This is a genomic window from Cryobacterium sp. TMB1-7 (assembly GCF_004402435.1).
In the GTDB taxonomy this organism is placed as follows: domain Bacteria; phylum Actinomycetota; class Actinomycetes; order Actinomycetales; family Microbacteriaceae; genus Cryobacterium; species Cryobacterium zongtaii.
The window spans coordinates 1-101,729 of the sequence record NZ_SOFZ01000019.1; the positions used below are offsets into that span (position 1 = coordinate 1).

Annotated in this window: 95 protein-coding genes, 4 tRNA genes and 1 pseudogene; 37 read left to right on the top strand and 63 right to left on the bottom strand. The window is 67.8% G+C overall.

The features are described 5' to 3' along the window. Positions 1 to 297 (top strand): annotated as a pseudogene (locus E3O60_RS06520) (L-arabinose isomerase); the annotation flags it as partial. A 32-nt stretch (positions 298 to 329) separates the two neighbouring features. Here the strand turns inward: E3O60_RS06520 and E3O60_RS06525 are convergent. Continuing rightward, on the bottom strand, positions 330 to 1,880 hold the full coding sequence (locus tag E3O60_RS06525; protein ID WP_134497550.1) for a diguanylate cyclase: 1,551 nt from the start codon (positions 1,878 to 1,880) through the stop codon (positions 330 to 332). 260 nt (positions 1,881 to 2,140) lie between these two features. On the opposite strand from E3O60_RS06525, the gene E3O60_RS06530 reads away from it, so the two are divergent. Further along, entirely contained in the window at positions 2,141 to 2,554 is a 414-nt protein-coding gene (locus E3O60_RS06530) for a PLDc N-terminal domain-containing protein (protein WP_088458119.1), read from the top strand. A gap of 79 nt (positions 2,555 to 2,633) precedes the next feature. On the opposite strand, the gene E3O60_RS06535 is transcribed toward E3O60_RS06530, so the two are convergent. The 8 genes from E3O60_RS06535 to E3O60_RS06570 form a co-directional block, all read right to left on the bottom strand. Then, complete coding sequence (locus tag E3O60_RS06535) at positions 2,634 to 3,512, bottom strand: SDR family oxidoreductase (RefSeq protein WP_088457270.1); 879 nt, start codon at positions 3,510 to 3,512, stop codon at positions 2,634 to 2,636. 100 nt (positions 3,513 to 3,612) lie between these two features. Continuing rightward, positions 3,613 to 5,877 carry a bifunctional diguanylate cyclase/phosphodiesterase gene (locus E3O60_RS06540; protein ID WP_134497552.1) on the bottom strand — a complete coding sequence of 755 codons (2,265 nt, stop codon included), beginning with the start codon at positions 5,875 to 5,877 and terminating at the stop codon, positions 3,613 to 3,615. 123 nt (positions 5,878 to 6,000) lie between these two features. Then, complete coding sequence (locus tag E3O60_RS06545; RefSeq protein ID WP_134480926.1) at positions 6,001 to 6,648, bottom strand: bifunctional 4-hydroxy-2-oxoglutarate aldolase/2-dehydro-3-deoxy-phosphogluconate aldolase; 648 nt, start codon at positions 6,646 to 6,648, stop codon at positions 6,001 to 6,003. Beyond that, positions 6,645 to 7,640, bottom strand: a complete 996-nt coding sequence (locus tag E3O60_RS06550; protein ID WP_088457273.1) for a sugar kinase — start codon at positions 7,638 to 7,640, stop codon at positions 6,645 to 6,647. Before E3O60_RS06550 ends, E3O60_RS06545 begins: the two co-directional genes overlap by 4 nt. Beyond that, complete coding sequence (locus E3O60_RS06555) at positions 7,640 to 9,184, bottom strand: UxaA family hydrolase (protein WP_134497554.1); 1,545 nt, start codon at positions 9,182 to 9,184, stop codon at positions 7,640 to 7,642. The genes E3O60_RS06550 and E3O60_RS06555 overlap by 1 nt, the downstream gene beginning before the upstream one ends. Before the next feature lie 34 nt (positions 9,185 to 9,218). Continuing rightward, entirely contained in the window at positions 9,219 to 10,658 is a 1,440-nt protein-coding gene (locus tag E3O60_RS06560) for a glycoside-pentoside-hexuronide (GPH):cation symporter (protein ID WP_088457275.1), read from the bottom strand. Between the two features lie 49 nt (positions 10,659 to 10,707). After that, complete coding sequence (uxaC, locus tag E3O60_RS06565) at positions 10,708 to 12,093, bottom strand: glucuronate isomerase (protein ID WP_134497556.1); 1,386 nt, start codon at positions 12,091 to 12,093, stop codon at positions 10,708 to 10,710. Between the two features lie 34 nt (positions 12,094 to 12,127). Then, on the bottom strand, positions 12,128 to 14,434 hold the full coding sequence (locus tag E3O60_RS06570; RefSeq protein WP_166788962.1) for a tagaturonate reductase: 2,307 nt from the start codon (positions 14,432 to 14,434) through the stop codon (positions 12,128 to 12,130). Positions 14,435 to 14,793: 359 nt separating this feature from the next. Here E3O60_RS06570 and E3O60_RS06575 point away from each other — a divergent pair, with 359 nt between their 5' ends. Beyond that, a complete protein-coding gene (locus E3O60_RS06575) occupies positions 14,794 to 15,600 on the top strand; it encodes an IclR family transcriptional regulator (RefSeq protein WP_088457278.1) in 807 nt (268 codons plus the stop codon). Between the two features lie 147 nt (positions 15,601 to 15,747). Here the strand turns inward: E3O60_RS06575 and E3O60_RS06580 are convergent, their stop codons facing one another. Then, positions 15,748 to 15,870, bottom strand: coding sequence for a ribosomal protein bL36 (locus tag E3O60_RS06580; protein ID WP_088457279.1), 123 nt, complete (start codon positions 15,868 to 15,870; stop codon positions 15,748 to 15,750). A 48-nt stretch (positions 15,871 to 15,918) separates the two neighbouring features. Continuing rightward, positions 15,919 to 16,383 (bottom strand): redox-sensitive transcriptional activator SoxR, encoded by a 465-nt coding sequence (gene soxR, locus E3O60_RS06585; protein ID WP_134407846.1) that lies wholly within the window; start codon positions 16,381 to 16,383, stop codon positions 15,919 to 15,921. A gap of 61 nt (positions 16,384 to 16,444) precedes the next feature. Between soxR and E3O60_RS06590 the strand changes: the two genes are divergently transcribed. Beyond that, positions 16,445 to 17,068, top strand: coding sequence for a superoxide dismutase (locus E3O60_RS06590; RefSeq protein ID WP_088457281.1), 624 nt, complete (start codon positions 16,445 to 16,447; stop codon positions 17,066 to 17,068). A gap of 90 nt (positions 17,069 to 17,158) precedes the next feature. Here the strand turns inward: E3O60_RS06590 and E3O60_RS06595 are convergent, their stop codons facing one another. From E3O60_RS06595 to E3O60_RS06620, 6 genes are all read right to left on the bottom strand, one after another. Then, positions 17,159 to 19,726 (bottom strand): ABC transporter permease, encoded by a 2,568-nt coding sequence (locus tag E3O60_RS06595; protein WP_134480928.1) that lies wholly within the window; start codon positions 19,724 to 19,726, stop codon positions 17,159 to 17,161. Beyond that, positions 19,723 to 20,544: an ABC transporter ATP-binding protein gene (locus tag E3O60_RS06600; protein WP_134497560.1), complete on the bottom strand. Its 822-nt coding sequence runs from the start codon at positions 20,542 to 20,544 to the stop codon at positions 19,723 to 19,725. The genes E3O60_RS06595 and E3O60_RS06600 overlap by 4 nt, the downstream gene beginning before the upstream one ends. A 128-nt stretch (positions 20,545 to 20,672) precedes the next feature. Then, positions 20,673 to 21,212, bottom strand: coding sequence for a pyridoxamine 5'-phosphate oxidase family protein (locus E3O60_RS06605; RefSeq protein ID WP_134480929.1), 540 nt, complete (start codon positions 21,210 to 21,212; stop codon positions 20,673 to 20,675). 96 nt (positions 21,213 to 21,308) lie between these two features. Next, positions 21,309 to 22,508: an N-acetylglucosamine-6-phosphate deacetylase gene (gene nagA / locus E3O60_RS06610; RefSeq protein ID WP_134497562.1), complete on the bottom strand. Its 1,200-nt coding sequence runs from the start codon at positions 22,506 to 22,508 to the stop codon at positions 21,309 to 21,311. Positions 22,509 to 22,545: 37 nt separating this feature from the next. Continuing rightward, complete coding sequence (locus E3O60_RS06615) at positions 22,546 to 23,019, bottom strand: PTS glucose transporter subunit IIA (protein WP_088457285.1); 474 nt, start codon at positions 23,017 to 23,019, stop codon at positions 22,546 to 22,548. Beyond that, positions 23,016 to 23,249, bottom strand: coding sequence for a glucose PTS transporter subunit EIIB (locus tag E3O60_RS06620; protein WP_088457286.1), 234 nt, complete (start codon positions 23,247 to 23,249; stop codon positions 23,016 to 23,018). The genes E3O60_RS06615 and E3O60_RS06620 overlap by 4 nt, the downstream gene beginning before the upstream one ends. Before the next feature lie 238 nt (positions 23,250 to 23,487). Here E3O60_RS06620 and E3O60_RS06625 point away from each other — a divergent pair, with 238 nt between their 5' ends. The 3 genes from E3O60_RS06625 to E3O60_RS06635 all read left to right on the top strand — a co-directional run bounded on the left by E3O60_RS06625 (position 23,488) and on the right by E3O60_RS06635 (position 26,490). Continuing rightward, a complete protein-coding gene (locus E3O60_RS06625) occupies positions 23,488 to 24,231 on the top strand; it encodes a GntR family transcriptional regulator (RefSeq protein WP_088457287.1) in 744 nt (247 codons plus the stop codon). A gap of 134 nt (positions 24,232 to 24,365) precedes the next feature. After that, positions 24,366 to 25,607, top strand: coding sequence for a PTS transporter subunit EIIC (locus tag E3O60_RS06630; protein WP_088457288.1), 1,242 nt, complete (start codon positions 24,366 to 24,368; stop codon positions 25,605 to 25,607). A 97-nt stretch (positions 25,608 to 25,704) separates the two neighbouring features. Further along, positions 25,705 to 26,490, top strand: a complete 786-nt coding sequence (locus E3O60_RS06635; protein WP_088457289.1) for a glucosamine-6-phosphate deaminase — start codon at positions 25,705 to 25,707, stop codon at positions 26,488 to 26,490. Here E3O60_RS06635 and E3O60_RS06640 read toward each other — a convergent pair. Next, positions 26,487 to 27,131, bottom strand: coding sequence for a hypothetical protein (locus E3O60_RS06640; protein WP_134480933.1), 645 nt, complete (start codon positions 27,129 to 27,131; stop codon positions 26,487 to 26,489). The genes E3O60_RS06635 and E3O60_RS06640 overlap by 4 nt on opposite strands. Positions 27,132 to 27,199: 68 nt before the next feature. On the opposite strand from E3O60_RS06640, the gene E3O60_RS06645 reads away from it, so the two are divergent. The 5 genes from E3O60_RS06645 to E3O60_RS06665 all read left to right on the top strand — a co-directional run bounded on the left by E3O60_RS06645 (position 27,200) and on the right by E3O60_RS06665 (position 29,489). After that, positions 27,200 to 27,640, top strand: coding sequence for an Lrp/AsnC family transcriptional regulator (locus tag E3O60_RS06645; protein WP_134497564.1), 441 nt, complete (start codon positions 27,200 to 27,202; stop codon positions 27,638 to 27,640). Between the two features lie 35 nt (positions 27,641 to 27,675). Further along, a complete protein-coding gene (locus E3O60_RS06650; RefSeq protein WP_134497565.1) occupies positions 27,676 to 28,425 on the top strand; it encodes an AzlC family ABC transporter permease in 750 nt (249 codons plus the stop codon). Next, on the top strand, positions 28,422 to 28,733 hold the full coding sequence (locus tag E3O60_RS06655) for an AzlD domain-containing protein (protein ID WP_088457293.1): 312 nt from the start codon (positions 28,422 to 28,424) through the stop codon (positions 28,731 to 28,733). Before E3O60_RS06650 ends, E3O60_RS06655 begins: the two co-directional genes overlap by 4 nt. Before the next feature lie 237 nt (positions 28,734 to 28,970). After that, positions 28,971 to 29,180 (top strand): RNA polymerase sigma factor, encoded by a 210-nt coding sequence (locus E3O60_RS06660; protein ID WP_088457294.1) that lies wholly within the window; start codon positions 28,971 to 28,973, stop codon positions 29,178 to 29,180. Between the two features lie 54 nt (positions 29,181 to 29,234). After that, complete coding sequence (locus tag E3O60_RS06665; protein WP_134497567.1) at positions 29,235 to 29,489, top strand: zinc-ribbon domain-containing protein; 255 nt, start codon at positions 29,235 to 29,237, stop codon at positions 29,487 to 29,489. A gap of 110 nt (positions 29,490 to 29,599) precedes the next feature. On the opposite strand, the gene E3O60_RS06670 is transcribed toward E3O60_RS06665, so the two are convergent. After that, entirely contained in the window at positions 29,600 to 30,448 is an 849-nt protein-coding gene (locus E3O60_RS06670) for a methyltransferase domain-containing protein (RefSeq protein ID WP_166788756.1), read from the bottom strand. Between the two features lie 175 nt (positions 30,449 to 30,623). Here E3O60_RS06670 and E3O60_RS06675 point away from each other — a divergent pair, with 175 nt between their 5' ends. Together E3O60_RS06675 and E3O60_RS06680 are read left to right on the top strand one after the other, a co-directional pair. Continuing rightward, positions 30,624 to 31,154 carry a TetR/AcrR family transcriptional regulator gene (locus tag E3O60_RS06675; RefSeq protein ID WP_134407839.1) on the top strand — a complete coding sequence of 177 codons (531 nt, stop codon included), beginning with the start codon at positions 30,624 to 30,626 and terminating at the stop codon, positions 31,152 to 31,154. Beyond that, on the top strand, positions 31,151 to 31,819 hold the full coding sequence (locus tag E3O60_RS06680; protein ID WP_166788755.1) for a GAP family protein: 669 nt from the start codon (positions 31,151 to 31,153) through the stop codon (positions 31,817 to 31,819). Before E3O60_RS06675 ends, E3O60_RS06680 begins: the two co-directional genes overlap by 4 nt. Positions 31,820 to 31,950: 131 nt before the next feature. Here E3O60_RS06680 and E3O60_RS06685 read toward each other — a convergent pair whose 3' ends face one another. Together E3O60_RS06685 and E3O60_RS06690 are read right to left on the bottom strand one after the other, a co-directional pair. Next, a complete protein-coding gene (locus tag E3O60_RS06685; protein WP_166788754.1) occupies positions 31,951 to 32,412 on the bottom strand; it encodes an SRPBCC domain-containing protein in 462 nt (153 codons plus the stop codon). Positions 32,413 to 32,634: 222 nt separating this feature from the next. Further along, positions 32,635 to 32,724, bottom strand: a tRNA-Ser gene (locus E3O60_RS06690). Positions 32,725 to 32,800: 76 nt separating this feature from the next. Between E3O60_RS06690 and E3O60_RS06695 the strand changes: the two genes are divergently transcribed. Beyond that, entirely contained in the window at positions 32,801 to 33,583 is a 783-nt protein-coding gene (locus tag E3O60_RS06695; RefSeq protein ID WP_088457298.1) for an SGNH/GDSL hydrolase family protein, read from the top strand. Positions 33,584 to 33,615: 32 nt separating this feature from the next. Then, entirely contained in the window at positions 33,616 to 34,980 is a 1,365-nt protein-coding gene (gene radA, locus E3O60_RS06700) for a DNA repair protein RadA (RefSeq protein ID WP_134407817.1), read from the top strand. Between the two features lie 9 nt (positions 34,981 to 34,989). Here radA and E3O60_RS06705 read toward each other — a convergent pair whose 3' ends face one another. From E3O60_RS06705 to E3O60_RS06730, 6 genes are all read right to left on the bottom strand, one after another. After that, positions 34,990 to 35,391, bottom strand: a complete 402-nt coding sequence (locus tag E3O60_RS06705) for a dehydrogenase (RefSeq protein WP_370291565.1) — start codon at positions 35,389 to 35,391, stop codon at positions 34,990 to 34,992. Between the two features lie 77 nt (positions 35,392 to 35,468). Continuing rightward, on the bottom strand, positions 35,469 to 36,101 hold the full coding sequence (locus E3O60_RS06710; protein WP_134497569.1) for a DUF4232 domain-containing protein: 633 nt from the start codon (positions 36,099 to 36,101) through the stop codon (positions 35,469 to 35,471). Positions 36,102 to 36,154: 53 nt separating this feature from the next. Continuing rightward, complete coding sequence (locus E3O60_RS06715) at positions 36,155 to 38,824, bottom strand: bifunctional UDP-sugar hydrolase/5'-nucleotidase (protein WP_134497571.1); 2,670 nt, start codon at positions 38,822 to 38,824, stop codon at positions 36,155 to 36,157. Between the two features lie 245 nt (positions 38,825 to 39,069). Beyond that, complete coding sequence (locus E3O60_RS06720) at positions 39,070 to 42,171, bottom strand: ExeM/NucH family extracellular endonuclease (RefSeq protein WP_134407815.1); 3,102 nt, start codon at positions 42,169 to 42,171, stop codon at positions 39,070 to 39,072. A 287-nt stretch (positions 42,172 to 42,458) separates the two neighbouring features. Beyond that, positions 42,459 to 42,971 carry an amino-acid N-acetyltransferase gene (locus tag E3O60_RS06725; RefSeq protein ID WP_088457303.1) on the bottom strand — a complete coding sequence of 171 codons (513 nt, stop codon included), beginning with the start codon at positions 42,969 to 42,971 and terminating at the stop codon, positions 42,459 to 42,461. A gap of 123 nt (positions 42,972 to 43,094) precedes the next feature. Then, the gene (locus E3O60_RS06730; RefSeq protein WP_088457304.1) at positions 43,095 to 45,620 is read right to left on the bottom strand and encodes an ATP-dependent Clp protease ATP-binding subunit; all 2,526 of its coding nucleotides are present in this window, start codon (positions 45,618 to 45,620) and stop codon (positions 43,095 to 43,097) included. Between the two features lie 307 nt (positions 45,621 to 45,927). Here E3O60_RS06730 and E3O60_RS06735 point away from each other — a divergent pair, with 307 nt between their 5' ends. The 4 genes from E3O60_RS06735 to E3O60_RS06750 all read left to right on the top strand — a co-directional run bounded on the left by E3O60_RS06735 (position 45,928) and on the right by E3O60_RS06750 (position 49,427). Beyond that, on the top strand, positions 45,928 to 46,575 hold the full coding sequence (locus E3O60_RS06735; protein WP_133159766.1) for a hypothetical protein: 648 nt from the start codon (positions 45,928 to 45,930) through the stop codon (positions 46,573 to 46,575). After that, the gene (locus tag E3O60_RS06740) at positions 46,575 to 46,805 is read left to right on the top strand and encodes a helix-turn-helix transcriptional regulator (protein ID WP_088457306.1); all 231 of its coding nucleotides are present in this window, start codon (positions 46,575 to 46,577) and stop codon (positions 46,803 to 46,805) included. The genes E3O60_RS06735 and E3O60_RS06740 overlap by 1 nt, the downstream gene beginning before the upstream one ends. A gap of 111 nt (positions 46,806 to 46,916) precedes the next feature. Then, complete coding sequence (locus tag E3O60_RS06745) at positions 46,917 to 48,440, top strand: hypothetical protein (protein ID WP_103479280.1); 1,524 nt, start codon at positions 46,917 to 46,919, stop codon at positions 48,438 to 48,440. Between the two features lie 9 nt (positions 48,441 to 48,449). After that, positions 48,450 to 49,427: a pirin family protein gene (locus E3O60_RS06750; RefSeq protein ID WP_103479281.1), complete on the top strand. Its 978-nt coding sequence runs from the start codon at positions 48,450 to 48,452 to the stop codon at positions 49,425 to 49,427. Positions 49,428 to 49,448: 21 nt separating this feature from the next. Here the strand turns inward: E3O60_RS06750 and cls are convergent, their stop codons facing one another. From cls to tilS, 16 genes are all read right to left on the bottom strand, one after another. Beyond that, positions 49,449 to 50,903 carry a cardiolipin synthase gene (cls, locus tag E3O60_RS06755; RefSeq protein WP_088458123.1) on the bottom strand — a complete coding sequence of 485 codons (1,455 nt, stop codon included), beginning with the start codon at positions 50,901 to 50,903 and terminating at the stop codon, positions 49,449 to 49,451. 11 nt (positions 50,904 to 50,914) lie between these two features. Continuing rightward, positions 50,915 to 51,091, bottom strand: coding sequence for a hypothetical protein (locus tag E3O60_RS18465; RefSeq protein ID WP_165787932.1), 177 nt, complete (start codon positions 51,089 to 51,091; stop codon positions 50,915 to 50,917). A 42-nt stretch (positions 51,092 to 51,133) separates the two neighbouring features. Beyond that, a complete protein-coding gene (locus E3O60_RS18470) occupies positions 51,134 to 51,286 on the bottom strand; it encodes a hypothetical protein (protein ID WP_165787931.1) in 153 nt (50 codons plus the stop codon). A 5-nt stretch (positions 51,287 to 51,291) separates the two neighbouring features. Beyond that, the gene (lysS, locus tag E3O60_RS06760; protein WP_134497573.1) at positions 51,292 to 52,833 is read right to left on the bottom strand and encodes a lysine--tRNA ligase; all 1,542 of its coding nucleotides are present in this window, start codon (positions 52,831 to 52,833) and stop codon (positions 51,292 to 51,294) included. Between the two features lie 56 nt (positions 52,834 to 52,889). Continuing rightward, the gene (panC, locus tag E3O60_RS06765) at positions 52,890 to 53,765 is read right to left on the bottom strand and encodes a pantoate--beta-alanine ligase (protein ID WP_370448635.1); all 876 of its coding nucleotides are present in this window, start codon (positions 53,763 to 53,765) and stop codon (positions 52,890 to 52,892) included. Between the two features lie 2 nt (positions 53,766 to 53,767). Next, the gene (locus E3O60_RS06770) at positions 53,768 to 54,556 is read right to left on the bottom strand and encodes a Rossmann-like and DUF2520 domain-containing protein (RefSeq protein WP_088457311.1); all 789 of its coding nucleotides are present in this window, start codon (positions 54,554 to 54,556) and stop codon (positions 53,768 to 53,770) included. After that, positions 54,553 to 56,199, bottom strand: a complete 1,647-nt coding sequence (locus tag E3O60_RS06775) for a PH domain-containing protein (RefSeq protein WP_088457312.1) — start codon at positions 56,197 to 56,199, stop codon at positions 54,553 to 54,555. Before E3O60_RS06775 ends, E3O60_RS06770 begins: the two co-directional genes overlap by 4 nt. Next, positions 56,196 to 56,621: a PH domain-containing protein gene (locus E3O60_RS06780; protein WP_370028287.1), complete on the bottom strand. Its 426-nt coding sequence runs from the start codon at positions 56,619 to 56,621 to the stop codon at positions 56,196 to 56,198. Before E3O60_RS06780 ends, E3O60_RS06775 begins: the two co-directional genes overlap by 4 nt. A gap of 100 nt (positions 56,622 to 56,721) precedes the next feature. Next, positions 56,722 to 57,210, bottom strand: a complete 489-nt coding sequence (locus E3O60_RS06785; protein ID WP_088457314.1) for a DUF3180 domain-containing protein — start codon at positions 57,208 to 57,210, stop codon at positions 56,722 to 56,724. Then, on the bottom strand, positions 57,207 to 57,857 hold the full coding sequence (gene folK / locus E3O60_RS06790; protein WP_134480941.1) for a 2-amino-4-hydroxy-6-hydroxymethyldihydropteridine diphosphokinase: 651 nt from the start codon (positions 57,855 to 57,857) through the stop codon (positions 57,207 to 57,209). Before folK ends, E3O60_RS06785 begins: the two co-directional genes overlap by 4 nt. Beyond that, complete coding sequence (gene folB, locus E3O60_RS06795) at positions 57,854 to 58,249, bottom strand: dihydroneopterin aldolase (protein ID WP_088457316.1); 396 nt, start codon at positions 58,247 to 58,249, stop codon at positions 57,854 to 57,856. The genes folK and folB overlap by 4 nt, the downstream gene beginning before the upstream one ends. After that, positions 58,246 to 59,052, bottom strand: coding sequence for a dihydropteroate synthase (folP, locus tag E3O60_RS06800; protein WP_134497577.1), 807 nt, complete (start codon positions 59,050 to 59,052; stop codon positions 58,246 to 58,248). The genes folB and folP overlap by 4 nt, the downstream gene beginning before the upstream one ends. Then, positions 59,049 to 59,627, bottom strand: coding sequence for a GTP cyclohydrolase I (folE, locus tag E3O60_RS06805; protein ID WP_174845052.1), 579 nt, complete (start codon positions 59,625 to 59,627; stop codon positions 59,049 to 59,051). The genes folP and folE overlap by 4 nt, the downstream gene beginning before the upstream one ends. A 10-nt stretch (positions 59,628 to 59,637) precedes the next feature. Next, on the bottom strand, positions 59,638 to 61,650 hold the full coding sequence (gene ftsH, locus E3O60_RS06810; protein ID WP_088458124.1) for an ATP-dependent zinc metalloprotease FtsH: 2,013 nt from the start codon (positions 61,648 to 61,650) through the stop codon (positions 59,638 to 59,640). An 84-nt stretch (positions 61,651 to 61,734) separates the two neighbouring features. Then, the gene (gene hpt / locus E3O60_RS06815) at positions 61,735 to 62,295 is read right to left on the bottom strand and encodes a hypoxanthine phosphoribosyltransferase (protein ID WP_088457319.1); all 561 of its coding nucleotides are present in this window, start codon (positions 62,293 to 62,295) and stop codon (positions 61,735 to 61,737) included. 21 nt (positions 62,296 to 62,316) lie between these two features. Continuing rightward, on the bottom strand, positions 62,317 to 63,312 hold the full coding sequence (gene tilS, locus E3O60_RS06820) for a tRNA lysidine(34) synthetase TilS (RefSeq protein ID WP_134480942.1): 996 nt from the start codon (positions 63,310 to 63,312) through the stop codon (positions 62,317 to 62,319). Between the two features lie 45 nt (positions 63,313 to 63,357). Here tilS and E3O60_RS06825 point away from each other — a divergent pair, with 45 nt between their 5' ends. Continuing rightward, entirely contained in the window at positions 63,358 to 63,849 is a 492-nt protein-coding gene (locus E3O60_RS06825; RefSeq protein ID WP_088457321.1) for an inorganic diphosphatase, read from the top strand. Between the two features lie 78 nt (positions 63,850 to 63,927). Here E3O60_RS06825 and E3O60_RS06830 read toward each other — a convergent pair whose 3' ends face one another. Then, positions 63,928 to 65,310, bottom strand: a complete 1,383-nt coding sequence (locus E3O60_RS06830) for an NlpC/P60 family protein (RefSeq protein WP_241979894.1) — start codon at positions 65,308 to 65,310, stop codon at positions 63,928 to 63,930. Then, positions 65,303 to 66,748: a peptidoglycan DD-metalloendopeptidase family protein gene (locus tag E3O60_RS06835; RefSeq protein ID WP_134407811.1), complete on the bottom strand. Its 1,446-nt coding sequence runs from the start codon at positions 66,746 to 66,748 to the stop codon at positions 65,303 to 65,305. Before E3O60_RS06835 ends, E3O60_RS06830 begins: the two co-directional genes overlap by 8 nt. A gap of 287 nt (positions 66,749 to 67,035) precedes the next feature. Between E3O60_RS06835 and E3O60_RS06840 the strand changes: the two genes are divergently transcribed. The 3 genes from E3O60_RS06840 (at position 67,036) to E3O60_RS06850 (ending at position 67,416) form a co-directional block, all read left to right on the top strand. Beyond that, a tRNA-Glu gene (locus E3O60_RS06840) sits at positions 67,036 to 67,108 on the top strand. A gap of 90 nt (positions 67,109 to 67,198) precedes the next feature. Then, positions 67,199 to 67,275, top strand: a tRNA-Asp gene (locus E3O60_RS06845). 68 nt (positions 67,276 to 67,343) lie between these two features. Next, positions 67,344 to 67,416 (top strand) — tRNA-Phe (locus E3O60_RS06850). 268 nt (positions 67,417 to 67,684) lie between these two features. Here the strand turns inward: E3O60_RS06850 and E3O60_RS06855 are convergent. From E3O60_RS06855 to E3O60_RS06890, 8 genes are all read right to left on the bottom strand, one after another. Next, positions 67,685 to 68,191, bottom strand: coding sequence for a hypothetical protein (locus E3O60_RS06855; protein ID WP_134480943.1), 507 nt, complete (start codon positions 68,189 to 68,191; stop codon positions 67,685 to 67,687). A 19-nt stretch (positions 68,192 to 68,210) separates the two neighbouring features. Then, positions 68,211 to 68,984, bottom strand: a complete 774-nt coding sequence (locus tag E3O60_RS06860) for a hypothetical protein (RefSeq protein ID WP_241983688.1) — start codon at positions 68,982 to 68,984, stop codon at positions 68,211 to 68,213. Positions 68,985 to 69,008: 24 nt separating this feature from the next. Next, positions 69,009 to 69,428 carry a hypothetical protein gene (locus E3O60_RS06865; protein ID WP_134497581.1) on the bottom strand — a complete coding sequence of 140 codons (420 nt, stop codon included), beginning with the start codon at positions 69,426 to 69,428 and terminating at the stop codon, positions 69,009 to 69,011. Positions 69,429 to 69,459: 31 nt separating this feature from the next. Next, entirely contained in the window at positions 69,460 to 69,894 is a 435-nt protein-coding gene (locus E3O60_RS06870; RefSeq protein ID WP_134497583.1) for a hypothetical protein, read from the bottom strand. 147 nt (positions 69,895 to 70,041) lie between these two features. Next, positions 70,042 to 70,374 carry a hypothetical protein gene (locus E3O60_RS06875; RefSeq protein WP_088457323.1) on the bottom strand — a complete coding sequence of 111 codons (333 nt, stop codon included), beginning with the start codon at positions 70,372 to 70,374 and terminating at the stop codon, positions 70,042 to 70,044. 154 nt (positions 70,375 to 70,528) lie between these two features. After that, positions 70,529 to 71,068: a hypothetical protein gene (locus E3O60_RS06880; RefSeq protein ID WP_240632273.1), complete on the bottom strand. Its 540-nt coding sequence runs from the start codon at positions 71,066 to 71,068 to the stop codon at positions 70,529 to 70,531. 247 nt (positions 71,069 to 71,315) lie between these two features. Beyond that, positions 71,316 to 72,086: a hypothetical protein gene (locus E3O60_RS06885; RefSeq protein WP_134407806.1), complete on the bottom strand. Its 771-nt coding sequence runs from the start codon at positions 72,084 to 72,086 to the stop codon at positions 71,316 to 71,318. A 13-nt stretch (positions 72,087 to 72,099) separates the two neighbouring features. Further along, positions 72,100 to 76,185 carry an RHS repeat-associated core domain-containing protein gene (locus E3O60_RS06890; RefSeq protein ID WP_206750851.1) on the bottom strand — a complete coding sequence of 1,362 codons (4,086 nt, stop codon included), beginning with the start codon at positions 76,183 to 76,185 and terminating at the stop codon, positions 72,100 to 72,102. Positions 76,186 to 76,282: 97 nt separating this feature from the next. Here E3O60_RS06890 and E3O60_RS06895 point away from each other — a divergent pair, with 97 nt between their 5' ends. From E3O60_RS06895 to E3O60_RS06955, 13 genes are all read left to right on the top strand, one after another. Then, a complete protein-coding gene (locus E3O60_RS06895; RefSeq protein WP_134497587.1) occupies positions 76,283 to 77,074 on the top strand; it encodes a transglutaminase family protein in 792 nt (263 codons plus the stop codon). 163 nt (positions 77,075 to 77,237) lie between these two features. Continuing rightward, on the top strand, positions 77,238 to 77,867 hold the full coding sequence (locus tag E3O60_RS06900; RefSeq protein ID WP_241993219.1) for an acyltransferase: 630 nt from the start codon (positions 77,238 to 77,240) through the stop codon (positions 77,865 to 77,867). A 241-nt stretch (positions 77,868 to 78,108) separates the two neighbouring features. Then, positions 78,109 to 78,732 carry an acyltransferase gene (locus E3O60_RS06905; RefSeq protein ID WP_241993222.1) on the top strand — a complete coding sequence of 208 codons (624 nt, stop codon included), beginning with the start codon at positions 78,109 to 78,111 and terminating at the stop codon, positions 78,730 to 78,732. After that, positions 78,729 to 79,427, top strand: a complete 699-nt coding sequence (locus tag E3O60_RS06910) for a hypothetical protein (RefSeq protein WP_134480950.1) — start codon at positions 78,729 to 78,731, stop codon at positions 79,425 to 79,427. Before E3O60_RS06905 ends, E3O60_RS06910 begins: the two co-directional genes overlap by 4 nt. 13 nt (positions 79,428 to 79,440) lie before the next feature. Continuing rightward, a complete protein-coding gene (locus tag E3O60_RS06915; RefSeq protein ID WP_134497591.1) occupies positions 79,441 to 80,703 on the top strand; it encodes an MFS transporter in 1,263 nt (420 codons plus the stop codon). After that, on the top strand, positions 80,700 to 81,716 hold the full coding sequence (locus E3O60_RS06920; RefSeq protein WP_134497593.1) for a hypothetical protein: 1,017 nt from the start codon (positions 80,700 to 80,702) through the stop codon (positions 81,714 to 81,716). The genes E3O60_RS06915 and E3O60_RS06920 overlap by 4 nt, the downstream gene beginning before the upstream one ends. Further along, a complete protein-coding gene (locus tag E3O60_RS06925) occupies positions 81,713 to 82,627 on the top strand; it encodes a glycosyltransferase (RefSeq protein ID WP_134497595.1) in 915 nt (304 codons plus the stop codon). Before E3O60_RS06920 ends, E3O60_RS06925 begins: the two co-directional genes overlap by 4 nt. A 277-nt stretch (positions 82,628 to 82,904) precedes the next feature. Continuing rightward, on the top strand, positions 82,905 to 83,603 hold the full coding sequence (locus E3O60_RS06930; RefSeq protein WP_134497597.1) for a hypothetical protein: 699 nt from the start codon (positions 82,905 to 82,907) through the stop codon (positions 83,601 to 83,603). An 88-nt stretch (positions 83,604 to 83,691) separates the two neighbouring features. Then, positions 83,692 to 86,367: a WecB/TagA/CpsF family glycosyltransferase gene (locus E3O60_RS06935; RefSeq protein WP_088457333.1), complete on the top strand. Its 2,676-nt coding sequence runs from the start codon at positions 83,692 to 83,694 to the stop codon at positions 86,365 to 86,367. A gap of 193 nt (positions 86,368 to 86,560) precedes the next feature. Beyond that, positions 86,561 to 87,559: a glycosyltransferase family 2 protein gene (locus tag E3O60_RS06940; RefSeq protein WP_088457334.1), complete on the top strand. Its 999-nt coding sequence runs from the start codon at positions 86,561 to 86,563 to the stop codon at positions 87,557 to 87,559. After that, positions 87,556 to 88,281 (top strand): hypothetical protein, encoded by a 726-nt coding sequence (locus E3O60_RS06945; RefSeq protein WP_134407793.1) that lies wholly within the window; start codon positions 87,556 to 87,558, stop codon positions 88,279 to 88,281. Before E3O60_RS06940 ends, E3O60_RS06945 begins: the two co-directional genes overlap by 4 nt. Further along, positions 88,278 to 89,120 carry a hypothetical protein gene (locus E3O60_RS06950; protein WP_088457336.1) on the top strand — a complete coding sequence of 281 codons (843 nt, stop codon included), beginning with the start codon at positions 88,278 to 88,280 and terminating at the stop codon, positions 89,118 to 89,120. The genes E3O60_RS06945 and E3O60_RS06950 overlap by 4 nt, the downstream gene beginning before the upstream one ends. Then, positions 89,117 to 90,463, top strand: a complete 1,347-nt coding sequence (locus tag E3O60_RS06955; RefSeq protein WP_088457337.1) for an O-antigen ligase — start codon at positions 89,117 to 89,119, stop codon at positions 90,461 to 90,463. The genes E3O60_RS06950 and E3O60_RS06955 overlap by 4 nt, the downstream gene beginning before the upstream one ends. Positions 90,464 to 90,512: 49 nt before the next feature. Here the strand turns inward: E3O60_RS06955 and E3O60_RS06960 are convergent, their stop codons facing one another. The 10 genes from E3O60_RS06960 to E3O60_RS07005 all read right to left on the bottom strand — a co-directional run. Then, the gene (locus E3O60_RS06960; RefSeq protein ID WP_134497599.1) at positions 90,513 to 92,426 is read right to left on the bottom strand and encodes a DUF4082 domain-containing protein; all 1,914 of its coding nucleotides are present in this window, start codon (positions 92,424 to 92,426) and stop codon (positions 90,513 to 90,515) included. A 36-nt stretch (positions 92,427 to 92,462) separates the two neighbouring features. Then, positions 92,463 to 93,662: a glycosyltransferase gene (locus tag E3O60_RS06965; protein ID WP_088457339.1), complete on the bottom strand. Its 1,200-nt coding sequence runs from the start codon at positions 93,660 to 93,662 to the stop codon at positions 92,463 to 92,465. Further along, positions 93,659 to 94,924 (bottom strand): glycosyltransferase, encoded by a 1,266-nt coding sequence (locus tag E3O60_RS06970; RefSeq protein ID WP_134497601.1) that lies wholly within the window; start codon positions 94,922 to 94,924, stop codon positions 93,659 to 93,661. Before E3O60_RS06970 ends, E3O60_RS06965 begins: the two co-directional genes overlap by 4 nt. Beyond that, complete coding sequence (locus E3O60_RS06975) at positions 94,921 to 96,450, bottom strand: lipopolysaccharide biosynthesis protein (RefSeq protein ID WP_088457341.1); 1,530 nt, start codon at positions 96,448 to 96,450, stop codon at positions 94,921 to 94,923. Before E3O60_RS06975 ends, E3O60_RS06970 begins: the two co-directional genes overlap by 4 nt. Further along, positions 96,441 to 97,523 carry a DegT/DnrJ/EryC1/StrS aminotransferase family protein gene (locus E3O60_RS06980; protein ID WP_134497607.1) on the bottom strand — a complete coding sequence of 361 codons (1,083 nt, stop codon included), beginning with the start codon at positions 97,521 to 97,523 and terminating at the stop codon, positions 96,441 to 96,443. Before E3O60_RS06980 ends, E3O60_RS06975 begins: the two co-directional genes overlap by 10 nt. 20 nt (positions 97,524 to 97,543) lie before the next feature. Further along, positions 97,544 to 98,179 carry an acetyltransferase gene (locus tag E3O60_RS06985; protein ID WP_088457342.1) on the bottom strand — a complete coding sequence of 212 codons (636 nt, stop codon included), beginning with the start codon at positions 98,177 to 98,179 and terminating at the stop codon, positions 97,544 to 97,546. Next, a complete protein-coding gene (locus E3O60_RS06990; RefSeq protein ID WP_088457343.1) occupies positions 98,176 to 99,333 on the bottom strand; it encodes a DegT/DnrJ/EryC1/StrS aminotransferase family protein in 1,158 nt (385 codons plus the stop codon). The genes E3O60_RS06985 and E3O60_RS06990 overlap by 4 nt, the downstream gene beginning before the upstream one ends. Further along, positions 99,330 to 100,325 carry an NAD-dependent epimerase/dehydratase family protein gene (locus E3O60_RS06995; RefSeq protein ID WP_134497603.1) on the bottom strand — a complete coding sequence of 332 codons (996 nt, stop codon included), beginning with the start codon at positions 100,323 to 100,325 and terminating at the stop codon, positions 99,330 to 99,332. The genes E3O60_RS06990 and E3O60_RS06995 overlap by 4 nt, the downstream gene beginning before the upstream one ends. Beyond that, positions 100,322 to 101,401 (bottom strand): Gfo/Idh/MocA family protein, encoded by a 1,080-nt coding sequence (locus E3O60_RS07000; protein WP_088457345.1) that lies wholly within the window; start codon positions 101,399 to 101,401, stop codon positions 100,322 to 100,324. The genes E3O60_RS06995 and E3O60_RS07000 overlap by 4 nt, the downstream gene beginning before the upstream one ends. A 93-nt stretch (positions 101,402 to 101,494) precedes the next feature. Continuing rightward, positions 101,495 to 101,729, bottom strand: a 235-nt coding sequence (locus E3O60_RS07005; protein ID WP_134407788.1) for a DUF4082 domain-containing protein, incomplete at its 5' end; no start/stop codon positions are given.

Here is a 101,729-nt window from a genome sequence, read left to right on the forward strand (position 1 = left end):
CTCACCGCGAACGTCGTCGAGGTCGTCGAACCCACCCAAGCGCTACCCAAACTCCCCGTCGGCCGCGCCGTCTGGAAGCCCGCACCCGACTTCGCCACCGCCGCCGCCGCCTGGCTCACCGCCGGCGCCGCCCACCACACCGTCATGTCGACAGCCGTCGGCATCGAGGTGTTCCAAGACTTCGCCGAGATCGCTCAAACCGAGCTCCTCGTGATCGATGAAACCACCACCCTGCGGGACTTCTCCCGCGAGGTCCGATGGAACCAGGCGTACTACCGCCTGGCGCAAGGCCTGTAACGCTCGGCCGCCGACCACTTGGGCGAAATGGGTCAGGCGCCGGCGTGCACCACGCGGTTGCGGCCGTCCCGCTTGGCCACGTACATGCGCACATCGGCGGCCCGCAACAGCGACGAGCTCGTGGCCGCATCGTCCGGGGCGAGCGCGACGCCCAGACTCACGGTGACCCGCAAGCCGGCGTCGATGGGCGACCAATCGTGACCGGCCACATCCAGCCGCACCTTTTCACACAGTGCGCCCGCGGCGGCCGCGTCGTGGGCGGGCAGAATGAGAAGGAATTCTTCCCCGCCCAGACGCGCCGCGATCGCCCCGGGAACCGACGCGACAGCCTGCGCCAGAATGCGGCCGAGCGTCCGCAGCACGTCGTCACCGACCTCGTGCGAAAGCGTGTCATTGATGCGCTTGAAATGGTCGACGTCGATCATCGCGATGGCGATGGGTGCGCCACCCTCGCGGAGGAGGGACAACAGGTTGCTGAGGTGCTCGTCGACGAACCGACGATTGCGTAGCTCTGTCAAAGGGTCGCGTTCGGCCATCTCGCGGTAGCGCTCGCTTTCCCGGCGGGACTCAGCGGTCTGGAACATCGCCTCGAGGATGCGTCCGCGCGCCTCGTTCTCGCTGGCGCCGAGAGCGATGGACTGTTCGTGGTAACTGCGGTAGGCCTCGAACGCCGCCCGAAAATCCTCTCGTTCGGCGTAGATCTCCGCCTGCTCGCGCATGAGCTCGGTGGCCCAGCGCACGAGCCCGTTCTCCCGGGTGAGCTCCCGACACTGGTCGACGACGGCCTGGGCCTCATCCAGATGCCCCCGCCTGCGACAGGTCTCGGCCAGGGTGACCTGGGCGGCGGCGATGCTGTCGGGGTGGAAGTCGACCGGCCTGGCCTCGATGGCCGCCACCAGGGTCGCTTCGGCTTCCTCCAGTCGTCCGGCAGAGAGGTAAACCCTGGCGATAGTGTCGCGGGCGTACATGCCGATCGGGCGGTTGTTGAGTTCGGACAGCGCGAGCAGGCTCTCGACCGCGACGAGTGCGTCGTCCTGATTGCCGGCCAGGTACTCCGTGAAGGCGAGGTTGTTCAAGATCATGTAGCGGATGCTGGTTTCAGGGTCGTCGATGACCAGACGAAGTGCCTCGTTGTAGCGGCGGCGTGCCTCGTCGAACGATCCAGTGGAGCCGAGGGCGTCGGCCAGGGTCAGGCGGGCGGCAGCCCGCATCAGGGGGCTCTCGGACTCGCTCAGAAGGTCGTTCGTGGCGACGGCGTGTTCCAGGGCCAGGGCCCGGTCGCCCACCATCTCGAATACCGATCCGAGAACGTCGTGGCAGCGGGACTGCAGGGTGAGCTCGCCGTGCCGCTCCGCCCAACGCAGAATGCGCTGCACATCGGTGGCTCCCTGGCTCGGATCTCCCCTGCGGGTCATGATCGAGGCGATCTGCACCTCGAGGCGCCGGCTCAGCGCACCGTGCTCGCCTGCTCCCAACTCCGCCAGCCAGTCTTCGGCTGCAGCGAGCGCGACATCCTTGTCGATCCAGTACTGGCGCTCGACCCACGCCAGCCGGTCATCGACCGTCAGTTCGATTGCCGTCACTGTGTCCCCCTCCCCAACAGTCGGTTCCGATGTGTCAAAACCCGCCCGAGGTCTTCTCGAGGGAGAGGACGCACTGTTGTCGCTCAGCCTAGCCGTCCACGGCCTCCCCCAACTCAGGTTCGCGCGGTGCCGTTCTCACCCATTCCGGGTGATCCAGAACCGCCCTGCGTGATTAACGTGATCACCAGCCAAGGACTGTGACACGCTGCCCCATGCGGCGGCAGGGCCTCGGCCAGACGTTACAGGGAAAGGTGCCGACCATGAGTTTCTGGTCTAATTTTTGGGATTTCATCGGATTCTTCTTTTGGACATTCGTGTTCGTGTCCTACCTATTCGCACTCTTCGCCGTGATCATCGACGTGTTCCGGGATCGAACCCTGAACGGATGGGCGAAGGCGGCGTGGCTGCTGTTCATGGTCTTCGTGCCCATCCTGACCGTGCTCGTGTACGTCATCGCACGCGGCCGCGGTATGGCGGAGCGCCAGGTCAGCGCCGGGATGCAGGAGAGGGCGAGTACCGACGAGTACATCAGAAGTGTCGCCGGCAGCAATCCCGCGCAAGACATCGCCCAGGCCAAGCAGCTCCTCGACTCCGGAGCGATCAGCCAGGGTGAGTACGCGGTCTTGAAGGACCGGGCGCTGGGTAACACCCAGGCCCGATCCGACGTCGTCTGATCCGGTCGCCCGACGAGCACAGACAGCGGGCGGCGCATCCGAGATGCCGCCGCCCGCTGTCGCTGTGTTCGCGCTCGGGTTAGAACGCGCGTCCGCCGGTGACCGGCAGCACGGCACCCGACGTGTACGACGAGTCCGTCGACGCCAGGTAGACGTACGCCGACGCCAGCTCGGCGGGCTGCCCGGCCCGACCCAGCGGTGTGTCCTGACCGAAAGTCGGCAGTTTCTCCGGCCACGAGGTCGCGGGGATCAGCGGGGTCCAGATCGGCCCGGGTGCAACGGCGTTGACCCGCACCCCGGTGGATCCCAGCTGCTGGGCGAGGGCCTGGGTGAACGCGACCAGCGCCGCCTTGGTCATCGCGTAGTCGATCAGTTCCGGTGACGGGCTGGACGCCTGGATCGACGTGGTCGTGATGATCGACGACCCCGCATTGAGGTGCGGGATCGCGGCACGGGCGATCCACAGCGTTGCGTAGAGGTTGGTCTTGAAGACCCTGTCGAACTCCTTGGTCGAGAGCGTCTCCAGACCGTTGCGGTTCTCCTGGTATGCGGCGTTCAGCACGAGAATGTCGAGACCGCCGAGCTGAGCCGTGGTGTGCTCCACAATGTCGATGCAGTGCTGTTCGTTGCGGATGTCGCCGGCCAGCAGCACCGCGGTGCGGCCGGCAGCCCGCACGAGCGAGGCGGTGTCTTCGGCGTCTTCCTGCTCTTCGGGCAGGTAGGAGATGGCCACGTCGGCACCCTCCCTGGCGAAGGCGATTGCGACGGCACGGCCGATCCCCGAGTCACCGCCGGTGATCAACGCCCGCTTGCCCACGAGCTTCCCGGTGCCGACATAGGTGTCTTCGCCGTGGTCGGGGCGCGGCACGGTCGCCGTGGTGAGGCCGGGCTGGTCCTGCTGCTGCAGCGGGAAGCCGCCGGTGTGATAACTGGTGACGGGGTTCTGGACGTCGGTCATGAAAGCTCCTTGCTGGCGAAGGGTCGAAGCCGGTACACGGCTTGCCAGGTTCATGACTGAGACGCGTCCAGCCCGCCGATCGTCACGGCAGGAGCCGGATTCAGTTCACGGCGCCCGGTTCCAGATCGTGGCGGGTAGCTAACCACTCGTCCAGTTCCAGGGCCGGAATCGGCCGCGACATGAAGAAGCCTTGCGCATGATCGCAGCCGTATCGGGCCAGCTCGTCGTACGCCACACTGCTCTCGACACCCTCTGCAACCATTCGCAGGCCCAGGCTGTGCGCCAGCTCGATGGTGGACGCCACCAGCGAGGCCGCGCGGGCGTCATGGGTCATCGGCAACACGAATGACCTGTCCAACTTGAGCTCGTCGATGGGCAGGTCGCGCAGGTAGGAGAGCGAGCTGTAGCCGGTGCCGAAGTCGTCGACCGCGATCTGGATTCCGGCTTCCCGCAGCCGGGTGAGCACGTCCCTAGCCCGGTCCCTGTCGCTCATCAAGAAGTCTTCGGTGACCTCCAGCATCAACGCCGACGCCGGCAGCCGTCGTGCGTTGACCATGCGCACGACCTCCTCCGGGAACTCGACGTTGACGAGGGAGCTGGCCGAGATGTTGACCGCGATGGTCAGGGCGTGGCCACCAGCGTGCCAAAGCACGGCTTGATCGAGAGCCTTGGTCAGCACGATCCGGGTGAGTGCGTGCATCAGCCCCGATTCCTCGACGAGGTCGAGGAAGTCCTCGGGCAGCAGCAGCCCGCGGGTCGGATGCTGCCAGCGCACGAGTGCTTCGACACCGGTGACCTCACCGTTTTGCAGACCGATCTTGGGTTGGTAGTACACCACGAGTTGGTCGTCGGTAAGGCCCAGGCGCAGGTCTTGCAGGGTGCGCAGCCTGGTGTCGCCGTGACTGTCATCTTCGGACTGGTACACGTGGTGGCCGTGCCGCCCGGACTTGGCCTTGTACATCGCCATGTCGGCACGGCGCAGCAGATCGCTGAGGTCGCGGCCCTGCTCGGGGAACAACGCGACGCCGATGCTGACACTGGTCTGCACGGCCAGCCCCTCGAGGGCGAAGGTTTGGGCGAGCGCGTCCCGCAGGCCCAACGCCACGACGGTGGCCTCGGCCTCGCCGGCATCAGCGAGCAGGATGGCGAATTCGTCGCCGCCGAGCCGGGCCAGCCTGGCTCCCGGCGGCAGCGCTGCCGCCAGGCGGCCGCTCACCAGCACCAGCAGCCTGTCGCCGACGTCGTGTCCGAGGCTGTCGTTGACTTCCTTGAACCTGTCGAGGTCGAGTAGCAGGAGCGCACTGTGCCGTTGCCGGGAGGGCGTGCGACTGAGGGTGAGCAGCGCGGGCGCATCCGTGTACAGCGCCCGCCGGTTGGGCAGCCCGGTCAGGTCGTCGGTCCGGGCCTGCCGGCGCAGCAGCCGCTGCCGGAATACCAGCGGGATCGCGGCCAGGGACACGGTGAGGCTGGCCAGGATGACCGCGGCAACCGGCTGGACGACCTGCGTGCCGAGGATGAGTACGCCCAGTCCGGCGGCGACGGCCACCGCGGGAACGAACAGGGCCGGGGTCTTTCGGGCGCCCACGACGATGCCGCGTTGGGGGCGGTCGGTCGCGTCGACCCACACCGCCATCAGGGCGAGACCGAGCGCCCACGCGGCATCGAGCGGAACGCCGACGATGTAGGTGCCACTCACCTCCAGCAGCGCATAGACCACGTCGGCGCCGGCGAAGACGACAAGGCCGCCGACCAGAAACGCCCAGCGCGAGCCGATGTGCAAGCCCGGGGCGGCGGCGATGCCGGCGATCGCGGCGACGAGGAGCAGGTCGAAGACCGGGTAAGCAACCGCGACGGCTGTGGCCAGGATCGCGGACTCATCGGCCGCCTCGGTGAGCACCGGGCCGAGGACGGCAGCGAGGACCGCGGCAGCGCCGAGGGCCCCGACCGCGCTATCCAGCAGGACGGACCAGGCCAGGCCGCGCATCTGTCTGCGGACAAGAGCCACGAGGGCGAGAAGCATCAGCGGGTAAAACAGCAGATATCCGAAATCGGCCGGGGACGGGAACGGCAGTTCGCCGCCCGCATCCATAGCGAGCACGTAGTAAGTGTCGGCGGCGGCATTGAACGTCACCGCGAGCGTGGCGAAGAGAACGTCGCCACGGGCGAAGCCCGTGCGCACAACGGCCACCCAGAAGACCGCGACGGGCACCCATTGGGTGAGCTCGCCCAACCAGATGTCAACGAGGGGGCTGGGGCCCGCACCGTTCAGAAGCAGTCCGAGCGTGTACGCCGCCACAAGCACAAAAACGGCCCAGATCAGCCATCGGTCCCCATCGCCGCGCTGCGTTCTGTCACGCCAGTTCACCCACACGTGACTCTCCCTCAGATCTCCGCTCAGCCTACCGCCCGGCCGGCCGTGACTTTGGTCCCTGGCGACCGGAACGGGCCCCGCGACCGTGCGGTCGCGGGGCCCGGGTGATGCGAATTGTTACTTGCGGGTGCCGGCGATCAGGGCGCGCACAAGGTCGAGCTGGGCGTCGTCGGCGAAAGCGCCGGAGAGGCCGACCACGCTGGTGCCCGCGGCCAGGAATTCCGGCGCGTTCAGGGCGGTCACGCCGCCGGTGGCGATGAAGTTGGTGTCCGGGTACGGACCCTTCTGGGCCTTGACCCAGGCCGCTCCGAGCAGGGACGCGGGGAACGCCTTCACCCAGGTGAGACCCAGGGCGCGGGCCTGCAGGATTTCGGTGGCCGTGGCGATGCCCGGCAGGTGCGGGATGCCGCGGCGCACGCTTTCGGCCACGATGGCCGGGTCGAGGCCGGGCGAGACCGTGAACGCGACGCCCACGTTCGTCGCAGCGTCGAGCTGGTCGATCGTGGTCACGGTGCCGGCGCCGATCACGAGGCCTCGTTCGGCAGCAGCGTCGGCGACGGCCTGCAGCACGGGGACGGCGTCGAGGGTCTGGATCGGGATTTCGACGTGTTCAACCCCGGCGTCCCAGGCGCGCACCGACAGGCGTACGGCTTCGGCGGCCGACAGCCCGCGGAAGACCGCGATGACGGGGACCCGGAAGAAGTCGCCGGGGAACCACTGGGTGGCGCTGAGAGGCTGGGTGGTGGTGCTGGTGGACGAGGTCATGCGGGTTCTCTCCTGAGGTCGAACGTACGGTCGTGGGTGGCTGGCGCGGACGGTTCGTCGGCCGACATCCGCTGGCCGAGTCCCGGGCGGAAGTCCTGGCGGCTGCCCAGCGCCCAGGCGGCGCGGGAGTGACCGCGCTCGAGGCGCTCCGCGGAGGGTTCCGCAGAGAGCAGGCTGGACAGGTAGCCGGCGGCGAAGGCGTCGCCCGCGCCGACGGGTTCGACGACGTCGACCTTGCGGGCCGGCACCACCGTGACGGTGTCGGTGCCGTCCGCGGCGAGGGCGAATTCGGTGGCATCGATCGAGGAATCCTTCACCACCAGATACGGCAGCCGGGGCAGCAGGGCCCGCACGTCGGCCGCGGTGGCACAGCCCCACAGCACGGCGGCTTCATCGAGTCCGACGAGCACGACGGTTGCCTTCTCGGCCAGGGCGAGCAGCCGCGGCGCGGCATCCAGAACCGACCAGATACCGGGGCGGAAGTTGATGTCGAACGAGACCGACGCCCCCCAGTCCGCGGCGTGGTCGAGCACGTGTTCCACAAGAGCGGAGCAGCTGTCCGACAACGCGGGGGTGATCCCGGTGGTGTGGATCCACCGGGCGCCGGCCAGGGGCCAGCCGTCGGCATCCGCGATCTTCAGCGTGGATGCCGCCGAGCCTTGGCGGTAGTAGAACACGTGTGCTCCGCTACCGGTGTCGGGCTCCTTGAGGTAGAGCCCGGTTGGTGCGTCGGCGGTGCGGCCGACCCACCGGGTGTCGACGCCGGCGGCGCCGAGGGCGTCGATGATCTTGGTGCCGACCGGGTCGGTGCCCACGGCGCTGGCCCACGCCACGGCGTGGCCGAGTTCGGCCAGGTGCATGGCGACGTTCGATTCGGCACCGCCGGTGCCCAGGGTGAAACCGGTCGCGGTGTTCAACGGCACCGAGCTGGTGGGCGTGAACATGCCCATCGTCTCGCCGAAGCAGACCACGGTTGGCTGCGAGGCACCCATTAGGTCACGGCCCCGATGTGCCACGGCACAAACTCTTCCTGGCCCACATCGAATTCTTCGCTGACGGTCTGGGTGCCGCTGGCGACGGCGATGATCATCTCGAGGATCTCGGCGCCGACCTCGTCTACGGTGGCGTTGCCGTCGGCGATCCGGCCGGCGTCGATGTCGATGTCGTCGCCCTGGCGCAGGAACAGTTCCGTATTGGTGCCCACCTTGATGCTCGGGGTGGGCTTGCAGCCGAAGACCGAGCCGCGGCCGGTGGTGAAGACCACGACGGTGGCCCCGCCGGCGACCAGGCCGGTGACCGAGACCGGGTCGTACCCGGGGGTGTCCATGAAGCCCAGGCCGCGGGTGTCGATCGGTTCCGCGTACTCGTACACGGCGGCGAGATCGGCGTGGCCGGCCTTGGCAACGGCGCCCAGCGACTTCTCCAGAATGGTGCTGATACCGCCGGCCTTGTTGCCCGGGGAGGGGTTGTTGTCCATGGTGCCGCCGTTGGCGTGGATGTAGGTTTCCCACCAATCGATCCGGTCGATCAGCTTGTGACCGACCGCGGGGGTGGTGGCGCGGGCGGTGAGCAGGTGCTCGGCGCCGTAGATCTCCGGGGTCTCGGCGAGAACGGATGTTCCGCCGTGCGCCACGAGAACATCCGACGCCCAGCCCAGGGCCGGGTTGGCCGTGATGCCGGAGTAACCGTCGGAGCCGCCGCAGTTCAGGCCCAGCACCAGCTCGGAGATGTCGATGGGTTCGCGGTGGCGGTTATTGATCTGTTCGGCCAGGGTGAGGATCTTCTCGACGCCGGCGGCGACGGTGTTGCGCATGCCGCCGGTCTCCTGGATCGACAGGGACTCCACCACGGTGTCGCTGGGCAGGGCGCCCTCGGCGAGGACCAGGCTGGTCGGGGTCATCTCGCAGCCGAGGCTGAGCATCAGGACGCCCGCGATGTTGGGATGGCTGGCATAGCCGTTGAGCGTGCGGAGCAGCACCTGGGCGCCTTCGCTTTCCAGCACGAGGCCGCAGCCGCTCTGGTGGGTGAGGGCGATGACGCCGTCGACGTTCTCGAACCCGTCCAACGCGCCACCGCGGAATCTGTCGGCGATGAGCTCGGCAGTGGTTCCGGAGCAGTTGACCGTGGTGAGGATCGCGATGTAGTTACGCGTACCGGCCCGGCCGTCGGCGCGGCGGTAACCGTCGAAGGTTCGGCGGGCCGTCGGGGCCGGCAGCTCGGTGTGCACGGTGCCGAATTCGTGGGTGCGGGCAGCGAGGTCCATGCCGATGTTGTGGCTGTGCACCTGCTCGCCCCGGCTGATCGGCGCCGTGGCAACCCCGATCGACTGGCCGTACTTGTGCACGGTGGCGCCGACGTCGAGGTCGGTGAGGGCGACCTTGTGGCCGCTCGGGATGAGCGTGGTGACGGTGAGGAGACCGTCGCCGACGGGGAGGGTCTCCCCCGGCTGGAGGTCTCGGAGGGCGACCGCGACGTCGTCGCCCTCGGCCATGACCAGCACGGAAGTGCCGGTGGTGATGCTGTCGATGTGTGACATGAAATGAGTCCTTAGATAAGCGAGACGGTCGGGCTTACGCCTGGCCGATGATTCCCTTTTCCCAGCGGCCTGCTTCGAGGTCGTGGGCGATGGCGGTGTACTTGTCGTCGGACAGGTTGTAGAGGAAGTAGACGATCACGGCGGCCAGGGCGAGGGCGACGGCCGGGTAGAGGGTCATCACGGCCTTGATACCGAAGAGGGTTTCCTCCGACTGGCTGGCGCCCTGGGCGATGTAGCCGGTGACGGCGAGCATCCCGGCGCCCACGAGGGCGGCAATGGACTGGGCGATCTTGCGGGAGAAGTTGAAGGCCGCGTAGGTCATGGTCTCCTTGCGCACTCCGGTGTGCCATTCGCCGTAGTCGATGGTGTCGGAGACGAAAGCCCAGGTGACGGCGTTCGGGATGGCCAGGGCCATGTAGCCGATGGTCACCAGCAGCATGAAGGTCCACAGGTTGGTGGGGATCATGAAGTTCAGGCCGTTGGCGATCACACCGATGATGAATCCGCCCATGGCGGTGCGCTTCTTGCCGAATCGGCCGACCAGGCGGGGCACGAACATGATGCCCACGATGGAGGCGCCGATCATGACCAGGTTCAGCACCGGTTGCAGGGCGATGTTGCCGAGGTTGTATTCGGCGAAGAAGATCATCATCATGTTGTTCACGTTCATGGCGGAGATCGTGAACAGGGTCATCAGCACCAGGCCGAGCAGCGGCCGGTTGGTGAAGATCGCCTTGGCGTAGTCCTTCATGCCGTTCTGCTCGAAGCCCACGGCGCGGTTGACGTAGACGCGTTCCTTGGTGCCGCGGTAGCAGATGTAGAAGGAGATGATGCCGATGAGGGCGAACACCGCGGAGGCCCACATGTAGTTGGCGCCGGTCATTCCGCCGAACACCATCATGATCGGGATGAACGCGAAGCCGCAGATCCACTGAGCACCGAGCGAACCGGCCTGGCGGGTGGTGGCCAGCTGGGCGCGGTCCTTGATGTTGCGGGTCATCACCGAGGCCAGCGACCCGTACGGGTCGTTGGTGAAGGAGTAGATGAGGCCCCAGATGGCGTAGGTGCCGGCCGCGTAGGCGATCTTCCAGCCCATGCTGACGTCGGGCATCGTGAAGGTGACCACGGTCATCACGCCGAGGAGGATCGAGGAGACCATCATCACCGGGCGGAACTTGCCGCGCTTGCCGAACTTGCGGCTGTCGATGTAGGCCGCCGCGATCGGGTCCATGAACGCGTCGAAGATCTTGGCGAGCGAGAAGATGAGGGCCACGACGCCCGCGGCAATGCCGGCGGTGTCGATCCAGAACTTGGTCAGGTACGACTGACCCAGGTCGAACATGAAGCCGTTGCCGAAGTCGCCGAACCCATAAGAGACCTTCTCCTTGGTGGAGATGCGCTCGATGGTGGCGGTCCCGGGCTGAGGAGCAGCTGGGGCTGATTCCCCAGCTTCAATACCAGTTTGAATTGCCATGACTCACATACACACTTTCGATTTGAACGGATATCGGGCAGTGGCCTGGTTACAGACCGAAGTAGTTGTTCGCGTTGTTGAAGCAGATGTCTTCGACCATCCGGCCGAGGATGGCCTCGTCGTCGGGGACCTCGCCGATTTCGACCCATTCGCCAATCAGCTCGCAGAGGATGCGGCGGAAGTACTCGTGCCGCGGGTAGGACAGAAAGCTGCGGGAGTCGGTGAGCATGCCGACGAAGTTGGAGAGCAGGCTCTCGTCGGCGAAGGTGGACAGCTGCAGCCGCATGCCGTTGCGGGTGTCGTTGTGCCACCAGGCGCTGCCCAGCTGCATCTTCTGAACGGTGTCCTTCTGGTAGGCGCCCATCAGGGTGACGAGCGGCATGTAGTCGTTGGGGTTCAGGGAGTAGAGCATCGTGCGCGGGATGGCGTCTTCGAGTTCCATCGAGTCGAACAACGCGGCGAGCGGCTCGGCGACGCTTCGGTCGTTGAGGCCGTCGTAGCCGGTGTCCGGGCCGAGCTTGCCCAGCATCACGGTGTTGGTGTTGCGCAGGGCGTGCAGGTGCAGCTGCATGGTCCAGTTCTTGCGGTGGTACATGCGCATCAGCGCCTTGAGCACCGCGGTGCGGTACTGGGCGATGCCGAGGTCGGTGAGCGTGCCGCCGGTCATGGCCGTCGTGACGATGACGTCGAGCTCGGCTTCGGTCGACTCCGCATATACGACGGTGTCCAGGGCGTGGTCGGAGAGCCGGGCGCCCATGGAGTGGAAGAAGTCGACCCGGGCCGACAGGGCGTCGACGATGTCGGCGAAGGAGCCGATCTTGACCCCGGCGGCCGTGCCGAGGGTGACCAGGTAGTCCACGTAACCGGCGGCGTGGATGTTCATGGCCTTGTCCGGGCGGAACGCGGGGACAACGGTGAAGGCCGTCTCGCTCTGGAGCAGTTCGTGGAAGTGCAGGTCGTCTGCGGGGTCATCCGTGGTGCAGATGGTCGTGACGTTGCTGGACCGGATCAGGCTGCGGCGGGAGAACCCGGCCGTGGCCAGCAGGGCGTTGGCGCGGTCGTAGACCTCGCGGGCGGTTTCGCGGCTGAGGACCAGGTCGATGTTGAAAAAGCGCTTGAGTTCGAGGTGGGTCCACACGTAGAGCGGGTTGCCGAGAGCCTTTTCGACGGTACCGGCCCACGCGTAGAACTTGTCGAAGTCGTCGCCGTCGCCGGTGATGAGGTTCTCCGGCACGCCGTTGGCACGCATCAGGCGCCATTTGTAATGGTCGCCTTTCAACCACACCTCGGTGATGCTGGCGAAGTTCTGGTCTTCGTAGATCTCCTGGGGGTTCAGATGGCAGTGGAAATCGATGATCGGCATGTGCTTGGCGTGATTGTGAAACAGCTTCTTCGCCATGTCGGTGCCGAGCAGGAAGTCGTCGTTGAGGAGCATGATCTGCGGTCCTTTGTCTGGGGTCGGTCGGGGGTTAGGCGCGGACGGCGAGGTCGGCGATGGTGGCGCGCACGCCGCGGTCGCGCAGGGCGTCGAGGCCGGCAGCGACCTGGTCGACGAGGCCGTCGAGCTCGGTGAGGTCGGTGCCCCACAGGGTGGTGTCGGCCAGGATCGTGGCGACGTAAGCATCCGTGGCGTAGGCGGCGTGGAAGGCCGCGATGGTCTCAGCGCTGTCGACCGGGGTGATCGTGACGGCTGGGTCGCCGCTGTAGGCGAGCAGGATTGCGGAAAGCGCGAGGGTGACTCGGGGCGGGAAGGTGCCGTTCTTGGTGTGGAAGCCGGTGAGGACCGGCAGCAGGCGGCTCTTGAACTTGGAGGCGCTGTTCAGGGCGATTGCGGAGAGCTCGTGGTGCATGAACGGGTTCTCGAAGCGCTCCTTCACCGACTCGGCGTATGCCGCGAGTTCGTCGTGCGGTAGGTCGAGCACGGGCATGATCTCCTCGTACATCACCGCTTCGACGAGCGGGCCGAAGTCGGCATCGAGCATCACGTCGCGCACGGTCTCAACGCCGGCGAGGCGGGCGAGGGAGGCCATCGTGGTGTGCGGGGCGTTGAGCAGGAACACCTTGCGTTCGCGGTACGGGGTCATGTCGTCGGTCACGGTTACGTTGAGGCCGGCCCGGGCCAGCGGCAGGCTCTCGGTGAGTGACTGCGGGCCCTCGATGACCCAGAGCAGGAACGGTTCGGCCTTGACGATGAGGCGGTCTTCGAAGCCGAACTCGGCGCAGAGTTCCTCGGCGCGGTCCTTGGGGTAGCCGGGGACGATCCGGTCGACCAGGCTGGAGTAGAAGGTGTTGTCGGTGTTGACCCACTGGATGAAGTCGGCGCTGAGGCCCCAGTTCGCGGCGGTTGCGAGAACAGTTTCCTTGAGTTTGTCGCCGTTGCGCTCGATGAGCTCGCACGGAATCAGCTGAAAGCCCTTCTTGCCGAGCTCGAACCGGCGGAACAAGAGCGCGGTGAGCTTGCCGGGGAAGCTGGCGTGGGGCGTGTCGGCCAGCTTGTCTTCTGCGTTGTAGACAATGCCGGACTCGGTGGTGTTGGAGAAGATGAACTCGATGTCGTCGTCTTCGGCGAGGGCGAGGTAGGCCTCGTAGTCGGTGTACGGGTTGACGGTGCCGTTGACCAGAGTGATCACCTCGTGGGACTGCACTTCTTCGCCGTCCTGCTTGCCTTCCAGCAGCACCGTGTACAGGCCGTCCTGCTCGTCGAGCATGGCGACGAGGCCGCCGGCCAGGGGCTGCACGATCTTGACGCCACCGTTGAACAGCCCCTGCTTGTTCATCTGCTGGAGCTGCCAGTCCACGAATCCGCGCAGGAAGTTGCCCTCGCCGAACTGGATGGCGCGGGTGGGCAGGGTCTGAACCGGGTGGATGGCGCTGGTGAGTCGTTCCATGACGAGCTGTCCTTCGTGGTGCTGTTCGGTGTGTTGCGGGTGGGGTGCGACAGCGATGCCGACGCTCATGCTGGTGCTCTGGCCCGGGGCGAGGATGGCGGCCTGGTCGCGCACGTTGCAGGCCTCGACGCAGACGGTCTCGGTCCATTCGTCGTCGCCGTAGTCGCCCATCGCGGCGGCCTTGACGGTGCCGGGGTTCCAGACGACGGTCTGGGCGGCATCGGTGTCGCCGACCGTTATTGTGCGTGCATTGGTGACGTCGTCGATGGTGACGGTGCGGGGCATCGGGTAGATCCGGTCGATCTCGGCGCCGACGATGGAGACGGGCAGGGCCGAACTCGACGTGACGGCCGGGGTGACGCTGCGGTCGAGGTAGGGCAGGTCAGTGAGCCCGAGGAGCTGAGTCGTGCGGGCGTCGCCGACGGCGAAATAGGTGTGGAGTGCGGTCTCCACCGAAACCGTGGCGGTTCCCTCGTTGAGAACCACGAGCTCGAGGGTGAGCTGGGCGCCGATGGTAACGGTGTATCGCATCGACACCGGCTGGGCAGTGCCGGCCTCATCGGGCTGAGTACCGGCCAGGTCGAAGGTGAGCACGGCATCGGGGCCGACAATGGCTGCAGCGGTGAGGGTCCAGGGCGAAATGCGTGCCCAACCGTGGTTGGGTGCCGTGGCGTCGGTGGGATTCGGGCCGAACCAGGGGAAGCACACCGGAATGCCGCCGCGAAGGGCAGCGGAGGACGAGTATGCGCTGTGTTCACTCATCCACAGCACCGGTTTCTGGCCGGTGGGGGTCCACTGGGCGACGTGTGCGCCGTGCAGGTAGACCAGCGCGGTGGCCGCAGGAAGAGCGACTTCAACGGCCGGCAACGAGCCTGCCCCTGTCACCATTCGGATGCCGCTCGGCAGCGGGAGAGCACTCTCGCTTGCCGACCCAGGTTCGTGCGCAGTTCCCTGCATGAGTTCCTCCACTGTGAGAATCAGCCAGATCTATTCTGAATCTGTTCCGCGTGATGGAACGTGAGTCCGTCACGTGAACTCAACATAACCCCGTGCGATTCCTTTTCGCAACTTGGGCGGCCGAGGAATCGACGTCAGACCGGAACGACGCGTCTGAAGCAGGCGTTTGTCGCGTTGTCAAGGGTCTGACGGCATCGAATCCGGCTCGGAGCGCGGCGGGATGCCACCGAGATTCCGCAACCGTGGTTAAATGGTCCGCAGGGCAGAACTTCAGAACAGAGGTGGGACACATGACGGTGGCGAACGAGATCGAGGCCACGACCGCGCCTGAGCTCGACGGGCTGGGCAACCGGGCCAAGGACAATGCGGCACAGAAGCTGCTGCGGGTGCTTGAGGCCGTGTCCAACCCGGGTGACTCCCACCGGCTCAGCGACCTGGTGAAGGAAACCGGCCTGGCCAAGACCAGCGTCTTCCGCTTGCTGAGCGAGCTGATCGACAGCGGGTACGTCACCCGTCGCCCCGACGGCAGCTACGCGCCCGGTCGCTCGCTGCGCCTCCTCGCGCTCAAGCTCACCGCCGGCCCCAACGACTCCGACCTGGTGGGAGCCAGGCTCCGGCAGCTGCAGACCGACGTGCGCAGCACCATCCACTTCGCGCTGCGCACCGGGGACTTCGCCACCTACGTGGAGAAGATCGAGGACACCGCCCAGCCGATCCAGATCGCTTCGCGGGTCGGCGGCCAGATTCCGCTGCATTCGACGGCGATCGGCAAGTCGATCCTGGCCCACCTCCCCGAGAGCGAGGTGCGCAATTACGCGACCCGCACCGGGTTGCACTCCCGCACCGCGTTCACCATCACAACCGTCGCCGACCTGCTCGCCGACGGTGCGCTGGTGCGCAACCGCGGCTTCTCCATCGACGACCAGGAAAACGAGGAGCACATCCGCTGCATGGCGGTGCCGGTGTTCGACACCCAGCAGCACCTCATCGGCGGCATCGGCATCACGACCATCGCCCCCCTGGTAGCCAGGGAGACGCTCGAGTCCTATGCTCCGCTGCTGATGACGGCGGCCCGCGACGTGATGACCCTGCTCTAGGCAACCGGCGCCGGTCAGCCTCGCGCCGGCCGGATACGCAGAATGACCCCGGCGCTGCCGGGGTCATTCGTCATGGGCTGGAAATGCCAACTCGCCACTCGAGCGGTTGCACGGATCCGCCGGACCCGCGCACCGCAGTCGACGGGATTAACCCTGGCGAGCCTTGAATCGGGGGTTCAACTTGTTGATGACGAATGTGCGCCCATGGCGCCGCACCGTCTGTGAACCCTGCATCTTCTTCATCGAACCCAGTGAGTTACGCACCTTCATCCTGGCTCCCTTCCGTCGGTTACCCAAAGCAACACACAACGGCCGAAATTATTCCGCTCCGGCGGCCTTCGGCGCGTCGAGCACCCGGCGTGGGCCGGCACCGTCTGTGCGCAGGCGGTCATCGGAGTTCACGACGGCGCACCGGGTTTGCGACAGGCAACCGCAGCCGATGCAGCCGGTGAGTTCGGCCTGCATCCGCTCGAGCACGGCTTGCTGCCTGGCCAGGTGCTCCCCCCAGGTGGCGGAAATGGTGCCCCACTCGGCCCGGCTCGGTGGGCGGCTGTCCGGCAGGTCCTTGAGGATCACGGCGACCTCGGCCAGCGAGATCCCGTAGCGCACCGAAACCTGGATGAGGGCGATGCGCCTCAGCACGTGCCGCGGGAAGAGGCGCACGTTGCCGCTGGAGCGCAGCGCGGGGATCAGCCCCAGCGTTTCGTAGTAGCGCACGGTGGAGACCGGGACTCCGGCGCGGGCGGCAATCTGCCCGATCGGCAGGAGATCCTTGCTGGACAAGTGCTCTGACAGTGGGCCTTCTCCTTGATCTCAAGTGCACTTGAGACGATATCGTAAACAAATGACCGCATATACGCTTCCCACGCTGACCTATGACTATGCCGCCCTCGAGCCCGCCATCAGCGGGCGCATTATGGAGCTCCACCACAGCAAGCACCACCAGGCCTATGTGACCGGCGCCAACGCCGCACTCGACCAGCTCGCTGAGGCCCGCGAATCAGGCAACCTCACCTTCGTCAACAAGCTTCAGAAGGACCTTTCCTTCAACCTCGGCGGCCACGTCAACCACTCCATCTTCTGGACCAACATGTCCCCGGACGGTGGCGACAAGCCCACCGGCGAGCTCGCTGCCGCGATCGACGACACCTTCGGTTCGTTCGAGAAGTTCCAGGCTCACTTCACCGCCGTGGCCATGGGCGTTCAGGGCTCCGGCTGGTCGATCCTCGCCTGGGACACCCTGGGTCAGCAGCCCATCATCGTGCAGCTCTATGACCAGCAGGGCAACCTGCCCGCCGGCATCGTCCCGTTGCTCATGCTCGACGTCTGGGAGCACGCCTACTACCTCGACTACCAGAACGTGCGCGCCGACTACGTCAAGGCGTTCTGGACCGTCACCGACTGGGAGAACGTCTCCGCCCGCTTCACCAAGGCGCGCGACACCACCTCGGGCTTGATCACGCTGTAACCCCGGCGCCCCTCTGGCGAGCCGTGAGAAAAGCCCCAAAAACCTGAGGTTTTTGGGGCTTGGCTCACGGCTTGCCTGCGTCTGACGCGGTCAGTCCGCCGACACGGCCTGCAGCACGGGCAACCGCGCCGCATGGATCGCCGGCCAGAGCGCTGCCAGCACGCCGACCAGGGCGGCAACCCCGAGCATCGACGCGAGCTGGCCCCAGGGGATGGCGAGCTCGGTGAGCCCGATCCCGGTGAACACCGCGGGCATCAGCGACGCAATGCCCACCCCGACGGCCATGCCCAGGACGGTGCCGAACAGGGCCGTGAGGATCGATTCGATGGTGATGATCCCGGCCAGTTGCATCCGCCCCAGCCCCACCGCGCGCATGAGCCCGATCTCCCGGGTGCGCTCGATCACCGACAGCGCCAGGGTGTTCACGATGCCGAGGATCGCGATGATGATCGACAGCGCCAGCATCGCGTAGAGGATGCCGAGGATCTGGTCGACCTGCCCGGCCAGCTGGCCGGCGAACTCCTCCTTGTCGAGCACCGAGAGCACGACGTAAGGCGCGGCCGCCCCGGTCAGGTCGTCGCGCACCTCCGTCGGCGTGGCGGACGCGGCCGAGGTGATCAGCAACGAATCGATCGCGATCTGCGACGACGGCACGATGCGTTCGAAGGCGTCGTCGGGCATGATGATCGGCGCGCCGATCACGGCGGTGTCGACAATGGCGCCGATCGGAGCGGATGCCTCGCCGGCCGCCGTCGTGAAGGTCACGTCGTCGCCCACCGTCCACCCGCGGTCGTCGGCCACGCTGCGCTGAACGGCAAGCTGCCCCGCCGCGAAGCCCGCCAGCGTGCCCTCGACGGCGTCGAAGTCGAGGGTGTGCCCGAGCGCGGCGGGCGGCAGCGCCACCACGATGATGGACCGCTCGGCAACGGTGCCACCAGCTGCGGGGGCCAGCATCGCCGGGCCGTAGCGCAGCTCGTCGACGGAGTCCACTGTGTCCAGGGCGCGCAGGTCAGCCACCACACCCGTCGGCACCACCCCTGCGGCAGACTGCACCGAGAAGTCCGCGATCCAGCCGTCGTCCACGATCGCTCGGGTCGAGACCGTCGCCGACGCGGCGAGCACCGAGGCCGCGCCCACCAGGGCCATGCCGATCATGAGCGCCCCCGCGGTGTTCGCGGTGCGGCGCGGGTTGCGGATCACGTTGCCGCGGGCCAGCCGGCCCAGCGGTTTGACCGCCACGACGAAGACCGCGGCCATAGCGCTCAGCGAATACCGGGCGATCACCGGGGCCAGGACCAGCACCCCGACCACCACACCGGCGGCACCGAGGCCCAGCAGTGCCGGACCGTCGGGGTCGGGCCTGGACCAGGCGGCGACCAGGCCGGCCAGGCCGGCGACGGTGAGAACGGATCCGACGATGGACCGCAGCCGAAGCGACCTGGACCTGGCGCCGCCGGCCTCGCGCATGGCCTCCACCGGAGGGGTGAGCGCCGCCCGGCGGGCCGGCAGCGCCGCCGCCGCGATGCTCACCAGGGTGCCCACCAGTAGCGAGATCACCACGGTGGCGGGGTCGAGCGGGATGCTGCCGGACAGGTTCATGCCGATCTGGGCGACCGCCATCCGCACGAGCGATACCAGGCCGAGGCCGGCGGCAATGCCGAGCGCGGAGCCGACCAGGCCCACCACCGCGGCCTGGATGAGGATGGAGGCGAACACCTGACCGGGCGAGGCGCCGACGGCGCGCAGGAGCGCGAACTCGCGCATCCGCTGCTGCACCGACATCGCGAAGGTATTGGAGATGATGAACGCGCCCACGAACAGGGAGATCCCGGCGAACACCAGCATGAACGTCTGCACGAAGCCGAGCATGTCGTTGATGTCTGCCGTGGCCTCGGTGCGCATAGCGGTGCCGGTGACGGTCTCGACGCCGGCCGCATCGGCGGCGGCCAGGGCCGCGCCGACCCTCTCGACCAGGATCTGCTCGTCCACCCCGGTGTCCCCGTAGACGTCGATACTCGCCACCAGGCCGTCGGGCGCATAGACGGCGTTGGAGGTGGCGACGTCGAGGAAGACGATGGTGGCGCCGGCCATCGGCGCCCCGAGCGACACCTCTCCCACGACCGACACGGCCTGGACCTCACCGGCGAGCACCACCGAGGTCTCGTCGCCAACGGTCAGGCCCGACGACTCGAGGGTCGCCGATTCCAGCGCGATCTCCCCAGCGCCGACGGGTGAACGCCCGGCGACGATGTCGAGGGTGTCGTCGTCGGGGTGGAGAGCCATCCCGAAGGTGGGGGCCTGCGAGCTCACCACGGCCGTGCCGTCGGCGCCGACGAGCACGATGGGCCCGGAGACCGCCGGCAGGGCATGCCGCACACCGTCGACGGTGTTGAGGGTCCGGGCGAGATCGGCCGGGATGGCCTCGCGCACGTCACCGGCCGAGCTGCCGGCCTGGGCGGCACTGGCGGCGGGCTCGCTGCCGCGCACGTAGACATCCGCCTGCATCGAGCTGGCCACGATGCCGGAGAAGGTGGAGCCCATCATGGTGCGAAGCGACAGGGTGCCCGCCACGAAGGCGACCCCGAGGGTCACCGCCAGCAGCGACAACAGAAAGCGCACCAGGTGGGCGCGGATGCCGCGCAACGCGACCCGGGTCATCGCCGGGCGCCGTCGTGCTCGTGCTCGGTCTCGGTCTCGTCGCCCATCGACCGCATGACGTCGAGCACCGACGCCTGGGTGGGGTCGGTGAGTTCCTGCACGAGTCGGCCGTCGGCGAGGAACAGGACCCGGTGGGCGTAGGCCGCCGCCCGGGCGTCGTGGGTCACCATCACGACCGTCTGACCGAGGTTGTCGACCGACCCGCGCAGGAACCGCAACAGGTCACCGGCTGATTTCGAGTCGAGGTTGCCGGTGGGCTCGTCGGCGAACACCACGGCCGGCCGGGCCACCAGGGCTCGGGCGCAGGCCACCCGCTGCTGCTGGCCGCCGGAAAGTTCGCTGGGTCGGTGGTGCAGGCGGTCCTCGAGCCCGACCGCCGCGACGATCGCGGCGAGATGCGCCCGGTCCACCGGGCGCCGGGCGATGTCCAGCGGCAGGGTGATGTTCTCGGCGGCGGTGAGGGTGGGAATCAGGTTGAACGATTGGAAGATGAAGCCGAGCCGGGTGCGGCGAAGCGCCGTCAGCTGCCGCTGCGACATGCGTCCCACGTTCATCTCGTCTACGATCACGGTGCCGGCGGTGACGGTGTCCAACCCCGCCATGCAGTGCATCAGCGACGACTTCCCCGACCCCGACGGGCCCATGATCGCGGTCAGTTCGCCCCGGGCGAAGTCCACGTCGATGCCGTCCAGGGCGCGCACCTCGGTCTCGCCGGTGCCGTAGGTCTTGACCAGGCCCCTGGCGTACGCGATCACGGATGCCGGCGGTGCGGTGAGCGAGCGCGCAGGGTGGTTCGAGGTGAGCGTATGGGCGGTCATGTACGGTCCTTCACGGTCGGAGCGCGGGCGCGCTGGGGTCGATCCCCAGTGTTGCCCTTCTCTTCGCATCGCGGCATCGGGACGAACCCTGACTCGACCCTGAGCGAACCCTGAGCGCCGCTCGCGGGCTAGCCAGGAAGGTCGTAGCGATGGCGGATGTGCCGGCGGTCGGCGCTGGCCTGCCAGAACTCGATCTCGGTGGGGCGCAGCGCGTAGAGCTGCCAGGCCGGGTTCGGTGCCGCATCGGCGGCCGGGCGTGCGGCCCAGTCCCGGGCGGATGCGTCGGCAGAGAGCTCGACGACCGGGCCGACCAGTCGCACCTGGCGGCCGAGCTGGGACCAGTAGAAGTTCATCGCCGCCTGCGGGTTGGCCGCCAGCTCGCGGCCCTTGCGGGAGGTGCGTGCGGTGGCGAACTGCCATCCGTCGTCGTCGAGGTCTTTGAGGATGAGCATCCGCGACGACGGCGCCCCGGCACCGGAGCCGGCGCTGGCCCCGACGGTGGCGAGGCTGAACGCGTGCGGCTGACGCACCCCGGCGGCGAGCGCCGCCTCGAACCAGCTGAGGAACAGCTCCACCGGGTCGGCCGGGGCGGTGGCCGGGTCGAATGCGGGCAGGTCGTCGGGGAAGTCGGGCAGGGCCCGCAGCCGCGCTCTCAAGGTGTCACTCACGTTCGCGAGCCTACCCATCCGCCGGCGGGCCGTGAGCAAAGCACCGAAAACTCGAGAATTCTGGGGCTTGACGCACGGTTCGCGAGTCCCGCGCGCCTAAACCCAGGCGCCCTCGAGGAGGGTCGCGTGCACGTGCAGGTCGGCGTCGAGCAGCACCAGGTCGGCGCGGAGGCCCGGCGCGATCCGGCCGCGGTCGGTGAGAGCGAGCAGGTCGGTGGGGTTCTGGGTGGCGGCCCGGATGGCGATCGGCAGCGGCACTCCGGCGGTCAGCACGGCGTACCGCACCGCGTGGCTCAGCGTCAGCACGCTGCCGGCGATGGTGCCGTCGACCAGCCGCGCCTGGCCGTCCACCACCCGCACATCCAGGGCGCCCAGTTTGTAGTCGCCGTCAGCGGCGCCGGCCGCGGCCATGGCATCCGTCACGAAAACCGGGCGGGCGGGACTCTCGGTGATCAGGCGTACGACGGCCGGGTGCAGGTGCACCCCGTCGGCGACCAGCTCGGCGAACACCGCGGGGTCGTCGAGCAGCGCCAGAGCGGCGCCCGGCTCGCGGTGATGCAGCGGCCGCATGGCGTTGAAGACATGGGTGCCCGCGGTGGCCCCGGCCGCGATCGCCGCCTGCGTGAGGTCGTAGTCCGCGTCGGTGTGGCCGATGGCGGCCACGGCGCCGTGCTGCACGATGCTCGCCACGGCGGCCAGCCCGCCCTCCAGTTCCGGGGCGATGGTGACCATGCGCACCGCGCCGCCGCCGGCCCCCATCAGCCGCTCGACACCCGCCGGGTCCGGCAGCAGCAACAGCTGCTCGGCATGCGCACCCCGGTGCGCGGGGCTCAACCAGGGGCCTTCCAGGTGGATGCCGGCCAGCAGGCCGTCGCGCACCAGCTCCGCGAGCGCCCGCACTAGGCACTCCATCTCGTCGATGGGCGCGGTCACCAGGCTGGCCATCATGGTGGTGGTGCCGTGGTCGCGGTGGGTCTGCGTGATCCGCCTCGCGACGACGGCGCTGTCCGCATCGTTGAAACTGACCCCGCCGCCACCGTGGTTGTGGGCGTCGATGAAGCCCGGCGCGAGCACCCCGGCCGGCAGCGAGACATCCGCGGACCGAGGTGGGTCGCCGGCTCCGCAGCCGACGATCAGGCCGCCGCGCACCTCGACCCAGCCGGGTGAGTACTCCCGGTCGGGCAGGATCACCGTGCCGGCGGCGAGAAGCAGCGGCGTCTCGGTGCCCGGTCCGGCATCGCCCGGCAGCACAGGTGCATGCTCTGCAGTGGCGGGTCGCGAAGTGAGCGGTGTCATGAACGGGTCTCCTGGGTTGTGATTGGCGGGCTGCGGGTCAGCCGCGGACGGTGAGGAAGGTGTCTCCGGCCGCGAGCTCCAGACCGGCGGCCACGGCGTCGGCCAGGGTGATGTTCTCCGCCTGGCGCTCCAGGATGATCACCGGCACGATCGGGTCGCGGCCGCTCGCGACGATGGCGGGAACGTCAAAGCTGACGATCACGTCACCGGCGGTGACGGTGTCGCCCTGCTGGGCGCGCAGGGTGAACCCCGCACCCTTCAGCTGCACGGTGTCGATACCGAGGTGCACGAGCACCCCGACGCCCTCGGGCGCCACGATCACATAGGCGTGCGGGAACACCTTGAGCAGTTTGCCGCTGATCGGCGCGATCGCGTCGACGACCTCGCGAGGAGGGTCGATCGCCCCGCCGGGCCCGACGATCGCCTGGGCGAAGGTGGGGTCGGGCACCAGGCCGAGCTCGACGGCCCGGCCGGGAACCGGCGCGAGCACGATCAAGGAGGCGACGCTCACCTGAGGTCCTCGATGTCGTCGGCGAGGTTCTCGGCCTCGGGGCCGACGATGACCTGCACGATGGTGCCGGACCTGAACACACCGTGCGCACCGGCGGCCTTGAGGGCGGGTTCGTCGACCAGCGTGGGGTCGGTCACTTCGGTGCGCAGCCGGGTGATGCACGCCTCGATGTCGACGACGTTGTCGGCGCCGCCGAGGCCGGCCAGGATCTGCTCTGCCTTGCTACTCATTAGTTACTCCTCGGAAATGTATACGGATCTGGGGGATGGAACGGTCGGGAAGGAGGCGCTCGTCGACGAGACGCCCATGCGGGCCGGCCCTTGACAAACCGACCGCCGCACCTCCATTATCGAGTAATTGGACCGTACCAGTACGGACCACAAAGCGGAAGTGGTCCGGTTGGTTGTCAGCTGGATCACAGAAAGCCCGCTCCCCCGAATGCCAACACCCCGGAAAGGTGATGAAGTCGTGACACACCTCGACGGCCCGGTCCTCGCCAACGGCGCCGTGCCCAAGCACGTGCAGTTGCGGTCCATCCTGCTCGAACGAGTCGAGACCACCCTGGCACCCCATGCCGCGATCCCGCCGGAGCGCAAGCTCATGACCAAGTACGGCGTGAGCCGGTCAACGGTGCGGGAGGCGATCCGCCAACTGGTCGACGAGGGCGTGCTGTACCGAATCCAGGGCAAGGGCACCTTCGTCGCCGGCGAGCGCGTGCAGAGCGACCTGCACCTCGCCTCGTTCACCGAAGACATGCGCCGGCGCGGCCTGGTGCCCGCCACCGTCGTGATGGGGTCCAGGTTGATCGATGCGCCCCTCGAGGTGCGTGCGGCGCTGGGCCTGAGGGCCGGGGCGCAGGTGCAGCAGGTCGAGCGCCTTCGGCTCGCCGGCGGCATCCCGATGGCCTTCGAACGCGGCTACTACCCCACCGGCCTGCTGCCCGACCTCGGCAGCCAGGACCTCACTCGTTCGCTCTACGCCACCTTCGCCACCGAGTACGGCCTGCGCATCGACCACGCCGAACAGACCGCGTGGGCCGAGACCGCGAATGCCGAACTCGCCGAACCACTCGGCATCGACGTGGGCGTTCCCCTTCTCGTCTTCCTCCGTACCTCGTCGGCGGGGTCCACCCCCGTTGAACACGTCACCTCGTGGTACCGGGGCGACCGCTACCAGATCCACATGACCCTCGACCTCAACCACGAACTGTAAGTCAGCCTGCTCCGCCCCACCCGGGTGGCCTGCCGAGCTCATCGGCAGCGCCAGCATGCCTTCCCGCAGCCTCTGACCGCACACCATTCACCCGTCCACAAGACACACCACGAGCACCACCACAGGAGGAATCCATGTCCAGCACCACCGTTGATGCCGGAACGGGACGAAAAGTCCCGGGCCTCGCCCAACTCCAGCGCGTCGGTCGCAGCCTCATGCTGCCCATCGCAGCCCTGCCCGCCGCCGGCCTGTTACTGCGTCTGGGCCAACCCGACCTGTTGGGCGCCATCCCTGGTTTCGAAACCGGCGCTGCGGTGATCGGAGCTGCCGGCGGCGCACTGTTCGACAACCTCGCGCTGCTCTTCGCGCTCGGTGTGGCGATCGGCTACGCCAAGAAAGCGGATGGCTCAACAGCCCTGGCCGCCGTGGTGGGCTACCTCGTTTTCACGAACGTCGGCAAGGCCATGTCGCCCTTCGTCATGGGCCTGCCCGCCAAGGGCGCCGAACAGGTGCTGGTTGACTACAACGTCCTCGCCGGTGTCCTCATGGGCGTCGTCTCCGCGGTGCTGTGGCAGAAATACCACCGCATCAAACTGCCCAGCTATCTGGCCTTCTTCGGCGGACGCCGGTTCGTACCGATCGTCACCGCCGTTGTGGCCCTGGTGCTCGGTGTCCTGCTCAGCTTCCTCTACCCGGCGTTCAGCGGCGGCCTGACCAACTTCGGCTCGTTCGTCAGCTCGAATGACGTCTGGGGCGGGTTCCTCTACGGCACCTCCAACCGGCTGCTCATCCCGGTGGGCCTGCACCACATCCTCAACTCCGTGATGTGGTTCGTACTGGGCGATTACAACGGCGCCACCGGCGACCTGCACCGCTTCTTCGCCGGCGATCCCACGGCCGGCTCCTTCATGACCGGGTTCTTCCCGATCATGATGTTCGCCCTCCCCGCCGGCGCCCTGGCCATCTGGCACGAGGCCAAGAAGTCGCAGAAGAAGATCGTCGGTGGCATCATGCTCTCCGGCGCCCTCACCGCCATGCTCACTGGTGTCACCGAGCCGCTCGAATTCTCGTTCATGTTCGTCGCCTTCCCGCTCTACGCCATCCACGCCGTGCTTACGGGCACCTCGCTCGCCCTGGTCAACTTCCTGGGCATTCGCGACGGCTTCACCTTCAGTGCCGGCGCGTTCGACTACATCCTCAACTTCGGCCTGGCCGAAAAACCGCTGCTGCTTATCCCCATCGGGTTGGCCTACGCGGCGCTCTATTACTTCCTGTTCCGGTTCGTCATCCGCCGCTGGAACCTGAAGACGCCGGGCCGCGGCGACGACATCGTGGAGGAGGGAGCCCCCGACTCCACCTCGAAGACCGCGGTCTAGCCCGCCCGGCCGGTGTCGCGAGCAGCGCTCGCGGCACCGGTCGGCACCATCGTTTCTCGCACCATCCACCATTTTCAAATCGCACCTGGAGCATCCCTTGGCTGAAGTAGTCGTCCTCGAATCCGAGACCAACGCCGGCATCATCGCCGCCGCATCGATCAGAGCACTGATCAGCCAGAAACCGGATGCCGTCCTCGGCCTGGCCACCGGCTCCACGCCGATGTCGCTGTACAGCGCCCTCGCCGAGTCGCTGCGGAGCGACCCGCTGGACGTGAGCCGGGTGCGCGGTTTCGCGCTCGACGAGTACGTGGGCCTGCCCAGCGGACACCCGGAGAGCTACCGGGCCGTCATCACCCGTGACGCTGTGCTGCCCCTGGGTCTCACCCCCGGCAACATCCGGGTGCCAAATGGCGACCTGGCCACCCTCGAGTCCGCGGGCAGCGAGTACGAGGCCGCCATCCGCGCTGCCGGCGGCGTCGACGTGCAGATCCTCGGCATCGGCCGCACCGGTCACGTGGGCTTCAACGAGCCCGGCTCCTCGTTCGCCTCGCTGACCAGGGTCAAGACCCTCACCGAGAAGACCCGGATCGACAACGCCAGGTTCTTCAGCTCCCCTGACGATGTTCCCGTCCACTGCATCACCCAGGGCCTGGGCACCATCCGCCGGGCACGGCACCTGATCCTGCTGGCTTTCGGCGAGGAGAAGGCCGAGGCCATTGCCGCGGCGGTGGAGGGTCCGGTCACCTCCAGCAGCCCGGGCTCCGTCATCCAGCTGCACCCGCACGTCACCGTGCTCGTCGATGAGGCCGCGGCCTCGCGCCTGGCCAACCTCGACTACTACCGGTACACCTACGCGAACAAGCCGGCCTGGCAGGTCATCTAACCGGCCGACAGACCCGGCAGCGCGGCGACGACGGCGGCCGCACCGAGTACCATCACCAGGCCGTACCCGCAGGCGCTGAGCACGGCCTGGCCCCGCACGCCGATCCGGCCGCCGGCGAAGGCCCCCACCGCCACCAGAACCAGTTGCCAGCCCAGGGAAGCCGCCACGGCGCCCGCCACGAACACGGCCGGCGCGCTGTCCAGGCCGAGGGACGGCGGCAACGCCGCGGTCAGTGCACCGAAGTACAGCAGCGTCGCCGGGTTGATCGCGGTGAGCCCGGCGAACGTCGCAAAGACCCGGCCCGGCGACGGCGGTCGCGGCGGCTTGTCCCGCGGCTGCGCCGCCGCGGGCCGGCGGCGCAGCCCAAGGGCTCCCAGCAGCAGGAGGATCAGCCCGGCGCCCACGGCCGGCGCCGCTCCCCAGGAGTCGAGAACCGGGGCGGCGACCGCACCGATCGCCAGTGCGGCGACGCAATAGAGTCCGTCCACCAACGCCACCGCCAGCGCGGCTATGGCCCCGGCACCGAAGCCGACGGCCAGAGCCTCCCGCACCAGGAGCACACCGATGGCGCCGAGCGGCACGGCCACTCCCCACCCGGCTAACAGCCCGCCGACAAACAGTGGCCCCAGCTCGATCTCCATGCCACGATCCTGCCCTGGCCGCCGACCCTGCCCCTAGATTTTCTCCGCGGCACGGCTACGATCGCGGCATGGACGATCTCGACGGCGAAATCATCGGCATTCTGCGCACCGACGGGCGCATTTCCTTAAGTGCCCTCGGCACCGCGGTGGGGTTGAGCACGAACGCGGCTGCCGCGCGGGTGCGGAAACTCGAAGCGACCGGGGTCATCGTGGGATATCGGGCCGTGCTGGCCGATGACGCCCCGCTGGGTCCACTCGGGCTGGAGGCCTTCATCGACGTGCGGCTCCGCGCCGACGCGGACTCCGACTCCTTCCTCCTCGCCGCGCTGGCCGAGCCGGAGGTGCGCGACGCCGCGCATGTGACAGGTCCGTATGATTACCTGCTGCACGTCTGGGTCAACGACACCACGCACCTGAACGAGTTGCTGCACCGCCTGAAAAAGCAGGCCGGGGCCGGCCAGACCCAAACCCGGCTCGCCCTGCGCCCACCCGCCACCGCCAGGGAATGACCCGCGCCGGGCGCCGCTTCGGCTAAAATCGGCCGGTGCCCACGTCCCTACGCCAGTCCCCCGGAGCCCGGGTCGGCCTGTCGATCGCCGTGGCCACCGGCCTGTACGGCGTCTCGTTCGGCGCCCTGTCCATCGCGTCCGGGTTGACCGTGTGGCAGACCCAGGCGCTGAGCCTGCTGCTGTTCTCCGGCGGCTCGCAGTTCGCGTTCATCGGGGTCATCGCCGGTGGCGGCACGCCGGTGGCCGCCGCGAGCGCGGCGGCGCTGCTGGGCATCCGCAACGCCGTGTACGGGATGCAGATGAACGTGCTTCTGCATCCGCGCGGATGGCGGCGATTCGCGGCCGCCCAGGTGACCATCGACGAGTCGCTGGCCACGAGCACCGGTCAGACCGACCCTCTCGAGCAGAGGCGCGGCTTCTGGGTGGCCGGGATCGGCATCTTCGTATTGTGGAACCTGTTCACCCTGGTCGGGTCCCTGGCCGGTGACGCGCTGGGCGACCCCAAGCAGTGGGGTTTGGACGGTGCAGCCGTCGCCGCGTTCCTGGCGCTGCTCTGGCCGCGGCTGCGGTCCAGGGACGCCGGCGCGATCGCCGCGGCCTGCGCGCTCGCCACGATCCTTGCCGTGCCGTTCGTGCCACCTGGCGTGCCGATTCTGGTGGCAGCCGTGGTGGCTGCCGCGGTCGGCTGGTTCGGCTACCGGGCCGGACCCGACGGTGAGGGCCTGGAGCCCGATATCGACCCGTATCCCGACACCGTGCAGACCGACCGGACGGACCCCTCGTGACCCTGTGGTTCTGGATCGTCGTCGCCTGCGTCGTCGGGTTCCTCACCAAGCTCCTGGGCTATCTTGTGCCGAAGAAGTGGCTGGCGAATCCTCGGGTGGCCCGGGTCGCCGGCACCCTCACCATCGGCCTGCTGGCCTCCCTCACCGTCGCCAACTCGGTGGCGACCGGGCAACAGCTGGTGCTCGACGCCAGGCTGGGGGCCCTGGTGGCCGCCGCCGTGGCCCTGTGGCTGAAGGCGCCGTTCCTCGTCGTGGTGATCGTGGGTGCGGCAGCGGCGGCCGGGCTCCGGCTGCTCGGCCTGCCGTAGTCCTGGGCGGGATCGGCCCCGCCCGTGTGCTAGTGTAGGAAGTTGCGCGTCGATCCTTACCACGATCCGACCACTCCGCTGCCCCAATCCATGGCCGGAGTCACGCACCGCTCGAACGGGTACTACCCGCTCGGACGCACTCGACCGGGACTTACGGTCGATCACCTACGCTGTTCGAATTTCGGCGCACGCAATGCTGCGCGCCGCCTTCACACGTCATAACGAAAAGTACGATTCATGTTCACAACCACTCATACCCTCGACCACGCCACGGACGCCATCGACACCCTGTCGCCGGAACACCGCCAGGCGATTCACCTCGCCTACTACTCGGGCTTCAGCAACAATCAGGTCGCCGACCTGCTCGGCGTGAGCGTCGACGTCGCCGATTCCCGTCTGAGCGAGGGCCTCACGCACCTGCGTTCGGCCCTGCGCGTCGCCGCCTGACTACTACCGGGAGTCGGGCAATCCTTCTCCTGACACCCTCGGAAGGAACCGACAATGTTTCTCCTCTTCGGCATCAATGCCTCGCAGAAGGTCATCAACGTCGTCACGTTCATCTGCGCATTCTGCGGGGAGCGAGCGCCGCAAAATGTCGTGAAGTCTGCGAACCGGTTCACGGTGTTTTTTCTGCCGCTGTTCTCGTTCTCCACCAAATATTCCAACGAGTGCACGAACTGTGGTGGACAGACCCGCCTCAGCGCCGACCAGGCGCGACATTCACTGGACTGGGTGCAGTCCCGCATGTCTTCCTAGAGGCTGCGACAGGGCGCTCCGGTCGCCTCGAGACCGGTGCGCCACCTCCTCGTCAACAGATGTCCGCACGGGCAACAGTTGTCGGCGGGCTTCGGCTGCTGCAGAGCCGGCTACGGGGTTGATCGCTTCTCGAACACCCACAGGCCGTTCGTGGCCGGGAACCACGGCCGGTCGCCGCTTGTGACTCTGAGGCAAGAGAGGGCGTCGACGTATCCCTGCTGGGTGACCGCCTCGCTGTGCACGAGATCGAAGCCCAGGTCCCCTGCGTATTGGCTGTACCCGCCCAGAGTGAAGAGCTGATAACGCTCCAGGGCTTCCCGCGGGAAGGTCTCGATGCCCCAGGTGAGCGTGAGCAGAAACTCGGCGACGGCATGCCGGGTGCCGGTCAGGCTCCGCCCGCGCAGGTGCAGCGCCCGCAACAACGGGTGCGGGCTGCGCCGCAGGTAATCGTGGAACGCCTCGACGTCCTCGTCGGACAATCCGTCCACGGTCGCCAGCTCCGTGGGCCGTTCCGGCATGACACCGTCGCGGATGATCAAGCGGCCCCGACCGCGCAGGCTCTCGCGGCACCGGGTCACGGTGAGTGCCAGCGCGTCGTACCCGCGCAGGATTGGCTCGGTATTCGGCGACGTTCCGTAGGAGTAGACCTCATGCAGCAGGGCGCTCACGACGATCGTGTCGAACGGCTCGTCGAAGAGCTGCGGCACCTGCTCGGCGTAGCCGCGCCGCACCTCGTGCAACATCCCGAGCGCAGTCAGCCTGGTGATAGCGTCCGGCGCGGCGTCCAGGGCGGATGTCCGGAAGCCGGCACCCGCGATCGCGGCGGTGAGCTCGCCACCGCCGGCTCCGACATCCAGCACCAGGGGGCCACGCAGGTGCGGCAGCACCATCCGCGCCTTGTCACCGAGCGAGGAGCCCATCCGGTCGAAATAGCGAGGCTCCAGCGCAACTGTCGGCATGGGTAGGCGTGCTCCTCGCGGGCGGTGGTCGGGAAGGCTCAAGGCTAGCGAAAACGACGGGTCGACGTCCGGCTCCGGTGCGTCCCGGGCCGGCTCGCCACCTGCCGGGCGAACGCGGAGTGGAATCAACTGTGAAACCGACCGTCCGGACGGTCTTTCTTGATACGATGCTCGCATGGATCGCAAAGCACTCATTCTCGGCGCCGCCCGACAGCTCACACTAGATCGCGGAGTCGTCCCCTCGCTGAACGAGACGGCGAGCAAGGCCGGCGTCTCGAAGGGTGGCCTCCTGCATCACTTCCCCTCCCGGGCGGCGCTTGTGCAAGGACTGGCTGTGGCTGCCCTTGAGGAAATCGACGCCATAATGGTCGCCGCATCGACGGAGGGCCGAGCGGCGGAGACGTGGTTGCGAATCTCGGTGCCGGCCGGGGAGGACGTGGCGTTGTTCCGGGCGCTGGCCATCGCGCACCGTGCGGTCGAGACGCCCGGAGACGACGTCGCGGCCGCATCGCGGGAGGCGATCGCGCGGTGGGAGTCGATGATCCAGGACGACACGGGAGACGCAACTCGAGCGCGGATCATCCGTCTAGTCGGAGACGGACTCGCCGCGAACGTCGTCGCCGGCATCGAAACCGCCCCCACGGAGGCGGAGCTCGACGCCCTGATCGACGTCCTCGTACGCGGTCCGGGGCCGGACAGGCGGTGAGCGCGCCTCTTCTGCTCGCGATCGCCGGGCTCGCGGTGCTGGACTCGTTCAACCCGGCCACGATCGTCGCAGTGACACTGATCCTCCTTGCCGCCCCCCGGCGCCCCGCGCTGACGGCACTGGTGACGGTGCTCGGTGCAGCACTCACCGTGTTCGGCGCCGGCGCTGCTCTGTTCCTCGGCGCGGGCGCAGCTGCCGGAGCGGTCGACGGCATCGTACAGGGCATCCGATACGTCGCCTTCGCCGCCGCAGGCCTCGTGCTGATCCTCGCCGGCATCCGGCGGTTCCGCACCAGACCCCGCACCCCCATCGCACTGCCCGCTTGGTTCACGCCCTGGACGGCGCTTCCGTTCGGCGCGCTTCTGACCGGCGCCGACCTGCCCAACGCGTTTCCGTACTTCATCGCGATCGAACGCCTCCTCAACGCCGGTGTCACTACCGGGGCAGGGCTGCTGATCCTCGCTGGCTACGCCGTGATCTACTGCCTCCCCTGCCTCGTGCTTCTCACCGTGGGCATCCTCTCCCGCCGGCGGACGCACGCTTTGCTGTCCCGCATCACCACGCGCCTGGGCACCGGTGACGTCACGGCATCGCCGGTGATAGCAGTCGCGTTGATTCTGCTCGGCGGGGTGGTCGCCTCGCTGCCCTTCTGGGCGCTGCGCTGAACGTAGCGTCGATCCAGATCTCTTCGATGATGACCTGGACGCCGTCTCGGTAGCTCTCGATAACGCAGAACGAATTTCAGCAGTGTCCGATCTGCGGCCGACTCATCGAGCGACTCCCCCGTGATCGTGAACTACTGGGCAACATCCTCGAGGAGGATCGCGAGCTCGTCGAGTTCGACGTCCCAGCCCTCTCGGTTCTGCTCGAGACGTTCGCGACGGTAGCGGGTACCGCCGGGGAGCGTATCGAAGCCCGATTCGATCACCGTGACATCCGTCCCGGTACCAGCATCGGCGATGGTGAAGCGCACGTGCGTCGAGTACTCGTCGAGCTTTTCGGCGGGGATTCCGGACCAACGGAAGCCGAACGAGTCGTCGGGCACCACCTCGGTGATTTCGATCGGGAAGCTGCCGTAGTCATCCCAGTCGATGCTGCCGGTAGCGCCGGGCTCGAGCGCGGCGAACATCACAGCGTCTCCGAACCACTGGACCATCACCTCGGGGTCGGTCAGCGCCATCCAGACGCGCGCGCGCGAAGCCTCGATGTGGACGGTGCGGGTCACGGTGTGGCCCTTGATTCTTGCGTGATCAGACACGGTGTTTCCTTCACGTTCGAGCTGAGCGCGACGGGACATTGCCCGCCGAGCGGCGCGTGAACCAGTTCCGCAAACGCGCCTCATCGAGCGTACCCATGATTGCGAACCTGTTCACGGGCGAGAGAACCGCGCGAGCTCGATCAGTTGTGGGATTTCCGTGGGGTGTGACCGCGTCCGGGGACAAAAAAACCCCGTGATCACAAGGATCAACGGGGTTTTTCGTGGCGGTACCGGTGGGATTTGAACCCACGGTGGAGTCTCCCCCACACAACTTTTCGAGAGTTGCACCTTCGGCCGCTCGGACACGGTACCGAGAGCGATTGTAGTTGAGAGGAGGGGTCCGGCGCCAATCCGGGCAATTGTCAGAGGCCGGCGGTACTCTCGCGGGGTGACAAACGACAGTTCCACTCCCCGCACTCTTGCCCTCGCCGCCGGCGCCCTGGCCACCACCGCCGGCATCACAGCGGTGGCGGTCGCCAACTACAGGCGCTTCAAGCTGCACCTGGCCGCCAACGCCGCCGAGCTCAACGAGACCTTGCCGATCAATTCGCTCTGGTGGCGCACACACGCCAAGGAGAAGGGCGACCTGCTTTACGTGGCCATCGGTGACAGTGCCGCGCAGGGCATCGGCGCCAGCGCGCCCAACCGTGGTTATGTCGGCATCCTGGCCGACCACATCCGTCTGGCCACAGGCCGCACCCTGCGGGTGATCAACCTCAGTGTCTCAGGGGCCACCGTGGAGCTGGCCGTGCGCGACCAGCTGCCGCGGTTCGCCAAGCTGCAGCCCGACTTCGTCACCGTCGCCATCGGCGCCAACGACATCGCCCAGTGGGATGCGGAACGCTTCGAATCCGGCATTCGCACAGTGTTCGCGGCCCTGCCGCCGCACGCGCTCGTGGCCGACCTGCCGTGCTTCCACCTGCCCCACAACGAACGCAAGGTGGCCGTGGCCAACCAGATCGTGCGCGACGTGGCCGCCGAGCACGGCCTCACCGTCGTGCCGCTGCACGCCACCACCAAACGACAGGGCTGGCGGAGCGTGCTGACGCAGGTGGCCAACGATATGTTCCACCCGAACGACCGCGGCTACCGCACCTGGGCGGAGGCTTTTCTGCCCCTGCTCAGCTCGGCCGTGGCCCGACGGGTCCCCCAGGAGGCCCTGACCGAGTGAGGCGTGTCGGCGGCCGCGGCTAGGCTCGCAGCATGGCTAAACCCGTCTCCAACTTCCGCTGCACCGAGTGTGGTTGGACCACCCTGAAATGGGCGGGCCGCTGCGGCGAATGCCAGCAATGGGGCACCGTGGTGGAAACCGCGGAGAAGACTGGCATCAGCCGGTCGGTCGCTCCCTCCGTTGTGAGCGGCACCGGCGTAGCCCGGCCGATCACCCACGTCGACACGACGGCGGTAGCGCACTGGCCCACCGGCATCAACGAGTTCGACAGGGTCCTCGGCGGCGGCATCGTGCCCGGCTCGGTGATCCTGCTTAGCGGCGAGCCCGGGGTGGGCAAGTCCACCCTGCTGCTCGAGGTGGCGTCCAAGGCGGCCGTAGCCAAGTCCCGGGTGCTCTACGTCAGTGCCGAGGAATCGGTGGCGCAGGTGCGCCTGCGCGCCGAACGCACCGGGGCACTGCAGCCGGAACTCTTCATCGCCGCCGAGACCGATCTGGCCACCATCCTCGGCCAGATCGACGCGGTCAAACCCGATTTGGTGATCATCGACTCCGTGCAGACGGTGTCCAGTTCCCTCAACGACGGCCAGGCCGGGCAGCCCGGCCAGGTGCGCGAGGTGGCGTCCACCCTCATCCGGCTCGCCAAGGACCGCAACCTGCCCGTGCTGCTGGTGGGGCACGTCACCAAGGACGGCACCATTGCCGGCCCGCGGCTGCTGGAACACCTGGTGGACGTGGTTTGTCAGTTCGAGGGCGACAGGCATACTGCGCTGCGGTTCGTGCGGGCCCTCAAGAACCGCTTCGGCTCCACCGACGAAGTGGGCTGTTTTGAAATGACCGGTGACGGCATCAGCGAGGTCGCTGACCCGAGCGGGCTGTTCCTCAGCCGCGGCACCGCCGCGGTCTCCGGCACCTGTGTGACCGTGGCGATGGAGGGACGTCGCGCCCTGCCGGTGGAGGTGCAGGCGCTCGTGATCGACACCGCCATGCCCAACCCGCGCCGGGTGACCAACGGCGTGGACGGCTCCCGCGTGGCGATGCTGCTGGCGGTGCTGGAGAAGCGGGCGGGCTATCCGCTCTCGAAAAAGGACGTGTACGTTTCCACGGTGGGCGGGGTACGGCTGGTGGAACCGGCCGCGGACCTGGCCATCGCGATCGCGGTCGCATCGGCGCTCAAGGACGAACCCATAGCGCACACCGTGGTGGCGTTTGGCGAGATCAGCCTGGCCGGTGAGATCCGTCCGGTGTCCGCGGCCAAGCAGCGCGCCGCCGAGGCCGCCCGGATGGGCTTCAGCACCCGTATCGACGCGTCCAGCAGCACCGTGCAGACCGCGGTGAACCGGGCGCTGGGCACGGGTGTTTCCCGGCGGGACGCCGAGCTGGACGACGCGTTCCGGTAGCGGGTCGGGTCAGTCCGTCGACGGCTCGATCGGTCCGAGTGCGCGCAGCAGGTCAGCCGGAGCCGCCTGCATCACGGCGGGGCCGGCCACGTCGAAGAAGACCATCTCCAGCGTCTCGCTGTGCACGGTGAGGAACTCCCGCAGCCACTGCCCGTCGGCCACCATCACCTGCGGATCGACCTCGTCGGGGATCATCCGGGCGTAGTTCTCGCCGGAGGAGAAGAGCAGCAGGGTGCGCTTGTCGCTGCCCTCCCGACCGAACACCCGCACCTGCTCGGCGGAGCCCTTGACCACGAGCAACGGCGCGATCACTACATCGTTGCGGAGCGCGTACGCCACCGCCGCGACATCCTGCTTGGCCAAGGCGCTGGCCAGGGCATCCGATCGGGTATCTGAAGTCGCGTCTGTCACGTGCTCCATTCAATCATTCACGGCCGGAGCGGGGCCACTCGAGGCCTCAGCCCGGAGCGAACACCGCGGGCTGGCGGTCAGTTGAGCAGGAACTGGGTGGGGCCGGCCGATTCGACGCCGCCCACGCTCACAGAGAGGTAGTACGACGCGCCCTCGCCGGGCACGGGCTCCCGGTCGATGATCTCGCAGGTCTCCGGGCTGGAGCGGGTACGGTCCCAGGTGAGCGGCGTCTTGGTGCTCACCGCGACGCCTGGCTGCAGGGTGACCTCGGCGTCTGCCGGGTCGGACTGGCAGTCGGTGGAGGACCAGTACACGTCGGCGCCGCTGGTGATCGTGAACACCTGCGTGGCGGTGCCGGCGTTCAGGGTGCAGGGTGTGCTGCCGGTGTTGGTCACGCTCAGGGAGAGCTCGGGTTCGTCGCCCGCGTCGTAGGCGTCCTGGTCGGTGATCGCCTCGACCTGCACGGCCGCCGGGTCGCACGCCGCCCCGGCGGCGCCGGGGGCGGCCGGGTCGGCGGTAATTGCCGTATCGGCCGCGTTTCCGGTCGGCGTCGGCGCCGCCGTCGATGCCGGGTCACTGCCGCCGCCGGGGCGCACGACGATCAGGATGACGATCAGGAGCACGGCGAGCACACCGAGGCCGACCACCAAACGACGGCGCCGGTAGACGGTGCTGGCCTGGGGGCCGACGGGATGCTTGATCGTCGACATGGTCCAAGGCTAGCGAGGTCTACCGGCGCCGCCGGTAATGCTCTGCGTGTCGGTTACGAATCCATCGAAACCCGGCGACGACTCACCAGAACCGCACCGAGCAGCAGCATCAGCGCGCCGCCGGCCAGCCACGGGCTGGCGTCCAGTCCGGTCTGGGCGAGTGTCGCGGCCGGGGTGACGCCGGTGACGGTGATCTCGGTCCAGCCGATCACGGCGCCCGCGGCATCCTGCACGATGATGCTGTGCGTACCGGCGGCGAGACCGGCCGGCACCACCGCGGCGACGGTGCCCGCGGCGCTGACCCGCTGCCAGCCGCCCAGGTTGATCGGCGTGGAGCGAACCCAGACGGAGACGTACTGACCGGCGAACGCGGTTCCGACGCCGATGGTGAGCTTGTCACCGGCGGCCACCGTGGAGTCATTGACCGTGATCTTGTTCTGCAGGGCCTTGGTCAGAGCGGACTCCGCCGCGGCCGTCGGTGCGCTCGTGGGAGCGGACGATCCGGTCTGGGGAAGCTCGGTGGGGGCGGGGGTCGGAGCCGTCGTCGGAACCGGGGTCGGAGCCGTCGTCGGCACCGGGGTCGGCTCGGTCGTCGGCACCGGGGTCGGCTCGGTCGTCGGCACCGGGGTCGGCTCGGTCGTCGGGACCGGGGTCGGCTCGGGCGTCGGGACCGGGGTCGGCTCGGTCGTCGGCACCGGGGTCGGGACCGGGGTCGGCTCGGGCGTCGGGACCGGGGTCGGCTCCGTCACCGGAACGGTGACGGCCAGGGGCACCCGCACCGTGGTGCCGGATTCCTTGGCCATGAGGGTGATCTCACTGGCGGCCGCGGCGTCGGTGGGCACTGTGACGGTGACCGTTGCGGCGCCGGTGGCGTCGACGGATGCCGGAGCGAAGACCGTCTTGCTGCCAGCCCAGGTGACGGCGAGTTCGGTGTTCTTCGGGGCACCTGTGGAGGTCAGGTTGAGCTGCGACACGGTGAAGCTCACGGTGTCACCGGGCTTGACCGCCGTGCTCGGCACCCCGGTCACGGAAGCCTGGTTGGCGGCGAATGACGGCGACAGCGGGCTGTTGGCCGTGATGTAGGACATCCAGGCGTCGCGGTCGACGAGGGCAGAGTCGGTGGTGCCGGTGCCCTCGGTGAAGACGCGGAAGTTGTCTCCACCGGTGAGCAGGAAGTTGAACGAGCCGATGGTGTAGCCGGCGGCCGGGTCGATGGGCTTCCCGTCGACCCAGATGCCGGTGATCCGGTCGCTCTCTGGACGGGTCGCGTCGAACGTGTAGTTCACATTGTCAGAGAGACCCAGCTGCAGGTAGGGGCGGCTGGGCACGGCGCCCTTGCTGTCGCGCTGCCACTGCTGTTCCAGGGCGATCTTGAACTGGGCTCCGGTGAGGGTGGTGGTCCACAGGTTGTTCGCGAACGGCAGAACGGCGTTTGCTTCCGAGACGCTCACGTCGGTGTCCGGTGTGGTCAGGAGGTCCTTGCGCAGTCCACCGGGGTTGACGACACCGATATCAGCGCCGCCCTTCTTCTCGTCGGACAAAGTCGCGAGCAGTGCGTTGGCCACCAAGGTGCCCATGGTCGACGGGGCGGCCCGGTCCTCGACAACGGGGGTCGCTCCGCCGATGGAGGCGCGGGTGATCGGCGCAGAGATGGTGCCGACACTCACGCTGCCTGTGACGGCCGCCTTGGCGATGGCCGCGTCGGTGATGTTCTTGACGGTGGCGACCCTGGGGAATGCGCTGACCAGAGCGGCGTCGGCGGCCGTGCTGCGCTTGACGTTCTGGTTCGTGACCGTGGTGGTGGCCCCAGTGACGGTGTCGTAACTGAGCACAACTTGGCCGATGTTCTCACCATAGTTACCGGTCTGCAGCACCGGGCGGGTCACGCCCGTCGCGGCACCGGGGACCTGGGCGTTCCAGGCGTACAGCTTGTGGGTGTGGCCGGTGAAGATGGCGTCCACCGCCGCTGAGGTCTTCGTGACGATCTTGGCGAAGGCGCTGCCGGTGAGGGCCAGCTCCTGCTCGAGGGTGGCGTTCTCCACGGTGCCGGCACCGGCGCCCTCGTGGTACTCGGCGATGATGACGTCGGCCTCGCCGTTGGCATCGTCGCCGTCGGTGAGCTGGCCGGCGACCCGGTTGACCGCGTCGACAGGGTCACCGAAGCTGACGGATGCGATGCCGTTGGGCGAGACCAGGGTGGGGGTTTCCTCGGTCACGGTACCGATCACTGCAACAGTGACGCCCTGCACCTCGCGGAGCGCGTACTCCTGGAGAGCGGGCGTCTGGGTGCCCACCTTGTAGACGTTGGCACCGAGGTAGTCGAAGTTGGCTTTCTCCGAGACCCGACCGGTGAGGTCGTCCATGCCCTGGTCGAATTCGTGGTTGCCGACCGCGGAGGCTGACAGCTCGAGGGCGTTCAGTACGTCCAAGGTCGGGGTGTCCTGCTGCGACGCCGACTCGTAGGGCGAGGCGCCGATGTTGTCTCCGTCGGAGAGGAACAGGGTGCTCTCGGGGTGCTGGGCGCGCAGGGTCTCCACGGTCCCGGCAAATTTCACGGTGTTGGCATCGATTCGCCCGTGGAAGTCGTTGATGTTCAGCAGGTTCAGCTGCACCGGGAGCGGGGCCGCGACGGCCGGGACGGCAACGACGGGCGCGCCCACCAGGCACGCTCCGATCACTGCAGCGAAGGCCAGCCGGAGCGGGCGGGACGGGTTGAGCGACATTGTTCTCCTCGAAAGTGGTGCCGTGGGGTGACGGGGATGCAGATGAAGGGCCGGTGTGGCGCGCGTGAAAATCGGCGACAACAGCGGACGGACTGACTGTGGGGGCAGCCTAACGACGCCGGATGTCCGGCGGGTTACGGCGAGGCAACGTGCTCAGATGAGCACAGGAGGGCAGACGAGGCCAACTTCTGAGCGGTGGGGAGCGGGCGTCCCCCGGCTGGGGGATGCCCGCTTGCGCCGGCCGGTTAGGCGCTCGGCAGGGTGGAGCGGCGACGACGGGCGAGCAGCGCGCCGAGCAGCAGCAGGAGCAGGGCCCCGGCCAGCAGTGGGGCGCTCTCCACACCCGTGCTGGCGAGGGTGCCGGCCGCCGCAGAACCGGGGGCGACGATCGTGATCTCGGTCCAGCCGATGACCGCGCCCGCTGCATCCTGCAGGATGATGCGGTGCGTGCCAGCGGCCAGGTCCGTCGGCAGCGCCGTGGTCACGGTGCCCGCAGCGCTGACCTGCAGCCAGCCACCCAGGTTGACCGGGGTGGAGCGCACCCAGGCCGACACGAAGTCACCGGTATACGCGGCACCGGCCGTGATGGTGATCGCCGAGCCGGCCGAGTAGCGCGACGCGTTGGTGCTGATCTTGTCGCGCAGGGCGGCGGTGAGGGCACTCTCCGGCGCCGCGGTCGGGGCAAGCGTCGGTGCGGTGGCTGCTGGGACCGTGGGCGTCGACGTGGGTTCGGTCGTCGGGACAGGGGTCGGCGCCGTGGTGGGAACCGGGGTGGGCTCGGTCGTCGGGACCGGGGTGGGCTCCGTCGGACTGGCCAAGTTCAGGCCCAGGATCGCCGGGTCGTGGTCCGAGGACCTGAAGGCGTCTGCGACATAGAAGTCGGTCACGTTGTTGTTGTACCGGCTGTATTCCAGCGCCACGGATTCGACCGAGTTGATGTTCCAGACGTCCACATCGGTCACGACGGCATCCGCTTCGGGGGAAGCGAAGACGTGGTCGAGCGAACCGACCGACCCGCCGAACGCGTAGGTGTATTCGCCGCTCTTCGCTTCCTGGTTCAGGTAGCCGGCGTCGGTGATCACCTTGATCGGGTCTTCTTGGTCGTAGGCGTTGAAGTCGCCGGTGAGAAACACCCTGTCGATGCCGGACTGAGCCGAAATCGTGTCGGCGAACGCGACAAGCGCGGTCGCCTGGTTGACGCGGGAGGCGTTCGAGGCGCCCTGACCGTCGCCCATGTCGGCGTCCACGCCGGTGCCCGACCCCTTGGACTTGAAGTGGTTGACGATCGTGAGGAAGCGGCTGTCGGTATCGCCGACCAGCTGGAAGGCCTGGGCGAGCGGCTGGCGGGCGTTGCTGAACGCGGCGGATCCGGTGAGGATCGTGGATCCGCCCACGGTTTCGACAGCTGCCTTCTGGTAGATGAAGGCGGTGCGGATGACGTCTTCGTTGGCCGGCAGCGCGGCCGGGGACGGCACGAACGCCCAGGCATCCTGGCCGAGGTCGGCGTTCAACGCGGCGACCAGGGTGGCCAGGGCGGTGTCCCGGTTGGCGCCGAAGACTGCCGAGTTCTCGATTTCTTCGAGTGAGATGACCTGCGCGTCGAGGGCGTTGATGGCCGCGACAATCTTGGCCTGCTGGCGCAGGAAGTTCGCCTGGTCCGCCGCGCCGCGGGCGTCGCATCCGCCGCTGACGGTGATCTTGGCGCCGGCACGGTCGGTGTAGTACTGGCACCCGGTGAGGGTGTCGCCGGTGGTGGAGAAGTAGTTCAGCACGTTGAAGGTGCCCAGGCGGATGTCGCCGCCCACCTTCTCCGGCGCCGAGCTGCGGGTGTTCTCGAAGGTGGCCGGCTGCACGATGGCGGCGTTGGCGGGCACCAAGGCTGTTGTCGGCTGCAGCTTCCAGGCGCTGTTGCGATAGTCCAGGATCGTCGGCTTGGTGAAGGTGACCGGGGCGCCGATGCGTACCGGGGCGGTTGTGGAGAGGTACGGAACCGGCAGGCCCTTGTTGGACGAGCTGAGGTAGTTGGTGCTCGCGCCGTCGTCGAGGGTGACTGCCCGCGCCGCGTTGGCAGCGATGGCGGCCGTGTAACCGGCACTGCCGGGGCGGTCGGTGACGGTGGGGTTGACCAGGGGCGTCGTGCCGGCGGCGAGGCCGATTTCGGCGTACTGGTTAGTGGTGTAGTTGTTCGTCACCGTGAACGCACCAGCGGGGGCGACGAGCATGCCCTCCAGGCGTTCGCGGTCTGCGTCAGCTGCCGGGAGCCGGAGTTCGGCGGCGACCGGGGCGGTGATGCCGGCGCCGTCGAGCCGGGTGATGTCGCCGAGAGCGTTGATGGTCAGCTGGGTGAGTCCGTAGTACTCGCTGACGGCGCCCGTGACGCTCACGTAGTCGCCGACAGCAACGTCGACGCCGAGGGTCTTGGTGTAGACGAAGATGCCGTGCGAGGCGGGATTGTTGGCACCATCGGTGCCGGGGGTCTGCAGGTAGAAGCCGGCGAAGCCGCCGGTGGGGTAGGCGGCGGTGACGACGCCGACGGTCTTCACGGTGCTACCGGCCAGCGGGCTGGCATCCGCGGTGCCCTGGATGGCGCTGATCGCGGTGGTGTCGGTGGGCGGGGCCGTCGTCGGGGTCGGGGTGGGCGTGACGACGGGCGGGTCGGTCGGGGCCGGTGTGGGTGTTCCGCCGGTCGGGCCGGCCGAATTGGTGGGGGTGATCGTGGCCGACAGGGTGATGTCTGCGGCGTTGTTGTCGGTGTCGGCGGCGACGCTGCGGTTGAGCGACTTGACGTCGGTGTTGGAGCTCGGCGCCGGCGCGACGGCGCCTTCGAAGGTGAGGGAGGCGCCGTAGCCGACCAGGTCGATCACGTTCGGGTTACCGGCGGCGTTGCCGGACTCGAGGCTGAGCGGCGTGGTGGAGTTGGCGAGGATCAGGGTGCCGGTGGTGCCGCTGGGGTTGAGGGTGGAGACCTGGTCGGGGGTGGGCAGGGCCGCACCGTTCGCGCCGTTCGCATTCGACCCGCCGGAGACGAGATAGTACCCCTTGGCCGGGATCGTTCCGGTCAGAGCGACGGCCGCCGGGCTGTCGGTGACGACGCCGGTGGCCTTGCGGTACTGCAGCGACCAGGCGGAGAGGTCGATGGCGGTGTTGGTGGGGTTGTACAGCTCGACGAACTTGGCCGAGAACGCCGCGCCGGCGCTGCCGCCGCTGAGGTAGGCCTCGTTGATGACGACGCCGGTGCCGGCGGTGTTGGCCTGGGCGGGGAACGCGACGACCGGGGCGACGGCGAGGCACGCTCCGATCAGCGAAGCGAGGGCCAGCCGAAGCGGGCGGGGCGGGGCGAGCGACATGGAGTCTCCTGGGTGGGTGCGATGAACGGTCTGGCGGAACAGAGAGCAGGGCAGGGCAGGGCGCAGGGCAAGGCGCGGTGGAGCTCGGGTTTCTGGCACGCCGAACGAGCCGGTAGGCGCGCAACGAACCCCGCAGGGCGGGCGGCGCACAAACCGTGCGGGTCGGCCGGAGTGCTTCGGGGGGCAGCCTAACGACCGACTATGTCCGGTTGGTTACGGCGCAGACAACATGCTCAGATGAGCAGAGAAATGCCGACGGCGCCCACATCTGAGCGGGCCGGGGGGACTCAGGCCAGGCGCTTGAGCATTCGGGTGTTGCCGAGGGTGTTCGGCTTGACGCGGGCGAGGTCGAGGAACTCCGCGACGCCCTCGTCCGGGGAGCGCACCAGCTCGGCATAGATGGCGGGGTCCACGGTTTCGGTGCCCATGTCGACGAACCCGTGCCGGGTGAAGAAGTCCACCTCGAAGGTGAGGCAGAACAGGCGCGTCAGGCCCAGTTCCCGGGCGTCCGCCTCCAGTCGGCCGATGAGCGCGTGCCCGATACCGCGCCCGAGCCAGTCCTCCGACACGGCGAGAGTGCGCACCTCGCCGAGGTCCTCCCACATCACGTGCAGGGCGCCGCAGCCGACGAGGTTTCCCTCGAGGTCCTCGACCACCCGGAACTCCTGCACGGCCTCATAGAAGACGACGCGGTCCTTGCCGAGCAGGATGCGTTGCTGCACGAGAGGTTCGACGAGCGCCTGGATGCGCGGCACGTCGCGGGTCTGCGCCCGGCGCACGATGAACTCCTGGTGTGTCACGTCCGCCCGCTCCCCTGGCCGCCAGCCGCGACCGATTCTGTTGTGTCGGAAGGTCAAGTCTAGGGGCGGACGACAAACGGCCCGGCGGATGTCCGCCGGGCCGTTCGTGTGGAGCTGTTGTGCCTATTCGCTGGTGATGGCCAGATCGGGCGTGCCCGGTCCGGTTCCGACAGCCGCGGCGGTATTGATGCCCACCGAGACGGCCTCGTTGCGGTTCGTCGTGGTGAACACGTACTCCCCGTCGACGAAGTCCACGTGCACGTGGTCGCCGGCGTTCAGTTCGCCGTGCAGGATCTTCTCGCTCAGGCGGTCCTCCACCTCACGCTGGATCGCGCGACGCAGCGGCCGGGCGCCCAGGGCGGGGTCGAAGCCGACCTCGATGAGATGCTCCTTCACCGCGAGGGTGAGGTCGATGGTCATGTCGCGGTCGAGCAGCCGGTCGCCCAGGCGCTTGATGAACAGGTCCACGATCTGCAGCAGTTCAGGCTTGGACAGCTGCGGGAAGACGATGATCTCGTCGACGCGGTTGAGGAACTCGGGCTTGAAGTGCTTCTTCAGTTCCTCGTTCACCTTTCCGCGCATCCGGTCGTAGCTGGTGGCCGTGTCGCCCTCGAGCTGGAAACCGACGGGCGAGCCGCTGATGTCCCTGGTGCCGAGGTTGGTGGTCATGATGATGACGGTGTTCTTGAAGTCGATCACGCGACCCTGGCCATCCGTCAACCGGCCCTCTTCCAGAATCTGGAGGAGCGAGTTGAAGATGTCGGGGTGAGCCTTCTCGATCTCGTCGAACAGCACAACGGAGAAGGGCTTCCGGCGCACCTTCTCGGTGAGCTGGCCACCCTCTTCGAAGCCGACGAACCCGGGAGGAGCACCGAACAGGCGCGAGACCGTGTGCTTCTCGCCGTACTCGCTCATGTCGAGCGAGATCATGGCGGCCTCGTCGTCGAAGAGGAACTCCGCGAGCGCCTTGGCCAGCTCGGTCTTGCCGACACCGGTGGGGCCGGCGAAGATGAACGAACCGCTCGGACGCTTCGGGTCCTTGAGTCCCGCACGGGTGCGACGGATGGTCTTGGCGAGTGCCGAGATGGCCTCTTCCTGACCGATGACCCGCTGGTGCAGTGCCTTCTCCATGAAGACCAGCCGCGAGGACTCTTCTTCAGTGAGCTTGAAGACGGGGATGCCGGTGGCCTGGGCCAGGACCTCGGCGATCAGGCCCTCGTCGACGACCGCGGTGGTCTTGACGTCGCCGGATTTCCACTTCTTCTCCAGACGCAGACGCTCGCCGAGGAGGTTCTTCTCCTCGTCGCGCAGGCCCGCGGCCTTCTCGAAGTCCTGGTCCTCGATCGCGGTTTCCTTGGCGGCACGCACCACGGCGATCTTCTCATCGAATTCGCGCAGCTCCGGCGGGCTGGACAGGATCGACAGGCGCAGGCGTGCGCCGGCCTCGTCGATCAGGTCGATGGCCTTGTCCGGCAGGAAGCGGTCCGAGACGTACCGGTCGGCGAGGTTCGCCGCGGCCACGAGGGCGCCGTCGGTGATGGACACCTTGTGGTGCGCCTCGTACCGGTCGCGCAGCCCCTTGAGGATGTTGATGGTGTGCGGCAGCGACGGCTCGTTCACCTGGATGGGCTGGAAGCGGCGCTCGAGCGCGGCATCCTTCTCGAAGTGCTTGCGGTATTCATCCAGCGTGGTGGCGCCGATGGTCTGCAGTTCACCGCGGGCCAGCAGGGGCTTGAGGATCGACGCCGCGTCGATGGCGCCTTCGGCGGCACCGGCTCCGACGAGGGTGTGGATCTCGTCGATGAACACGATGATGTCGCCGCGGGTGCGGATCTCCTTGGTGACCTTCTTCAGGCGTTCCTCGAAGTCACCGCGGTAGCGGCTGCCGGCGATGAGCGAGCCGAGGTCGAGCGAGTAGAGCTGCTTGTCCTTCAGCGTCTCGGGCACATCGCCCTTGACGATCGCCTGGGCGAGGCCCTCGACGACGGCGGTCTTGCCGACGCCGGGTTCACCGATGAGCACGGGGTTGTTCTTGGAGCGGCGGGAGAGGATCTGCATGACCCGCTCGATCTCCTTCTCGCGCCCGATGACGGGGTCGAGTTTGTTGTCGCGCGCCGCCTGGGTGAGGTTGCGCCCGAACTGGTCGAGAATCTGGCTGCCCGCGGGGTTGGCCGCGGTCTCGTTCGCACCCACCTGCACCTGCTCCTTCCCCTGGTAGCCGGAAAGGAGCTGGATGACCTGCTGGCGCACCCGGTTGAGGTCGGCGCCGAGCTTGACCAGCACCTGGGCGGCCACGCCCTCGCCCTCGCGGATGAGCCCGAGCAGGATGTGCTCGGTTCCGATGTAGTTATGGCCAAGCTGCAACGCTTCGCGCAGGCTCAGCTCGAGGACCTTCTTGGCGCGCGGCGTGAACGGAATGTGCCCGGTCGGCTGCTGCTGACCCTGGCCGATGATGTCCTGCACCTGTTCGCGCACGGCATCCAGCGAGATGCCGAGGCTCTCCAGGGCCTTGGCGGCCACGCCTTCACCCTCGTGGATGAGCCCGAGCAGAATGTGCTCGGTTCCGATGTAGTTGTGGTTGAGCATCTTGGCCTCTTCCTGGGCCAGGACGACGACACGACGAGCTCGGTCGGTAAATCTCTCAAACATATGAACACTCCCTTGGCGCCAGGGCGGTTATGGCACCGATACAAAGAGAGTAACCAGCGGATGCCCGGATGCGTGCCTCTGTTCGCCATGGGCGTGACACATGTGACTCCCGCGCTCGCCTCCGTCTCCTGCAGCACCGGCGGTTCCGCGGCATTTTCCCCGACCTGCCCCCGTTCGGACGAGTTGCGCCGGCGCACCGGAGCAGGTGGACCGCAGCGGGGCAGCTCGACTGAGGCCCTTGCTCAGCACAACGAAAAACGATATGGTCATGATCGGTATTCATATCGATAATCGTTAGGAGCATCTCGTGATGAAAACAGCCCAGGCCGAGAGGGCGCAACGCACGTCCCGGCTGGAACACCGGCTCGGCAGGGTTCTCACCTGGCTGGTACTGATCGGGGCCGTGCTCTCGGGGCTTCTGGCGACCGGCATCGGCGCCGTCACCCTGGTCCGGCAGCTCCTCACCGACAGGTTCGTCGTCACACTCTTCGCGGATGCTCCCCTGCCGTCGGCAGCGTCAACCGGCACCGCGCAGATCCACGGCGGCAGTTTCGACACGGCCGAGGTCACCGTCACCGGGCTCAGCGCACTGCCCAGGTTTCTGCTCACACTGGAGGGCTCCACCGCGTTGGCCACGGCGCTGCTGGTCTCGGCGACGGTCTTCTATTTCTGCTGGAGCGTACTGCGCCGCCGCCCGTTCAACCGTCCGGTCTTCTGGCTGGTCGCCCTGGTCGGCTACGCACTGCTGCTGGGCACCGTGCTGGGGCAGGGCTTCGGCGGGCTGGGCCGCATGATCGCCGCGGGCGAGCTGAACGGCGACGCCCCCGACGGCTTCTGGCCACAGGCCACCCTCGTCGACCTCGCACCCGCCGGCACCGGACTCGTGCTCCTCGTCGCCGCCGCCGCCATTTCCCTCGGCCAGCGTCTGCAACGCGAGACCGACGGACTCGTCTAGTGGCGCCCGCCGCCGACGACGAGGCCACGGGCATCCACTGCCGGCTCGACGCGCTGCTCATCGAGCGCGGGATGACACTCACCAGGCTCAGCGAGCTTGTCGGAGTCAGCGTGGTCAACCTGTCGGTCCTCAAGAACGACCGGGCCAGGGCCATCCGGTATTCGACCCTGGCCGCGGTCTGCGCCGCCCTGGACTGCGAGGTCGGCGACCTGCTCGTGCGCGCCGACTGAGCCAGGCCAGCAGCGTGAGGCCCTTGCGAGGGCACCGGACTGCGCAAATACTGTGAGCACTCAGGCTCCACGATTTTGCGACCTGCACCCGCAGGCGAAAGGCGGCGGCACATGGACGGCTCCTCGAACCTCGCCAAACCGGCTCGCACGAACGGCCGCGCCGACCCCGCCGCCGAGATCGCCCGGCTCTCCGCCGAGAACGCTCGGCTGCGCGGACAGCTCGGCCCGGCCGCCGAACACCGAGCGTCCGCCAGGTGGCGGGCGTTTTTTGCGGCGCTGCTGATCACGATCGGGGTGCTCCTGGCCCCGGTGAGCGTGGTGGCCTATTGGACCAAGGGCTACATCAATGACACCGACAGGTTCGTCGCCTCGCTCGCCCCGCTCGCGGACGACCCCGCGGTGCAGGCGTACCTGGTTGACGAGATCGTCGCGGTGGTCAACGAGAACGTCGACATCAACACCATCACCAGCGATCTCTTCACCGGGCTGGAGAGCCTCGACCTGCCGCAGGCCGCCAAAGACGCCCTGGCGCTGCTCGAGACACCCGCCGCGCAGGGGGTCCAGCAGCTGATCGAGTCCGCAGCCACCAATATCGTCGCCTCGGATGCCTTCGCCGAGCTGTGGGAACAGGCGCTGCGCACCAGCCAGACCCAGGTCATCGCGGCGCTGGAGGGTGACACCTCCACGGCGCTGGTGATCAGCGACACCGGCGAACTCGGCATCCAGCTCGGGCCGATCATCGCAGAAGTGAAGAAGGAACTGGTCGACCGGGGCTTCTCGTTGGCGACGAACATCCCCGAGGTCGATCGCACCATCGTGGTGGCCCAGTCCGACTCGTTGGTGCAGGCGCGCACCGGGTATCAGCTGCTGAACGTGCTCGGTTTCGTCCTGCCGCTGGTGAGCCTAGGCCTGATCGTCCTCGGCGTGCTGGTGGCCAAACGACGCTCCCGCACCATGATCTGGGCCGGACTCACCCTGGCCCTGGCCATGGCCGTGCTCGCCGCCGGGATCGCGGTGGGGCGGATCCTCTTCATCAGCGCGCTGTCGCCCACGTACCTCCCCAACAACGTGGCCCAGGCGCTGTATGACGCCGTGGTGCCGTTCATCAACACCACGGCCCTGTCGGTAGGGCTCGTCGGCTTCACCGTGGCCGTGGTGGCGTACCTGGCCGGGCCGTTCCGTGGGTCGACGATCGTGCGGCGGGCCACCATCGGCACCAGCGCCCGGCTCCGGGCGGCGGCGGCGAACGCCGGGGTCACGACGGGCAGCTTCGGGGACTTCCTCTATCACTACCGGCGCCTGGCCCACGTGCTGATCGGGCTTGCTGCAGCCGCGGTCGCGATCTTCTGGCGCCCGCTTGCTGTACCGGTGATCATGTGGACGGCGGTCCTGGCGCTGATTGCCGTTCTGCTCGTCGAGTTGCTGCAGCGGCCGCCGGTCGCGCCCGGGATTCCAACGGTCCCCGGGACGAGGCCGGACACGCCCCCGGGGCCGCAGGAACCGACGGCCGCGGCCGGCACCGAACCGGTCAACCCCACCCTCCCGTTGCCGCCGGCAGACCCCGACGATCTGCGCGGGCAGACCGGCCCGACCGAGCCCCTCGAACCGCTACGCACCCCGGCACGCCCGGAATAAGCTCACAGTGTGAGCAACCTCGAAACCGAACCGGTCGAACTCGTCTGTGACCCCAGCACGACCACCGAGGTGGATATTGTCATCCTGCAGCCCCGGGATGTTCCCCTGGGCGGTCTGCGGGCGATGGGCGTGCGTCGCACTCTCCCCCAGCGCGCGAGAAGCCTGATCGGCGCCTGGTGCTTCGTCGATCACTACGGCCCGGACGACGTGTCGGTCACCGGCGGGATGGTGGTGCCGCCGCATCCGCACACCGGGTTGCAGACGGCGAGCTGGCTGTTCGCCGGCGAGGTCGAGCACCGTGACAGCGTCGGCAGCCTCGCCCTGGTCCGGCCGGGCGAGCTGAACCTGATGACCGCGGGTTCCGGTATCAGCCACTCCGAGGTGTCCACACCAGACACCACGGCGCTGCACGGGGTGCAGCTGTGGATCGCCCTGCCCGAGCTCACCCGACACCAGGCGCCGCACTTCGAGAACCACGTCATCACACCGGTGACGCGCGGCGCGGTCACCCTGCACGTGTTCCTGGGCACCCTGGCCGGACAGACCGCCGCCGCCGCCGGGGACACCCCGCTGGTCGGCGCTCAGATCGACCTGCCGGCCGGGTCGTCGATCGACCTCGACGTCGACCGGTCTTTCGAACACGGGGTGCTCGTCGACGTCGGCACCGTCAGTGTCGGCGGCGCACCAGTGCACCGGAACGAACTGGGCTTCATCGACAGCGGACGTCCGGTCATCCGCCTGGAGAACACCGGCGACAGCCCGACCCGGGTGCTACTGCTGGGCGGTGAGCCGCTCGGCGAGCAGATCGTGATGTGGTGGAATTTCATCGGCCGCAGCCACGAGGAGATCACCGCCTGGCGGGACCGGTGGCAGGCGGAGGTGATCGACGGCTCGGATGCCGCCGGCCGGTTCGGCCACGTCGCGTACCATGGTGCTCCGCTGCCTGCGCCGATGCTGCCCACCGTGCGGCTCAAACCCCGCCGCTGAACCGCGGTTCGCCGGCCGCGGCTACTGCACGGCGGAGGTCAGCCTGGCCAGGTTGTCGAGGATCGTCGAGCGCAACGGCTGCTTCATCCACTCTTCGAGGGTGAGCTCCCGACTGTCTGCCCGGTAGCCGTCCTCCACCGCCCGCAGCGCCTGCACGAATGACGCCCCACGCACCATCAGGGACACCTCGAAGTTGAGGCTGAACGAACGCATGTCCATGTTGCTCGAGCCGATCACGGCGACGTCGTCGTCGATGGTGAAGTGCTTGGCGTGCAGAACGTACGGCGCTTTGTACATGTAGATCTTCACGCCCGCCTGCAGCAGTTCCTCGTAGTAGGAACGTTGTGCGTGGTAAACGAGAGCCTGGTCGCCGATCTCGGAGACGAAAAGTTCCACGTGCAGGCCGCGCTGCACGGCTGTCGTGATCGCGTACATGATCGACTCGTCCGGCACGAAATACGGGCTGGTGATCACGATGCGTTCCTGCGCGTAGTACAGCAGCGCGAGGAACAGGCGCAGGTTGTTCTCGCCCTCGAAGCCGGGTCCGCTGGGCACGACCTGGCAGTCGATGGCATCCGAGATGTCCTCGGGGTGCACGGGCTCGATGTCGCGGGTGAGCAGCTCGTTGGTCTCGCTGTACCAGTCGGTGATGAAGATCGCGTTCAGGCCCGAGACGATGGGGCCTTCGAGCCGCACCATCAGGTCTTTCCATTTGAGGCCGCGGCGGATGTTGCTCTTCATGTTGTAGGTGCGGTCGATCACGTTCTGCGAGCCCATGAACCCGACCCGGCCGTCGACGATGACGAGTTTGCGGTGGTTGCGCAGGTCGGGCCGCTGCCACTGGCCCTTGAACGGCTGCAGCGGCAGCATCAGCTGCCACTGCACCCCGGATTCGGTGAGCCGTTTCTTGGTTTGTTTGAAGCCCGGCTTCCGCATCGACTGGATGTGGTCCATCAGCACCCGCACCGTCACGCCGCGCTTGACGGCGTTCTCCAAAGCGTCGAAGAACGGCGTCGTGGTGGGGTCGAGGGAGAGGATGTAAAACTCGACATGCACGTACTTCCGGGCCTTGTCGATATCGGCGACCATCGCGGCGAAGGTCTCCTCATAGTTGCCGTGCAGCCGCGCCCGGTTGTCGCCGACGAGCGGCATCGCGCCGAGATTGCGGTTGAGCGCGACCACGGATTCGAGCCAACCCGGCCACGGGTGGTCGCGTTGCACGCGTTCCATGCCGGCGGTGCTGTCGAGGATGAACTGGTTGATCTCGGCCTGCATTTCCACCCGACGCTTGGGCAGGGTGCGATAGCCGATCAGCAAGAAGAGCAGGAAACCGAGGTAGGGGATCAGGAAGATCGCCAGCAGCCACGCCATGCCGGAGGTGGGCCTGCGGTTGCGGGGTACGACGATGATCGCGATCACCCGGATGGCGAAGTCAACAAGGAATGCCACCACGAGAAGGATGGTGGAAAGGTCAATACCGAACACGGTTAGGCGGCCGGTTTGTCAAGGCCGAGTCTGGCCCGCTCCTCGGCTTCGACCCGCGCGTAGGCGTTTCGTTCGGTGCGGTCTGAACGGATGATGGCGCGCACGATGATCCAAAAGAGCACCCCGACCAAAACCGTGGGCGCGAGCGAGTACAAAGCGTTGGCCCAGAAGCTATCCATAGTCCCTTCAGCCTACGCGATCTGGACGCGCCCGCCGCCGGGCTACTTGGTGAGGATGCCGAAGATCCCGGAACCGAGCAGGTACAGGCCGACGCCACCCACCACGATCCAGATCATGATCCGGTTGGTCGACGGGCCCTTCTTCTTGCCGTCGTCATCCGGCTTCAGCTGGTCCTTGGGCAGAAAAGTCATCATGCGGGTTACTTTACCAACGGGAACAGAATGGTCTCCCGGATACCGAGGCCGGTCAGGGCCATCAGCAACCTGTCGATGCCCATTCCCATGCCACCGGTGGGTGGCATGCCGTGCTCCAGGGCCCGAAGGAATTCTTCGTCCAGACGCATCGCCTCCGGGTCGCCGCCGGCGGCGAGCCGGGCCTGCTCCATGAAGCGTTCGCGCTGCACGACGGGGTCGACGAGCTCGGAGTAGCCGGTGGCCAGTTCGAAGCCGCGGATGTAGAGGTCCCACTTCTCCACGACGCCGTCGATCGAGCGGTGTCCGCGCACCAGCGGGCTGGTGTCCACCGGGAAGTCGAGCACGAAGGTGGGCCGGATCAGGCCGCCCTTGACGAAGTGCTCCCACAGCTCTTCGACGTACTTGCCGTGGATGGGGTGGTCGACCTCGACGCCTTCGGCGGCGGCCAGGGCCTGCAGCTCGGCCAGCGGGGTGGCCGGGCTGATGGTGCGTCCCACGGCGGCGGAGAGGCTGTCGTACATGCTGATGCGATCCCACTGGCCGCCCAGGTCGTACTCGGTGCCGTCGGCCCAGGTGACCACGTGCGAGCCGCCGGTGATGGCTGCAGCAGCATCCTGGATCAGGGTCTGGGTGAGCTCGGCGATCGACGTGTAGTCGCCGTAGGCCTCGTAGGCCTCGAGCATCGCGAATTCGGGCGAGTGGGTGGAGTCGGCGCCCTCGTTGCGGAAGTTGCGGTTGATCTCGTAGACCCTGTCGATGCCGCCGACGACGGCGCGTTTGAGGAACAGCTCCGGTGCGATGCGCAGGAACAGTTCGGTGTCGAACGCGTTGCTGTGGGTGGAGAACGGCCGGGCCGAGGCGCCGCCGTGCAGGGTCTGCAGCATCGGCGTTTCGATCTCGAGGAAGCCGCGCGCGGTGAAGGTGGCGCGCAGGCTCGCGACGGCCTGGGAGCGCTGCACCACGGTGCGGCGGGCCTGCTCACGGGCGATGAGGTCGAGGTAGCGGCTGCGCACCCGGGTCTCTTCGCTGAGTTCGGAGTGCAGGTTCGGCAGCGGCAGCAGCGCCTTGGCGGCGATCTGCCACTCGGTGACCATGACCGACAGTTCGCCGCGGCGGGAGGAGATGACCTCACCGGCGACAAAGACGTGGTCGCCGAGGTCGACGAGGTCCTTCCAGGCGGCCAACGATTCGTCGCCGACGGCGGCGAGCGACACCATGGCCTGGATGCGGCTGCCGTCGCCGGCCTGCAGGCTCGCGAAACAGAGCTTGCCGGTGTTGCGCAGATGCACCACCCGACCGGCCAGGCCCACGGTCTCGCCGGTGGCGGCGTCCGCTTCGAGCTCGCCGTACCGGGCGCGCACGGCGGGGATGGTGTGGGTGACGGGCACCGACACCGGGTAGGCGCCGCCGGCCGGGCTGGACGCGGCCGCGTTCAGGCGGTCACGCTTGGCCAGACGCACGGCCTTCTGCTCGGTCAGTTCGGCCGCGGCCTGTGCGTCATCGTTGCTGGGCGTGTTGCCGGGCACGGCGTCGGGGATGGTGCTCATGCGGTTCTCCGTCGGTGGGCGTACACGGGCCAGGCCCGGCACCCCGTTGAAAGCGGTTAGGGGATGTCCAGTGAAATGTTGTCGATCAACCGGGTGCTGCCGACCACCGCGGCGACCAGCATCCTGGCCTGGCCGCGGTAGTCGTCGTCGACCGGCAGGAAGGTGTGCGGGTGCACGACAACCAGATAGTCCAGTTTAACCAGAGGCGCGGCCCCGATCACCGCGTGGGCGGCAACTATCGCGACGGGAACCCCGGAGTGGGCCGCGGCCGCGGCCGCGGTCAGGCCCACGAACAGCGACCTGGCCGCGGTGCGGGCGGGCTCGTCGAGGTTGCGGTTGCGGCTCGCGCGGGCCAGGCCGTTGTCTTCCCGCACCGTGGGAACGACCTCGATGCGCACCCGCAGATTGAGGTCGGCGACCATCCTCTCCACCAGGAAAACCTGCTGGGCGTCCTTCTGACCGAAGACGGCGATGTCGGGTTCGACGATGTTCAACAGCTTCGCGACGACGGTGAGCATGCCGTCGAAGTGGCCGGGCCGGGCGGCACCCTCGTAGAGACCGCCGACCGCGCCTGCGGTCAGTCGGGTCGACGAGGCGCCGTCCGGGTACATCTCCTGGGCGTGCGGGGCGAAGACGAATGCGGCGCCCTCCTCCGCCAGCGCCGCCACGTCGGCGTCGAGGGTGCGCGGGTAGGTGTCAAGGTCTTCGTTCACCCCGAACTGCAGCGGGTTGACGAAGACCGACACGACCACGATGTCGCCGACGGCTACGGCACGCCGCACGAGCTCCCGGTGCCCGGCGTGCAGGGCGCCCATGGTGGGAACGAGCACGACGTGGGCATCGCCGCCCCTGGCCGCGGCGTTCTGTTTGGCGAGGCAGAGGCTATTACGCAGCTCGTCTATCGTGTCGATGACTTCTGGCTTGGTGAGCACGGTCACTGGTCCTCCGGGTCGAACGGGTGGGGCGGGTGGGGCGGGTATGGCGGGTCGAGCAGGTGGGTGGTGTCGCCTAGATCAGCGAGGTCGTCGAGCGGATGCCTGGCGCCGGTGCGGGTGAGGGCGTTCTCGATGGCCGAGCGCACCAGCGGCGCGATCACGGCTCCCGGCGCCTCGATGCCGATCTCGCTGAGCAGCCGGGTGGATTGGTCGACGATCGAGCTGGAGAACGCCGTGGCGGTCTCGATGGCCTCGGAGTAGACCTCCCGGTCGCCCTCGGCCACGATCACCGGTTCGCCGCCCATCTCCACTACCAGGGCCTGCGCGATCGGCAGCACGGGGGCTGGGGCGGTCACGGCAAAGTAGCTGTCGGCCAGGCGGCTGATGTCCAGGCTGGTGCCCGTGAACGCCATCGCCGGGTGGATGGCCAGCGGGATCGCGCCGGCCCGCTGGGCGGGCAGCAGCACGTTGGTGCCGTAGCGTGCGGAGGTGTGCAGAACGAGCTGGCCGGGCTGCCAGGTTCCCGTGGCCGCGAGGCCGGTCACGAGGCTGTCGAGCTGGTCGTCCGGCACCGCGATGATCACCAGTTCGCTGCGCTCCACCACCTCGGGCACGGTGAGCACGGGAACGCCCGGCAGGATCGCTTCCGCGCGGTCGCGGCTGGCCTGCGAGATCGCGGAGATCCCGATCAGGGCGTGCCCGGCTCCGGCGAGAGCGGCGGCGAGGATGGGTCCGACATGGCCGGCGCCGATGACGCCGATCCCCAGACGGCCCGGTCGCACCGTCACGAGGTCACCTCCGCGGCGGCGGCGGGACCGACCGGGCTGGCGGGTCGCGGGGTCGGCGCTGGGTCCTGGTCGATGCGACTCCAGTGGTGGCTGGTGTCTGACTCCGCGGACGCGACGGCACCGGCGGTGACGGTCTCCAGCAGGCGCACGGCCTCCCCCACGTCGAGCACGCCGAGGGTCGCGGTCACCGGTCCGGTCACGGTGTGCAGCCTGGCGGTGGCCAGTCGAAGACGGCGTCGGACGGGTCCCTGGTTGATGCCGACGCTTTGCAGACGGGCCAGGGGCACCAGAACGAGTTCCCTGGACAGCACGCCGCGGCGGAGCAGGACGGCGCCGGCGGATACCGCGTAGCCGGTGCGGCGCCAGGAGAACGGTCGCAGCCAGGCCGCCCGGCGGGGCGCGTTGCGGAAGCCGTCGTCGCCGCCGCGGGAGATGAGGCCGTGCTGGATCAGGATCCGCTGCTCGTCGAGCGCGAACCCGGGCAGGATCAGCTCGAGGACCTTCGCCACGTCGGTCAGCGACCCGACCGGCAGCACCGTGGTCGCCGCCTGTCCGGCTGCGCCGTCGTTGGTGGAGTGGCCGGCCTTGTTGATGCTGATCTGCCACCACCCGAAGGGCCGCCAGGCCAGCGGCTGGGTCACGCCGATGGCGTGGATGCGTCCGGGCGGCAGGGTCTCGTTGCTCGTGGTGAGCAGCCCGAAGCCCACCCGCACGCCGTCCCTGGTACCGGCGATGCTGTACCGCAGCGATTTGGTGAACCTGGAGACGTAGTATCCGATGCTCGCGATGAGGCCGGGGAAGATCGCGATCAGCAACCACTCGCTGCCGCCGACGATGACGCTCACGATGAGAGCGACGATGGCCACGGCGACGAAGACCGTGAAGCCGCTGAACACTATCGAGCCGATCAGCCGCAGCACCGGGATCCGGACGACCGACTCCGGCGGGGCGGCGTCAGGGTCCAGTTCGGGTGCGAGGAATTCGCCCACCCGGCTGGTGGCGTAGTCGTTCAGGGCCTGGCGGCGGCCGGCGTGCGCGGCGGTCGCCGTGTCGGCGGGGATCTGTGCGGGGTCGCCGGCCGGCAGCGGCGCCTCTGGCACGCTCTCGCCCGCGACGGGCCGGGGCTGGCGTGCACCGGAGGCCAGCTGCAGGATGTCGCGGCGCAGCCCGTCGGCCAGCGCAGAGCCGAGATAGGCGAGCTGCACGTTTGCGTCCTGACCGGCCACGCTCACCTCGAGCTTGGCCGCACCGAACAGCCTCGGGATGAGGGGGCGCACGATGTTAACGCCCTGGATGCGGTCCAGGCGCGCCTGCCGGTGGCTGCGGAACAGGATGCCGCTGCGGACCTCGACGGATTCGTCGCTGACCCTGAAGGTGTGCATCCGCCAGGACAGGGTGAACGCGATGAGGATGACGATGAGGATCGCGGCGGCGATGAGCAGCGCCCAGCCCACGGCGCCGCGCTCGTAGATCTCATCGAGAGGGTCGCCGGATTGCCGTGGGATCCCGAAGACCACGTCGACGAAGCGCTCGCGCAGGTTGGCGATGACGAAGCCGAGCAGGGCGAAGACGAAGATGCCGCCGCGCAGCACCGGGCTCGCTGGATGCAGGCGGTGCCAGTCCCCGTCGGCGAGGGAGGTCACAGCCCGGCCCGCCTGCTCTCGGCCAGTTCCACCAGGCGGTCGCGGAGGGCATCCGCGTCGGCCTCGGCGAGGCCGGGGATCGCGACGCCGGAGGACGCGGCGGCCGTGACGAACTTGAGGTCGGCGAGGCCGAGCAGGCGCGCGACCGGGCCGCGGGTGATGTCGACCAGTTGCATGCGGCCGTAAGGCACCGACACGAACCGCTGGTACATGATGCCGCGCCGAAAGAGCAGGTCGTCGGCGCGCAGCTGGTACCCGATCGAGCGCACCCGGCGGGGCTCGAATGCCAGCGAGACCATGGTGATCAGCGCGATCAAGCCGCCCACCCAGGCGGCCCAGACCTGGTCAAGCAGCAGCCAGAGGGCCCCGGCGGCGGCGCACACTATGAGCAGGAAGATGACGGTCCCCACGATTTCGACCATGACGTACTTCGGCGACACGCGCTTCCATTCGCCCGCCTCCGGCAGGTCGAGGCGGGCACCGACGGGCGCCACGGCCTCGATGGGATCGCTGCCGGGGTAGTCAGGCACGGGCTGCTCCGCCATCGTTCGGTCCCCCATTGTCGTGATCGTGGTCGTCCGGCGGCAGTGTGCAGAAATGCTCCGCTACGAGACCGCCCGCGAGGAGGAGCACGGCGCCGAGCGCCATCCCGATTGCGAGCCACAACGATGTTACCGCCGGTACCACCGACCGGGTGAGGATGAAAGCCACGATGCCGAGGCCCACGCCGAGCAGGAGCGCACTGGACAGGCTGGATGCCTTGGCGAGCAGGGCGATCCGCATTGCCAGGAACGGGTCGACGCGTTTTGTCGCCCGACCTCTGGTGGCCTGGCGGATGGGCCAGGCCAGGCAGACGAGGATCACGGCGATCAGGATCAGGGCCAGGGGCAGGGTGAACGGCGGAACTATGATCGGCGCGCTCCAGGCCGTCGCCGCCAGTTCGACCAGGAACCCGACGACGAGCCCGGCCAGGCCCAGCGCGATCAGCGGGGTGGGGTGGGTGCGCTTCATCGGCGATCGTCCTCGTCCTCGGGGAGGTCTCCGGTGGGGTCGTCCGGGGTGCCCGGTCGCGGTCGGCCCGGTGTCTTGTGCAGGGTCTCGGTGTGGGCGACCTCGGTATGCGCGGGGTCGGTGCTCGCGGTCACCGGATGCGCCCTGGCGGTGCGTGCGGTGACGGCCAGGAGTTCGCGCACCCGGCCCCGGCCGGGCAGCTCGGCGTCGGGGTCGATGTCGAGCCAGGGAGCCAGCACGAAGTCACGTTCCGCCGCGCGCGGGTGCGGGAGGGTGAGCCTGTCGTCGTCGATGCGGAGGTCGCCCAGGCAGATCAGGTCGATGTCCAGGGTGCGGTCGCCCCAGCGTTCCTCCCGGACCCGGCCGTGGTCGTTTTCGATGGCGTTGACGGCGTCGAGCAGGGCGTGCGGTTCGCCCGTCCAGAGCACGCTCACCACAAGGTTGAGGTAGCCGGGTGCGGTGAGGTCCACCCCGTCGGGCTTCACGGCGTCGGAGGCGTACACCGGGGAGATCGCGGTGAGTTGCGCGCCCGGCAGTTCGGCGATGGCGCGCACGGCGGCGGCCAGGGTGCCCTCGCGGTCACCGAGGTTACTGCCCAGTGCGAGCACGGCGGTGCGCGCCGGAGCGGCGGCTGCGGCGTCGGTCATGCGCGGCTCCCTTCGGTTTGCGTGCGTTCGATTCGCGTGCGTTCGATCTGCACCGACACATCCTCGAAGGGGATCTCGATGGGAGCCTGCGGCTTGTGCACTGTCACCTGCACGCGTTCGGCGGCGTCGTGCGCGAGCACCACGTCGGCGATGCGCTCGGCGAGGGTCTCGATGAGATCGACGGGGTCGCGGCGCACGGCGTCGGCGACCTCCTCGGCGAGTTCGCCGTAGTGGATGGTGCGGGTCAGGTCGTCACCGGACGCCGCCGCACGGAAATCCAGCCAGACCGTCACGTCGATGACGAACTCCTGGCCGTTCTCGCGTTCGAAGTCGAAGACACCGTGGTGCGCGGTGATCCGCAGCCCGGTGAGGGTGATCGAGTCGGTGCTCATGACCCTATTCTGGCCGAATCGACCCGGGCGAGCACGTTGAGGGCGGCCCGGGTGCCCGCCACGTCGTGCACCCGAACGGCCCAGGCGCCCGCCTGGGCGGCGAGCACGCTGAGCACGGCGGTCGGCAGATCCCGGTCGAGGATGGTGGCGTCTTCCGGCAGCACGCCGGCCAGGAATCGTTTGCGGGAGGCACCGACCATGACGGGTAGGCCGAGCGGAGCGAAGGCGTCGAGCCTGGCGAACACCCGCCAGTTCTGCTCGGCGTCCTTGCTGAAGCCGAGTCCGGGGTCCACGACGATCTGGCTGCGCGCCACCCCGGCAGCCTCGAGCACGGCGACTCGTGCGGTCAATTCGGCGACCACGGTGGCGACCACGTCGTCGTACTCAGCGAGGGTGTCCATGGTGCGGGCGTGGCCGCGCCAGTGCATCGCGATGTATGTGAGGCCGGTGCGGGCGACCACCGCCGCCATACCGGGGTCGGCCAGGCCGCCGGACACGTCGTTGATGATGTCGACCCCGGCGTCGGCGGCCCGGTCGGCGGTCTCGGAGTTGAGAGTATCGACACTGGTCATGATGCCCAGCCGGCGCAGCTCGGTGATCACGGGCAGTACCCGGTCCTGCTCGACCTGGGGCGACACCCGGTCGGCGCCGGGCCGGGTGGATTCCCCGCCGACGTCGATGAGGTCGGCTCCCGAGGAGTGCAGGTCCACGGCGTGCCGCACGGCAGCGTCGGTACTCGCCCACCGGCCACCGTCGCTGAACGAGTCGGGAGTGACGTTGAGCACACCCATCACCAGGGTCACCGCACGACCTGCGTCCCGCCGATGAGGGCGATGATCTCCGAGCGAGCAACGGGCAAGGCCAGGTCGCCACGGCTGGCCATGGTCACGGTGGAGCTGTGGGTCTGGCGAGGGCCCCTGGTGGTCACGCAACCGTGGCTGGCATCGAGGACCACCAGGATCCCGCGCGGCGCCAGCCCGGTGTCGAGGGTGTCGGCGATCTCTTCGGTGAGCCGTTCCTGCAGTTGGGGCCTGGCGGCAAGGGTCGTCACGACGCTGGCCAGTTTGCCCAGTCCCACGATGCGCTCACCGGGCAGGTAGGCCAGGTGGGCGGTGCCGAGGAACGGCAGCAGGTGGTGTTCGCAGACGGAACGGAACTCGATGTCACGCAGCAGCACCAGTTCACCGGTCCGGTCTCCGACCGGCACGGTGTCTCTCAGGTGGTCGAGCGGGTCCTGGCCGAGACCGGCGAAGAACTCGGCGTAGGCCGACGCCACCCGCTCCGGGGTCGACGCCAGGCCGGCCCGGCCGGGATCCTCACCGATGGCGGCGAGGATCTCGGCGACGGCCGCTTCGATGCGTGGCTGGTCGACTCCCACAGGGGCCGGTCTACGCGGTTGCGGGGCGCGGTTTGAGTGCGGGGGCGCGCTTGGGCTTGTCCGCATCGGCGCCGCCGCTGGTGACGCCACCGTCGACCGCCGCACCGTCGATGGGCGCCTTCGGCGTCGGCATCGCGATGGGGGGCAGGTCGGAAACCGGGCGCTTGTCGCTGGAGAGCCACTGCGGGCGCGGCGGCAGCTTCTGCACGTCGGCGAAGATCTCCACCAGCGCGGTCTGGTCGAGAGTCTCGTGTTCGAGCAGCTTCGCGGCCAGGTCGTCGAGGATCGCCCGGTTGGCGTTGATGACCGTGTAGGCCTCGTCGTGCGCGTTCTCGAGCAGCTGGCGCACCTCGGTGTCCACCCGCTCCGCAAGCCGCTCCGAGTAGTCGCGCTGGTGGCCCATGTCGCGGCCGAACATCATCTCACCGGAGGCCGAACCGAGCTTGAGCGGTCCGACATCACTACTCATGCCGAACTCGGTGACCATCTTGCGAGCCGTGGCGGTGGCCTTCTCGATGTCGTTCGAGGCGCCGGTGGTGGGGTCGTGGAAAATGATCTCCTCGGCGACCCGGCCGCCCATGGCGTAGGCGAGCTGGTCGAGAAGCTCGTTGCGAGACACCGAGTAGCGGTCCTCGAGCGGCATCACCATGGTGTACCCCAGGGCGCGGCCGCGGGGCAGGATGGTGATCTTGGTCACGGGGTCGGTGTTGCGCATGGCCGTGGCAACGAGAGCGTGCCCGCCCTCGTGGTACGCGGTGATGAGCTTCTCCTGGTCGCGCATCACGCGGGTGCGGCGCTGCGGACCGGCCATGACCCTGTCGACGGCTTCGTCGAGGGCGCGGTTGTCGATCAGCTGGGCGTTGGAACGCGCGGTCAGCAGTGCGGCCTCGTTGAGCACGTTCGCCAGGTCGGCGCCGGTGAAGCCCGGCGTCTTGCGGGCGAGCACCTCGAGGTCGACGCCGGCGGCCATCGGCTTGCCCTTGGAGTGCACCTCCAGGATGCGCTTGCGGCCGAGCATGTCGGGGGCGTCGACGCCGATCTGACGGTCGAAACGTCCCGGACGCAGGAGCGCCGGGTCGAGGATGTCGGGCCGGTTGGTGGCCGCAATGAGGATCACGTTGGTCTTGACGTCGAAGCCATCCATCTCCACCAGGAGCTGGTTGAGGGTCTGCTCGCGCTCGTCGTGGCCGCCGCCCATGCCGGCGCCGCGGTGGCGCCCGACGGCGTCGATCTCGTCGACGAAGATGATCGCCGGGGAGTTCTCCTTGGCCTGCTGGAACAGGTCGCGCACCCGGCTGGCACCGACACCGACGAACATCTCGACGAAGTCGGAACCGGAGATCGAGTAGAACGGAACGCCTGCCTCGCCGGCGACGGCGCGGGCCAGAAGGGTCTTTCCGGTTCCGGGAGGACCGTACAGCAGCACGCCCTTCGGGATCCGGGCGCCGACGGCCTGGAACTTGGCCGGTTCCTTGAGGAAGTCCTTGATTTCTTGCAGCTCTTCGATGGCTTCGTCCGCGCCGGCTACGTCGGTGAAGAAGACCTGCGGGGTCTCCTTGGAGACGAGTTTGGCCTTCGACTTGCCGAACTGCATGACCTTGTTGCCGCCGCCCTGCATGCCGGAGAGCATCAGCCAGAAGAACGCACCGATCAGCAGGACCGGCAGGAGGATGCCCAGCAGCGACAGGAACCAGCTGGCCTGGGGAACCTCGTCAGTGAAGCCGTCCTTCGGGTCGGCGTCGGTGACGGCGGCGACGACCTCTTCGCCGCGGGGGGCCACGTAGTAGAACTGCACCTGCTCGCCGTAGGTCGAATCGGCCTTGCTGAGGGTGAGGTCGACGCGCTGATCGCCGTCGACGATCTTCGCCTCAGACACCTTCCCGTCCTTCAGGAAATCCAGGCCCTGCTGGGTGGAAATCTCGCGGAAGCCAGACATGGTCAGGAGGCTCGACCCCACCCAGACGGCGATGACAGCCAGGATGATGTAGAGGAGCGGCCCGCGCAGAAGTTTCTTGACGTTCATGGTGGTCACAGGCTACCGCTCTCGTACTGGGGGAACACCGAGTGTTCGCCCAAAGGTGAACTGGAGGACGTGGTGCAGCGGAGCCTACTCGCCGGTGGAATATACGTGTGGAGCCAGCACCCCGACGCTGCGCAGGTTGCGGTACTTCTCGGCGTAGTCCAGACCGTAGCCGACAACGAACTGGTTGGGGATGTCGAAGCCCAGGTACTTGACGTCGATCTCGACGCGGGCCGCGTCGGGCTTCCGGAGCAGGGCGCAGATCTCGAGCGAGGCCGGCCCGCGGGACTTGAGGTTCGCCATCAGCCAGGACAGGGTGAGGCCGGAGTCGATGATGTCCTCGACGATGAGGACGTGGCGGCCGTGCAGGTCGGTGTCGAGGTCCTTCAGGATCCGCACGACACCGCTGGACTGGGTGCCTGACCCGTAGGAGCTGACGGCCATCCAGTCCATCGTGACGGGGTGCACGAGTTCGCGGGCCAGGTCGGCCATGACCATGACCGCGCCCTTGAGCACGCCCACCAGGAGCAGGTCCTTGCCGGCGTAGTCCGCTTCGATCTGCCGCGACATCTCGGCCAGGCGAGCGCGAATCTCGGTCTCTTCGATCAGGATTTCGGTGAGGTCGCCGTCAATGTCACGAGGTTCCATGGGAGTGGAAGAGTCCTTTGTTTAGGTGGGTCGAGGAGCAGAAAACACGAGCGTTCCCCCCAGACGTTCCACTCTAACGCCTGGCAGGTCGAGCGCATTCTGCCCGTGCCAGTCGGTGACGAGCCTGGCGACGGCCAAGGTGTGGCTGCGTTCCCAGGCAACCCCGAACTCCCGCGCCACCACGTGGCGGATCATCCGCTGGCGGAGGGCCGCCGGGTGCACGGCCAGCGCGGCGACGGACACCCCGATGCCGGCTTCGGCCGGTTCGCAGATCTCCTCGACGAGGTCCCGCACCAGGGCGTCGAGGGCGTCGGCATCCTCACGCAGCGTCTCGGCGGTACGGGCGAGCGCCTCGGCGATGCCCGGCCCGAGCTCGGCCTCGAGCACCGGCAGCACCCGTTGGCGCACCCGCACCCTGGAGTAGCGGGGGTCGGCGTTCTGCGGGTCGGACCAGGCCGGCAGGCCCGCATCCAGGCAGGCCTGCCGGGTCACGACGCGGCGGATGCCCAGCAGCGGCCGCCGGTACGGCCCGCTGATCGACGCCATGCCCTGCAGGCTCGTCGCCCCCGAGCCGCGTGCCAGGCCTAGCAGCACGGTCTCGGCCTGGTCGTCGAGGGTGTGGCCGAGCAGCACCGCGATCGCGCCCGTGCCGGCCAGTGCCTGCTCGAACGCGGCGTACCGCGCGGTCCGCGCGGCGGCTTCGGGGCCGTCGCCGGCGTCTGGCGTCACCGTCACCGGCACGATCAGCACCGGATCCAGGCCGAGAGCCTGAGCCTGTCCGGCCGCGACGGCGGCGGTGTCGGCCGAGCCGGCCTGCAGGCCGTGGTCGACGATGACGGCGCCGGCAGTGAGCCCGGCCCGGGGCGCCTCGAACGCCGTCGCCGCGGCCAGGGCCAGCGAATCCGCTCCCCCGCTCAGCCCCACCAGGACCAGGCCGGCCTCCGGCAGCAGCTCGCGCACGGCACGGCGCAGGTCGGCGATGGCCGGCGACAGTCGCGGGCGGCGGGTGGACTCCATCCAGTAACGTTATCCGCAGACTTCGAATAAGGGAGATACCAGGCCATGGCCGAATACGACGCAGTCATTGAAATCCCACGCGGTAGCCGCAACAAGTATGAGGTGGACCACGAAACCGGTCGGGTCTACCTCGACAGGGTGTTGTACACGAGCTTCGTGTACCCCACCGACTACGGGTTCTTCGAGAACACCCTGGGCCTGGACGGCGACCCCGTCGACGTTCTGGTGCTGCTCGACTTCCCGTTGTTCCCCGGCGTCGGCGTGTCCGTACGCCCCGTCGGCGTGTTCAACATGACCGATGACGGCGGCTCAGACGCCAAGGTCATCGCGGTTCCGGCCGGCGACCCGCGCTGGGACTACATCCAGGACGTCACCGACATCCCGGAGTACACCCGCAAGGAGATCGAGCACTTCTTCGAGCACTACAAGGACCTTGAGCCGAACAAGTGGGTCAAGACCGAGGGCTGGGGCGACGCCGCCGAGGCCGACCAGATTGTGCGCGACGGCCTGAAGAAGCTCGTCGACGAAGGTCACTGACCCACAGCGACGCGCTGAACCGACAGAAGCCGCCTCCCATCAGGGAGGCGGCTTCTGCTGTGTGCCGGGGTCTGTTGCTTAGGACGGTCGGCCGACGTACGGCGCGACCTGGCCTGGCGACCAGATGCTGTGCACCCGAACGGGCTTGCCCACGTCCGGCGCCTCGAGGATCTGTCCGCCGCCGACATAAATGGCCACGTGATAGTAATTCCCCGGCGAACCCCAGAAGACGAGGTCGCCCACCTGCACCTGCGAGAACGAGACGAGCTTGCCCTGACCGGCCATGGTGTTGTACTGGTTGGTCGCCGAGTGGGTGCCGATGTAGATGCCCGCGGCTGCGTAGGCGGCCTTGGTCAGACCGGAACAGTCCCAGACGTCGGGGCCGGAGCCGCCGAGCTTGTAGGCGTCGCCGAGCTGCGCACGGGCGAAGGCGATGACGGTGCCGACGGCTGAAGCGTTGGGTGCGGCCGGGGCGGACTCGACGGGCGGCGGCGCCGGAACAGCGGGAGCAGGAGCAGCGGGAGCAGGGGCGGCGGGAGCCGGAGCAGCGGGAGCCGGAGCAGCGGGAGCTGGAGCCGCGGGAGCCGCCGGAGCCGCAGCGGCCGGAGCATCGGGTGCGGAAGCGGCCGGCGGATTGTTCTTGACGGCGGCCGCAGCGACGGCCTGGGCCTTGGCCAGCGCGGCGGCGGATGCGGCGGCGTCCAGCCCGGTTTGGTACTCGCGCTCCACGTCGGCGGTGGTGTCCTTCAGCAGGGCCAGCTGTTCGTAAAGCTCCGACGACTTCTTCAGCTCGACGTCGAGCGCGGCCTGGGCGCCCAGCGCGGCGTCGCTGGCCGATTCGTACTTCTCCTTGGACTCGGCGCTGAGACGCTTGCGTTCCGCGGTGGCGGCGGCAGCCTGGGCGATGAGCGATTCCGCGGTGTTCTTGTCCTGCACGGCCTGCCGGTAGATGGTCTCGGACTGCTCGCTGAGCTTGCTGGCCGTGCCGAGCTGGCTGAGCAGGTCGTCGGCGGTATTGCCGTTGAGGAACAGGTTGAGGGAGAGGTCCTGGGCACCGGTCTTGGCCAGGTGTGCGGCAATTAAGCCGGCGCGCATCTTGGACGTGTCAGCGGCCTTCTGCGCCACCGCGGACTGCTTGTCCAGGCTCTCCTCCCGGGCCGTGGCTGCATCGAGGTCGTCCTGAGTGACCCTGTAGGCCTCCGCGGCCATCTGGGAGCCCTGCGACGCCACCGCCGACGACTCCTGCAGGCCCTTGAGCAGTCCGGTGAGGTTCTCGATTTCCTTCGCCTTGGTGGCCTCGCTCAGCTTGGCCTTGGCAACTTCGTCCCAACTCGGGTAGTCCTCGTCGGCGAAGGCCGGCACGGCCACGCCGGCCGCGGCGGTGACGGAGCCGATCATCGCTGCCGACAGCAGCGCGGCCGAGGTACGCCGCGAGCGGCGGGTGGACGTGTGCTCAGCCAAGAGGCGCTCCCCTGTCGGACATAAACGGAACGGCGTTGATCCGGTTGCCGCCGCTGAACACCTCGAAGTGCAGGTGGCAACCGGTGGAGGCGCCGGTGGTGCCGGAGCTGGCGATGTTCTGGCCGACCGAGACCTGCTGGCCGACCGAGACGAAGATGCCACCATCGCGGATGTGGGCGTAGCCGGTCATGATGCCGTTGCCGTGGCTGATCTGGACGAAGTTACCGTAGGTGCCCTTGCGGCCCGCGTATTCGACGGTTCCCGATGCTGCCGCGTAGATCGGAGCGCTGCAGCCGGTGCCGATGTCGGTGCCGTAGTGGAAACCGCCGCTGCAGCCGCCGCTGCCGCAGAGGACGGCGCGGGCGCCATAGCCGTCGGTGATGCGTCCGCCGGCGGGAACACCCCAACCCTGGCTGCCGACCTGGCCGCCGCTGAGGCCTGCGCCGGGAGATCCGGTTGAGCCGCCGGACGAGGGGGCCGGTCGGGAGGCCGCGGCGCGTGCGGCTTCGGCCGCGATGGCGGCGAGGCGCGCCTTTTCGGCTTCCGCGGCGATCCGGGCCCGTTCTGCGACGCCGGCCTCGTAACCCGCGGTGGTGGTGGCCTGGGCGTCCTGCATGAACTGCAGTTGCTGCTCGAGGATCACGCTCTGCGCTTCGGAGTCGGCCAGCGCACCGGCTGCGGCGTCCGCCGCCTCCTGGGCAGCCACCATGGCGGCTTCGGCCTCGATTCGGAGGGCCTCGCGCTCGGCCTGGGCCACAGCGGCCTGGTCGCCCAGGGCCTGAGCGGTGTTGTTGGCGGTCTGGGCCTGGTCGTAGACGTCGGTGCTGCGTTCGACGAGTTTGCTCATGCTGCCGAGCTTGGACAGCAGCTCGTCGGCGCCCGCGCCGCTCTTCTGCCCGTCGATGAAGAGGTTGACGCTGAGGTCAGTGCCGCCGGTGCGGTACAGCTGCGCGGCAAGCTGACCGGCCTGGGTGGTCGCGGCGTCCGCCTCGGTCTTGCTGGTGTCGGCCTGAGCCTGCAGGTCGCCGGCGCGACGGCTGGCGTCGTCAAACTTCTCCTGGGCGGTCTGGAGCTCGACTCCACGCGCCTCGGCTTCCGCCTGGGTGCGTTCCACCTCGGTCTGCAGGCCGGCGATGAGGTTCTGGATCTCGGTGACCTGGGCGGCGGCAGCATTGGTGTTGGACTTGGCGGCCAGCACGTCTGGCCAGCTCGGGTAGTCCACGGCCATGGCCGGGCTGATCGGGCTGGCGAGCGTCACCGCGAGGGTCAGGGCGGCGGCGAAGCCGGTCACGCCCATCGTCGCCCGGCGAACGCCGATGCGCCCGCGTCGGGGCTGCTGCCGGTTCGGCCGCAGCCGGCTGAGGCCGGCGTTGACTCCGCGGCTGATCACGGTGGCCGTGCGCTTCATAACTCCCCGATCGGGCTCGTGCTTTGTCACATTTGTCACTGTGGTAACTCTCGTCACAATAACAAACCCCGCTGAGTGGCCAGGGTTCGAATAAAACCTAACCCCCGGGTGCTCCGGTTTGCCGCCCATTCGTGGGCGCGGTGAAAAGCGACACGCCGAGCTGAGAATCGGGTCGGATTCGGGTTCTGACCCGGAATCACGCGGCGAACGGACCCGCAATCCGGCGCCACGCGCACCGGACGCTGGGGCCGATTTGAACTATCGCTCTGCCAACACTTATGATTATGCGTCGGAAGTCATCAGCTTCCGAAGAGCAAGGCCCCATCGTTTAGCGGCCTAGGACGGCGCCCTTTCACGGCGTTAACACGGGTTCGAATCCCGTTGGGGCTACGGATACTGTAGGTTGTACACGGCACGAAAAGTAAGACAGTTCCACAGCACGACAGCACAAGAATCACCGCACGAAATGCACAAAAGTTTGGCCCTGTAGCGCAGTTGGTTAGCGCGCCGCCCTGTCACGGCGGAGGTCGCCGGTTCAAGTCCGGTCAGGGTCGCCAAGGCGACAAGCCCTTTCGAAAGAAGGGGCTTTTCGTCCTTTCGAAGGCGTCTCTCGAGCCGCGTTCGAGGCCCTGTAGCTCAGTTGGTAGAGCGTTCGACTGAAAATCGAAAGGTCACCGGATCGACGCCGGTCGGGGCCACTTGGCCATCTGCGGGCTTCTACCGCGGGTGGCCATTTTTTATGCCCGAAAACAGGCGAGCTTCGGGTCGAGTGCCGTCCCGGCCGAGTCGAGCGGATGCGTGTCAGCCGAACTTCAGATCCAGCACCTGACCACCCGATGTCCATGTGAGCTCCGGATCCGGACCCCGGTAGTGGAAAAACCCCGACAACGCCCCCTTTGCAGCCTCCAGATCGACCACGGCCCCGCTGGGCGCGTATGCAGGCCTGAAGGAATGCGAATCTCCGTCTCATCCGTTCCTTCGATCGAACCCAGGATCCGCCACTGGTTCGTCTCCTGAGCGTTGGCTACGCAATGCACGATGAATCAGCGATTTCGTCTTCGCACGATCTGTCCGGGGCTCCTCAACACCGTTGATCAACCACACATCAGGGAGTTTCGGCTTGGCCGCACGAATCCCTTGTCTTGCAATATCTCCCACCATGACCCCAAGAGCATTGGCTAGTACTAGCACCAGCCATAGGCCGGACCAAGGCCGCGGGAGTTGGGAAAGAAAAACGGACTCCACCACAACGAGAACGATGAACACAAGCATCACGTTGCGATCACGAACGAGACTTCGAACCATGCCGCCTCCGACGAGACCCGCAATGACTACGACGAAGATCTCCAAGCCGTAAAGGCCGTTGAGTGTTTGAAGCACGGCCCAATAAATGCCTACAGCAAAAAGTATTGAAACACCGAGTTTTATCGATGCGTCCCGAACAACACGTTGACGCCGCTGCGATTTACTCATGCCGTGAGAGCTTCCTTCGCTAATGTGTCGTCAGACGCGTCGACTCAGCTTCGATTCCTACCACCCATTCCGGACCGAAAGACGAGGCCCTCGGATTGGCGAGAAAATCGGTCAATGCCGTTTCAACCGAGGCTAGGTCATGAACCAACCGCGCCGGCATGAACCCCTGTACGTCTCCCATCGGAACTTCCACCGACTCATCCGCGACGCCCGCAGATTGCAGCACCGCCCAGGAATTCTCGTCGGTCGAATCAGCATTCCGATGACAGACCATTCCCTGTCCCACTCCACCGGCCACTTCAAAACGAGCGGAACCATGATCAACGGACAGCCGCCCGGATTTCTTGCCGTCCAAGGAACGCAGCGCGGCTATGGCCGCCGACCGGACAGCCCCCATCGTCGCGAACCCTTCCGCATCCACGGTCCAGGGCGCAGCCGCCTGAACTGTGCGATTCGCTACAGCACGCCCCCATGCCACTCCCGCAAGCGTCCCCGCAAAAAACCCGCCGAACCACGCGTATCCAGACGAACCCAGAAGCACGGAGACTGCGACAAACAAAACGAGAACGACAGAACCGATCCACGGCCGCGGGACACCAAATCTCGTTAGCCAGGCGCCGACGCCCAGTCCCGCGAGCATTGCTCCGACCTCAAGAAGCACTCGCTCCCTCGGCACGAACACCATACCCGCGATCGTCGCCAGCAAGACCACCCCGCTGAGGATGAGCGCGCCTTTCCAGGACCGCCGCCGATTTGTTCTCACAACATCCAACTCTCTGCGCTTGCTTGTCACCAGCCGAGACGGGAACCGTAAAAGCTAGCCGAACTTCAGATCAAGTGCGGCATCTCCTGACGTCCAGGCAAGCTCCGGGTCAGGGCCCCGGTAATGGAAGAAGCCGCGTAAAGCCCTGCCTGCAGTTTCGAGATCGACCACAGCACCGCTGGGCGCATGCGCAGCTCCCGAGGGTATTCGGATCTCGGTTTCCTCATTGCCGTCAACCGAACCGAGCATCCGCCACTCCCTTTCCTCCCGGAAATTTGCTACGCAATGCACGATGAATCCCGTCGCCGGACTTCCCATGGCCTCGAACAACCCCTCGTTGCGCTCCACAAAGAAACGTCCCGCCCTCGCACTATCCCAGGACGAAAGCAACTGTTGCAATTCCCGTCTTACGGTAGTACGTCCCTTTGGAGCATCCTCATCTCCTGTGCCAGCAATCGCGCCCTCATTCATCACGGTGAGGCCCCTGCCCCTCGCTCGACTCAGGTCATTCCACCAGCCGATAACTCTGCACTTCTGGAGCTCCGCGCAAGACGTGCTTCATGATGACCCGGCCGTACCAGCCGATGTCGAACTCGTACTCGGCGCCGACTTGAAAAGAGGACGCTAGCTCTTGTTGCTCGTCGGAAGTCACACCTCTGGAAATTCCCAGGGGGCCGCAGTTCGACGTCAGGATAAGAACCGCGGGCGTCGACACCGACCCTCTCGAACCGCCCGATGCTGTCTTCGGCTCTGCCGACACCACCACACAGCGCACGCTTTCAACAGCAATCGTGTTCCACACCGGGCTGAACAACACACCCACAGCAACCACGACCGTAAGTAGGAAAACTACCCAGGATAACGACCTGACAATTCGCTTAGCGACCTTCGGTCTTACAGGATTACGCGTTGCCGGCATTTCCTTGTTCACCTTTTCCATTACCAGCCACGCACATGGAGGCCCGTTTACGGACCGGAAGCCCCGCCCGCGACTCCCTGAATGGCACCATTCATGAGTTTCACATACGACGCGACACCCGGTGGCAACCTACTAGACAACGCTCCCCGGCCGTAACCGCAGCCCAGGTCATTCCACCAGCCGATAACCCTGCACCGCCTGGATTTCGTGGAGGACATCTTTCATGATGACCCGGGAATACCAACCAATGTCGAACTCATACTCGGCACCGACTTCGAAGGAGGACGCAAGCTCCTGCCTGCCATCGAACGTCACTCCGCTCGAGATCACCAGGGGACCGCAGTTCGACGTCTCGATGAGCACCTCGGGCGTCGACGCCGACCCTCTCGATCCGCCCGACGCCGTCCTCGGCTCTGCCGACACCACCACACAGCGCACGTTCTCAACAGCAATCGAGTCCAACACCGGGCTGAACAGCACACCCCCGACAACCACAACCATAAGAAGGAAACCTACCCAGGACAACCACTCGGCTCTTGGCTTCTTCGTCGTCTTTGCTGTTACAGGGTTACCCGTTGTCGGCATTTCTCTGTTCACCTGTTGCCGGCAGCGCTCGGAATTGGTCCGTGGGGAACGAGTGCGGCGGCCGATGTGTTCAACCGACAACGTCCTGTGGGTCGACTGCAGGGTGGACGGGCCAGTGGCCGGTGGCGTCGCGGATCTCGATGGCGCGCAGCAGCGGCGTCATGTCGTAGATATTGGTGTTCAGGTTGAGCTTTACCCCCTTTGTGGACCTGATGTATACAAACGGAGGCATCGCGCTGTAACGGTCGATGTCGGTGTAGGTGATGACACGTTCCTTGCCGAGCATGGTGCGGAACGCAACCTCGTAGTCGCGTGGAGCAACGTAAAAGTTCCGGTACATCAGCAGAAACCCGGTTCCGCCCAGGAGCATTGCCACCGAAGTAATGTACTGACCCAGTGCATCTCCGTCGGCAAAACTGGCGAAGATAGTCATGAGGGCTCCCACGATCACAACGAGCCAGCCGACGATCGGAATGAACTTCACCATTCGGCGCCGATCGGGATGTTCCTTGGACCGGTTGGGGTGCTTTCGTGCCCACCACCGAACGGCCACGATAAGTAGTACGGCAAACGCGATGATGACGAACTTCAAACCGGTTTCAGCGGACATGTCTGTTGTCTTTCGTGTGCATCATAAGTGGTGAATCGATGGAGGCTGTGCGCGGTCGTCACTTGCCCTGGGTGGCTATTCCGCATTGGTGACGGGGAGTTTGTGTGCTGGCGGTCACGCGGGTGCCGTCATCTACACGAAAGGGAAAAATGGGAAACAGTCACCGCTCCCGCAGCCAGCCGTGGCCGGCAGCACCGCGCCGGCGACATTGCCGAGTTCGTCAAAGACCGCTCAAGACGCATGAGTATCAGCCGAATTTCAGATCCAGCACCTGATCACCCGATGTCCAGGTGAGCTCCGGATCCGGCCCCCGATGATGGAAGAATCCCAACAATGCCGCCTTTGCAGTCTCCAGGTCGACCACAACGCCGCTGGGCGCATATGCAGGGCCTGAGGGAATCGAAATCTCGGTCTCAGCCTTTCCGACGATGGAACCGAGAATCCGCCACTCGCCCTCTTCCTGCCGATGTGCTGCACAGTGCACGATGAAACCGGTCACCGGGTTACCCATCGCCTCGAACAATCCGTCCTTGCGTTCAACACGGAAACACCCTGACTTCGCGCTGTCCCACAAAGAGAGGGCATCCAATGAAGCTGTCTTCGCACTCTCCGTCCGTTGCTCCTGAGCACCATTGATCACCCACACATCACGCAGTACCTTTGGCCGACTCTCACGCAATCCTTCGCTGACGGTGTTGCCGACCATCACGCCGATGGCGTTGGCTGGTATCAGAACCGGCCAGATCCTGGACCAGGGTTCAGGAGACTGAGAAAGAAGCGCGCACTCCGCAATAACTAGGACGAAGAGAACAACCGCCACCAAGTTTTCGCGAACGAAAGCTCGGACTGAACCGCCCCCTACAAGGCCAAGGACAATCAAGGCGGCGATCTCCACACCTTTGGAACCGTTAGTCAGGGAAAAGAGGACGAAAAAGGTCCCTAATGCAAACACCAGTGCCGTGGCCAGGAGAGCCCAGGTCCCTCGAACAAAGCGAGAAAGCGGCGACGAATTCTGCATATCTCTCATATCCTCAATCACCTACAAGCAGGAAGTTCGCGAGATCGAATCCGCCCCCAAGGGAAGTTCCTACAGCTGCCGAGCGCACTAGTGCAGTTCCGTTCACGCCGCCGCGAAGTCCCGACAACGTGCTGGCGTTGGTCCGAGCCGCCTGGGCCAGGGTACTCGACGGAGAAGGGCCGCCGGGGACATGAGTCAGAGCGCCGCCAGTAAAAGCAGACAACGCCACGTCTCCAATCTGAAGCTGTTCCCCGGATATCGCCCTATCCGCAGCAATTCCAGCTACGCCACCGCCGCTTCCAATGGCAGTCATTATCAACCGTGCTGGCGCTCGGGCAATAAGTCCTGCAGCGGGCGAATTCGCTGCGAAACCAGCGGCTTTGGCCAGAGTTCCGCCCGCCGGTCCCGCTAAACCCCCAACAGCTCCGCTCACGCCGCCGCCAACCATGGCACCAGCGAGACCTCGCCAGTCCTGGACGCCTCCGTTCTTGGCAGCGTAGATGACCCCACCGCCAACTGCACCCGCGGCTCCGTTGACAGCTGCGTTGATAGCGACGTATCCACCCAATCTGGTTACGCTCGACGCGGCAGCCATTGTGATGCGAGCAGCAGCGACGCCAGCCCCTCCCAGAGCGCCAGCGGCACCGCCCGCAAGGGCTTCCACGCCCACTTGTCCCCAATTCACGGCACCGTTCGCTGCTTTCTGGGAAATCGTCGATATGCCCCCACTCGCCAATGCCCCGGATACTGCACCAATCAGCACCATGCCAGCCGGGCCGCCCACCCCAGTGCACATCAGCGCAACTCCGGCAGCGATCGCTAACCCACCGGCAACGTATTCCCAGTGGCTCCCAGCCGCCTGATCGTGGGCCTCGAGATCCGCGTCAGTAAGGGGGCGCAGCCCGGCGGGGTCGGTGGTGTTCAGCGGGTTGTTGCCAGCGTAGGCGTAGGGGTTGCCGTCCCAGCCCGCACCCAGGATCGGGGACAGGGGGTCGGTGGAAAGGAAACCACGGCTGGCCGGATCGTAGGCGCGCGCGCCGAGCCACTCCAGTCCCGCGATGTCCAGGCCGCCGTTGCCGGTCAGGGTGATCCCGGCCGGCAACAGTCCGGCCAACCCGGCAGAACCAGCACCGGGCGTGCCTCCGGGTGCCGGGTCCGGGATGGTCGGTGCGCCGATAACAGCCCACGGGTCGGTCTGATCGGTCGGGCGGGCCGCACGCCAGCCCGGCGCCATCCACGCGTCCCCGAACCCGGTGACACCGCCCGGTAACGACAAAACCTGCCCGTCGCCGATACCGGCCAGCACCGGGAACGGGCTGGCGGTGTCCCACCACAGCTCCGTGCCGTCAACGCCAGCCAGCTCACCCAGGGCATCCACCCGCAGCTCATGCCGGGACATCGCCAGCCCGTCGGGCGTGCGATCCGTGGTGCTGTTCAGGTGACCGGTGGGTCCCCAGGCGTATTCGGTCCAGGATCCGTCGGCCCCGATCAGCCGGGTCCGGCGACCCAACCCGTCATGCACATACTCCGTCCGAGACCCGTCCGGTTCCGTCACCGACACCAACTGTCCCGCGGTGTCGTACTCGTAGGTTCGGGAACCGCCCGGGGCGGATTCCTGCACCAGACGCCCGCCGGCGTCATACACCCACTCCGACACCACAGCCGGAACGGACGTATCCTGCTCCCCGTTCCGGGTTGTGGCCGCCGAGACCATCTGCCCGGCACCGTCGTAGCCGTACCGGGTCACCGCCCCAGCCCGGGCCAGCCCGGTGATGCGGCCGTCGCCGTCCCGACCGAGCAGTGTCACATCAGCCGTGCCCGGGTCAGAACGGTCCGCACGACTGTGCTCGGCCAGACTTCCGTACCGGTATACCCACTCCTGCACCAGCTCGCCGGCCGTGGCAGAGAGGATGCGCCCCGAACGGTCGTGCGTGAAAGTGGCCTCGCCGAGGGCGGGGTTACTCACGGCGGTCACCCGGCCGGCAGCATCCCGGCGATACGTGGTGGTAGTGCCGTGCGCGTCGGTGAACGCAGTCCGGTTGCCATCGGCGTCGTACGCCCAGGACAACCCGCGGGGCCCGCGGGTGCGGGAGGTCAGCCGCCCGCACCGGTCAAAGCCCAGCTCGTGCTCCACAGCCAGGCCCTCACCGCCCAAAGAGTCGGAAATCACCACACGGCGGCGGAGCCGGTCGCGCTGAATCGAGGCGAGGAGTCTCCCGTCCACCGAGGTGGTCGTTTCCTGCCCGGCGGCGTCGTAGGTCCAGCTGGTGACCTGACCGTCCGGGTCGGTCTGGGACAGTTGCCGCCCGGCGGGGTCGTAGGTCGCGGTGGTGACCCGGCCGAGGGGGTCGGTGACCGCGTCGACCTGGTCGGTGGCCGTGTAGGCGCGGGTCGTCACCCCGCCGAGGGGGTCGGTGACCCGCACCAGGCGCCCGCGCACGTCGTACTCGAACCGGGTGCGCCCGCCCACCCCGTTGACGGTGCCGGTCAGTTCCCCCGCGGTGTTGTACGTGAACCGGCGGGTCCCGTACCAGGTGTCTTGGGAAAAGCTCAGCCGCCCGGCTTTGTCGTACCCGTACCGGGACACACCCTGGCCGGGGCTCCGGCGCGACAGGAGCCGCCCGCAGGAGTCGTACTCGAAGGTCTCGACCTCGCCCGTGGGCAGGGTGCGCGCACTGACCCGCTGGTCGGCGTCGTAGGTGAGTTCGGTGACCGCGCCGAGCGGGTCGGTGGTTTTCCAGGGCCGGCCGCATCCGTCGTACTCGTACTGCGTGAGCGCGCCGGCGGGGGAGGTGATCGAGGTGATCTTCCCGGCCACGTCCCGGCCGAGCACCGTCAGGCCGCCCTCACCATCGACCAGTTCCACCGGGTTGCCGGCCGGGTCATAGGAGATGAGTTCTGCGGAGCCGTCTTCACCTTGCACCCGGGTGGGGCGGCCGTAGGTGTCAAAGCTGTAGGTGGCGCTCCCGAACGCGTCTGCCAGGGTGGCCGTGCCCGACTGCCGGTCCGTGGTGGCGTCCGTGCGCACGCCGGTGGGGTCGATGACGGCGCTCAGCGCACCGACCTGGTCGTACTCCCGCGCCCAGTCGTGGCCGGCGGGGTCGGTGATCCCCACGAGCCGGGACAGCGTGTCGTGCACGAAGCCCCACCGGGCGCCGTCGGGCAGCACGGCGGCGGTGACGTTGCCGAGTTCGTCGAAGACCCGCTCGATGCTGCGGCCCAGGGGGTCGATGGTGCGCACCAGCTCACCGTTGCCGGCGTATTCGAGTTCGGTGCGTCCGCCGTCCGGGGCGATGGATGCTGTCGTGCGCCCGGCCGGGTCGTGTTCAAACGTCCAGACGGCGCCGTCGGGATCTTCCCGCCGAACCAGCAGCCCCGCACTGTCGTAACTGAAGCGGGTCTGCACCCCGGAGGGGGTGATGGCCGCCACCGGCCGGCCGGCCGGGTCGCGGACGATCCTCGCGACGTCTCCGACTGCGTTGCGGGTGGCGACGAGGTCACCGAAGTCGTCGTAGTCAAAGCTGACGGTGACCCCTGCCGGGTCCAGCACCCGGGCCAGTTGCCCGTTCCGCCACACCAGCTCGGTGCGCCCGCCCAGCGCATCCAGAATCACCGAGGGGTCCCGGGTCACCGCGTCGGCATACTCGAAGGAAACGACCGAACCGGTTTCGGTGACCAGGGTATCGATGCGGTCGTGGTCGTCCCAGCCGTAGGTGAGGTCGGCGCCTTCCGGGGTGACGGTGCGGGTTCGCCGGCCCCGCCCGTCGTAGCCGTGCACCGTGACGGTTCCGTCGCGCTCGGTGAAGGAGACCAGGTTTCCGTGGCCGTCATACGCCATCGACTGCCGGTGGTCGTGGGAATCAAGCACCCCGACCAGGCGGCCCTTCGCGTCGGCGATCCACGAGTTGGAGCGGGTACCGTCCTCATCCGAGACCACGGTGACCCGGCCCGGCAGGTACGCGAATCGGCTTCGGCGCCCGTGCTGGGTGACCTGGAGCACAACCCTGCCGTGCGCGTCATAAGTGTTCTCCGCTTCGAGAACCCCCGCGCACGAGAAGACCGCCTCAATCAGGCCCTGCTCGTTCCACCGGCTGCTCACAGCAGCACAAACCACCGGCGTTGCTTAGACCGCTTGACTTTGCCCGACGGGTTGGGTGCTTTTCTCACGGTTCGCGGATGTATGCCACGATGTGGGCATGAAACGCTCCGCTTCCGCGCATCTCGAACTCGTTGCACACGGGCCCGCTGAGCTGGTTCTGTCCGTCGCCGTCGCCGCGGACGCGAGCGCCACGGAGCTGCTCGCCATCGTGCAAAACAACACCGCGCTCACCTACCGGGACGTCCTCGACGCGCACGGCACCCGGCTCCAGCTCGTCTCGGTACAGGCCGGCCGGATCGACATCGACTACACGGTCGAGGTGTCGGGCGAATCCGGGCCCGCAGAGGTGTCCGACATCGACCTCGTGCGTTACCTCCGGCCCAGCCGCTATATCGAATCCGACCATCTCTGGCCCACCGCGCACGCCGAGTTCCGCGGGCTCACCGGCACCGACCTGCTCAACGCGATCACCTCCTGGGTGGGCACGCACCTGAGTTACGTGCCCGGCGCCAGCCTGCCCACGGATGGTGCGGTGCGCACCCTGCTGTCCCGGCAGGGCGTCTGCCGCGACTACGCCCACCTCGTCATAGCCTTCCTGCGCGCGCACGACGTGCCGGCCCGCCTGGTGTCGGCCTACGCTCCCGGCCTGTCACCGATGGACTTCCACGCCGTGGCCGAGGCGTATCTCGACGGCGCCTGGCAGGTCGTCGACGCCACCGGGCTCGCTCCGCGCCAGTCGCTTCTGCGCATCGCCACCGGCCGGGACGCCGCAGACACCGCCTTCCTCTCCTCGGCGGGCGCCGCAATTGCGCTGAACGTGCTCACCGTCACCGCCGTCGCCGACGTGCTGCCGCGGGACGACGTCACCAGGCTGGCCCGGCTGGCCTAGACGCCACCCCTGGAGTGGTTACAGCGGGGCCGGAAGGCACGCGCTATGGTCCCTGCAGCGCACAACAGACCTGAGAATAACTCACTCGTACCTGTCGCCCCTGTCAGGCCGATGACAGCACGAGCCTCCGCGGCATCCGGCTCCCAACTTGCAAGGGATACTCGTGACGACTGACGCCGGCGCCGTGAGGGCGCTATGGATAGCACCGTCCGCGGACGTCGACCCCCGCGCGGTGCTCGGCGCCGGCAGCACGGTGGCGGACCGCGCCCAGGTCCGCGAATTCGCCCGGGTCGGCCCCGGATGCACGGTCGGGTACGCCGCGTACCTCGGGCCTGGCGTCATCCTCGGACGCCAGTGCACAGTGCAGGATTTCGCCCTTCTCTACGAACCGACCCTGCTGGAGGAACGGGTGCACGTCGGACCAGGGGCCGTGTTCACCAACGACAGGTTCCCCCGAGCCGTTTCGCCGATCGGCCGCCTCAAGACCACGGCGGACTGGGACCTCGTCGGTGTCACCGTGCGCACCGGGGCATCCATCGGCGCCAACACGGTCTGCGTCGCACCCCTCACCATCGGGCGCTGGGCCGTGGTGGCCGACGGCTCCGTGGTGACCGCCGACGTGCCCGAGTACGCCCTGATGGACGGGATTCCGGCCAGGAGGGTGCACTGGGTGGGACAGAGCGGCGCCCGCCTGGATCGCGTCGGCCCCGACCTTTTCAGATGCCCGGTGACCGGCGCGCTCTACGGCGAACACAACGGCGCCCTCCGCCCACTCGGAATTGCCCCCCGATAAGGTCACAGCGACACCTTCCCAGCCCGGCTATGGTCACGTCGTGAGGACCTGGGCGTGCGCCAGGTCTCGTCAAGAGTCCGTCTCCGGCTTGCGCTATTGCCGGCGTCGGGCTCTGTCCGAGCTGCACCTGTACACCCGACATGCAGGGATGGAACGTGAAAAGAAGTACTTTGCGGCGACCCCTCCGTGCGGCCGGCTGCCCCGCAGCCTCCCACCGCCCCGCGAAAGGTCGACGCTCGTGATACCCGCACCGGAGACGGCCGGGCACCCCCTCATCGAAGCGACCGCCGACGTGGACCCCACCGCGGAGGTCGGCGCTGAGACACGCGTGTGGCACCTCGCCCAGGTGCGCGAAAATGCCTCCGTCGGCAGCGGCTGCATCCTCGGGCGTGGCTCGTACATCGGACCCGGCGTCATTCTCGGACGCAACTGCAAGGTACAGAACTACGCACTGATCTACGAACCGGCGGTCCTGGAAGACGGCGTCTTCGTCGGTCCCGCCGTGGTGTTCACCAACGACATGTTTCCGCGGGCCGTCAACCCCGATTTGAGCATCAAAATGGCAGAGGACTGGCATCCGGTGGGTGTGCACGTCGGCACGGGCGCGTCCATCGGTGCGCGGGCCGTCTGCATCGGACCGGTCAGCATCGGCCGTTGGGCGCTCGTCGCGGCCGGCGCCGTGGTGACGAAGGATGTCCCGGACTACGCCATCGTCGCCGGCGTACCGGCCAGACGCATCGGCTGGGTCGGTCGGTCGGGGATCCCGCTGCGGAGAGCTGAGGACGGCCGGCTGACCTGCCCGGCCACCGGTGAGCACTTTTACGAACGTGACGGCGTCCTCCTGGCAGAACGTGAGTCCGGATGAACAAGCGTCAGCTCGGGCTCACCGCGCTCGCCCTCACCGTGGCAGTGGCGACGGCCGGCATGATCGTGGCCCAGCTGCTGCCGGCAGCCGACCGGATTCGCTCGGTGGCGGAATCCACACCGTCGGCCACGGCGCCACCGACAGCCGCCGAGAGCGGCGCCCCCACGCCCACGTCGACCGCGCGGATCGACGAGACGGTGCCGCCTGCTCCAGAGAGACCGCAGGCCGACCCCGCACCCGACACCGATACGGAGGCGGGCCCCCGCACCTCAACCGAAGTGCTCCCGCCCGGGCAGGTCGACGTCACCCTGCCACCGTCGAAGCCCCGGTCCGCGCTCGTCTCGCTGCCACTCCCCCCAACCGTGAACTCCCTCGGCGACGTTGTACACGGGTTCCCCACCGATGTCATGCCGGGGATCCCGAACTCACTCGTCGACAACAGCTCGGTGGCGACGCAGGGCGACCGTCTGCAGGCCGCGTTCAAGGCAAGGACCACACTCGGCACCGACGACGTCCTCACGTTTTACCGGCACCATTTCGCGCCCCTGGGACTCCTTGAAACCCCGGCGACCACGACCGAACGCGGGACAACGCTCAGTTTCGCCCGCGACGACGATTCGGTGACCCTGTCGGTCACCGCCGTCGCCGGCGGATCCAGCTACGTGCTCTTCGGCGTTTTCACGGCGCAGGGTTGACGGCGGCCGGCCCGTGTACATCTCTTTTTCCGACCGGGGATCGGCACAAGGAACGGCATCCCCTCCCGGACGCCCCGTCGCGACGCGGGTCTCGTCCGTCGTCATCGCGCTGGGAATCGTCAGCCTGGTCACTGACGTCTCCTCGGAGTCGGTGTCGGCGATCCTTCCGCTGTACATCACGGGAGTGCTGGGCCTGTCGACAGTCGCCTACGGGCTTCTCGACGGGATCTACCAGGGCGTCAGCGCCATCGTGCGCATCGCCGGCGGCTGGGCGGCGGACCGGGGGGACCAGCCGAAGTGGATCGCGTTCTTCGGGTACGGTCTGTCAGTCCTGGCCCGCACCGGACTTCTCTTCGCAACCGGATTCACGTCCCTGGCGGCCGTCATCGCTGTCGATCGCCTCGGTAAGGGCGTCCGGACCGCCCCGCGCGATGCGCTGATTACAGCGTCATCGCTCCCGGAGAACCTCGGTAGGTCTTTCGGAGTGCACCGCATGCTGGACACCGTCGGGGCCGCGGTCGGGCCACTGCTCGCCTTCGCGATCCTGTTCGCCATCCCGGACGGCTACGACACTGTTTTTGTCGTATCGCTCGCCTTCGCGATCGTCGGCGTCTTTGTGCTCGGCCTGGTCGTACCGAACACCCGTCCTTCGGCAGAGCGCGCCGCACCCGGCACCTCCCGGGCGTCGTTCAGGTGGGCTCAGCTGAGGGATCCGCGGCTGCGCCGCCTGCTCCTCACCGCGGGACTGTTGGGCATCGTGACCATCGGTGACGGGTTCATCTACCTGGTCCTGCAGAGCCGGGATGCCTTCGCGGCGGCCTGGTTTCCCCTGCTCTACGTGGGCACCAACGTCGTCTTCCTCCTCCTTGCGATCCCGCTGGGCAAGCTCGCCGACAGGTTCGGCCGCGCCAGGGTCTTCGTTTGCGGCCATCTCGCGCTCCTGGCTGCCTACGCCTCTGCAGCGGTCCCCGTTGCCGGGCTTCCGACGACGATTCTCTGTCTGATAGCCCTCGGTGCGTTCTATGCGTCCACCGACGGCATCCTCGCGGCGCTCGCGGCCCAGTCGACGTCTGAGGCCAGCCGTGCGACAGCCATCGCCTCCGCCCAGACCGTCGTTGCCGCCACCCGGCTGATCGCGTCCACTGGATTCGGTGTGCTCTGGTTCGCGGTGGGCCGCGGCGACGCCATGCTGATCATCGCGGGCGCACTCGCCCTGCTGATCCCGCTGGCCGCTCTCGTCCTGCGCGGCGCGTTCGACCGGACGCAGACGACATGACCGCACGCAAACGCACCATCGCCGCCGTGCTGGTCAGCGCGGTGCTCCTCGGCGGAGCCGGAGGCTACGGCATCGTGGCCTGGGCAGGCTCCCAGGAACGACGGACCGGCGGGAACGCCGTGCAGGCGGTCACCACCGACACGGCGGCGACAGGAGACCGGATCGTGTTCCGCAATACGGCATCCGGCGACGGGTACGGGCTGGTCGCCTTCGTCCCGCTCGCCGATCCCGCCGGTGAGCGCTCGGTGACGGCCCAGGCGTGCGACAGGGTGTATGCAACCACAGTCGTGGAGATGTGCCTCCACATCGACCGCGGGATCGTCACGACGTTCGCGGCCACCCTGCGCGGTGCGGACGCCGCCGAGCTCCGCACCTGGCCGTTACCCGGCATCCCCAGCCGCACTCGGGTATCCGCCAACTCCCGCCTCGTCGCCGTGACAGCGTTCGTGACCGGGGAATCATATGGGACGGTCGCGTTCTCGACTCAGACGACGATTTCCACAATCGACGGCACCGACTACGGCAATCTCGAAGACTTCGCTCTCTTGGTGGACGGTGAGCGCATCACAGCGGCCGACCGCAACATCTGGGGCGTGACCTTCGGCAGCGACGACACCACCTTCTATGCCACGGCGGCCACGGCCGGACGCACCTGGTTGGTGCGGGGCGACCTGACCGCCCGCACCCTGACGGCCATCCGGGAAAGCGCCGAGTGCCCGTCGCTCTCCCCCGACGGTCGTCATATCGCCTACAAGAAGATCGTTACCGGCACTGCGTCGCCGGTCTGGTCCATCGCGGTGCTCGATCTCGAGACGGGGGTGGAGACTCTCCTCCCCGCCCCCGGCAACGTCGACGACCAGGTGGAATGGCTGGATGATTCGACACTGCTCTACGGGCTGGCCCGCACCGACGTCGTCGGTGACAGCGATGTCTGGTCCATCTCCATCGACGGGGCCAGCCAACCTCGCCTTTTCATCCCGCACGCCTGGTCTCCATCGGTGGTGCGCTCATGACTGCCAAACGCGGGCAGAACGCGACACGTCTGGACGACCCCGCGACGGCGCCCCCCACGGTCGATCACGTCCTGATCACCAGGTTCAACCTGCCGACCCCGGGCCCAGAGGGTCGAGTGCGCCAACGCGAGGGATGGCTCACCGGCCGCGCCGACCTCTTCGAGAAATACTGCCTGCCGTCGGTGCGCGCTCAAACCAACCAGAACTTCCGCTGGCTCGTTTACCTCGACCCGGACAGCCCCGAATGGCTCGTCCAACGCCTGGCACCGTTCGTGCGGGACCAGGTCTTCGAGCCGATCTACCGGGCAGAGGTCACCCCGGCCATCATTCTCGACGACATCCGCGCTGGGCGAACCACACCGTCCGCCGACCTGCTGACCACGAATCTCGACAACGACGACGGGCTCGCCGCCGATTTCGTCGACCGCCTACAGCGAATCCCTCCAAGGGGGCCGCGCTCGGCGCTGTACCTCGCGTCGGGACTGATCCTCGGTCCCGACGGGTTGTTCCTCCGCGTCGACAAGCTCAACGCGTTCTGCTCCGTCAGGGAGACCTGGAACGATCCCGTCACCTGTTGGGCGGACTGGCACACGCTGCTCCCTCGGTCCATGCCGAGCGTTGCGGTATCCGGCCCACCGGCGTGGCTGCAGGTCGTGCACGGCAGCAACGTCAGCAACCGGGTTCGCGGCCGGCTCGTCGCGTCGAACGGCTACGCCGCCCTGTTCCCCACCCTGCCCACCGATCTTGACCAGCCGACGCGTACCGACCTGCTCCGCGACCGCCTGTTGAGCGGGCCAGCCAGGCTGCTGCGGGAATCCTCTCGCGCCGCCGTGAAGTCCACCCTGCTATTCCTGGTCGGCAAGCGCGGGGTCGACCGAATCAAGGAGTGGCACAGCGGGACGACGAAATGACACCAGTCCGCCCCGAGCCGCGTCACTTTACCCCCCGATAAGGTCACAGCGGCTCGTCGCTTGCCCGGCTATGGTCACCTCGTGAGGACCTGAGCCTGCCTCAGGTTTGAACACGAGTCCGTGCCGGGCCTTACCCTTCCGGCCGCGGGCTGTATCCGAGCTGAACCTGTACACCCGAAATGCAGGGATGGAACGTGACCACAACCATTATTTGTCGACCCCTCTGTGCGTCCGGCTGCCTCGTAGCCGACCGCTTCCTCGTTCGACGGCGACGCCGATGAACAAGCGTCAGCTCGGCCTGGCAGCGCTCGGCCTCACGGTGCTGGTGGCCAGCGCCGGCGTCGTGGTCGCGCAGCTGCTGCCCCCGACCGACCGGATCCAGAGCGTGGCGGAGTCGACGCCGCCCACCGCGCAACCGACCTCCGAGCGGAGTGTCACCCCGACGCCGGCCGACACCGACGGTGCGACGCCCGCTCCGGTTGAGGAGGAGCCGACGGACACCGGCGCGGACGGCGAGCGCTGGAGCGAAGCCGACGCCGCGCCGCGCACGTCGACCGAAGTGCTCCCTGAGCAGCCTGAGAGCGTCATCCTGCCACCATCGAAGCCCCGGACCACCCTCGTTTCGTTGCCGCTTCCCCCCACCGCCAGCTCGACCGGAACCGTGGTCGGCGGGTTCCCCACGGACGTCATGCCCGGCATCCCGGAGTCGGTTATCGACAACGCGTCCGTCGCGACCGAGGGCGACCGTATGCAGGCCGCGCTGGAGGCCAGGACGTCACTCGGAACCACCGACGTCCTGGCGTTCTACCGGCAGCATTTCGCTCCGCTGGGTCTTCTGGAGTCTCCGACCACCGCCGCCAAACGGTCGACGACGCTGAGCTTCGCGCGAGGCGACGACTCCATCACCCTCGCCGTCACAGCCGTCGCCGGCGGGTCCAGCTACGTGCTCTTCGGCGCATTCACCGCGCAGGACTGACAGGCAGGCCCGTGTACATCTCGTTGTCCGGCCTCTGCACGCCCCTCCCTTCCCTTGTCCATGCCTGGTCTCCCTCGGTGGTGCGAACATGACTCTTGATACAGCCCGAATCGTCCTCGGCGGGTCCGCCGTGGACCTGCTCGAATTCAGCGACTCCATAGAACGGATAACCGAGCACCTCGAGGCGCCTGACATCCCGCCCCTGGCGGTCACGTCGATCAACCTCGACCATGTGCATCACTTCGGGGCGGGTGCCGACTGGTCGGGAACGCTCGACGACGACGGACCGGCGCCGGAGGCGGGGCACAGCCAGCTGACCTGGCTGAACCTCATCGATGGTGCCCCGCTCGCCGCGCAGGCCGGCCGCATCACCGGCCGCGCCTGGCCGCGCCTGGCCGGCAGTGACCTGATCGGACCGATCTTGGCGCTATGCGAAAGCCGCGGCACCCGCATCGGCTTTCTGGGCGGGACGGCCGACACCCACGACCGTCTTCTCGCCGAGCTCGCCGTTCGATACCCAGCGCTGTGCGTTGCCGGTCTCTGGGCTCCCGCTAGGGACGAACTGAACGATTCGGTGCGGTCGGAGGCGATCGCCCGCGAGATCCACGATGCCGCCACCGAGCTCCTGATCGTCGGACTCGGAAAGCCTCGGCAGGAGCTGTGGATCGCAGAACACGGGCTGGCGACGGGCTCCCGCGTGCTGCTGGCCTTCGGCGCCGTCGTCGACTTTCTCGCCGGACGGGTGACCAGGGCTCCGCACTGGATTTCCGCGCACGGACTGGAGTGGGCGTGGCGGCTCGCACTGGAACCCCGGCGCCTGTGCACCCGGTACCTCGTGCAGGGCCCACCTGCCTACCTCGCGGTGCGGCGGCGGGAGTCGATCGCCGCCCCCTGGACACCCTCTCCGGCGGTGATCGGAGTCCACCCCCACGATGGTGCGCCAGAGAACCGATTCGTCGGCTTCGCCGACCCGGACGAGCACGCCGACGTGGCCGTCGTTGTCGTCGCCGACAGCACAGTCAGCGTCCTCCCGCTGCTCGAGGAACTCCGAGCGGAGTGTCAGGACCTCCGACTGCGCTGCATCGTGACCGGCGGGGACCCCGGTCGCACCTCCCGGCCCGAGCTGCTGCTCCAACGGGACGTGATCCTGGTGCCGACGGAACGAAACCGCGGCCATGCGGCTTCGATCAATGCCGCCAGAGCCCACATCGGCAGGGCGGACGCTGTGCTCGTGCTCGACGGCACCGGGGAGGTGGAGCGTGGCGCGCTGCGAACCATGGTCGACCGGATGAACCGCGCCGGCGCCGGCGCGGTGGTACCCCGCTTGCTCACCGGTGATGGCGCCACCCGTCGGCACCTGCCCAAGGAACCCACGGTGAGCCGGGCCCTCCTCAGCGCAACCGTCGAAAAGGACGATTCCGGCTCTGGAGGCCGGTTCAGCTCGGTGTACACCGACGCTGAGAGCTACGAGCATGCGCATCAAGTGCGCTGGGGGTTCGACACCGGGCTCCTGGTGCGCCGGGACGTCGACGACCTCGTCGGCGACAGGGACGAGCGGTTCACCGCCGCCCAGGAGTCGGACTACTTCCGCCGCGTGCGTGAGACGGGGGCGCCGATCTGGTACGAACCTGCCGCGCGTATCAGGTCCGAAGCCAGCCCCGGCGTCCGCACGCCCGCGCTGGCGGCGCTGCTCGCCGCGAACCAGGTCCGCTTCACCCGCCGCTATCGGTCCTTCGGTTACGCGCTCGCCTTCCAGGCTGCCTTGGCCGTGACCGCCGCCCGGCACTGGACCGACCCCGCCCAGCGCACGATCGTGCGCGCCCTGCTGACGGGATCTGTCTGGAGGACGGCGCCGGCCGCTCCCCCAAAGCCGGTCGCGGTCACCACGACAGAGCCCGGCCCGTGGGGCAGGTCCGCCACGCCGGCCGGCACCATCATCATCCCCGCCCACAACGAGCGCGCGACGATCGGACGTACCCTCGCCCTGATCGCCCCGATGGCGGCCCTGAACCAGGCGGAGATCATCGTCGTCTGCAACGGCTGCTCCGACAGCACGGCGTCCGTCGCCCGCCGGTTCCCCGGCGTCGCGGTGTACGACATCGAGACAGCATCCAAGACCGCGGCCCTCAACGTCGGCGACGCCGCCGCCCACGCCTGGCCGCGTCTCTACCTGGACGCAGACGTGGCGATCGAACCCACCACGGTGCGCGCGATCTTCGACTCTCTCGGGACCGGGCGCATCCTGGCCGCACGCCCCGAGTACACCTATGACACCACAGGCGCGTCGGCCCTGGTCAAAAGCTACTACCGCGCGCGGCGAAGGATACCGACCAATCGCGACGCCGTCTGGGGCGCCGGTGCCTATGCCGTGAACGCGTCAGGGCACGGCAGATTCGACCGCTTCCCCGACGTCACGGCCGACGACTCGTACGTCGACAGCCTCTTCCGCTCCGACGAGAAGGTCGTCGTACCGACCGGCTCTCCCGTGCGGGTCTTCACACCCCGGACCGTCGCCAGCCTCGTCGCCGTTCTCGCCCGCCAGTATCGGGGGGTCTCGGAATTGGGGACCGAGTCCACGACCGCCGGAAGCATCAGGTCCCTCGTCGCATCCGTGCGCGGCCCGGCGAGCGCGGCCGACGTGGTCTGCTACGGGCTGCTCACGGTGCTCGGCCGGCTCAGGGCCCACCGTGTCGTCAGCCGAGGCCGGGCGGGCTGGGAACGCGACTTGTCCAGCCGAGCACTCCCTCCGGACCTCGCGGCGTGACCCTGACGACTTCGGCCAATCACCCCCTCTTTGGGGTCCGACGGTCTGCCTCGACCGGGATACTGTCTGCTCCGACGGGGACCCTGGTCCCGTCGATTGCATCATGGGTCTGGCTCGTAAAACCTGCCACATCCGATCCGAACCAAGGGGGTGAACGCGTGTACTCATCACGTCGACCCTGCCCGTTCCTGCCATGACCGCGTTGACGCCCGACCGGTCGCCGTCGCCCGCCCCCGGGCGCGACACCTTCGTCAGCGCTGACCAGCCGGCCGATGTCGCGGTCATCATCGTCACCTACAACAGCGAGGCAGACGTCGGGCCGCTCCTCGCCAGTCTGAGAGAGGCCACGCCGTCGGTTCGGATGTGCGTCGTCGTCGTCGACAACGATTCGACCGATGGCACCCTCGGTGTGCTTGCCGAGCACGCCGACATCACCGTGCGCTCCAGCGGCGGCAATCGCGGCTACGCCGGCGGAATCAACGTGGCGTTGAGGCTTGTCGGCCGTGCACGCAGCATTCTGGTGCTCAACCCGGACCTGGTGGTTCGACCGGGCAGTGTGCGCGAGATGCTCAACTGCTTGGAATCAACCGGCGCCGGCGTCGTCGTTCCCCGCCTGGTGGATTCCCTCGGCGTCCTCCAGGCGTCGCTCCGCCGCGAACCGACGGTGCTGCGGTCGTTCGGCGAAGCGCTGTTCGGCTCTCGGGCCCGGCGGAGGCCGGGCTGGCTCTCCGAGACCGTCTACGACCAGGAAAGCTACCGGCGCGCGCACGTCGTGGAGTGGGCCACCGGAGCCGCCCTGCTGATCGACCGGGCGCTCGCCGAGCGCCTCGGTGATTGGGATGAGCGGTACTTTCTCTATTCAGAGGAAACCGACTACTTCCGCCGCGCCCGGAACGCCGGCGCAACGGTGTGGTACGACCCGGCAGCGACCGTCGCTCACCGCCAGGGCGGCTCAGGTGTGTCCGCCGGGCAATCCGCGTTGATGTCCGTGAACCGGGTGCGCTACGCCGAACGGCACGGCACCCCCGCCGCCGCCGCGCTCGTGCACGTTGCGGTCACGCTCCATGCGGCCCTCCGGGCCCACCGGGCGGCCGATCGCTACGCCCTGGCCGTGCTGCTGGATCGTCGCCGGTGGAGGACCCTTCCTCATGCGACGAACACCGCCGCCTCTCCGATCGGGATGGGCGAATGACCGCCGCCGGCTTGCTGCGAGTTCTCCTGCGGCGCTGGTATGTCGTCGTGGCCGTTTTCGCCGTCCTGGGCGTCACGTTCGTCACCCTCGACGAGGCCGGCGGCGCTTACGTCTCGCAAACGAAGGTGGTCTTCGTGGTTCCCGATGCCGCAGCCGTCGGCGTCTTCGACGACCGACAGCGGGACACCCTGTTGGAATTCGTCGGGGCCATCGAGCAGGAGATCAACGACGGAAAGCTGCCCGACCGTCTCTCGCCGGACGCCCCACTCTTCGGTGCGGGAGTCTCCGAGGGGTATCAGGTCGTCATACCCAACACCGGCGGACAGTGGGAGTACAGCTTCCCCGACCCGGTGTTGTCGGTACGGGTCGCCGGTCAGGATCCCGACAGGGTAAGAGTGACCCTCAACACTCTCCTCGACCGGATCGACGTTCTCACCGCCGACCGGCAGAGCACCCTGGACCCCCGGGATGCCATCAGCACTGAGCGGGTCCCGGCCGAGGCCACGGTCAGTCACGTCGGCGGATCCCGCAGAACACAGGCCAGGGCCCTGCTCGTACTCGGGCTGGTCGGGCTCGGCGTGGCCGCGACCGCGGCAACGCTCGTCGACCGGCTCGCCGGCCGGACTCCCAGACCCCGCCGCCAGGACGGGTCGGCCGGCCAAACCCTGCCGCCCACTATTTCACCGGGCACAACCGCCCAGCAAACGGAGCGTGTGACATGACACTGAAGAACTTCCTGCGAGGCCTCGGACGGCGCTGGTACGTCGTGCTGATCGGTCTGGTACTCACCGGCGTCGCTGCCGGCGTCGTGTATTCCGAGGTGCAACCCACCTACCAACGCAACGCGACCCTGCTCCTCATGCCCGCGGCCTCGAGCGTTCCCGAAGGAGAGAACCCCTACCTGTTCCTCGGCGGCCTCGGCCAAGCCAGTGACGTGTTGGTGAACACGATGGCCTCGCAGACCGTGCGTGAGTCGTTGTTGGATGGGCATCCGGCCGCGGACGCCACCGTCCAGCGCATCGCGACCAGCAGCGGTCCGCTCCTTTCCGTCACCGCCACCGGCAGCACCAACAGTGAGGTTGCCCTGGTGCTCGACCGCGCCCTCTCCGGCGTGCAGACAAACCTCAGCTCCCTGCAGACCCGAGCCGACGTTCCGGAGGTTGAGCGCATCACCGCGATGCCTCTCACCACAGACGAAACCAGTACGGTGATCCAGAAGAGCCGGCTGGAAGCCGTCGCCGCAACAGCTGCCGCCGGCTTCGCTCTCACCCTGCTCCTGGCCGGGTTGGTGGACGGGCTGCTGCTGTCCAGGGACAGGAGACGCCGGTTGGATCCGCCCGTTGCCGATTCCGCCGGCACGCCGGATGACGTTGAGCTCGAAGACGGCCGGGCAACCGAGGACTTCGACGACGACCTCGGCGCACCCCAGGGTCCGAGGCACCCGGACCTGTCCCGTTCCGGCGACCGCCGGGTGCTCGCCGGCGTCCCGGACGGCTTTGACGACAGCACGATCCCCGTCAAGCACGGCGCAGACGCACGCGCTCCCGAGCACGCCGAATGAGCAGGCCGGCGCCCGCGGCGACCCGCGCCGCCGCGACGGAGCGAGGTCCCCATCGGGGGATCGACGGACTGACTGTTCTCACCGTGTACGTGGTTCTGCTGTTCGCGGTTCCGTCCGGACTCACGATCACGGCCCTGGGGTCGGCGGGACGGCCCGCAACGCTCTGGGCCCTCGGCGCGGGACTCTGGTGGTGCTGGCATCAGCTGCAGCGTCAGTCCCCTCTGCCACCGGGCCCGCGACGCGTATCCGCGGCGTTGTTCGCCCTCCTCGCGGTGGCGGGCTTCAGCTACGCCTGTGCCATGCTTCGCGGGCTGCCCACCGACGAGGTCAGCCCGGCCGACAACGGGCTCCTGCGACTGCTGGCGTGGGCCGGGATCCTGCTCGTCGGCATCGACGGTCTCCCCAGCGTCGGCGAACTACGGGTCCTGCTGCGCAGGCTCGCGTGGGCGGGCGGCGCGATGGCGACCCTGGGCATCCTTCAGTTTCTGACGGGCAACCTTCTCCTGGAGTTCTGGCACTTCGTGCCGTTCACGATGTGGGAGGGCCCCACCTCGGACGCACTCGACCAGCGAGCCGGCTTCATCCGCGCGTCGGGAACGGCGATCCATCCGCTTGAGTACGGAGTCGTCCTGGCCATGGCTTTTCCGATCGCCCTCGCCCTGGCCGTCGAGAATCGCTCGGCGCATCGGCTGATCCCCTGGCTGCCTGTCGCCATGATCACTGTCGCGTCACTGCTCTCGGTCTCCCGGTCAACCCTGATCGGCCTCGCCGTGGGACTGATCATCATGCTGCCGACCCTCTCCCGCAGCGTCCGGATGCTCATTGTCACGGTGGGCGGCGCCCTGACCGTCGCGATCGGGGTGCTCGTCCCCGGGATGATCGGAACGATCCGCGGTCTGTTCACCGGACTGGGGTCGGACCCGAGCACCGCATCGCGAACGACCAGCTACGACATCGCCATCGACTACATGAGCCGGTTCCCTGTCGTCGGCAAGGGATTCGGCACCTTCATCGCGAAATATCACATCTTCGACAACCAGTACCTGCTCCTGGCGATCGAGTTGGGAATCCTGGGCGTCATCGCCTTCCTCATCCTGGTCGTCGCCGGCATCGTCAGTGCGGCGCAGGCCCGCCGCACGGCCACCGACAGCCTGGACCGGCAGCTGGCCCAGGCCCTCGTCGCGGCGCTCGTCGCGGGCAGTCTGCTGATGGCCTTCTTCGACGGTTTCGCGTTCTCGATGTCTGCGGGGATGCTCTTCCTCGTCCTCGGCCTGGCTGGGGGTGCGCGGCACCTGCTCGCTGCAGGGCCTCCCGTGCCCGGTCAGCCGGTGGCGACCCGATAGGACAGCTGGACTCCTCCGGGCAGTCGGCGGTTCAGCCCGCGGACACCCGCTACTCGCTGCCCGCCCCTGCCGTGAGGGGCACCCGGTAGATGTGGTAGCTGAATTCCTCGGCGAAGGCGTCGGTGAATCGTCCCTTGCCGTCGACCGCCAGGCTGCGATCTTCTCCCAGCACCTCGACGTTCTTGCCTTCGACCCCGGGCGGCAGGGTGAGAGTGCGCTCCCCCGGGCCGGCAGAGCCGTCGACCATCGCGAAGATGTAGGCCGACCCTGCATAGGTTTTGAGCATGGTGTCGAGCTTCGGACCGAAGGTGTACTCGTAGGACTGGGTGTTGAGCACCGGGGCGAGTGAGTGAATTTGAGCGTTCACCGACTTCACTGCGGCGACCTGAGCATTGCCACAAAAGCCCGGGCTGACCTGAGATTGGCGGAAAACGTTGCTGCTTTGGCACGTTCCACTGAGGCTCTGATTGAAATAGGCAATCCCTCGGGCTTCGTTGATGATCGAGTTCATCACCGCCCCCGTGAGCTGCCCCGGGGTGAGGTAGGACCTCGGCGCAGCATCCGGCGGACCGCCGTTCAGGTTCTCCACCCATTGCCAGAGTGGTTGCAGTTTTCCGTCTGCGGCGTCCTGGGCGCGGAGGGAGTTCATAGTGGCGCCGTAGCTCGACGCGGTGCGACAGGTCGCCTGCGCGACCGGGGTCAGATACACATCCCGATACGGGGTCTGGTCGCAGAAGGGGATGCTGTACCAGTACATGTCCACCGACACCACATCGGTGTATCCGTTCACGTACTGGCGCGCTGCCTCCTGCGGGAGGTCACTTGCGATCACCATCTGGGTGAAGTTCGCGTAGCGGAAGCGCCCGTCGTCGGGGAGGGCGTCGACCAACCCCTGGAGGTGCTTGTGGCCGTCTGCTGGGGTGAATCGGCCGTCGACCTCATCGTCAAGGAATTGGCCCACCCAATTGCCGCTGTCGGCGGTGAAGCCGTCGTTGAGCTTTCCGCCGATCCAGAACACACCGTTGTCGGCAAAGAGCCGGTACGGCGTGCCATCCCACATGCCGCTGTACGTGTTGATGCCGAGTGACTTGTCGTAGGCGACCTCGTCATCGGTGCTGAAGTTGCCGAACCAGGAGACGATAGGGAAAAACGTCGGGTCGTCCCAACCGGCCGCGTCGGCCTTGCTGAACTGTTTCCAGTAGGCCGGCCCTCCTTCCCAGGGAATCCGCGGAAGGGCCAGCGAGGTCCCGGTGTCGCTCGGGGGCACCGAGATCGGGTCGGGCGCAGCCGGGGTCGGGGTGGAGGACGATTCGGCCGGGGCCGAGGGACTAGCGGCCCGCGGGTGGTCTTCCGGCACCGTTTCACCCGGGGCGGCGGGGCGGAACCTGACGTCGACGTAATAGTTGGTGTCCTCGAACGACGCGGTCGGGAAGCCTCCGGACCCGTAGCGGAAGACGCCGCCGCCGGCCGGAACCGACAGCGCGCCGTTGGTATGCGGGTCGGCTAGCGCGCCGGCATCCGAGGCGTAGTGACCCCGTGGCGCGAAGTAGGAGGCGACATAGCTGTGGCCGCGGTGAACCGGCACCGGTTCGGCGAAGGTGGCTTCCTGCCATCCGCTGGAGGATTCTCGGGTGAATTCCACCCGAGTCAGCGGGTTCCCGTCACCGTCCCACAGAGTGCCCAGGTGTGGTCCGGAGTTGCCTGTGCCCTTGTAAAACCGGAGACCGGTCACCCAGCCATCCCGGGTGCTGGTGAAGCGGACGCCCACTTCCACCGACGCATCGTCCGATGCTGCGGCCACAGTGGGGGTCGGTGAACCGAAGATGTTGGCCTCTGCCCGTGCCTGTCCTGCGACGCCGGCCACCATCGACAGTGCGGCCACAACGACCACGACGCCCGCTGCGACGATCACCGCCCACCGCCGGCGGCTCGCCGTGATGACGGTGGTCTGTTCCGATGGCATGTGCTGCTCCCTCGCGATGGCCGAACTGCCGGGTGCTCAGGTGAGCGCGCCGGATGCTGCGGGTCGTGATCGTGGCGTCGCGGGGACACCTGAGCTGCCCGCGGGGAGGACGAGGTCCAGGAGCCGCCCCGCCCGGACGTCCCAGCTGTGGGATGCCGCAAATTCGATCCGGCGTCGGCGGTCGGTCTCAGCCTCCGCGCCGCGTGCCGGATCGGAAACGATTCGCTGCACGTGCTCAGCGAAGTGCCGCGGATCAGTCCCGACGCTGATCAGGTCGGTGTTCAACCACTGGACTGCCGGCAGATCGGTCGACACCACCGGCAGCCCGTTGGCCAGGTATTCCAGGGTTTTCAAGGGAAAGCTAGCTCGGTTGAATGACGTGATGCGATACGGAGTCAGGCCGACCACCGCCCCCACGAGGTGACCGGGTAGTTCCGCAAACGGAACCTCCCCGAGCCAGGTCACCGTCTCTGCGGCGAGAAACGCGTCGAGGCGGACCGTGATCTGAGGATCACGCTCAGTACGCGGTCCGACGACCAGGATCGGCACCCCGGTCGCCAGCACCGCTTCGAGCACGTCGAAGTCCAATCGCTCATTGAGTTGTCCGACCAGGGCGGCAGCGGCTTCCGGGTCCCCGCGGTCGGGTTGACGCCGGCCGGCAGACACAACAGGTTCGCAGCCGTTGGGCAGGACCTCGACCGTGCGGTCGACGGCGAGACCGCTGACTGTTGCGGCGAGCTCCGGGGTGACCGCGGCGACGACGTCCGCCCGGGACACATTCCTTCGGAGGATCCGGGAAATACCAGACTGGGGCAGATCCAGCAGGGCAGCGCCGGCCACCCAGTCGTCGGTGAGGTAGAGCAGCCGACTACCCCGTACCCGTCTCGGGAACCGTGCCCGGGGAGTCGCCACCACGACAGCGGTCACGTCGGCGTTGAGCTTCTTGACCGCCCAGCGGACTGCCCAGGCGCCCAGGGCACCCGCGATGGAGAGCATTGCCCGCTTCGACGCGAACGGCACGGTGACGCTGCGCAGCCGAACGATGTTCGGGCCCTCGGAGACAAGCTGAGGCAACGGCCAGCGGTAGTTGCGGCGCAATGTCCTGTGCACCGCCACCGGAGGGTCAACCCAGAGGACCGGGATGCGTCGGGCCAGCGCCGCCGTGAGACGCCGGTCGGTTCCCGGAACGGCATCCCATTCGGCGCCGGCGATGTAGACGAGGTACGGCAGTGTCACGAGCCCGCTCCCGTCGTCACCGGCAGGCTTCCGGGCCGGACACTCGCCGGACGGGCGTTGAAGTCGTCGGTCTGCTCGGTTCCGATCAACCGGCGCACACGTTTCCCCGCGTAGTACCGGGCGTACCGGGTCAGGGCCGCAGCATCGTGCCGGACCTGCTGCCCGCGCGTGACCCGCAGCTGGAGTGCTGCGCGATAGATGGCCAGCTGGGTCACGGCTGCGGCCTCCACCGAGAACCGCCCGTGCACGGTTGCCAGGCCGAACGCGCCGACTTCCGCTCGAAGACCGGCGTCCTCGAGCAGTTGCCGGAGGATGCCCTCCAACCGGGCCGGACCCGTTTCGGCCGATTCTCCCACCCCGTACCACCCGGCCCAGAGGAATTCCGGCAGGGTATCCGGGGTGAGAAGCTCCCAGTATCCGCCCTCCCCCTGCACCACCAGCGGTTTCGCGAAGGCGAGCGCTTTCAACGCAGACCCGCCCATGCCGAGCATCACATCGGCTGACTCGTAGACGGGCCGGGGATCGGTCACCTCGCCCAGCAGGACCACGGTGCCGGCACCCGAGTCCGCGTTGACGTGCGCGGCACGGGCGACCACCTCCTCGCGGGCGGGCCCGTCCCCGGCGATGACGAGCCGAATGGCCGCGTGCCGGGCCAGGGCTCCGACGGTGTCGATCGCCGTGAGGATTCCCTCCAGCTTCAGCTGATGGGCGAACCTGGTCACCATGCCAACCGTGAACCGACCGTCGTCGCCGGCTCCGAAGACCCCGGCGGGCACCGCACCCGGATGATTCTCCGTCAGGTCGACCGGCGGCTCCAGCAGGCTGACCGAGGAGCGACCGAAGGCACGCTCGGCGGCGGCGATCGCCTCGGTCCCGACCGCGAGTGGCATGCTCTTCGGAAGGAACGGTGCGACAGCCATCGACATCACGGTGGACACCGCGACGGCGGATGGCTGCAGCCGGCTGGCGAGGACGCACTCCAGCGCCGGTGGCCACTCGTAGCCGTGCAGCACATCGATCTTCCGTTCCACCACGAGGTCGGCGAGCGCACGGGCCACCCGGGGTGACGGGCGCCGGCCCGGTCGTGGAGCCGCGATGAATTCGAGACCCAGATCGGCGACTCGCTGCACAAGCGCACCCGGGGTGCCGAAGACAATAACCCGGTGACCACGGCGCTGCAGCGCGGCCGCAATCTCAATCGCGTTGAGCTGGCTCCCGCCGATCCCGAGGTCGTGCGGGTAGACGAGCACCCCGAGCGTCATGCGCGCCCCCCGGTCATGCGCCGGGCCAGCCAGCTGGACGGCCAGGCGAGGCCGGCCAGAACCCGGCCGAAGGTTCGGGAACGGCGAAGCGACGGCGGCACAAGCGGGAGAAGCAGCGGTGCGGTCAGCACCAGGTAGAGGATGCCGCCGGCCAACCCTCCGAGCAAAAACTTCGCCGGAGCCGCTGACACCAGCATCGCCACGGCCCACGCTGTCCCTCCGGCCGCGGTGCCGGCACACACCGGCCAGGCAATCGCCCGAACCATCACACCGAACGGTCGAGGGATCGTTCGTCGCAGCATCAGGAGATACAACGGGAGGATGACTCCCGCGCTCACCAGAATGTGGGCCAGTCCCACGCCCACCAGACCGCCGTATCGGACACCGACCGCCATGGCGGGCAGGAGCACCGCGAGAGCGGCGACCTGCACGAGGAGCAGACCGCCGGTGCGGCCGGTGGAGATGATGATGTTCGCCAGGAGGAGGCCCAACACGAAGATGACCCCGTAAACGGCGAGGACGACGAGGGCCGGTGCGGCTCCCGTCCACTGGGTTCCATAGATGGTGGTGAGCAACGGCTCGGCGAGTGCGAGGGTGAGTGCGCCGATCGCGCAGGCCACCAGGGCGACAGTTCGGCAGGCCTGAAGCAGGGCGCCGCGAAGGTCCCCGCCTTCATGACGCACTCGGGAGAACGCGGGTTGAACGATGCCGTTCAGAACGGATCCGATCACGGCGGTAGACCAGGCGGCGATGGTGAACGCCAGAGAGTAGAGCCCGGTGGCTTCAACGCCCAGGGTGCGGCCGACGAAGACGTAATCCACATTGAGCAACGCCTGGCTGAGCAGGTTGGCCAGTGCGAGCGGCAGTCCGAAGCGAATCAGCATTCCGATCTGATCCCGCCGAAATCCCGGCCAGTAGCGTTTTTTCACCTTCATGGTGAGGATCACCCCGGTGACCAGCTGCGCCGCGACCCGCGACCAGGCGAACGCCAACGCCCCATCACCGGCGAGTGCCACCAATAAGAGGACCGCGCTGCTCGGAACGAACGCGATCGCTGCCGCTCGAAAGATCACATCCTGCCGGAAGTCGCGTTGGATCAGCGCCCCCGGCACCACGAACGGCCCGATGAGTGCCACCGAGAGCGCCATCACCCGAAGCGGCCCTGCCGCATCCGGGGAGCCGAGGGCAGCAGCGAGAGGGTCGGCGAAAACGGCCATCGCGGTGCCCAGCACGAGGCTCGTGATGATCGAGACCGTGGCGATCGTCGGCGCGATGCGGTCGGGGTCGAGGTCGTTACGGAGCAGCGCCGAAGAGATGCCGAGTTCGGCGAGGCTGACGACGACCCCCTGCACGACCATGGCCAGGGCGAACACCCCGAACGCCTCCGGGGCCACGATCCGGGCGACGACCGCCATGATCGCGATGTTGGCGAAGCGCAGGAACAGGGTGCTGCCGGCCGACCAGAGCGCCCCCCTACGCACCTGATCGCCGAGGACCGAGCCGGGTGAGGCGTCGGTCACAGGCATGATTGCAGGGTGTCGACCACCCGATCCTGCTGCTCGTCGGTGAGGCCGGGGTAGATCGGCAGCGAGAGGATCTCCCCGCTCAGGCGTTCGGCGACGGGGAACGTGCCCTGCCCCCTGGCCACGTCAGCGAAGGCGGGGAGCTGATGCACCGGGACCGGGTAATGGATGCCCACGCCGATACCCGCGTCGCTCATGTCCTGATACGTCCGGTTCCGTTCCGGCACCCGCACCACGAATTGGTGGAACACGTGCTCGTTCCCTGGCGCGGTTCGGGGGGTGACCACTCCGGGAGCCCCGTCGAGCAGGGCGGTGTACCGGGCGGCAAGGCGTCGGCGTTCGGCGTTCCACCCGTCGAGCAGGGCGAGCTTGGCGGAAAGCACCACGGCCTGCAGGGTGTCGAGCCGGGAGTTGGTCCCCACGCTGAGGTGCTCGTACTTGCGCACTCCGCCGTGGTTACTGAGCGCACGCACCTCGGCGGCGATCGCGTCGGAGGATGTGATCACGGCACCTGCGTCACCGTAGGCGCCGAGGTTCTTGCCGGGGTAAAAGCTGGTGCCGGCCACGTCCCCCAGGGACCCGGCGCGCCGACCATGGGACCGCGCCCCCTGGGCCTGCGCCGCGTCTTCGACCAGGACGACGTCGGGGCCGACCAGCAGACGGAGTTCGTCGACCGGCGCGGCTTGACCGTAAAGGTGCACGGCGATGACCGCTCGGGTCTGGGCGGTCATCCGCTCGCCCACACTCACGGGGTCGAGGAGGAAATTCTCGTCGCAGTCGGCGAAGACCACCCGCGCACCGGCGCGCAGAACGGCTTCGGCGCTCGCCACGAAGGTGTTGGCGGGAACGATGACCTCGTCGCCTGCGCCGATGCCGCTGGCGCGCAGTGCGAGCTCGAGCGCGTCGGTGCCGTTACCGACACCGATCACGTGCCGGCTGGTGCAGTAGGCCGCGTATTCCCCTTCGAACCGGGCGACGTCGGGGCCCTGGATGAAGGAACTCGCCGCGATGACCCGGTCGAAGCCCTGCCGAACCACGTCGGCGATCTGCTGATGCTGCCCGGCCAGGTCGAGCATCGGGACTCGTTCGGTGGTCTTCACACTGCGCTCCTCTGATAGACGGACCGGGCGGGGACACCGGCCCAGGTTTCTCCGGCCGGCACGTCGGCGATGACAGCGGCGCCCATCCCGACGATCGCTCCGGCTCCGACGACGACGCCCTGCCGAACGGTGGCGTTCATGCCGAGGTAGGCACCCTCGTGCACTGTGACTCCCCCGGCGAGGGAGACTCCGGCAGTGAGAGTGGCAAAGTCACCGACGACCACGTCGTGCGTGAGGGTTGCCTGCGGCATGACCACGACATGACGGCCGACTCTGACGTCGGCAGTGAGCACGGTGTGCGCAAGCAGCACACTGCCCCGGCCGACGGTGCAGGAGGCGGGGACACGTGCCGAGGCGTCGATGACCGTGACATACCGCTCCGGTTGCACCTCCAGGGCGGCCAGCCGGTCAGCCACCCGGCGTCGCCCGGCGCCGGAGCCGACGCAGATCAGCAGCCCGGTCCGGTGCCTCGCAGCGAGTTCCAATCCGCCGATCACGTCGATTCCAGCCACGCGGCTGCCGTGCAGCTCCTCATCGTCGTCGAGAATTGCCACCCAGCGGAATTCACGCTGTTCCGCCGAGACGACCTCTCTCGCCAGGCCGCTGGCGGCGAGCAGGATGACGTCCCTCATGCGGCGCCCCGGCGACGGGTGGACGAGACCTGCACCACGGCATCGATCACACGGTCCTGTTCAGCATCCGCCAGCTCGTGATAGAGCGGCAGGATCAGCGTGTTGTCGTTCAGGCGCTCGGTGACCGGAAGCGGAACGTTGTGCTCGACCCAATCCCGGTAGGCCGGTTGGCGGTGTGCCGCCATGATGCCGCGGCGGGCCGAGATGTCCGCATGCGCCAGCGCCTCGACGAGGCCCTCTCGATCCGTGGGAAAATCCGGGAGCACTTCGACCCAGTAGGACTGGAAGTTCGAGGTTCCCCACTCCGGGTCGCTGACCACGCGCAGACCCGGCACTGCGGCCAGGGCGATGCTGTACCGCTCCGCCAGCTCCCGTCGCTTGCGCACGACTTCCGGCAAGCGTCCGAGTTGCACGATCCCGATCGCGGCCTGAAGGTCGGTCATCCGGTAGTTGAATCCGATCTCCCGGTATTCCTCGGCCGGCGAAAGCACACTTGCCTGGCGGCTGGCGGCCGAGAGGCTCATCGAGTGCTCCCGAAGCTGCCGGGCGCGGGTCGCCCACGCCGTTGTCGACGTGGTCAGCATCCCGCCCTCGCCGGTGGTGAGGAGCTTGCGCGGGTGGAAGGACCACGCGGCGATGTCAGCCCCGGCACCGACCGGGCGCCCCCGGTAGGTGGACCCGGCGCCGCAGGCCGCATCTTCGATGACGAAGATCCCGCGCAGTTCGCACACTGCACGGATCGCGGCGAGGTCAACCGGGATCCCGCCCTGGTCCACCACGATCACCGCTCGTGTGCGATCGGTGATGACCGCGGACACGGTCTCCGCGGTGAGGTTGCCCGTCGCCAGGTCCACGTCGGCGAAGACCGGGCGGGCGCCGACGTACGTAGGCGCGTTGGCGGTCGCGATGAACGAGAAGGAGGGGACGATCACCTCGTCCCCGGCCTGGACGCCCGCAACGACGAGTGCCAGGTGCAGGGCCGTGGTGCAGTTCGACGTCGCCACGGCGTGCTCGGCGCCCATGGCCGTCGCGAATTCCTCCTCGAACCGGGCCACCCGGGGTCCCTGCGCGACCCAGCCGGATTCGATCACTTCGGTGACCGCCTGGATCTCGTCGGCGCCGATCCACGGCTTCATGACATTGATGCGGCTCATGAGGTCACCAGCGTTCGGCCGGCGGCGATTTCCTCGCGGAGGGGTGCCCACCAGGCGACGAGTTCCCGGAGCCCCTGATCGAGCCCGACCCGGGCTTCGAACCCGAGATCCCGCCGGGCTGCGGAGACATCAGCAAGTCGGCGCGCCACTCCGTTAACTGCCCGGTCGGGGCCGTGCTCAACCGGCAACGTCGAATCCATCGCTCGCAGGAGGTGCTCAGCCAGTTCGAGCAGGCGCGTCTCCACCCCGCTGGCGATGTTGTACACGCCGTCACGGCTGTCACTGGTCGCAGCGAGCAGGTTCGCCCTGGCGATGTCGGCGGTGAACACGAAGTCCATGGTTTGGCGGCCGTCCCCGAAGATCAGCGGTGCTTTCCCGTCGATGATGCGCTCCATCCACCGCACCAGGACTTCGGTATAGAGGCCGTGCACGTCCATCCTCGGACCGTAGACGTTGAAGTACCGCAGCGCCACGAAGTCGAGGCCGCGCATGGCTCTGAAGCTGCGCAGCATGCCCTCATTGAACGACTTCGCCGCACCGTAGAAGGTGTCGTTGTTGTGGTGGTGGTGGCGCTCCGAGGTGGGGAAGTGCTCCGCGAGTCCGTACACCGAAGCGCTGGACGCGGTAATGAGCTTCTCGATGCCCCGGTCGGCCGCCGCCTCGAAGACGTTGAAGGTGCCGTCGACGAGCACCTCGAGGGCCAGGCGCGGATCTTCGGCGCATTGAGTGATCCTGAGTGCTGCCTCGTGGAAGACCAGGTCCTTGCCCGCGACGATGTCATGGACCAGGTCACGGTCACGTAGGTCGCCCTCCACCAGAGTCACCCGGCCAGACGCCAGGGCCCCGGCGAGGTTGTCGCGCCGGCCCCTGACCAGGTTGTCGAGCACGTCAATGTGCGCCGCACCGGCATCAAGGAGCTGGTCGACGATAGCCGATCCGATGGTGCCGGCGCCGCCGGTGACAAGGACAGTCGCTCCGACCAGGGCGCTCATGACGCCTCACCGATCAGGCTCAGGTCATCGGCACTGGCACGGATGTCGGCAACGGGTGCGAGTTCGGCCGCCGCCAGGCTCCTGGTCGCCGCCTCCAGCACCGCCAGTACCCGCAGTCCCGACTCCCCGTCGGTCCTGGCGGGACGTTTCTCCCGGATGCTGCGGGCGAACTCCGTCGCCATCGCACCGAGGGCCTCGTGTTCGGGGAGGGCGGGCGACCACGTGTCACCCAACCGATAGGAGATCGTCGACTCCCGACGCGCCTCCCCGCCGACGGCCTGCAGCGACAGGTCGACGCCGCGGTCGTAGACGCTGACCCGTTGTTGCGGGTTCAAGTCGTCCCAGACCAGGGTTCGTTTGGTGCCGCCGATGATCATCTGGCGAATCTTGGTGGGGCTGAGCCAGTTCACGTGCACGTGGGCCATCGCCCCGTTCGCCAACGGCAGCGCGAGGTATCCCACGCACGCCTTACCCGCCCCCAGCGGATCAGCGCCGTGGGCCGACACCGACAGCGGCCGCAGCCCGCCGGGAAGCACGAAGTCGATGATAGACAGGTCGTGAGGGGCGAGGTCCCAGAAAACGTCGACGTCGGGCTGGATCAGGCCGAGGTTCACGCGCACCGAATCGATGAACAGGATGTCGCCGAGCGCTCCCTCCGCGACAAGCTCCCGGATCTTCAGTACGGCGGGCGTGTAGCAGTAGGTGTGGTCGGCCATGAGGACCAGTCCCCTGTCGGCGGCCACTCGAACCATGTCCCGGCCCTTGACCCCGGTGTCGGCGAGAGGTTTCTCCACCATCACGTGCTTGCCTGCGCTCAGGGCGGCCCTGGCGATGCCGTGGTGGGTGGAGGCCGGCGTGGCAATAGCCACGGCGTCGATGTCATCGGATTCCAGCAGGTCCTTGAGCGATGTCACCACGCGGGCGCCGCCGACACCGTCGGCGACCCGTTGGGCGCGGTCCCTGTCGAGGTCACAGATCGCGACCAGGTCCCATTCCGGGTTAGCTCGGAAGTTGCGGGCGAGGTTCGGCCCCCAGTATCCGGCGCCGACGACGGCGATTCGAAGTTTCGTGTTCACTGATACCCCCAGGGTGTTGTGGGCGTTCAGGACCGCTCGGGTGACGGGCCTGTCATGCGAGGCTTCACCGCGGGTTCGGTGAAACCGAATTCTCTAGCCGGATCGTGTGAAAACCACGTCGACGAAGTAGTTCTCCGCCTGCCAGCTGTTGGTCGGGAAGCCGCCGGCGGGTCCGTAGAGGTACCGGCCGTTGGACGTCGTGCCGGCGGTCAGCGGACCGACGGTGCGCGGGGTGGCGAAGTAGTTCGGCGTCGCGGAGTACCGGCCGTTGGGTGCGAAGTAGGACACCACGTAGGTCTGGCCGGCGGTCAAGACCACGGGTGTCGCC

Excerpts from the sequence above, each read along its gene's own strand:
- E3O60_RS06955 (WP_088457337.1), top strand. The coding sequence starts at position 89,117 with ATGAGCAGGCCGGCGCCCGCGGCGACCCGCGCCGCCGCGACGGAGCGA.
- E3O60_RS06910 (WP_134480950.1), top strand. The coding sequence starts at position 78,729 with ATGAACAAGCGTCAGCTCGGGCTCACCGCGCTCGCCCTCACCGTGGCA.
- tilS (WP_134480942.1), bottom strand. The coding sequence starts at position 63,312 with ATGGAGTCCACCCGCCGCCCGCGACTGTCGCCGGCCATCGCCGACCTG.
- E3O60_RS18470 (WP_165787931.1), bottom strand. The coding sequence starts at position 51,286 with ATGATGACTTTTCTGCCCAAGGACCAGCTGAAGCCGGATGACGACGGC.
- folK (WP_134480941.1), bottom strand. The coding sequence starts at position 57,857 with ATGACCGACGCCGCAGCCGCCGCTCCGGCGCGCACCGCCGTGCTCGCA.
- E3O60_RS06640 (WP_134480933.1), bottom strand. The coding sequence starts at position 27,131 with ATGGAGATCGAGCTGGGGCCACTGTTTGTCGGCGGGCTGTTAGCCGGG.
- E3O60_RS06560 (WP_088457275.1), bottom strand. The coding sequence starts at position 10,658 with ATGGCAATTCAAACTGGTATTGAAGCTGGGGAATCAGCCCCAGCTGCT.
- E3O60_RS06975 (WP_088457341.1), bottom strand. The coding sequence starts at position 96,450 with ATGCCTGTGACCGACGCCTCACCCGGCTCGGTCCTCGGCGATCAGGTG.
- E3O60_RS06675 (WP_134407839.1), top strand. The coding sequence starts at position 30,624 with ATGGATCGCAAAGCACTCATTCTCGGCGCCGCCCGACAGCTCACACTA.
- ftsH (WP_088458124.1), bottom strand. The coding sequence starts at position 61,650 with ATGAACGTCAAGAAACTTCTGCGCGGGCCGCTCCTCTACATCATCCTG.
- E3O60_RS06530 (WP_088458119.1), top strand. The coding sequence starts at position 2,141 with ATGAGTTTCTGGTCTAATTTTTGGGATTTCATCGGATTCTTCTTTTGG.
- lysS (WP_134497573.1), bottom strand. The coding sequence starts at position 52,833 with ATGAGCACCATCCCCGACGCCGTGCCCGGCAACACGCCCAGCAACGAT.
- E3O60_RS06780 (WP_370028287.1), bottom strand. The coding sequence starts at position 56,621 with ATGGTCGAAATCGTGGGGACCGTCATCTTCCTGCTCATAGTGTGCGCC.
- E3O60_RS18465 (WP_165787932.1), bottom strand. The coding sequence starts at position 51,091 with ATGGATAGCTTCTGGGCCAACGCTTTGTACTCGCTCGCGCCCACGGTT.
- E3O60_RS06935 (WP_088457333.1), top strand. The coding sequence starts at position 83,692 with ATGACTCTTGATACAGCCCGAATCGTCCTCGGCGGGTCCGCCGTGGAC.
- E3O60_RS06570 (WP_166788962.1), bottom strand. The coding sequence starts at position 14,434 with ATGGTGACAGGGGCAGGCTCGTTGCCGGCCGTTGAAGTCGCTCTTCCT.
- E3O60_RS06645 (WP_134497564.1), top strand. The coding sequence starts at position 27,200 with ATGGACGATCTCGACGGCGAAATCATCGGCATTCTGCGCACCGACGGG.
- E3O60_RS06855 (WP_134480943.1), bottom strand. The coding sequence starts at position 68,191 with ATGAGTAAATCGCAGCGGCGTCAACGTGTTGTTCGGGACGCATCGATA.
- E3O60_RS06925 (WP_134497595.1), top strand. The coding sequence starts at position 81,713 with ATGACTGCCAAACGCGGGCAGAACGCGACACGTCTGGACGACCCCGCG.
- E3O60_RS06600 (WP_134497560.1), bottom strand. The coding sequence starts at position 20,544 with ATGACCGCCCATACGCTCACCTCGAACCACCCTGCGCGCTCGCTCACC.
- E3O60_RS06580 (WP_088457279.1), bottom strand. The coding sequence starts at position 15,870 with ATGAAGGTGCGTAACTCACTGGGTTCGATGAAGAAGATGCAGGGTTCA.
- hpt (WP_088457319.1), bottom strand. The coding sequence starts at position 62,295 with ATGGAACCTCGTGACATTGACGGCGACCTCACCGAAATCCTGATCGAA.
- E3O60_RS06730 (WP_088457304.1), bottom strand. The coding sequence starts at position 45,620 with ATGTTTGAGAGATTTACCGACCGAGCTCGTCGTGTCGTCGTCCTGGCC.
- E3O60_RS06590 (WP_088457281.1), top strand. The coding sequence starts at position 16,445 with ATGACCGCATATACGCTTCCCACGCTGACCTATGACTATGCCGCCCTC.
- E3O60_RS06535 (WP_088457270.1), bottom strand. The coding sequence starts at position 3,512 with ATGACCGACGTCCAGAACCCCGTCACCAGTTATCACACCGGCGGCTTC.
- E3O60_RS06720 (WP_134407815.1), bottom strand. The coding sequence starts at position 42,171 with ATGTCGCTCGCCCCGCCCCGCCCGCTTCGGCTGGCCCTCGCTTCGCTG.
- E3O60_RS06670 (WP_166788756.1), bottom strand. The coding sequence starts at position 30,448 with ATGCCGACAGTTGCGCTGGAGCCTCGCTATTTCGACCGGATGGGCTCC.
- E3O60_RS06930 (WP_134497597.1), top strand. The coding sequence starts at position 82,905 with ATGAACAAGCGTCAGCTCGGCCTGGCAGCGCTCGGCCTCACGGTGCTG.
- E3O60_RS06710 (WP_134497569.1), bottom strand. The coding sequence starts at position 36,101 with ATGTCGACGATCAAGCATCCCGTCGGCCCCCAGGCCAGCACCGTCTAC.
- E3O60_RS06545 (WP_134480926.1), bottom strand. The coding sequence starts at position 6,648 with ATGACCTCGTCCACCAGCACCACCACCCAGCCTCTCAGCGCCACCCAG.
- E3O60_RS06990 (WP_088457343.1), bottom strand. The coding sequence starts at position 99,333 with ATGAGCCGCATCAATGTCATGAAGCCGTGGATCGGCGCCGACGAGATC.
- E3O60_RS06870 (WP_134497583.1), bottom strand. The coding sequence starts at position 69,894 with ATGGAAAAGGTGAACAAGGAAATGCCGGCAACGCGTAATCCTGTAAGA.
- E3O60_RS06825 (WP_088457321.1), top strand. The coding sequence starts at position 63,358 with ATGGCCGAATACGACGCAGTCATTGAAATCCCACGCGGTAGCCGCAAC.
- E3O60_RS06960 (WP_134497599.1), bottom strand. The coding sequence starts at position 92,426 with ATGCCATCGGAACAGACCACCGTCATCACGGCGAGCCGCCGGCGGTGG.
- E3O60_RS06620 (WP_088457286.1), bottom strand. The coding sequence starts at position 23,249 with ATGAGTAGCAAGGCAGAGCAGATCCTGGCCGGCCTCGGCGGCGCCGAC.
- E3O60_RS06745 (WP_103479280.1), top strand. The coding sequence starts at position 46,917 with ATGGACGGCTCCTCGAACCTCGCCAAACCGGCTCGCACGAACGGCCGC.
- E3O60_RS06985 (WP_088457342.1), bottom strand. The coding sequence starts at position 98,179 with ATGAGGGACGTCATCCTGCTCGCCGCCAGCGGCCTGGCGAGAGAGGTC.
- E3O60_RS06785 (WP_088457314.1), bottom strand. The coding sequence starts at position 57,210 with ATGAAGCGCACCCACCCCACCCCGCTGATCGCGCTGGGCCTGGCCGGG.
- E3O60_RS06895 (WP_134497587.1), top strand. The coding sequence starts at position 76,283 with ATGAAACGCTCCGCTTCCGCGCATCTCGAACTCGTTGCACACGGGCCC.
- E3O60_RS06885 (WP_134407806.1), bottom strand. The coding sequence starts at position 72,086 with ATGCAGAATTCGTCGCCGCTTTCTCGCTTTGTTCGAGGGACCTGGGCT.
- E3O60_RS06555 (WP_134497554.1), bottom strand. The coding sequence starts at position 9,184 with ATGTCACACATCGACAGCATCACCACCGGCACTTCCGTGCTGGTCATG.
- E3O60_RS06630 (WP_088457288.1), top strand. The coding sequence starts at position 24,366 with ATGTCCAGCACCACCGTTGATGCCGGAACGGGACGAAAAGTCCCGGGC.
- E3O60_RS06920 (WP_134497593.1), top strand. The coding sequence starts at position 80,700 with ATGACCGCACGCAAACGCACCATCGCCGCCGTGCTGGTCAGCGCGGTG.
- folB (WP_088457316.1), bottom strand. The coding sequence starts at position 58,249 with ATGAGCACCGACTCGATCACCCTCACCGGGCTGCGGATCACCGCGCAC.
- E3O60_RS06995 (WP_134497603.1), bottom strand. The coding sequence starts at position 100,325 with ATGAGCGCCCTGGTCGGAGCGACTGTCCTTGTCACCGGCGGCGCCGGC.
- E3O60_RS06575 (WP_088457278.1), top strand. The coding sequence starts at position 14,794 with ATGACGGTGGCGAACGAGATCGAGGCCACGACCGCGCCTGAGCTCGAC.
- E3O60_RS06945 (WP_134407793.1), top strand. The coding sequence starts at position 87,556 with ATGACCGCCGCCGGCTTGCTGCGAGTTCTCCTGCGGCGCTGGTATGTC.
- E3O60_RS06970 (WP_134497601.1), bottom strand. The coding sequence starts at position 94,924 with ATGACGCTCGGGGTGCTCGTCTACCCGCACGACCTCGGGATCGGCGGG.
- E3O60_RS06665 (WP_134497567.1), top strand. The coding sequence starts at position 29,235 with ATGTTTCTCCTCTTCGGCATCAATGCCTCGCAGAAGGTCATCAACGTC.
- E3O60_RS06550 (WP_088457273.1), bottom strand. The coding sequence starts at position 7,640 with ATGGGTGCCTCGCAGCCAACCGTGGTCTGCTTCGGCGAGACGATGGGC.
- radA (WP_134407817.1), top strand. The coding sequence starts at position 33,616 with ATGGCTAAACCCGTCTCCAACTTCCGCTGCACCGAGTGTGGTTGGACC.
- E3O60_RS06715 (WP_134497571.1), bottom strand. The coding sequence starts at position 38,824 with ATGTCGCTCAACCCGTCCCGCCCGCTCCGGCTGGCCTTCGCTGCAGTG.
- nagA (WP_134497562.1), bottom strand. The coding sequence starts at position 22,508 with ATGACACCGCTCACTTCGCGACCCGCCACTGCAGAGCATGCACCTGTG.
- E3O60_RS06950 (WP_088457336.1), top strand. The coding sequence starts at position 88,278 with ATGACACTGAAGAACTTCCTGCGAGGCCTCGGACGGCGCTGGTACGTC.
- E3O60_RS06940 (WP_088457334.1), top strand. The coding sequence starts at position 86,561 with ATGACCGCGTTGACGCCCGACCGGTCGCCGTCGCCCGCCCCCGGGCGC.
- E3O60_RS06875 (WP_088457323.1), bottom strand. The coding sequence starts at position 70,374 with ATGGTTGTGGTTGTCGGGGGTGTGCTGTTCAGCCCGGTGTTGGACTCG.
- E3O60_RS06595 (WP_134480928.1), bottom strand. The coding sequence starts at position 19,726 with ATGACCCGGGTCGCGTTGCGCGGCATCCGCGCCCACCTGGTGCGCTTT.
- uxaC (WP_134497556.1), bottom strand. The coding sequence starts at position 12,093 with ATGCTCCTCAACGACGACTTCCTGCTCGGCACCGACATGGCGAAGAAG.
- E3O60_RS06880 (WP_240632273.1), bottom strand. The coding sequence starts at position 71,068 with ATGTCCGCTGAAACCGGTTTGAAGTTCGTCATCATCGCGTTTGCCGTA.
- E3O60_RS06660 (WP_088457294.1), top strand. The coding sequence starts at position 28,971 with ATGTTCACAACCACTCATACCCTCGACCACGCCACGGACGCCATCGAC.
- E3O60_RS06980 (WP_134497607.1), bottom strand. The coding sequence starts at position 97,523 with ATGCTCGACCTGGCCGGGCAGCATCAGCAGATCGCCGACGTGGTTCGG.